Origin of the sequence: Myroides albus, from assembly GCF_024722315.1 — a bacterium.
In the GTDB taxonomy this organism is placed as follows: Bacteria; Bacteroidota; Bacteroidia; order Flavobacteriales; family Flavobacteriaceae; genus Flavobacterium; species Flavobacterium album_A.
The window spans coordinates 865,073-980,415 of record NZ_CP102754.1 but is presented as its reverse complement, the minus strand read 5'-3'; the positions used below and the strand labels follow the sequence as shown (position 1 = coordinate 980,415).

Below are 115,343 nucleotides of genomic sequence, written 5' to 3'. Positions count from 1 at the left end.
GAGATGTAGCAAATGATAAAATTCTTTATAAGGATGTATTTTATGTTGTACGTGATAGTAAAGGAAACTTCTATAAGTTTAAAATGTTAAGTTTGAGAGATGAGAAAGGAAATAGAGGATTTCCAAAGTTTGAATACAGATTACTTGAATAAGTAGTTTTAAAATATTAAAAAGTTACATGGAGATTTGTTGTCGCGCTCTTTGTAAGTGATTCAATTGAATTACAAATAGCATTTTGTATTTGTTGTTTATTGAGTTGTTAGTTTATTTTTGTTAGAAGAACCCCAAGTATGTCGCACTTGGGGTTTTTTATTTTCTTCTAATTTTCCCAGGAGTGATACCGTAGCTTCGCTTAAATGCAGTTGTAAAATGTTGTACATATTGATAACCACATAAAACAGCTATTTCTTTAATTGGTTGATCTGTGTTTTCTAATAATGCTTTGGCTCTTGCCATTCTTAGTTTGTATAGGTATCCAAAGACAGTCAAATTAAATTCTTCTTTAAATTCTTTTTTTAACTTGAAATCATTCATACCGACTTGACTCGATAGTTCAGAGAGCGTTAGAGGTGATTGAAGGTTTTGTTCTATTAAGTATTTTGCAAATTGTAAACTCTCTTTTTCTTTTTTATTGCTAATGTAGTTTTTTGTGTTTAGCGTATTGTACTGTTCAAGTTGAAGGAGAATTAGTTCATAAGTGGGTATTCCGGTCTAAACTGAACAGGTAATTCCGGTTTAAACTGAACAGGTAATTCCAGTTTAAACTGAACAGGTAATTCCGGTGCAAACTGAACAGGTAATTCCGGCCTAAACTGAACAGGTAATTCCGGTCTAAACTGAACAGGTAATTCCGGTGCAAACTGAACAGGTATTTCCGGTGCAAACTGAACAGATGATTCCGGTGCAAACTGAACAGTTCTGAGCTTAGTTTTTTAGTGTAAATTGTGATTAAAAATCACAAAGTTATGGCTAATAAACCTATCTCAACGACCATGATAAAAAGTATCATTAAGATGAAAATCAAAGAAATTTCTAATTCTAGAATCGCATCTAGTTTAGGAATTTCAAGAACTACATTGATTAAATATGTAGATAATATTTGTAAATCAGGGCTTAGTTTTGGTGAATTAGACAAATTAAGTGAAAAAGATTTAGCAGATTTATTCCATACTCCTAATCTGCTGACAGAAATCAAAAACGATAAGGTTACTACAGATCTACTAGAGTATTTTCCCTATGTAGATAGAATGTTACCACAAGTAGGTTTTACAAGATTAATACTATGGGAGCAATACAAAGAGAAATACCCTGAAGGGGTCCAATATAGTAGGTTTTGTGAGGCTTATAGTAATTGGTGTGCTCAAGGAAAAGGTTATGTACCTATTGAACATAAAGCAGGTGAAAAGCTATTCATTGACTATGCTGGCAAAAAATTAGAAATTGTATGCCCACAAACAGGAAATATTAGTAAAGTAGAAGTTTTTGTAGCCACTCTAGGCGCTAGTCAATATACTTATGTAGAGGCTTGTGCAAGTCAAAAAGCCCCTGATTTTATAAAAAGTATTGAAAATGCATTACACTATTTTGGTGGTGTACCTAATTGTATTGTACCAGATAACCTAAAGTCAGCAGTAATTAAACCACACCGTATTGAACCAGAATTAAATCAGCAACTATTAAAATTTGCCATGCATTATGATACCACTATAATGCCTGCTAGGGTCAGAAAACCTAAGGATAAATCTCCAGTGGAAATGGCAGTTAATATTACCTATAGCCGAATCTACACCAAACTACATGGTCAGATATTTTTCAGTATAAATCAGCTAAACACAGCTATTAAAAAACTTTTAAAGCCTTACAATGACTATCCTTTTCAGAAGAAACAAAGCAGCCGAACAGAGATGTTCTTGGATTTTGAAAAACAAGCTCTTAAAGCTTTACCAATCGATTTATATCCAATTAAAACTTATAAAACAGCTACTGTATTAAAAAACTATCACGTTGATTTTAGAGAGGATAAACACCACTACAGTGTTCCATATCAGTACTTAGGAAAGAAAGTAACTCTTATTGTAGATCAAAATATTGTTGAAATCTATCATAACTATCAACGCATTGCTGTTCATCCTCGTAATAGGAGAACTAGTGGATACTCAACCTTAAAGGAGCATTTACCGCCAAAAAGTCAATATAATGCAGGTTGGAGTGAAGAGTATTTTATTAGTTGGGCCAATAAAATAGGCCCTGAAACAAAAGCTTTTATTGGGAAAATACTGCACAAACAAACCTTTGTAGAACAGAGCTTTAAATCATGTATAGCTGTTTTGTCCTTTGCTAGTAAAGTAGGGAATTCTAGACTAAACTTAGCTTGTAAACGAGCGTTAGCTTATGAACATATAAGCTATAAGGCTATTGAAAATATTTTAAAAAACGGATTAGATCAACAGGAATTAGAACAAAACTTACAAGCTATACCCCAACATGAGAATATCAGAGGGAATAATTATTTTAACTAAATCTTTATGTTTATGAATGTTAATGCAACAATTGAAAAAATGCAAAAACTTAGGCTTAATGGTATGAAAAGAGCCTATGAATCATCCTTAGAAACTAAAGCTATAGACTCTTTTACCAATGACGAGTTTATAGCCTGGTTAGTTGAGGCAGAAGATAACCAAAGAAATAATGATAAGACTCAGCGGCTTATAAAAAATGCTAGATTCCACTATCAAGCTAGTTTACAAGAGGTAAAGTTTACTGCTGAGAGAAACTTAGATAAAAACACTTTTATAAGATTATCTGATTGTAGTTTTATTGATCGAAATCAAAATATCATTATTACTGGTTGTACTGGAACAGGGAAAAGCTACTTAGCTACTGCACTAGGCTTCCAAAGCTGTGTAGCTGGTTATAAAGTAAAATACTACAATTTAGGTAAATTATTACATCGTTTGGCTATGACTAAAGCTGATGGTAGTTATTTAAAAGAATTGCTAAAATTAAGCGCCACTGATGTACTTATTTTAGATGATTTTGGATTACAACCCATTACTGGTGATAAGCAACTTATACTAATGGATATTATTGAGGATCGTAATCATCATAAGACAACTATCTTTTGCTCACAATTACCTGTAAAAGCATGGCATGATTTATTTTCAGAAAAAACAATTGCAGATGCGTTTTTAGATAGAATAATTCACTCTGCTATTCGCTTTGAATTAGAAGGAGAATCTCTCAGAAAAATAATCAAAAAATAATAACTCTTTTTAGCTATATTTATACTACTAAAAAACAAGGCGAAGAACTGTCCACTTTCACACTGGAATACACTGTTCACTTTCACACCGGAATAGGCTGTTCACTTTCAGTGGAATATTCAATAAGCTTTTATTTCTAAAAAAGATCTTTTTAGTTCTCCAAATTTGTTACAATTACACATTTGAAATATTGTATTGTACATTTCGGATGTGATAGGCATATTATCGTTGAATAACTTAGTAGTAAAATCTTGATTTTCTGATTTAAAAAGTAATCCTATTTCTCTATAGTTGATTATTATACGATCTACAAATTCTTTACTGACAATAATTTCTAAATACTGATTATTAATGTTTCGATCATTAGTACTATATATACCATACAAGTTTTTATGACAATAAATATTATGTTCTCCTTTGTTAAATGTAAATTTTGGCGCTTTATTGGCTTTTGTTGAATAGAATTGTGAATAACCATCTAGGCAAAAATGCATTTCATAGTATGGTTTTGAAGTAATGAGTTCAACCGTTATTTCTTTTTTAGAATGTAGTTTTCCTATAGATATAACCATATCGTTATAATAATATTCTTGAATTTGATTTGTAAGTATGGATGAGACACTGACGGAGATATTGTTCTCGTACTTCATGTGATAAGGTTTTAAAAGCGTGATATAATCTCTGTCTACAAGAATTTCGTTTGTTATTGTGTTTCGAAGAGTCATTTTCATAAATAATCCGTTTGACGTAATTTTTTTATTTTTTGCGTAATAGCATTTTGTGAAAAATCAGTGAATTTTGTGCAAAGATAAATATTTAGATTAATTCTAAATAACTATCTTTGGTTAATAAATTTAAAGGTATGGAGCAAAAGGATTATAGTGAATTAGCGAATCAACTAAGTTGTCCACATGGAGAAGATGGAGTGATGATTGGTAATCGCATGTTTGTTTCTAATAGTAACATGATTTTTAAAACTATTGACCGTCTAAACATTAAAACAAATGATAGTGTATTAGAGTTAGGTTTTGGTAGTGGAAGACATTTACCATATATGTTTGAACAAGGTGCTAACATTCGGTATGTTGGTATTGAAGTATCTAAAGTCATGATTGATTTAGCTACTGATCTGAATTTAAAACTCATTAAAGAACAGAAAATAGAGTTTTTATTGGGTGATGGTAGTGCTAACTTTAAAGTAGAGGATGATAGTTTTACTCATTGTCTTGTTGTTAATACAATTTATTTTTGGGAAGATCCAGTGAAGTATTTGCAAGAGATATTTCGAATTTTGAAAACAAATGGTACTGTTGCTTTTACTTATATAAGAGAGGACTTTGCTCATACTCTTCCTTTTGTCATTGATTCTATTTTTCATTTGCACCGCACAGAAAGGCTTATGAGATTAATGACTAATATAGGATATAGGGATGTTGAACAAATTCAATATTTGGAGAATACCATTGATAAGATTGGAAATAAAGTAACTAGACCATTCGTAATCCTAAAGGGCATTAAGTAAACGTATAGTTAAGTTATAGCAAATTGACTGTCATTGTTTTATTGTTTATCTAAAAGTTGAAAGTTTAACAAATAAGTATTATGGATAAACAAAAGCAAACTATTTTAAATGAGAGATTACCGAAAGTTATGTGGCAAATGTCTTGGCCTGCTATTGCAGCAATGGTATTATTTGGCTTAAATAACTTTTTAGATGGCGTTTTTGTCGGCCATTTAATCAATAATGATGCACTTGCAGCTGTTGGTATCGCATTTCCTTTAGCTCAGATTACTCAAGCTATTGGAAGTTTAATTGGAACAGGTGCTGGTGCGGCAATTAGTATCTGGATTGGTTCAGGTAATGACAGTAAGCTGAGGAATTGTCTAGGAACAGTGAATTTTCTGAGTGTTATACTTTCTATTTTGTTTTTACTACCAGCCTTTATATTTGCTGAAGAATTGATTGCTCTAATGGGCGGACGCGGGCAGATTGCTTTATTAGCAATTGAGTATTTTAAAGTTACTCTTTTAGGTACTTTTTTATGGGTCCATGGGCTAGCATTGAATATGATGATTCGAGCTGAAGGTAAAATGAAGACTGCTGCAGTGATGATTGCAATCGGTTTAGTAATCGATGTGCTAGTGAAACCTTTATTTATTTCTATATTTGATTGGGGAATAGCTGGTGCTGCTTGGGCTACCAATCTTTCAATGCTTGTTTATACACTTTTAGGAATAGGTTACTATCAATTAAATAAGTCTTCTTTTCAAACCGTTGTTTGGTCTTTTAAAGTGGATTATGCTATTTTTAAAGAAATAATCTCTTTAGGATTGCCTGCTTTGATAATGATGGTAATGGTTGTTGTTCAAAATATTGTAGTTTTTAACTCCTTAGGTAGATATGGTAATGCTTCTGATATTACTTTTTTTACAGCAGTAAATAGATTTTACTTATTATTGAATACTCCAATGTTTGGTCTAATGCGTGCTTTGCAGCCTGTTGCAGGAATGAACTACGGTGTTGGCAATATTCTTAGAACTACCAAATCGTATACTTTATTTACTTGGGCAGGATTGTTTGTATTATTGCCTTTTTGGATTATCGTTATGTGCTTTCCACAATTAGTTTTATCTCTTATGATACCTAATTATCTTTTTTCGAGTCAACAGTTGGTTGATTTCCGTATTTATATGAGTGTTTTGCTTGGGTTACCTGCTATTTTTATGGCTATGGTTTGGTTTCCTTCAGTAGAGAATGGAAAAACCGCAAGTATTATTGCTATTTTAAGACAACTCATCTTATATGTTCCTGTCATTCTTATTTTGCCTTCTTTGTTCGGCATTCGTAGTATTTATTGGGCAAGTGCCTTTGTTGATTGGATGATTTTTGCAGTGGTTATTGTTGTAGTTCGAAAGAGTTTTGTAAAACTTATATACAGAACAAGGCTTAGTAAAGAGAGTAGGACGTAATATTTCTAATTAATTAATTTTTGCTGTGTGATATTAGCTATATTGCTTAAATTTGCTTGCAATTCAAATAGGGAGGACATACCTCCCTATTTTATTTTCATTATATAACACAACGATTATGGAATTATTGCACAAACGTATACTTCAAGATGGAAAATGTTTTGAAGGAGGAATTCTTAAAGTAGATAGTTTTATTAACCATCAAATGGATCCAACTCTGATGAAATCTATTGCTGTCGAATTTGTCAGGAGATTTGCTGGAACGAATGTTAATAAGATAATGACTATAGAAGCAAGTGGTATTGCACCAGCAATTATGACAGGATATTTACTGAATCTTCCTGTTGTTTTTGCAAAGAAAAAGAAACCTTCAACAATGGATAATATGCTTCATACTCAGATTCACTCTTTTACAAAAGATAGAACATATGATGTTGTGATAAGTAATGATTTTCTTCTGCCTACCGATAATGTATTGTTCGTAGATGATTTCTTAGCTTATGGAAATGCAGCTTTAGGTGTGATTGACTTAATTAAACAGTCTGGCGCTAATTTAGTAGGTATGGGATTTATTATCGAAAAAGCATTTCAAGAAGGCCGAAAAATGATAGAGGAACATGGGGTAAGAGTCGAGTCGCTGGCTATTATTGAAGATCTCTCTAATTGTACGATAAGTATTCAAAAGTAAATATTTCATTGGTTCACTCAAATTTGAGTGAACCTTTTTTATTGAATTGTTGGTTAGATTGTTTAGATTAGAGGTAATTATGTTGATTTTATACTTATGAAAAATATACCTTATTCATTTCTCGATCTTGCTATTCTAGGAAAGAATAGAACTATGACTGAAACTTTGCATAGCTTATTAAACACAGCTCAGTATGCAGATGCTCTGAAATACAATAGATTTTGGCTGGCAGAACATCATAATATGCCTCATATAGCAAGTTCGGCAACAAGTGTTCTGATTGGTTATGTTGCAAGTGGTACCCAAAATATTAGAGTGGGTTCAGGTGGAATAATGTTGCCAAATCACCCCCCTTTAGTTATAGCAGAACAGTTTGGAACATTAGAATCTTTATATCCTGGTCGAATTGATTTGGGATTAGGAAGAGCTCCAGGTACAGACCAGTTGACTGCTATGGCTCTTAGACGAAATGATACCTTGTCAGCAAATTTTTTTCCAAAACAAATTGATGAGTTGAGGCAGTTTTTTAGCCTTGATAATTCCAATGCTAAAGTTCGCGCTTTTCCTGGTGAAGGAGCACAAGTACCACTTTGGATTTTAGGTTCAAGTACTGATAGTGCTTATCTTGCTGCAGAACTTGGATTACCTTATGCTTTTGCTTCTCATTTTGCACCAAATCAAATTCAACTTGCCGCTTCTATTTATAGAAAGAACTTTAAAGCTTCTGAATGCCTTGAAGATCCTTATTTTATGCCTTGTGTAAATGCTATCCTCGCTGATTCTTCTGAAAAAGCTGAATATTTAGCTACTTCTTTTTATAGAATGTTTCTTGGTATAATAAGAAATGATCGTGAGCCTATGCAGCCGCCTATTGATACAATGAATGGTTTGTGGTCTGTTCAAGAGGAGGAATATGTCTATAATATGACATCTTGCTCATTTATTGGTAAAAAAGAAGATTTGCGTCCTGAAGTCGAAAGATTTTGTCAAGTTTTAGAAGTTGATGAAATAATGATTACTACACCCATTTACGATTGTAATGATAGATTGCATAGTATGAAGTTGTTTTCTGAATTATTTAACGGTTAATGATTTTTGTTGTTAAATTTGCGAATCATTAAATTATGAAAAAATGAAAAAAATTTATGTATTTATTTTAGCCTTTATAATTGTTTCTTGTAATAATGCTACAACAACAAAGGAGGTATCTTATGAAAATGAGTTTACAGTAACTGTGCCAAGTATGATGCGTGAAGGTATAGATTTAAATGAGGAAGCTGATTTACAATTGAGTAATGGGTTTAATGAACTTTACTTAATAGTTTTTAGTGAAAGTAAACAGGATTTTGATAGTCTTGTTGAGTCTGAATTAAGAGATGAGAATGATACAAGGTCTAATTTTGAATGGTTAGTGGATATTACAAAATCAAGTGTTCTTGATTCATGTGATCTGGTTTATAAAGAGGGAAGTATGAAAGATTCTATTATAAATGGTATTGAAATGAAATATACTTCTATTGAAGCTAAAGTAGTAGGGATTGATATTTTATATCATTATGCATGGTATAATTCTCGAAATAAATATTATCAAATTCTGAGTTGGACATTATTGAGTAAGAAAGATAAATATAATGATGTAGTTAGAGATATGACGCTTTCGTTTAAGGAGAAATAAAAATGTATTAAAAAGGGGATTAATTATTTAATCCCCTTTTTAATACATTTTTATTTGTAATTGATTTAAATAAATTTAATAGTTTTGCACCAAATAAGAATATCTTTAAGAAACGTCAATTTAAAAAGTTAACAAAATGTTATTAAAAAGTCATTTAGTTTGTGTCGAAATGAGGTTTGTTTAATATAAATGCTTTTATTTTGTGTGATTAGTGTTGTTTCTTGTTTTTTTATTACTATTTTTATCGCGTTTAATTGTTAATGGTATGAAAAAATATACTCGGTTCATTTTATTATTGCTACCGCTATCTTGTTTTAATCTTAATGCACAAGATTTACAGACAAGAGCAAAAATAACTTCTAATTATACTATTCTTTCAGATAAAGTCTTAAGAGAAACAGAAGTTAAGATTGAGAATAGGCGTTTAAGGTCTATTAAAGAGGCTAAAGTTCAAAATATGCCTGTCTTTGGTTACACAAGGGACGGTAGCTACTATGAGGTGTTTGATATAGACTCTAATGGTATGTTACTTTATAGACGTTTATTAAATGCTGGTTCAAGAGTTACTGCTCGTGTTGATTTAATTAATTCTCCTGAAGGAATTATTCCTTCTTTGAATGGTTTAGATATGATTGCTGGAGTTGTTGATGGTGAATTAGCGCTTGCTAATCATGAAGATTTCGCATCTGAAGAATATGGTGGTAGTCGTATAGTAGAAAGAGAAAATGACTATTCTGGACCTAGGGACAAGCGCTTTGAAGAGAGAAAAATGCATGCAACCCATGTTGCAGGTACCATTGCAGGTGGTGGAAAGCTATCTAATGGTATGTCTGAAGGAATTGCTCCTAAAGCTACAATTTGGTCTTATTCCTGGAATGGAGATCTTATAAAAATGACCAAGATGGCTCAAGAAGGTGTGTTAGTTAGTAATCACTCTTATGGATTGAACTATTTTGATGATAATGGTAATTTGCTTCATTCGTCGTTGGCTAATAAGTTTGGGTCTTATGAGGCAGAGAGTGAGAAGTTTGATTGGGTTACTTATAATTATGATAATTACTTACCTGTTGTAGCTGCTGGAAATGACGGTGATCTAACTTTTGCTGTACATGGCTATAGATCTAAAACGGATAAAGTAAATGTGGATATGTTGACTGGTACTTCGGTTTCTAAAAATGTTGTAGTTGTAGCTGCTGTTCATGATGTTCCTAATTATATAGGAGCACAAGATGTACGATTAACTTACTTTAGTAGTCAAGGCCCTACAAATGATTTCCGTATTAAACCTGATATAGCTGCTAAAGGATATAAGGTTTATTCTCCTATTTATCAGAATCCAACAAAGAGTACTAATGAATTGAAAACTAATTTATATGGTAATTTGAGTGGTACATCTATGGCTGCTCCTGCTGTTTCTGGTGTATTGTTGTTATGGCAACAATGGGCTTTAAAAGTTGGAAAAGATCATTCGCCTATGAAATCAGCAACCGTTAGAGCTTTAATGGCTCATACAGCTGATGAGGCAGGGATTAATCCTGGGCCAGACCACCTTTTTGGTTGGGGACTTATAAATGCCTTAGCAGGGGTTCAAGTTTTAGAAGCTGCTGAATTAAAGAAAGATTACGCGTTTATCTTAGAAGAAAAGTTGATTACAAATCAAGAGTTTAGAAAGACAATAGATGTGAAAGAGCCGCGTAAATTAATTGCAACTCTTGCTTGGACAGATTTACCAGGAAAAGTGTCTTCTGAGAATATGGATGAGGAAAAAATGAAAGTCAAATCCAATTTAGTTAATGATTTGGATATTGTTGTTAAGAAGGACGGGGTGTCATATTTTCCTTGGAAATTGACCAAAGATTGGAAGAATCCTATTGCAATTAAAGGTATTAATGATGTTGATAATATTGAAAAAGTCGAAATCGATATAGCTGAACCAGGAAAGTATGAAATAGTAGTTTCTCATAACAATGAATTGATGACAGGAGCACAGAATTTCTCTCTTGTTGTAACTGTTGGAGAGTTTGACGATTTAGTTGTAGAGGAGCCAATCATTGATCCTGTTGACCCTGTTGATCCATCTAAGGAGTTTAAAGATTTAGAATTTGTGCTCTGGCCAAATCCGGCTACAACATCATTTAATGTTAAAATGGGTGAAGAGTATATTGACGCACCTGTAAGTGTCCGTATTTTTGATTTAAATAGTAGATTAGTAGGTGAGTTTAATTATAATAGTACTGAAGATGGGATAGTTGTTGTTCCTGTCGATAAGCTGAGTAGTTCTATTTATTTTGTAGAAGTTCAAAGTAAAGGGAAGAAAAAGCAAATGCGTATAATCAAACAGTAACGATATCATATCTATATGTAGAAAGAGGCTAACAATTATGTTAGCCTCTTTTTTGTTGTTATCATATGTTATAGTCTTTTGAATGTTTTAAAATTATATATTAATAGGAGTTACTGAATTGGATAAATATCTAATTAATGTGAATTCAATTCAATCCTGAAGCTTATTATTTTCGCATTTCTATTGGTGATCTACCTATTGCTTTCTGCGGATATGGTAAGGCATTGCTTGGGGGTTTCTTGCACCTTTCTTCGACAAAAGTGCTCTCTGGGCAAGAAAACCCCTACAAAAGTGCTACTAATCCCCAAGGAAGTGCAAGCCAACCTCTCTTGCAAGACATCTTATTCTGCTTTTAAAATCTCGTCAATTTTATTATCTATTTCGGTGATTTCGTTTCTATATAGAATAGAACTAATTTTTTAGAGGGGATTTATACTGTTGATTTATTAGCTTAGAAGCTACAATCTTTTTTCTTTTTGTATATAGGACATACTTTAAGTATAAGTAAGGTAGGGAAGGGTTGTGATATCAGAAATACTAAAAAAAGTTTCACTTGTAACGTGTATCATAATAGGTAGTTATCGTTACTCCGAAAAAAACCTTTAAAAAAAGGCGTTATAAAGTTTGGAAGTAGCATAAAAGATACTACTTTTGCATCCGCATTAGAGAAGTAATAACGACTCTAGAGGCAGACGCTCCTAAATATAAAGAAAGCAGCAAAGAAGAATTAATAACTTTGAAAAGCTTTGAAAACTTTAACAAAATAAAGTTTGGATAAGTAAAAGATAAGGTATTATCTTTGCGGTCCGCTTCAGTAAACACTGTGGCTCGCAAGAAAAAAGGAAAAGAAATTTTTCGAAAAAAGTTTTGCGAGATTAAAAAATAGTTTTACTTTTGCACTCGCTTTGAAACACAAGTGAGAATAATAAGAAGAATACGTTCTAAGACATATTGGACAACAGCATACAAAAAGAGAGTAAGGCAAGTCGAAAGATTTGAATTAACGCGCTAATCGAAAATATAAAAAAATATACGATGAAGAGTTTGATCCTGGCTCAGGATGAACGCTAGCGGCAGGCCTAACACATGCAAGTCGAGGGGTATAAGAAGCTTGCTTTTTAGAGACCGGCGCACGGGTGAGTAACGCGTATGCAACCTACCTTTTACAGGGGAATAGCCCGAAGAAATTCGGATTAATGCTCCATGGTTTATTTGGATGGCATCATTTGAATAATAAAGATTTATCGGTAAAAGATGGGCATGCGTGTCATTAGCTAGTTGGTATGGTAACGGCATACCAAGGCAACGATGACTAGGGGTCCTGAGAGGGAGATCCCCCACACTGGTACTGAGACACGGACCAGACTCCTACGGGAGGCAGCAGTGAGGAATATTGGTCAATGGAGGCAACTCTGAACCAGCCATGCCGCGTGCAGGATGACGGTCCTATGGATTGTAAACTGCTTTTGTACGGGAAGAAATGTACCTACGAGTAGGTATTTGACGGTACCGTAAGAATAAGGATCGGCTAACTCCGTGCCAGCAGCCGCGGTAATACGGAGGATCCGAGCGTTATCCGGAATTATTGGGTTTAAAGGGTTCGTAGGCGGTCAGATAAGTCAGTGGTGAAATCTCATAGCTTAACTATGAAACTGCCGTTGATACTGTTTGACTTGAATAGTATGGAAGTAACTAGAATATGTAGTGTAGCGGTGAAATGCTTAGATATTACATGGAATACCAATTGCGAAGGCAGGTTACTACGTACTTATTGACGCTGATGAACGAAAGCGTGGGTAGCGAACAGGATTAGATACCCTGGTAGTCCACGCCGTAAACGATGGATACTAGCTGTTCGGTTTTCGGACTGAGTGGCTAAGCGAAAGTGATAAGTATCCCACCTGGGGAGTACGTTCGCAAGAATGAAACTCAAAGGAATTGACGGGGGCCCGCACAAGCGGTGGAGCATGTGGTTTAATTCGATGATACGCGAGGAACCTTACCAGGGCTTAAATGTAGATTGACAGGTTTGGAAACAGACTTTTCTTCGGACAATTTACAAGGTGCTGCATGGTTGTCGTCAGCTCGTGCCGTGAGGTGTCAGGTTAAGTCCTATAACGAGCGCAACCCCTATTGTTAGTTACCATCGCGTTAAGGCGGGGACTCTAGCAAGACTGCCGGTGCAAACCGAGAGGAAGGTGGGGATGACGTCAAATCATCACGGCCCTTACGTCCTGGGCTACACACGTGCTACAATGGCAAGTACAGAAAGCAGCTACCTGGCAACAGGATGCGAATCTCCAAAGCTTGTCTCAGTTCGGATTGGAGTCTGCAACTCGACTCTATGAAGCTGGAATCGCTAGTAATCGGATATCAGCCATGATCCGGTGAATACGTTCCCGGGCCTTGTACACACCGCCCGTCAAGCCATGGAAGCTGGGGGTACCTGAAGTCGGTGACCGCAAGGAGCTGCCTAGGGTAAAACTAGTGACTGGGGCTAAGTCGTAACAAGGTAGCCGTACCGGAAGGTGCGGCTGGAACACCTCCTTTCTAGAGAATTAGTCAAGTGTTAATTCTACTTACTCTCGCTGCTTGTTCAAAAAATAAAAAAAAAGGTATTATACAGAGTCTCGTAGCTCAGCTGGTTAGAGTACTACACTGATAATGTAGGGGTCGGCAGTTCGAGTCTGCCCGGGACTACTAAAATACACAGGAAATACTAGAGGTTAAACTAACCGCCTAAAAGTTACTGTTAACTGTAAGCTGTTAACCAAACACTAAAAACGGGGGATTAGCTCAGCTGGCTAGAGCGCCTGCCTTGCACGCAGGAGGTCATCGGTTCGACTCCGATATTCTCCACAAGGACTAAAGTCCAACCGTTCATTGACATATTGATAAAACTTAACTAACAAAACAGTTAGAAAGAACAAAAAATATAGAAATATATAGAAAGTACGATTCGAAAGAATTGTAAGCACATAAGCAAAATAAGGGCGTATGGGGAATGCCTAGGCTCTCAGAGGCGAAGAAGGACGTGATAAGCTGCGAAAAGCTACGGGGATTGGCACACACGAATTGATCCGTAGATATCCGAATGGGGCAACCCAATATGTTGAAGACATATTATCCTGTATAGGAGGCGAACCCGCTGAACTGAAACATCTAAGTAGGCGGAGGAGAAGAAAACAAAAGTGATTCCGTAAGTAGTGGCGAGCGAACGCGGAATAGCCCAAACCAAAGTTGTTACGGCAATTTTGGGGTTGTAGGACCACGACATTTCTTGCGGCTTGAATTAGAAATACCTGGAAAGGTATACCAAAGAGGGTGACAGTCCCGTATAAGTAAGAAAAGATAAGAATAGTGGTATCCTGAGTAGGTCGGGGCACGTGAAACCCTGATTGAAACTGGCGGGACCATCCGCTAAGGCTAAATACTCCTGAGAGACCGATAGTGAACCAGTACCGTGAGGGAAAGGTGAAAAGAACCGTGAATAACGGAGTGAAAAAGATCCTGAAACCATACGCCTACAAGCGGTCGGAGCCCCTTTGTGGGGTGACGGCGTGCCTTTTGCATAATGAGCCTACGAGTTACCGTTGCTGGCAAGGATAAGGACTTCAGGTCTGGATCCGTAGCGAAAGCGAGTCTGAATAGGGCGCTTTAGTCAGTAGTGGTAGACGCGAAACCGTGTGATCTACCCATGGGCAGGTTGAAGTTTAGGTAACACTAAATGGAGGACCGAACCGTTTAACGCTGAAAAGTTTTCGGATGACCTGTGGGTAGGGGTGAAAGGCCAATCAAACTCGGAAATAGCTCGTACTCCCCGAAATGCATTTAGGTGCAGCGATGATCATAGTTACTTAGAGGTAGAGCTACTGATTGGATGCGGGGGCTTCACCGCCTACCAATTCCTGACAAACTCCGAATGCTAATTAATGATAATCATCAGTGAGGGCATGGGTGCTAAGGTCCATGTCCGAGAGGGAAAGAACCCAGACCATCAGCTAAGGTCCCCAAATGTATGCTAAGTTGAAAAAACGCGGTTTGATTGCCCAGACAGCTAGGATGTTGGCTTGGAAGCAGCCATTCATTTAAAGAGTGCGTAACAGCTCACTAGTCGAGCGATCGAGCATGGATAATAATCGGGCATAAGTATACTACCGAAGCTATGGATTTACGTTTTATAACGTGAGTGGTAGGGGAGCATTCTATCGGCAGAGAAGGTGATTTGTGAGAATTGCTGGAGCTTATAGAAAAGAAAATGTAGGCATAAGTAACGATAAGGGGTGCGAGAAACACCCCCGCCGTAAGACTAAGGATTCCTGAGCTATGCTAATCAGCTTAGGGTTAGTCGGGACCTAAGGCACACCCGAAGGGGGACGTCGATGGCCAACGGGTTAATATTCCCGTACTACTTATAACAGTGATGGAGTGACACAGTGATGAAAGCACCGCGAACTGACGGAATAGTTCGTTGAAGCACGTACCTATAGGTTTGATAGTAAAATGCGTCAGACTTGGAGAAATGCGATAGTACTCAGCGTCTACGGACAAAGAGATAGTGTGCCTAAGGGCTGTCAAGAAAAGCTTCTAAACATAGGTTATAAGTACCCGTACCGTAAACCGACACAGGTAGTCGAGGAGAGTATCCTAAGGCGCTCGAGAGATTCATGGCTAAGGAACTAGGCAAAATAGACCTGTAACTTCGGGAGAAAGGTCGCCAGCGCAAGCTGGCCGCAGTGAAGAGGTCCAGGCGACTGTTTATCAAAAACACAGGGCTCTGCAAAATCGTAAGATGACGTATAGGGCCTGACACCTGCCCGGTGCTGGAAGGTTAAGAGGAGATGTTATCGATGAGTAATTGTTGAGAAGCATTGAATTGAAGCCCCAGTAAACGGCGGCCGTAACTATAACGGTCCTAAGGTAGCGAAATTCCTTGTCGGGTAAGTTCCGACCTGCACGAATGGTGTAACGATCTGGACACTGTCTCAGCCATGAGCTCGGTGAAATTGTAGTATCGGTGAAGATGCCGATTACCCGCAGTGGGACGAAAAGACCCTGTGCACCTTTACTATAGCTTAGTATTGTTCTCGGATAAGTGATGTGTAGGATAGGTGGGAGACTGTGAAATGGCGTCGCTAGGCGTTGTGGAGTCATTGTTGAAATACCACCCTTTGCTTATTTGAGATCTAACTCCGCAATTGTGGAGGACATTGCTTGGTGGGTAGTTTGACTGGGGTGGTCGCCTCCAAAAGAGTAACGGAGGCTTCTAAAGGTTCCCTCAGCACGCTTGGTAACCGTGCGTAGAGTGCAATGGTATAAGGGAGCTTGACTGAGAGACTAACAAGTCGACCAGGTACGAAAGTAGAGCATAGTGATCCGGTGGTTCCGCATGGAAGGGCCATCGCTCAAAGGATAAAAGGTACGCCGGGGATAACAGGCTGATCTCCCCCAAGAGCTCATATCGACGGGGGGGTTTGGCACCTCGATGTCGGCTCGTCACATCCTGGGGCTGGAGAAGGTCCCAAGGGTTGGGCTGTTCGCCCATTAAAGTGGCACGCGAGCTGGGTTCAGAACGTCGTGAGACAGTTCGGTCTCTATCTACTGTGGGCGTTAGAAATTTGAGTGGATCTGATTCTAGTACGAGAGGACCGAATTGGACCAACCTCTAGTGCATCTGTTGTCTCGCCAGGGGCATCGCAGAGTAGCTACGTTGGGCAGGGATAAGCGCTGAAAGCATATAAGTGCGAAACCCACCACAAGATGAGATTTCTTTAAAGGGCCGTGGGAGATTACCACGTTGATAGGCTATAGATGTAAAGGCAGTAATGTCATAGTCGAGTAGTACTAATAGCCCGTAAGCTTATGTGAATCTCCCCTTGTTTAAATACAAGGGGAGGGCAACTTTCTAAGTGATAGTTAAGTTACAATATCAATATAGTTAACAATATTAGTTACGTTAAAGTAACAACCGATTTAGGGTGGTTATTGCGGCGGGGCTCACCTCTTCCCATTTCGAACAGAGAAGTTAAGCCCGCTAGCGCAGATGGTACTGCTAACCAGTGGGAGAGTATGTCGTCGCCCTTCTTTTGAAATCCTTGCTGATTTCCAGCAAGGATTTTTTATCTAAAAACATTAATACAAGCAAGATACAAAAAACTTTAAAAAATAAAGCCGAATTAGTTTGGTTTGTAAAATAAAGTTTTCTACTTTTGCACTCGCTTTGAAACACAAGTGAGAAAAACAAGAAGAATACGTTCTAAGACATATTGGACAACAGCATACAAAAAGAGAGTAAGGCAAGTCGAAAGATTTGAATTAACGCGCTAATCGAAAATATAAAAAATATACGATGAAGAGTTTGATCCTGGCTCAGGATGAACGCTAGCGGCAGGCCTAACACATGCAAGTCGAGGGGTATAAGAAGCTTGCTTTTTAGAGACCGGCGCACGGGTGAGTAACGCGTATGCAACCTACCTTTTACAGGGGAATAGCCCGAAGAAATTCGGATTAATGCTCCATGGTTTATTTTGATGGCATCATTTGAATAATAAAGATTTATCGGTAAAAGATGGGCATGCGTGTCATTAGCTAGTTGGTATGGTAACGGCATACCAAGGCAACGATGACTAGGGGTCCTGAGAGGGAGATCCCCCACACTGGTACTGAGACACGGACCAGACTCCTACGGGAGGCAGCAGTGAGGAATATTGGTCAATGGAGGCAACTCTGAACCAGCCATGCCGCGTGCAGGATGACGGTCCTATGGATTGTAAACTGCTTTTGTACGGGAAGAAATGTGCCTACGAGTAGGTATTTGACGGTACCGTAAGAATAAGGATCGGCTAACTCCGTGCCAGCAGCCGCGGTAATACGGAGGATCCGAGCGTTATCCGGAATTATTGGGTTTAAAGGGTTCGTAGGCGGTCAGATAAGTCAGTGGTGAAATCTCATAGCTTAACTATGAAACTGCCGTTGATACTGTTTGACTTGAATAGTATGGAAGTAACTAGAATATGTAGTGTAGCGGTGAAATGCTTAGATATTACATGGAATACCAATTGCGAAGGCAGGTTACTACGTACTTATTGACGCTGATGAACGAAAGCGTGGGTAGCGAACAGGATTAGATACCCTGGTAGTCCACGCCGTAAACGATGGATACTAGCTGTTCGGTTTTCGGACTGAGTGGCTAAGCGAAAGTGATAAGTATCCCACCTGGGGAGTACGTTCGCAAGAATGAAACTCAAAGGAATTGACGGGGGCCCGCACAAGCGGTGGAGCATGTGGTTTAATTCGATGATACGCGAGGAACCTTACCAGGGCTTAAATGTAGATTGACAGGTTTGGAAACAGACTTTTCTTCGGACAATTTACAAGGTGCTGCATGGTTGTCGTCAGCTCGTGCCGTGAGGTGTCAGGTTAAGTCCTATAACGAGCGCAACCCCTATTGTTAGTTACCATCGCGTTAAGGCGGGGACTCTAGCAAGACTGCCGGTGCAAACCGAGAGGAAGGTGGGGATGACGTCAAATCATCACGGCCCTTACGTCCTGGGCTACACACGTGCTACAATGGCAAGTACAGAAAGCAGCTACCTGGCAACAGGATGCGAATCTCCAAAGCTTGTCTCAGTTCGGATTGGAGTCTGCAACTCGACTCTATGAAGCTGGAATCGCTAGTAATCGGATATCAGCCATGATCCGGTGAATACGTTCCCGGGCCTTGTACACACCGCCCGTCAAGCCATGGAAGCTGGGGGTACCTGAAGTCGGTGACCGCAAGGAGCTGCCTAGGGTAAAACTAGTGACTGGGGCTAAGTCGTAACAAGGTAGCCGTACCGGAAGGTGCGGCTGGAACACCTCCTTTCTAGAGAATTAGTTAAGTGTTAATTCTACTTACTCTCGCTGCTTGTTCAAAAAATAAAAAAAGGTATTATACAGAGTCTCGTAGCTCAGCTGGTTAGAGTACTACACTGATAATGTAGGGGTCGGCAGTTCGAGTCTGCCCGGGACTACTAAAATACACAGGAAATACTAGAGGTTTAGACTAACCGCCCAAAAGTTACTGTTAACTGTAAGCTGTTAACCAAACACTAGAAACGGGGGATTAGCTCAGCTGGCTAGAGCGCCTGCCTTGCACGCAGGAGGTCATCGGTTCGACTCCGATATTCTCCACAAGGACTAAAGTCCAACCGTTCATTGACATATTGATAAAACTTAACTAACAAAACAGTTAGAAAGAACAAAAAATATAGAAATATATAGAAAGTACGATTCGAAAGAATTGTAAGCACATAAGCAAAATAAGGGCGTATGGGGAATGCCTAGGCTCTCAGAGGCGAAGAAGGACGTGATAAGCTGCGAAAAGCTACGGGGATTGGCACACACGAATTGATCCGTAGATATCCGAATGGGGCAACCCAATATGTTGAAGACATATTATCCGATAGGAGGCGAACCCGCTGAACTGAAACATCTAAGTAGGCGGAGGAGAAGAAAACAAAAGTGATTCCGTAAGTAGTGGCGAGCGAACGCGGAATAGCCCAAACCAAAGTTGTTACGGCAATTTTGGGGTTGTAGGACCACGACATTTCTTGCGGCTTGAATTAGAAATACCTGGAAAGGTATACCAAAGAGGGTGACAGTCCCGTATAAGTAAGAAAAGATAAGAATAGTGGTATCCTGAGTAGGTCGGGGCACGTGAAACCCTGATTGAAACTGGCGGGACCATCCGCTAAGGCTAAATACTCCTGAGAGACCGATAGTGAACCAGTACCGTGAGGGAAAGGTGAAAAGAACCGTGAATAACGGAGTGAAAAAGATCCTGAAACCATACGCCTACAAGCGGTCGGAGCCCCTTTGTTGGGTGACGGCGTGCCTTTTGCATAATGAGCCTACGAGTTACCGTTGCTGGCAAGGATAAGGACTTCAGGTCTGGATCCGTAGCGAAAGCGAGTCTGAATAGGGCGCTTTAGTCAGTAGTGGTAGACGCGAAACCGTGTGATCTACCCATGGGCAGGTTGAAGTTTAGGTAACACTAAATGGAGGACCGAACCGTTTAACGCTGAAAAGTTTTCGGATGACCTGTGGGTAGGGGTGAAAGGCCAATCAAACTCGGAAATAGCTCGTACTCCCCGAAATGCATTTAGGTGCAGCGATGATCATAGTTACTTAGAGGTAGAGCTACTGATTGGATGCGGGGGCTTCACCGCCTACCAATTCCTGACAAACTCCGAATGCTAATTAATGATAATCATCAGTGAGGGCATGGGTGCTAAGGTCCATGTCCGAGAGGGAAAGAACCCAGACCATCAGCTAAGGTCCCCAAATGTATGCTAAGTTGAAAAAACGCGGTTTGATTGCCCAGACAGCTAGGATGTTGGCTTGGAAGCAGCCATTCATTTAAAGAGTGCGTAACAGCTCACTAGTCGAGCGATCGAGCATGGATAATAATCGGGCATAAGTATACTACCGAAGCTATGGATTTACGTTTTATAACGTGAGTGGTAGGGGAGCATTCTATCGGCAGAGAAGGTGATTTGTGAGAATTGCTGGAGCTTATAGAAAAGAAAATGTAGGCATAAGTAACGATAAGGGGTGCGAGAAACACCCCCGCCGTAAGACTAAGGATTCCTGAGCTATGCTAATCAGCTTAGGGTTAGTCGGGACCTAAGGCACACCCGAAGGGGGACGTCGATGGCCAACGGGTTAATATTCCCGTACTACTTATAACAGTGATGGAGTGACACAGTGATGAAAGCACCGCGAACTGACGGAATAGTTCGTTGAAGCACGTACCTATAGGTTTGATAGTAAAATGCGTCAGACTTGGAGAAATGCGATAGTACTCAGCGTCTACGGACAAAGAGATAGTGTGCCTAAGGGCTGTCAAGAAAAGCTTCTAAACATAGGTTATAAGTACCCGTACCGTAAACCGACACAGGTAGTCGAGGAGAGTATCCTAAGGCGCTCGAGAGATTCATGGCTAAGGAACTAGGCAAAATAGACCTGTAACTTCGGGAGAAAGGTCGCCAGCGCAAGCTGGCCGCAGTGAAGAGGTCCAGGCGACTGTTTATCAAAAACACAGGGCTCTGCAAAATCGTAAGATGACGTATAGGGCCTGACACCTGCCCGGTGCTGGAAGGTTAAGAGGAGATGTTATCGATGAGTAATTGTTGAGAAGCATTGAATTGAAGCCCCAGTAAACGGCGGCCGTAACTATAACGGTCCTAAGGTAGCGAAATTCCTTGTCGGGTAAGTTCCGACCTGCACGAATGGTGTAACGATCTGGACACTGTCTCAGCCATGAGCTCGGTGAAATTGTAGTATCGGTGAAGATGCCGATTACCCGCAGTGGGACGAAAAGACCCTGTGCACCTTTACTATAGCTTAGTATTGTTCTCGGATAAGTGATGTGTAGGATAGGTGGGAGACTGTGAAATGGCGTCGCTAGGCGTTGTGGAGTCATTGTTGAAATACCACCCTTTGCTTATTTGAGATCTAACTCCGCAATTGTGGAGGACATTGCTTGGTGGGTAGTTTGACTGGGGTGGTCGCCTCCAAAAGAGTAACGGAGGCTTCTAAAGGTTCCCTCAGCACGCTTGGTAACCGTGCGTAGAGTGCAATGGTATAAGGGAGCTTGACTGAGAGACTAACAAGTCGACCAGGTACGAAAGTAGAGCATAGTGATCCGGTGGTTCCGCATGGAAGGGCCATCGCTCAAAGGATAAAAGGTACGCCGGGGATAACAGGCTGATCTCCCCCAAGAGCTCATATCGACGGGGGGGTTTGGCACCTCGATGTCGGCTCGTCACATCCTGGGGCTGGAGAAGGTCCCAAGGGTTGGGCTGTTCGCCCATTAAAGTGGCACGCGAGCTGGGTTCAGAACGTCGTGAGACAGTTCGGTCTCTATCTACTGTGGGCGTTAGAAATTTGAGTGGATCTGATTCTAGTACGAGAGGACCGAATTGGACCAACCTCTAGTGCATCTGTTGTCTCGCCAGGGGCATCGCAGAGTAGCTACGTTGGGCAGGGATAAGCGCTGAAAGCATATAAGTGCGAAACCCACCACAAGATGAGATTTCTTTAAAGGGCCGTGGGAGATTACCACGTTGATAGGCTATAGATGTAAAGGCAGTAATGTCATAGTCGAGTAGTACTAATAGCCCGTAAGCTTATGTGAATCTCCCCTTGTTTACATACAAGGGGAGGGCAACTTTCTAAGTGATAGTTAAGTTAAAATATCAATATAGTTAACAATATTAGTTACGTTAAAGTAACAACCGATTTAGGGTGGTTATTGCGGCGGGGCTCACCTCTTCCCATTTCGAACAGAGAAGTTAAGCCCGCTAGCGCAGATGGTACTGCTAACCAGTGGGAGAGTATGTCGTCGCCCTTCTTTTGAAATCCTTGCTGATTTCCAGCAAGGATTTTTTATCTAAAAACATTAATACAAGCAAAATACAAAAAACTTTAAAAAATAAAGCCGAATTAGTTTGGTTTGTAAAATAAAGTTTTCTACTTTTGCACTCGCTTTGAAACACAAGTGAGAATAATAAGAAGAATACGTTCTAAGACATATTGGACAACAGCATACAAAAAAGAGAGTAAGGCAAGTCGAAAGATTTGAATTAACGCGCTAATCGAAAATATAAAAAATATACGATGAAGAGTTTGATCCTGGCTCAGGATGAACGCTAGCGGCAGGCCTAACACATGCAAGTCGAGGGGTATAAGAAGCTTGCTTTTTAGAGACCGGCGCACGGGTGAGTAACGCGTATGCAACCTACCTTTTACAGGGGAATAGCCCGAAGAAATTCGGATTAATGCTCCATGGTTTATTTTGATGGCATCATTTGAATAATAAAGATTTATCGGTAAAAGATGGGCATGCGTGTCATTAGCTAGTTGGTATGGTAACGGCATACCAAGGCAACGATGACTAGGGGTCCTGAGAGGGAGATCCCCCACACTGGTACTGAGACACGGACCAGACTCCTACGGGAGGCAGCAGTGAGGAATATTGGTCAATGGAGGCAACTCTGAACCAGCCATGCCGCGTGCAGGATGACGGTCCTATGGATTGTAAACTGCTTTTGTACGGGAAGAAATGTGCCTACGAGTAGGTATTTGACGGTACCGTAAGAATAAGGATCGGCTAACTCCGTGCCAGCAGCCGCGGTAATACGGAGGATCCGAGCGTTATCCGGAATTATTGGGTTTAAAGGGTTCGTAGGCGGTCAGATAAGTCAGTGGTGAAATCTCATAGCTTAACTATGAAACTGCCGTTGATACTGTTTGACTTGAATAGTATGGAAGTAACTAGAATATGTAGTGTAGCGGTGAAATGCTTAGATATTACATGGAATACCAATTGCGAAGGCAGGTTACTACGTACTTATTGACGCTGATGAACGAAAGCGTGGGTAGCGAACAGGATTAGATACCCTGGTAGTCCACGCCGTAAACGATGGATACTAGCTGTTCGGTTTTCGGACTGAGTGGCTAAGCGAAAGTGATAAGTATCCCACCTGGGGAGTACGTTCGCAAGAATGAAACTCAAAGGAATTGACGGGGGCCCGCACAAGCGGTGGAGCATGTGGTTTAATTCGATGATACGCGAGGAACCTTACCAGGGCTTAAATGTAGATTGACAGGTTTGGAAACAGACTTTTCTTCGGACAATTTACAAGGTGCTGCATGGTTGTCGTCAGCTCGTGCCGTGAGGTGTCAGGTTAAGTCCTATAACGAGCGCAACCCCTATTGTTAGTTACCATCGCGTTAAGGCGGGGACTCTAGCAAGACTGCCGGTGCAAACCGAGAGGAAGGTGGGGATGACGTCAAATCATCACGGCCCTTACGTCCTGGGCTACACACGTGCTACAATGGCAAGTACAGAAAGCAGCTACCTGGCAACAGGATGCGAATCTCCAAAGCTTGTCTCAGTTCGGATTGGAGTCTGCAACTCGACTCTATGAAGCTGGAATCGCTAGTAATCGGATATCAGCCATGATCCGGTGAATACGTTCCCGGGCCTTGTACACACCGCCCGTCAAGCCATGGAAGCTGGGGGTACCTGAAGTCGGTGACCGCAAGGAGCTGCCTAGGGTAAAACTAGTGACTGGGGCTAAGTCGTAACAAGGTAGCCGTACCGGAAGGTGCGGCTGGAACACCTCCTTTCTAGAGAATTAGTTAAGTGTTAATTCTACTTACTCTCGCTGCTTGTTCAAAAAATAAAAAAAGGTATTATACAGAGTCTCGTAGCTCAGCTGGTTAGAGTACTACACTGATAATGTAGGGGTCGGCAGTTCGAGTCTGCCCGGGACTACTAAAATACACAGGAAATACTAGAGGTTAAACTAACCGCCTAAAAGTTACTGTTAACTGTAAGCTGTTAACCAAACACTAGAAACGGGGGATTAGCTCAGCTGGCTAGAGCGCCTGCCTTGCACGCAGGAGGTCATCGGTTCGACTCCGATATTCTCCACAAGGACTAAAGTCCAACCGTTCATTGACATATTGATAAAACTTAACTAACAAAACAGTTAGAAAGAACAAAAAATATAGAAATATATAGAAAGTACGATTCGAAAGAATTGTAAGCACATAAGCAAAATAAGGGCGTATGGGGAATGCCTAGGCTCTCAGAGGCGAAGAAGGACGTGATAAGCTGCGAAAAGCTACGGGGATTGGCACACACGAATTGATCCGTAGATATCCGAATGGGGCAACCCAATATGTTGAAGACATATTATCCTGTATAGGAGGCGAACCCGCTGAACTGAAACATCTAAGTAGGCGGAGGAGAAGAAAACAAAAGTGATTCCGTAAGTAGTGGCGAGCGAACGCGGAATAGCCCAAACCAAAGTTGTTACGGCAATTTTGGGGTTGTAGGACCACGACATTTCTTGCGGCTTGAATTAGAAATACCTGGAAAGGTATACCAAAGAGGGTGACAGTCCCGTATAAGTAAGAAAAGATAAGAATAGTGGTATCCTGAGTAGGTCGGGGCACGTGAAACCCTGATTGAAACTGGCGGGACCATCCGCTAAGGCTAAATACTCCTGAGAGACCGATAGTGAACCAGTACCGTGAGGGAAAGGTGAAAAGAACCGTGAATAACGGAGTGAAAAAGATCCTGAAACCATACGCCTACAAGCGGTCGGAGCCCCTTTGTGGGGTGACGGCGTGCCTTTTGCATAATGAGCCTACGAGTTACCGTTGCTGGCAAGGATAAGGACTTCAGGTCTGGATCCGTAGCGAAAGCGAGTCTGAATAGGGCGCTTTAGTCAGTAGTGGTAGACGCGAAACCGTGTGATCTACCCATGGGCAGGTTGAAGTTTAGGTAACACTAAATGGAGGACCGAACCGTTTAACGCTGAAAAGTTTTCGGATGACCTGTGGGTAGGGGTGAAAGGCCAATCAAACTCGGAAATAGCTCGTACTCCCCGAAATGCATTTAGGTGCAGCGATGATCATAGTTACTTAGAGGTAGAGCTACTGATTGGATGCGGGGGCTTCACCGCCTACCAATTCCTGACAAACTCCGAATGCTAATTAATGATAATCATCAGTGAGGGCATGGGTGCTAAGGTCCATGTCCGAGAGGGAAAGAACCCAGACCATCAGCTAAGGTCCCCAAATGTATGCTAAGTTGAAAAAACGCGGTTTGATTGCCCAGACAGCTAGGATGTTGGCTTGGAAGCAGCCATTCATTTAAAGAGTGCGTAACAGCTCACTAGTCGAGCGATCGAGCATGGATAATAATCGGGCATAAGTATACTACCGAAGCTATGGATTTACGTTTTATAACGTGAGTGGTAGGGGAGCATTCTATCGGCAGAGAAGGTGATTTGTGAGAATTGCTGGAGCTTATAGAAAAGAAAATGTAGGCATAAGTAACGATAAGGGGTGCGAGAAACACCCCCGCCGTAAGACTAAGGATTCCTGAGCTATGCTAATCAGCTTAGGGTTAGTCGGGACCTAAGGCACACCCGAAGGGGGACGTCGATGGCCAACGGGTTAATATTCCCGTACTACTTATAACAGTGATGGAGTGACACAGTGATGAAAGCACCGCGAACTGACGGAATAGTTCGTTGAAGCACGTACCTATAGGTTTGATAGTAAAATGCGTCAGACTTGGAGAAATGCGATAGTACTCAGCGTCTACGGACAAAGAGATAGTGTGCCTAAGGGCTGTCAAGAAAAGCTTCTAAACATAGGTTATAAGTACCCGTACCGTAAACCGACACAGGTAGTCGAGGAGAGTATCCTAAGGCGCTCGAGAGATTCATGGCTAAGGAACTAGGCAAAATAGACCTGTAACTTCGGGAGAAAGGTCGCCAGCGCAAGCTGGCCGCAGTGAAGAGGTCCAGGCGACTGTTTATCAAAAACACAGGGCTCTGCAAAATCGTAAGATGACGTATAGGGCCTGACACCTGCCCGGTGCTGGAAGGTTAAGAGGAGATGTTATCGATGAGTAATTGTTGAGAAGCATTGAATTGAAGCCCCAGTAAACGGCGGCCGTAACTATAACGGTCCTAAGGTAGCGAAATTCCTTGTCGGGTAAGTTCCGACCTGCACGAATGGTGTAACGATCTGGACACTGTCTCAGCCATGAGCTCGGTGAAATTGTAGTATCGGTGAAGATGCCGATTACCCGCAGTGGGACGAAAAGACCCTGTGCACCTTTACTATAGCTTAGTATTGTTCTCGGATAAGTGATGTGTAGGATAGGTGGGAGACTGTGAAATGGCGTCGCTAGGCGTTGTGGAGTCATTGTTGAAATACCACCCTTTGCTTATTTGAGATCTAACTCCGCAATTGTGGAGGACATTGCTTGGTGGGTAGTTTGACTGGGGTGGTCGCCTCCAAAAGAGTAACGGAGGCTTCTAAAGGTTCCCTCAGCACGCTTGGTAACCGTGCGTAGAGTGCAATGGTATAAGGGAGCTTGACTGAGAGACTAACAAGTCGACCAGGTACGAAAGTAGAGCATAGTGATCCGGTGGTTCCGCATGGAAGGGCCATCGCTCAAAGGATAAAAGGTACGCCGGGGATAACAGGCTGATCTCCCCCAAGAGCTCATATCGACGGGGGGGTTTGGCACCTCGATGTCGGCTCGTCACATCCTGGGGCTGGAGAAGGTCCCAAGGGTTGGGCTGTTCGCCCATTAAAGTGGCACGCGAGCTGGGTTCAGAACGTCGTGAGACAGTTCGGTCTCTATCTACTGTGGGCGTTAGAAATTTGAGTGGATCTGATTCTAGTACGAGAGGACCGAATTGGACCAACCTCTAGTGCATCTGTTGTCTCGCCAGGGGCATCGCAGAGTAGCTACGTTGGGCAGGGATAAGCGCTGAAAGCATATAAGTGCGAAACCCACCACAAGATGAGATTTCTTTAAAGGGCCGTGGGAGATTACCACGTTGATAGGCTATAGATGTAAAGGCAGTAATGTCATAGTCGAGTAGTACTAATAGCCCGTAAGCTTATGTGAATCTCCCCTTGTTTAAATACAAGGGGAGGGCAACTTTCTAAGTGATAGTTAAGTTATAATATCAATATAGTTAACAATATTAGTTACGTTAAAGTAACAACCGATTTAGGGTGGTTATTGCGGCGGGGCTCACCTCTTCCCATTTCGAACAGAGAAGTTAAGCCCGCTAGCGCAGATGGTACTGCTAACCAGTGGGAGAGTATGTCGTCGCCCTTCTTTTAAGAATCCCCAATCTCATATGAGGTTGGGGATTTTTTTGTTTATATACTTAGGCTATTTATCTATTATTAGTTTTATTAGCTTCTTGTTTATCACAAAGATTGTTTTTATTTATGGTAAATATTGCGAATCAATAATTGTAATTATTATTATTTTACTTAAACTGCAGGCTTTTGTGGAATTAATTAGAATGTATTGCGAAAAAAATGCTTTACTTTGTACGTGTTAATATTTGAGTTAGCTATGAGTGTTAGAATGAAGACTATATTAAAAAGGTCCCTATTATTTGTCGGTGGTTTTACAGGAATTACATTATTATTAATGTGGATTGTTCCTATGTTTTTTATAGATACTATAAATGAGAAAGTTAGGGTAGTTATTAAAGAAACAATTAAAGGTGAAGTTGAGTTTGATAAGATAGACTTATCATTTTACACAAAGTTCCCTTTTTTAACTGCAAATATTTCCAAGCCTTCAATTAGTGGTGTTAATCAAGATTCTATTAGTTCTACACAATTGTTCGAAGCTGAGTCTGTAAGTCTTGGAGTTAATCCCTTTGCTCTTTTATCTGGTAAAGTAAGCTTTGGTCGTATCTATGTCGATAAACCTTTTGTGAATGTGAACGTGATGGAAGATGGTTCTTCTAATTATGATATTTTTTATGCAAGTGAGTCTAATGAATTAGAGGAGGACAGTGATTTGGAGTTGAATATTAATCGATTACATATTAAGAATGCAGAGGTAATTTATAATGATTTAGCAAGCAAGTTGAGTTTTGTTATGCAAAATTTTGACTATGTTGGACGCGGAAATATGAGTGAAGCTATTTTTGACTTAAAAAGTGTTATTCGTATTCAGTCTTTTGATTTGAATTTTGATGGTGTTCATTATGTTAAGGAAAAACCTATACTTGCAAAGTTATCTACACAGATAGATACTAAGTCGCTTACTTTAATTTTTGAACGTAACGATATTCGCATAAAAGATCTTCCTGTAGATTTTAAAGGTAAGTTTGCTTTCATTGAGAATGGTTACGATATGTTGTTCGATATTAAAACTAAAGATTCGTCTCTTGAGCAGCTATTATCAGTGATACCTCCTGAGTATCAAGATTGGTTAGATAATACCGTTATAAAAGGAACTGTTACAGGAGATTTCTTATTAGAAGGGAAATACGTTATTGCGGATAGTTTAGCTCCAAATGTTAATTTGAATTTACAAGTTAATAATGGTTATATCCAACATGGAGAACTGACAAAGCCTTTAGAAAATTTAGAGCTTGGATTTTCATTTTCATTACCAGGATTGGACATTCAGAAGAATGAAGTAAATGTGAACAATTTATCTTTCAGTGTTGATGGCAAGAAAAGTCTTTTGAATCTCTCGAGTAAGGGTATTGATTCATTGCATGTAAATGGTAGTATAGATTCTAATTTAGATTTAGCTTTATTTAATAAAGCGGTAGGTAATAGTAGCTTTGATATGAAAGGGGATCTAACAATGAAGGGAAATGTTGATGGGTTGTTTACAAAGGACATTGTTGTAAGTAGAACATTGCGTAAAACTATAACTGATACAGTTATTAGCAGTGTTCCAAAATTCGATATCACTACAACTTTGCGTAACGGTTATTTCAAACTCGAACAGCTACCGGAAGCAATCTCCAAAGTAGACGTCGATTTAGAAGCTATTGGTAAAGATTCTAACTACAAGAACATCGCTATTAATCTAAATCATATTAGTTTATTAGCAATGGATAACTTTATAGAAGGTAAAGCTAAAATAAAGAATTTACATAATTATGATTTACAAGGAGATTTAAAGGCAAAGGTTGATCTTGATAATGTCAAAGAATTTATACCAATCTCTGATATGGAGATAAGAGGACTTGTAAATATTGATGGATCAGTTAATGGTACATTCGAACCTAATCGCAAGCGTTTTCCTATTGTATCAGCAGATATCAAAATGGAGAATGGTTATCTTCGTTTTGACAGGATTCCGGAGTTACCAGTAGAAGATATTCATATTCATACTAAGATCAATAGTAAACGTGGTTCCATGAGTGACTTAACCGTAGAAGTACTTCCAATTGACTTTAAGATTGCTGACGAATCATTTCAAATAGCAGCTAGTTTGTATAATTTAAATAATTTAAATTATACTGTTAAATCTAAAGGAGTGCTAAACATTGATAATCTATATAAGTTATTTAAGATAGACGGTATTGACGTTAAAGGTAAAATTGTAACTAATTTATTTTTAAGTGGTTTGCAAAGTGATGCAGTTAACGGAAACTTTGATAAGCTGAAGAACGGAGGACGTTTTGAGGTAGATAATATAACAGTTAGTTCGGAGTTATTTCCAAAACCTCTCCATATTAAGAAAGGAGTATTCAAATTTTTTAAAGAGAAGATGAAGTTTGAAAAGTTTGAAGCCCAATACGGTAGCTCTAAGTTTAGTATGAATGGGTATCTAACAAATGTTATTAATTATATATTGAAAGAAGACACTATCCAAGGAAAGTTTGATTTAGAAACTCCTTTCATGAATGTAGATGAGTTTATGGTTTTTGCTGATAATCAGTCCACATCAACGAAAGTATCTTCTGATAATACAGGTGTTATCCAAGTACCGGGGAATATCGATATTACTTTTACAGCAGATGCTAAGAAAGTAAAGTATACGGATTATAACTTAAATGACTTCAATGGAGAGTTAGTTATAAATAAAGGTCAAATAAACTTGAATAAGACACAGTTTGAGTTAGTTGGGACCAATGTAGGGATGACAGGTAGATATAAGCCTAATGGACTTAGAAAAGCTGAGTTTGAATATGCAATAGATGCTTCTAACTTTGATATTCAACGTGCTTACAAAGAAGTACCAATGTTTAGAGAGATGGTAAGTATGGCTAAAGATGCTTATGGAACTGTTTCCTTAGATTACAAGTTAAAGGGGAATTTAAACAGTGGAATGTTTCCTGTGATGAGATCATTAGAAGGAGAGGGAACTTTGACCTTAGAGGATATTAAGTTTAAATCATTTAAGTTGTTAGGTGCAATTGCTGATAAGACTGATGCTAAATCTCTTGAAAAAGGGAATGTATCAAAAGTAGATATTAAATCTTCTATTAAAGACAATGTCTTGACTATTGAGCGAACGAAGATGAAAATGGCAGGGTTTAGACCTCGATTTGAAGGACAGGTTAGTTTGGATGGTGAAATGAATATAGGGTTTAGATTGGGACTTCCTCCTATGGGAATTATAGGAATACCAATGAAAATTACAGGCTCTCCAGAGGATTTTAAAATTAAACTCGGGAAGTATAAACCAAGTGAAGTTTTAGGAAAAAGCACAGAGGATGACGAGGAAGATGATGAAGTTGAAGTAAAATCTGTGAATGATCCAATGCCAACACTCCCAGAAGAAAATAATGCAACCCCTCCCAATATAACGGAGAATGCAGCGTAATAACAAAGGCTCAAGTTAAATCTTGAGCTTTTTTGTTTAGTACAAAGTGTATTAAATCCTTACATTTACAATCAAAATTTGAATTGATGGAAAGTTTTACTCCTTTAAACGAAATAGAATTAAACTTATTAAGTCAAGGTAGCGTTAGTGAACCTATGCGTGTTTTACAAAGTACTGATAGTATCGATAATCAATCGTTACACGAAAAGTGTAAACCTGTTGATGCTCGTGATCCTAATTTGAAAATCCTTATATCTCGTTTGTATGCCACTGTACGCGATGAAGAAAAACCTGGTGTAGGTATAGCAGCTCCACAAATTGGGATAAATCGCAGAGTATTTTTAGCTCAGCGATTGGACAAAAAAGATAATCCTTTTGAGTTTTTTGTTAATCCTGAGATTGTATGGTATTCTAAAGTAATGAGAGTAGGGGAAGAGGGATGCCTATCGATTCCAGATATTTATGAAGAAGTTGCCCGTAGTTTAGCTATCCAGATTACTTATTACGATTTGGAAGGTCAGCATTTTCAGGAAGTTGTTGAAGGATATACTGCAGTTATATTACAACACGAGTTTGACCATTTAAATGGTGTTTTGTTTCCAGAACGCATCGAAGAACAATTGCAAGAAGAATTTTTCAGTGCTTCGCCAAATGGAGAATTGGTTTATCGAAAATAGACTGTATGTTTTGTAGGTTTAAAATATTTGTATTTATTTTTTTAATTACTGGGACATTTATAACTAAAGGACAAGATATCGATGATATTTATCGTATAGATTCCTATAAGTTTGCATGTCCTACCTCTGATGAATATCTCAAGCAGTTATACAAAGTAGGTATTAAATCGCTCAATAATGACGAGCATGTGAATTTAGCAGGAAAGATATTTTTTCAAATTATTGAAAAAGACAAAGCACTATGTGATGCCTATTATTTTACAGGTGTATCTCTTACAAAACAAGATAAACACAAAGCTGCCTTAACCTATTATTTTTATGCTGATAGCTTATCAAGCTCACCAAATTTAAAGTTTAAAGAAGAACTCGCGGAAGCAGCATTAAGAGTGAGTAGTGTAGGATTGGCTCGTAAGGAGTATGAAAATATCGTAGAGAAGTTTCCGAATAGCCCTATTGGCTTTTATGGAATCGGACTAACAGCTACAAGTTTAGGTGATTATGAAAGAGGAATAGAATGTCTTGAACTCGCAGAGCAAAAGTTTGTTCAAATAAATAGTTTGACTGAAAAGAGAAAGAGTGAAGTTTTATTAATGAAAGGGATACTCTATACTCAACTTAAACAATATGAAGAAGCTGTTGTTTCATTTGAAGGTTGTGAAGATATGTTTGGCCAACTTCTAGATTATTTAGCAAATTATGCTTGGTCCACCTACAATTTATATTTGCAAACACACGATGTCAAATGGGAAGAAAAATGTAAAGCTACTTTAAGTAAATTGAGAAAATTACCTACTATTACACAGGAATTTCTTGATAAGTTTACATTTAAGTCAGAATAGTGATTTCTCCTTTTATATTTTTTTCACGTTTAAACATATTTCAAAACCAACACCTCTTAAGCTATTAATACTTATAGATTCATCGTGTAGAAAGTATTTTCTCAAACGGGTTATAAATACATCTAAACTACGGCCATTGAAGTAATCAGCAGATGGCCAGAGTTTCTGTAAGATCTCCTCACGAGAGATAATATCGCCATTATGACTGATTAATAAAAGTAATAAATCTCTCTCTCGTTCTGTGAGACGTATTGTTTCAGAGGGATGACTAAGCTTTAGCTGTATAGGATTAAAAGTATAGCTACCTAATGAGTACTGTTCTGTCTTTTGTACAGCGGTTCGCTTTAGGATATTCTCTATTCTCAGTTTTAGTTCTTCAGGATCACATGTTTTAGAGATATAATCATCAGCACCTAACTTTAACCCCATTAAGCGATCGATGCTTTGGTTCTTTGCTGTTAAGAATAAGAAAGGCAAATTAGGTAATACCGTATTAATCTCTTTCGATAAGGTAAAACCATCTTTCTGTGGAAGCATAATATCTAATATCGCTAAGTCAAAGTGTTCTTGAGTTACAGTATCTATAACTTCTTCTGGAGTAGTGAACCATTTTACCTCAAATCCACAAATACCTAAATACTGTTGGATAACAGTACCATAATCAATATCGTCCTCTACTAATAATAATTTATACATAAGGTATCGTGATTTTAAAAGTAGTCCCTACTTGTAGTTTACTATTTATATTAATACTTCCGTGAAGTGATTTTACTATTTGTTGTACTTGGTATAAGCCGATACCTAGTCCTTGGGTGTTATGGATATTGCCTTCTCGTATTCTATAGAATTTCTTGAAGATATCACTCTGTTTATCCTTAGCGATTCCCATTCCGTTATCTATAACTGTGATGATATATTGATTAGCATCTGATGAGACACTGCATTTAATCTCTGTCCCACCATATTTAATACTGTTCTCTAATAAATTAAGAAGCACAGTCTCTATTTTAGTTTTAGGGAGATTGAGTTCATCTTTAGCACTCCACTCTATTGATAATAATACTTCAGGATATAGGTTTTGGAGATCCTTTATCAGCACTAAAGCATCTTCTTTTTTATAGCTTTCTTCTTCATCTGATAGGATAGGATTAAGGCTATTCTGTAATCGGTCTAATCGATCTACTTGACGGAGTAGAAGGTTCACTGTTGGAGACTCATATTCTTTGGACAGATTCTTACAACCGTATTTTAAGGTAGCGATAGGTAGTTTAAACTCATGAGAGACATTATCTACCATATTGTATAGATTAGCTACCTCTTTTTCTTTGTGTTTTATGGTACGATAAGTGATATAGTAAAGCACTAAAATAAAGATACAGATAAGGCTAGAACCTATAAATAAAGGAAGTAATTGCTTTAGTACAATACTTAAATAATTAACTACTTCGATTTCTTTTTCTTGATGAACAGTGATATGTAAATCCTTATCGTTTTTTACCCCTATATGATTGTCATTTTGATCATGAGTACTCGTCTCATTGATTTCCCACTCAGAAGTATTTATTTTTTGAGGATGAACTACTTTCTCATTTGTTTCTAAGAAAGTAAAAGGTTCGTCTAGTAAGTTTATATTTTTATCATTAAGGGTAATCTGTGTTATCGTGAATTTAGCAGCTACTTTATAACCTAATTCTTTAAAGGTACTATCTACTTTAGTAGTAAATAATTCGCTATTATGATTATAATCCTCTTTGATAATATTTATACTTGTTTCTTGTTTTTTTAGAGCTAAGAAATGTTTATATAATTCACTCTCTTTATTCAGACTCATATTCTTATATGAACTCTGCTCTAATAAATCATCTATTTTCTCATGTGCTAGACTATTTATAGCTTTTTGTTTAAGACGGATAGCTTGGTTAAAATAGAACCCCATTAATCCTAATAAGAGGATATAGAAAACACAAAAGATGATTAAGTAATATTTAGAATTTAGCTTTTTCATATACACAAATATACTTTAAAAACAGGGTAATACATCAACAGGCTTTTGCTGTTAACCGTTCATTAACCGTTCATTAACCACCTTCTTTTAATGAATACAACACCTTTGTTTAAAATTAATGAAATTATGGTACGCATACTTATTTTATGGAGCATATTATTGTTAAGTGTATTAGTCAATGCACAAACAACTAACTCTCAAATCAAAGGAAAAGTAACAGATAATAAAAAGGAACTATTGGCTTTCGTTACTGTTGTAGCAAAAGATGCAGATGGCAAGATGGTACAGGCTGTTTATACGGATGAACAAGGTGTTTATGATTTAGATGATAATGCATTGATTACTCAATTAGAGTTTAGCTATGTAGGGTTTAAATCTCAAACAATACCTTTAGGTACGGCTCCAGCTGTAGTAGAGTTAACAGAAGATAACGCTATTTTAGATGAAGTAATGATTACTGCTAAGCGTCCTACTATAAAAAGAGAAATAGATAGATTAGTATTTAATGTACAAGATACGCCTTTAGCGACTACGAATGCGTGGGATATTCTGAAACAAACACCTGGGGTAAGTGCGATAGGAGATAACCTAAGTATCCGTGGGAGCTCTAGTATATTAGTGACGATTAACGATAGAAAAGTGATGCTGACAGGAGAGCAATTAAAGGAGATGCTTGAATCTACAGATGGTACACAGGTAGAAGCTGTAGAAGTTATCACTAATCCTCCTGCTAAGTATGATGCTCAGGGTGGAGCAGTATTGAATATTAAATTAAAAAAGAATATAAATTTAGGGTATAAAGGGAGCGTAACAAATCGTTTTAAACAAACTACCTACGCGGTTAACACCTTAGGTACACAACATTTTTACTCTGGTGATAAAGTGAATTTATCTGGCAATTATACTTATACAAAAGGAACTGGAGTGCGGTATAATGAAGACAACGTTATCTATGAGAACGGAGAGCGTTGGAGTACAGACCTGACACGTAAGAATAAGATGAAAGGTCGTCATAGTTTTAATGCAGAGATGGATGTAAAGGTAGATAGTACATTGACACTGACAGTAGGAGGAAGTGGTTATATTAATGAACAAACCAAAGGTGACTTTGTCATCCCTACATTGATCTATAATAAAGAAGGGATTGTAGAATCTAATTATACCACTTTTAATAAGAAGCGTGCTAATATGGATACGTACACAGGGTATTTTATGTTAGACAAAAAGTTTAGTCACGAGAAAAATTTATTATGGTCATCTTATTTTACGTATGATAACCAAAAAGATAATCAAGATGTTTTAACTGAATTAAACTTTAAAGATCAAGTACCATCTGAACGCTTTTTTGCAACGAAAGATAAGTCGCGCACACGATTAGCTGTATCTGGTGTTGATTATACGATAGATAAAGAAACAACCAAATGGGAGTTAGGTGGTAAGTATAGTATTGTCAAAGCTTTATATTCATTAGACTTTTTTGATACTAAAACAAGTAATCCTAATAAAGACAAGAGTAACGAATATGATTATCAAGAAATCAATTGGGCTGGATATACTTCCTTTACGAAGCAATGGGATAAATGGCAAATCAAAGCAGGATTGAGAGGAGAGTACACCGGTATTCAGACGAAGAGTACAGGAGTAGGGAGTGACACACAGTCATACTTTAAACTATTTCCTACAGCCTATGTGAAATATGATGTAACAGACGATCATCATTTGAGTTTTTCGTATGGCAAGCGCATTGACAGACCTTCGTATTCTTGGATGAACCCTGCGAAGAGTTACTATAATTTGTTTTCATATTTTCAAGGTGACCCTGATTTAAAACCAACGATCAGTCATAATTTTAGTTTAAGTTATAATTGGAATCAGTTAAATATTGAACTGTTTTATAATCGTGAGAACAATCCATCTATGGAAATCTCTTATCAAGAACCTGAAAATAATATGTTAATCTATCATTATACGAATATAGATAAACGACAACTAGCGGGTATGATTGTAAACTATTCTCACCAGATTTTACCTATTTGGTCAGTGAGTCCTTTTCTTTACTTGCAACAGCAGGAAGATTATTTTTATGGTGTAGATAAGAAATTGTATAAGAATGATGCTTTAATATTTGGAGGGCGATTAAGTACTTCTGTTGATATTGAAAAGAAAAGTAACTGGAAAGCGATGTTGACTTATAACTTTTATACTCCTACTGTACAAGGAACCTTTAGAATAAGTAGTTATCAGCGTACAGACTTTATCATGAGTAGAGAATTCTTGAAGAATAAGTTAGCTGCTAATCTGTATGTATATAATATTTTTGGTAGTGATAGACAGATCATTAGTACTAACTATGCGAATCAAAATAACTACTTTAAAGACTATAGCGATACACAAGGTTTTGCTGTTTCTTTGAAGTATAATTTAGGAAACCAAAAGGTGAAATACAGCTCTAAAGAAATAGATATGACAGAGAAAGACAGATTATAATAAACATATATTAAACTTTAGTTCGTAAACTGGTTTTATCAATGATATCGTGAATATTTTGTAGAGTAGGCTTTGAGGTAAGTATATTTTACTTGCTACAAAATATTGAATTAATTTCTTTACAGTTTTGTCAGGATTCCTTCTCTATTAAGGTTTTTTATTCTCTAACAACAACATTGAGATATTTATTTATTCATGACTTTAGTAATTCAATATACTCCCTCGCTGAATAGTTAATCAAAAGATTGCACTTAGAGAAATTCTTTTCTGTGTAAAAACCTAAGAAGTATAATTAAAGCACATTAAAAAACGAAGTGATCTAACATTAGTACATCGTTTATAAAAAACGGCAGAAAGAGAATTAATTGCTTATCCATGTTTATTGATTACCTATCGATAGTTTTTCACTGATCTGATAGGGAGTTGCTTTAGGTTTTCTTGCACCTTTCTCGCACCTTTCTTCGACAAAACCACCCTCTGGGATAGAAAACCCCCAGAAAAGGCCTATCAGTCCCCAAGGAAGTGCAAGCTAAGACCGCTATTACAGCATTCGAGTATACTTTTAAAAACGCGTTAAGTTCATGCTCAGTTGTAGTGATTTTATCAATAGTGAATGCACAGATGTTTTGAATTAAATAGGTGTGAACAAACACCTTAGAAAAGGTTACCTCTTGTTTTTTGTAAAACGAACTCATGCTAATTAAGTGAATTTTTTAGAAAGATAAAACCAGAGTCTTTCAAGGTAGGCTTTTTAGTAGGTTATACTTCTTAAAAATGTGGCATTTTGCGTTTAAATGTTGTAATTTTAACAGTCAAAATTTTAGGGTTATGGAATTTGACTATTTCGAAAAGATTCGAAAGATTAGAACTGGTATTCGTTTCTATAGTGAGCTGTTAATCGAAGCTTCATGGAATATGTGGAATATCAAAACAAGGGTGGGAATTTTCTTTTTCTCATTGTTAGTAGCTCTTGGGGGAACGTACTTTTTATCACCTGAGGTGTTTACAGGAGCGCAGAAATACACCATGTTTATATTAATTTTCTCCATTCTTCTATGGGCAACAGAAGCTATACCTCCCTTTGCGGTAGGTATTATGATTATTGGTTTCCTTGTCTATACAATGGATAATATTGAGGGAGCAACTTTGTCCTCCCAAGAGATTTCGGATACTTGGTCTGATAATGTTATTTGGATATTCTTAGGAGGTTTCTTTTTGAGTGAGGGGATGCGGAAAACCAATCTCGATTTATCTCTATTTAAGAAAACGATTTCAATATTTGGATCAAACCCCAATACGTTAGTATTGGGAATCATTGTTGTTACTTCCGTTCTATCTTTGATTATATCTAATACAGCTACAGCAGCGATGGTGTTGGCATCGGTTATGCCACTTATAGATAGAGAAGGGAAAGACTCTATGATGTCAAAGGCAATATTGGTTAGTATACCAGCTGCTGCTACTTTTGCAGGTATGATGAGTATGGTGTCAACCCCTCCAAACTTAATCGTTGTGAACGTTTTAAAGTCAAAGGGTTTTGATGTAAGTTTTACACAATGGTTCTTTTTGGGATTTATACCAGCAACAATTTTGTTGGTAGGTTTTTGGTTTGCTGTTGTTAGAAAATATACTTCGAAAGTAAAAGGTCTTGATGTATCCTTTGTAAATAAAGCTTTAGAGTTAACTAAAACTATGAGGCTACAGCGCCTAATAGTTGTTATTATTTTGTTTATAACAGTAGGAATGTGGATGTTTGGAAATAGATTGAATATTCCTACAGCTGGTGCAGCTATGGTACCTATTATGTTTTTACCAATGCTTGGAATTATAACGGCTGAGGACGTGAGAAAATTGCCATGGGATACCTTGATGTTAGTAGCTGGAGGTTTAGCCTTGGGTATGGCAATTAAAGAATTATTGGCTCCATATTATTCTCAGTTTTTAGCTGATATGGAGTTTAATGTAGTGGTGATGATGATAATATTTGCAGTGGTAACTGTCTTGTTTTCTAATATTATGAGTAGTACAGCAACCGCAACAATTGTCATAAACATTGCGGCAATTGTTCTACCCCATGATCAGTTACTACCTGTTGGTTTAGTAGTGGGACTTTGTTCTTCATGTGGATTATTTTTACCAGTTTCTACACCGCCAAATGCCATTGTTTTTGGTACGGGAATGTTGAAACAGAAAGACTTTGTTCTCGGGGGATTGTTTGGGGCACTTTTAGGTACAGTGATTATTGTCCTTTGGGTTTTACTACTTCAAAACTTTACTACATTCTTTGATTACATTTAATAAATAATACATAGTTAAATATAAAAAAGAGGTCAATTGATATTTCAGTTGACCTCTTTTAGTAATAAGAAAAATAGCTTTATTTCTACAATCTTTCTAAGTAGTTTGTTATAATACCATCTACTTTTAGTTCTTTCATTCGATTGATATCTTTAATTTCATTTACAGTCCAAGGGTAAATTTTAAGATTAGCTTCCTTGATTTTAGAAACATTTGTCTTGTTTAATTTTTTGAAATGTGGATTGATAGCTACTGCTTTGACCTTATGTGCAAATTCAATTGCGTCAGCAGGTTCTTTGTCTGTCAATACAGCTATATCCAATGTAGGGTCTAATTCGTAAATCTTCTCTAACTCCTCCCATTTAAAGCTCGAAATAATAAAGTTTGAATTGGTCCAACCTTTTCTCTTAAAATCTTTAATGATTTCAATCGTTCCTTCAGCTGTATTAGAACCTTTTAGTTCAATATTCAAAATAACTTTCTTGTCAATAGTAGATATGACTTCTTCTAAAGTAGGAATTCGATAATTACCTGTGACTAACAGTTTTTTTAATTCTTCTTTAGTATAGTCTTCTATGTTACCAGTTCCGTTGCTCACTCTATTGAGTTTTTCATCGTGAAAGACCATTAAAGAGCCATCCTTTACTTTGTAAACATCAATCTCTATTGCATCACACCCCATCTCTAAAGCTTTTTGTACTGATTCAATAGTATTTTCAGTTACGTGCCCCATTGCTCCTCTATGCGCAATTTTTAGGGGATTATATTCTTGTGCAAACGAAATAGAACTCATCGATAATGCAATTATTAATATACTCTTTTTAATGTTCATTGTATTGTTCTTAATGATTTATTCAAAGGAAATAAAATTCAATTAATCTAACTTTATCTAATCATTAAGTTTGTGTAAAGAAAAGAGGGTGTCCCAAAAGGTCACCCTCTTTTGTATTATATAAAACGTTACTTTTCTCTTAGATTAAAAGTTCTTGCAATTAAAACGAGTTTTAGACTTATAATTTGTCATTTTTCGTTTATCAGTCTCTTTTTTAGGATGAAAATTGTTGTTTAAAGTCGATTTTTCTCTATTCTTAGTAAGTTTTCTTAAATTATGTGCAAGAGCCATCAGTCCAAATTCAATTTCGACCATTTCTAATCCTCTTAGAGTAAACCTAGTAAATTTGTTGTTGCTTTTTAGTTGTCCAAAAACAGCTTCTACTTCTACAGGTCTTTTACTTCTATGATATTTACCGCGTTCAGAGTTGAGTAATTCTCTAATATGTTGTTTTATTTGAACCAATCTATGATTCATAGAGACTGTTCTGTTTTCTGCTGCTTTATTACATAGCTCTTTTAACGAGCATTTCAAGCAGTTAGAAGCTTGATACAGATGTGTTTTTGACGCAAAACCAGTGGTGGTGTATTTAGTACTACTTCCAATATTAGGTAGCTTTTCTCCATTTGGACATAAGATGTAATCAAACAATTTATTGTAGTAAAGATTGTGTTGTAGAAAAGGGTTGTTCTTCCAAGCTCTTTTCTGTTCCATATGAAAATAATTAAATTTCACATAGGGCGTTATTTCTCTTTCAAGTAAATACAGATAATTCTCTTCGCTACCATACCCAGCATCTGCTACAACTTCTTTACTTTGTTGTGCATAGGTTTGTTCAAAAGTCTCTAGATGATTGATTAAGGTAGTGGTGTCAGTTGATTTTTGTGCAATAGTATAATGTGTAATAAATTGATTTTCAGTACTTATTTGAGTATTGTAGGCAGGTTTAAGTTGCCCGTTTTTCATGTGATCTTCTTTCATTCGCATAAAAGTAGCATCTGGATCTGTTTTACTATAACTATTTCGAGTACCTAAAGTTTCTAGTTGTTGTTCGTATTTTTGCAAGCGAGGTAAATGCTCGTCTTCTAACTGTTTGAGCTGTTTAGCTGTAGGTTTGGGTAGGTCTGCCCTATGTTTATTTAACTGAGTCACTTTTTCTTTAAGCTCTAAACTATCAATATTTTTGGAACAGTGTTCTTTTGCGAGTTCACTTTGATCCTGTTTGATTTGACCCTCTATTTCTGTGAGAACATCTTGAATTTTTGTTTCTAATTTAGCCTTGTTTTTCTCCACTGAACCACGCCATACAAAGGTGTATCGGTTAGAGCTAGATTCAATTTTTGTTCCATCAATATATTGAACTTGTAAACTAACATATTGTAATTCTTGTAACAGACGAACCACATCTGCAAAAAGCTGATGGATTTGACCTTTCAATCGCTTAGCGCGAAAATAATTAATCGTGCGATGATCAGGCAAGCTATTACCAGATAACCACATAAAATAAATGTTCTCCGTCAAAGCCCGTTCAATCTTACGCGATGAATAAATATTATTGAAATAGGCGTAGAATAAGACTTTTATCATCATACGGGGATGATAACTGGTGGTCCCTCCTCCTTTGTATTGACTTAAAATAGAACTAATATCTAACTCATCAACAACAGCATTGATAAGACGAACAGGATGGTCTAGAGGAATTTTAGAAAAAATATCTTCAGGAAATAGACTCGGCGATTTTAAACTTTCAGATTTGAACATTATATTTGTCTTTCTTATTGTTTGGTTGCACCTTGAAGATAATTATTTTTGAGGACAAACAATGAAAAAACCCCGCCTTTTTTAGACGGGGTTTTGTTTTTTAGGCTTTTTAGACAGCCTCTTTTCTTTATTTTACGGGTGTACCAAATAAGTCAAACTCATAAGCACTATCGATGTGAATATCTGCAAATTCACCTATTTTTAAGTAGTGTTTAGTAGCATCTATTCTTACCTCGTTATCTACGTCTGGACTATCGAACTCAGTACGTCCGATAAACTCAGTACCTTCTTTTCTATCAATGATACAACGGAATGTCTGTCCTATCTTCTCTTGGTTTAAGTCAAAAGAGATTTGTGCTTGAATATCCATAATTTCATTCGCACGAGCTTGTTTAACTTCTTCAGGAACATCGTCCTCCAGTAAATAAGCATGTGTATTTTCTTCATGAGAATAAGTGAAACATCCTAAACGCTCAAACTTCATCTCTTGTACCCAATCTTTTAGGATTTGGAAGTCTTCTTCTGTTTCTCCTGGGTATCCTACGATTAATGTCGTACGGATAGCCATACCAGGTACGGCTTCTCTAAACTCTTTTAATAGCTTAGTTGTCTTCGCTTGTGTAGTACCACGACGCATAGACTTTAAGATATTGTCAGAGATATGTTGTAGAGGGATGTCTAAGTAGTTACAGATCTTAGGTTCTCTCTTCATTAGTTCTAATACATCCATAGGGAATCCTGTAGGGAATGCATAGTGAAGACGGATCCATTCGATACCTTCTACTTTCGCTAAGTTCTCTAATAGCTCTGCTAAGTTTCTCTTTTTGTATAAGTCTAATCCGTAGTAGGTCAAGTCTTGAGCGATCAAGATTAACTCTTTTACTCCGTTTTTAGCTAATCCTTCAGCTTCTTTTACTAATTTCTCGATCGGTTGAGATACGTGCTTTCCTCTCATTATTGGAATAGCACAGAAACTACAAGGACGGTCACATCCTTCAGCGATTTTAAGGTAAGCGTAGTTTTTAGGAGTAGTCGTCAGACGTTCTCCTAATAATTCGTGTTTATAGTCAGCTCCTAATGCTTTTAACAACAAAGGTAAGTCTGTCGTACCGAAGTATTGATCTACATTAGGGATTTCAGCTTCTAAATCAGGTCTGTATCGCTCAGATAAACATCCAGTAACGAAGACCTTGTCAACAATACCTTCCTCTTTTTTCTCTACGTATTCTAAGATTGTGTTTACTGACTCCGCCTTAGCGTTATTAATAAAACCACAAGTGTTGATCACCACAATATTAGCTTCATCATTAGCAGCCTCATGTGTTACCTCTTTTCCACTTGCTTTTAATTGTCCCATTAACACTTCACTGTCGTAAACGTTTTTTGAACAACCTAAAGTAATGACGTTGATTTTATTCTTTTTTAAAGTTTTGGTTCTCATTGATTTAAAAAAATTGGACTGCAAAATTACATTTTTTTTAGCTACAAAACATCTGCTTTAGTATATTTATATGATACACCTTTGCAAAATGGAAACATTCTGTTTTATAATAAAGTTGGATATGTGGTTTTGTAAGGAGAAAATAAACTTGTTTATGTACAATTAATTATACTTAAGGTCGCAATTAGTCTTTGTGGCTTATGGTTTTAACTATTTGAGTAAAGTGATAGCCATTTTAGCAAACTTAGGCTCTAGTCATGAGGAATGGTCTTATACTGCTTGAATAGCAAGTTTGTAAAGTAGAGACAACTTTGTGATGAAGTCAGCTGTATTCTAAGTTTTCGTTAAGGGATAGTAGGTTGTATTGAGGTATCCTGAATCTACAATCAAGGTAGGAGAGGAAAGAGTAAATTGTTTTTGTGTTTTACAATCGTTAGAGACTGTTGAGATAAGAGTTCTTCTCTATTTTGAATAGAGTAAGGTATGTACGTCATTTCTGATTTTAGACCTATTTCCAGTATTCTGTTATAAGTTCTCATGGATGTACCTAATATAAAAACGGGTGTCAGTATTCTGACACCCGTTTTTATATTGTATTTGTTTTTAATGCAATTGTTATAGTCTGAATATACCTCCAAAAGCAATAACTGTTTGTCCAAACCAAAAGTTGTGCATTGCTTTATCCGCTTTATCAGAAGTAGTACGTACGTCATACATATCTATAAAACCTCCTTTTAATTCAGCTTGAATAAAGAAGTGTTTAAAGAATGTAACGTTCAAACCTGCTTTTGCAGATACACCTAATCCTGCAACGTGGAATTCATCATATCTTTCTTTACCTAATAATTTAGTATTTGTCTTTGGGTATACTATACCAAAACCAACACCTTCAGTAAGGTTAATTTGTACTTTATCTGTATTCCATACTCCAAAAAGTTTTGAGATATCATCTACGCGGTTGATCTCAAAGTTTAGGTAGTTTAATCCATCTGTATGTTCAAATGTTAAGAAATCATCTGTTAACAATACTCTGTCTGGATCACCTTCGATTGTTTCACCATATGTACCTTTACCTGGATAATACCCTGAAAGCTTCACCATTTTATTTTGATCCATTACATATTTCATATGGTCTACACCAATCGAAATATTGTATTTATCACTAATAAAATACCCGATACGAAGATTCGTTTGTGGAATAGTCATACGAGATGGGTTTATATAGTCAATATGCCATCCTTTTGGCTTATCAGATGCTTGTACATCTTTAATCGTGAAATCATAATCATTTCCTCTAAACGTGATGTCTGAGTTTGAAAAATATCCACGGTTACCTCCCCAGTAAATATAAAATTTACCTTTATTTGAGTCTGTATAACGCAAAGGTGTTGTCACAGCTTCTTGAGCAAAACTTATTGTCGAAGAAAATAGAGTTAGCACAGCTATTAATTTGTAAATATGTTTCATAAGAATTTTTATTTAAGTAGTCTTTTATTAATCTGCAAAGGTACAATAAAAAATCTCTTTGCGAGTTTCCTCAGCAAAGAGATTGTTAGTTGTTTAAGTTCTAAAAACAAAGTTTTAAAAAGTGATGCTATAGGTAAGATTTATCCAATTCTCTTTTGATTTAACAGTAGCATTGGAATATAAATTATTATAAGACATATCCACTAAAGTAGTTTGGTAGTTTCTTGCAGTATGATTGTAAGACAAGTCTAATCTAGACGGACCGAAGTTATATCCTAAACCTAAAGAGAAACTGTTTAAATCACCTACGTATTTAGTGTTTTTGTATGGGCTTTGTTCAAATCGATATCCCCCTCGTAAACTTACTTGTTTGATTTTGTATTCAGCTCCAATTCTTAATTCACTGGCAACCTGTAGTTCATTGTTGAAATCTTGATTAATATCTTGATATTCGTTTGTAGGTTTATATTTGTTATTAGAATAGTCTTTCAAAGAGTAATCCACACTGATTAATCCTTTTTCTTGGAAAATATAAGCTAAACTCGCAGTGTATTTAGAAGGAGTTTTCAACTTGTAAGTAGGCGTTTTTAACACTACATCAGGATAGATAAAATTAGTATTGTTATCATAACTCATTTGCGTTCGAAGCCCTTGATATAGTTCATCTTTTAACGAATACCAAGTTGGTGACTGATAAGATAAACCTCCTCTAAGTCCCTCTGTTATTTGAGCAATTGCACCAATATTAAAAGAAAATCCTGTACCATACGTATAGGTGCTATTCATGAAAGAGATGTTCTCGTCTTTGCCATTAGATGAGTTTCTTGCTGTTTGATAAGATGCACTATCTACTGTATAGTCTACGGTGTGTATATTTAAGTTTGCCCCAACATAAAAGCGATCGCCTAATTGAGCTGCAAAGTTACCACTAAATAAGCCTGTACTTCCAGAAGTGCTTATGCTACGCGATTGGTGAAAAGGAGTGTCAGTAAGGAAATCATGGTGATATCCTTCAGCATTGTTGTTCTCAGTGAATAAACCTCCGTTATAACCCAAAAACGCATTTCTTCCTGTTAATCCACCGTAGTAATTTGCACGTAGATAACCATCAGTAATCGTTGTTTGCTGATTTTCTGGACTAATATCGCCAAGAGGGATAGGACCACCATTTGGCCCACCGTGATTAGCAATTTGTAAAAAGTAATCACCTAGTGAATTTTCATCACCAATACCTCTAAAGCGCACATTGTTACGCATATTATTAGTACTCTCGTAATTAACTCCAATACTAAATTTTTTCATTACGGCATCCGATTTAAAAGAATTGAAAACAAATATAGCTCCTAATTGTCCAAGGTCTAATCCATCATAATTCTTCTTGTCGTTTGTGCCATTATAGTTTGCCTTATTGCTTTTATTGACAAAAGACATTGAAAATGCAGCGTTATTGTAATTAAAGATTGCACCCCCAGCAGGGTTAATTTTTAAAGCTGATAAATCACCTCCAACTGCACCAAATGCTCCGCTCATTGCTCTAAAACGAGCTGTACCATTAAGATCATTTTCATTTAAGGGCATTGCGCTCTGCATATTAGTTTCCTGCGCATATGAAGATAGCGTAAGGCCTAACAATGCTCCAGATAAAGCTATTTTTTTTAATTTCATAATTAATATATGTATATATATCTAAAGTGAATAATTATCTACTGTATGTCGTTCTAGATCCTCCACCTGAAGAACTGCTTCTACTATAAGAGGAAGAAGACGATGAACTACCTCTACTATATGATGAGCTACTTCTGCTATAAGAAGACGGAGTACTGTTACTACTTCTACTATATGTACTTCTTGAATAGTTGTTGTTTGAATTTGAAGAACTATTATTATAGTTATTTCTACTATATGAAGAAGAACTGTTATTGTAGTTTCCAGAGTTGCTATAATTTGTTCTACTGTAGTTTGATCTATTATAGGAGTTACTCGAATTAGTGTTGTAGTTGTTTCGTGAATACGATGATCTATTGTATCCATTATTTCCTACATTACCTCTGTTATAAGAAGTTCTACTATATGTATTTCTACTATAAGAAGGATTACGAGAATATGAAGTACTATTATTTGTTCTGTTGTATGACGTTCTACTATATGTAGTAGGATATCTTGAACCTGCATAATAAGTAGGTCTATATGAGTAAGAATGGTAATAAGGATATCCCCAATAACCACCATGTCCCCAATGACCGCCATAATAGCCATTCCATCCAAATCCGAACCCAAAGCTTAGACCCCAGCCCCAACCTCCATAATAATATGGATCGTAAAATGGATCATAAAAAGCATTGTAATATGGGTATCCATAATAAGGCGATCCGTAATAAGGATAGCCATAGCCATAACTGTTGTTATAGATATTTATTTTGACGTCATTAGGTTGACTGCCCCAAGTGCCATAGCTTTTTGCTGAAAGTTCTCTTTGTTGTTGAATACTGTCATTTACAGGCGAAATATAATTATTTACATCTGTAAAATATTCTAAATCATCACTTTTACTGGCAAAATATTGCTGGTAATAGTTTTGCTGAGGTTGTTGAACCACTGCTCTGTTGGAATTACTATTATATATACCATCATCGTAATACGATGTATTATAGTATGAACCACATGAAACAGTAAATACACCTATTGCAAGTAAAGCATAGAGTTTACTTGTATTTACGAAGTTTTTTACAAATGTTTTCATTTCCCTGTTTTTTAATTGTTGGTCAAAACAAATTTAATTAGATTTGTGGAATTATTATAGTTAATTAAGAGTTAAACAATTTTAACTGCTAATATATTAAAAATGAGCAAGAATATTACTAAAAGAAGCGAAGATTACTCTAAGTGGTACAATGAACTTGTTGTCAAAGCAGATTTGGCTGAGAATTCAGGAGTACGTGGGTGTATGGTAATAAAACCATATGGGTATGCAATCTGGGAGAAGATGCAGGCAGAGTTAGATAGAATGTTTAAAGAAACTGGTCACCAAAATGCTTATTTCCCCTTATTTATCCCCAAGTCTTATTTTAGTAAGGAGGCGAGTCATGTAGATGGATTTGCAAAAGAATGTGCAGTAGTTACTCACTATCGTTTAAAGACAGCGGAAGATGGTAAGACAATTGAAGTTGATCCTGAAGCGAAATTAGAAGAGGAATTAATTGTACGTCCAACTTCGGAAACAATTATTTGGGATACTTATAGAAAGTGGATTGAGTCTTATCGCGATTTACCAATCTTAGTAAATCAATGGGCTAACGTTGTACGTTGGGAAATGAGAACTCGATTATTTTTGAGAACAGCAGAGTTTTTATGGCAAGAAGGTCATACAGCACACGCTACAGAGAAAGAGGCTATTGCTGAAGCAGAACAAATGTTAAATGTATATGCTGATTTCGCTGAGAACTTTATGGCTATTCCAGTTGTAAAAGGATTTAAAACAGCAAATGAGCGTTTCGCTGGTGCTGTTGAGACATATTGTATTGAGGCATTAATGCAAGACGGTAAAGCTTTACAGGCTGGAACATCACATTTCTTAGGACAAAATTTTGCTAAGGCATTTGACGTTAAGTTTACTTCTCAAGAAGGAAAACAAGAGCATGTATGGGCAACTTCGTGGGGTGTGAGTACAAGATTAATGGGTGCATTAATTATGACACATTCAGATGATAATGGATTAGTATTACCTCCAAACTTGGCACCAATACAAGTGGTTATTGTTCCTATTCACAAAACAGATGAGCAGTTAGAAGCTATTCGCGAAGAAGTGAAGAAGATCACAGATAGATTTAAAAAACTAAACATCTCCTTTAAGTTTGATGATCGTACATCATTTAAACCAGGATGGAAGTTTGCTGAATATGAATTAAAAGGAGTTCCTGTGCGCTTAGCTGTAGGGCCAAAAGATTTAGAGAATGGCACTTTTGAAGTAGCGCGTCGTGATACATTGACAAAAGAAACTATATCAAAAGAAGGTATTGTTGAGTATATCCAAGATTTGTTAGAGGAAATACAAGCTACATTATTCAAAAAGGCATTTGATTATAGAGAAGCACATATTACTGAAGTAAATTCTTTTGATGAATTTAAAGAAGTCTTGGAAGGTAAAGGTGGATTTATTTCAGCTCACTGGGATGGTACAACAGAGACAGAGGAGAAGATTAAAGATCTTACGAAAGCTACAATTCGCTGTATTCCAATTGATAGGGTGGAAGAAGATGGTGTATGTGTGCTAACAGGCAAGCCATCTAAGGGAAGAGTGTTATTCGCAAAAGCGTATTAAAATTATATTTTTTTTGTTTTTCTCTTGCGGGATAAAAAATTTATTGTAGTTTTGCATCCGCATTAGAGAAACAAATGGTCCGTTCGTCTAGGGGTTAGGACGCCAGGTTTTCATCCTGGTAACAGGGGTTCGATTCCCCTACGGACTACAAGATTTTCTATAAGAGAAATAATCTAATGCAAATTGGTCCGTTCGTCTAGGGGTTAGGACGCCAGGTTTTCATCCTGGTAACAGGGGTTCGATTCCCCTACGGACTACAGGTTCTTTTTTTATGAATCAATTATTGAAATTTATGGTCCGTTCGTCTAGGGGTTAGGACGCCAGGTTTTCATCCTGGTAACAGGGGTTCGATTCCCCTACGGACTACAGATTCTTCTGAGTCAAACATTAATTTCGGTCCGTTCGTCTAGGGGTTAGGACGCCAGGTTTTCATCCTGGTAACAGGGGTTCGATTCCCCTACGGACTACAGATTCTTTTGAGTCAATAATTGAAATTTTGGTCCGTTCGTCTAGGGGTTAGGACGCCAGGTTTTCATCCTGGTAACAGGGGTTCGATTCCCCTACGGACTACGAAGTTCTTTCTTTTAGAGGAACAACAAGATTGATGGTAATGGTCCGTTCGTCTAGGGGTTAGGACGCCAGGTTTTCATCCTGGTAACAGGGGTTCGATTCCCCTACGGACTACAGAGAAAAAATAGTATAGACTTAATAAAATATTTAAACGAAATGGCAAATCATAAGTCAGCTTTAAAAAGAATTAGAAGTAACGAAAAGAAAAGAGTACTTAACAGATATCAGCACAAAACAACTCGTAATGCGATCAAAGCTTTACGTTTGATTGAAGATAAAAAAGAGGCTGCTGATAAATTACCTGTAGTAGTATCTATGATTGACAAATTAGCAAAGAAAAATATTATCCACGATAATAAAGCTGCTAACTTGAAATCTAAGTTAACAAAACACGTTGCTGCATTATAATAATTGCAAAGCAAGTGTCTTTTAAAGTTAAGAAAAGAATACAAGCTCTCAATTAATGAGAGCTTTTTTTGTTGATTTATAGCCAAATTCGTATTTTACAAAATAACTAATTTAAAATCCTTATATGACACCAATTAGGAATATTGCTATCATAGCACACGTTGACCATGGTAAAACTACGATGGTGGACAAAATATTACACCACTGTCAATTATTTCGTGAGAATGAAACTTCTGGAGAATTAATTTTGGATAATGAGGATATCGAGAGAGAAAGAGGTATTACTATTACTTCTAAGAACGTATCGGTAAACTACAAGGGAACTAAAATTAATATTATTGATACTCCAGGGCACGCTGACTTTGGTGGTGAGGTGGAACGTGTATTGAATATGGCTGATGGTGTTCTTTTAATTGTAGATGCTTTTGAAGGACCAATGCCTCAGACCCGTTTCGTACTACAAAAAGCAATTAGCTTAGGTTTAAAACCTTGCGTAGTTGTTAATAAAGTAGATAAAGAGAACTGTACGCCAGAAGAGGTTCACGAGAAAGTATTTGACTTGATGTTTGAACTTGGAGCTGAAGAATGGCAAATGGATTTCCCTGCTGTTTATGGTTCTGCAAAGAACAACTGGATGTCAACTGATTGGAAAAAACCAACAGATTCATTTGAACCATTATTGGATATGGTTCTTGAGCACATACCTCAAGCTGAGGTTAAAGAAGGTACTCCACAGATGTTAATTACATCTTTAGATTACTCTACATTTACAGGACGTATTGCTATTGGTCGTTTACATAGAGGTATTTTAAAAGAAGGAATGAACATTTCTTTGATTAAAAGAGATGGAAAAACGGTTAAGTCTAAAATTAAAGAAGTACATACGTTTGAAGGATTAGGACGCAAGAAAGTATCTGAAGTGCAAGCTGGAGATATTTGTGCTGTTGTAGGTATTGATGGTTTTGAAATTGGTGACGTTATCGCTGATTTCGAAAATCCAGAAGCATTACCAACAATCACTATTGACGAGCCTACGATGAGTATGTTATTCACTATTAATGACTCGCCATTCTTTGGTAAGGAAGGTAAATACGTAACTTCAAGACACATTAAAGATCGTTTAAACAAAGAGCTGGAGAAAAACTTAGCACTACGTGTAAACGAAACGGATAGTGCTGATAAGTTTATGGTATTTGGTCGTGGGGTATTGCACTTATCGGTTTTGATTGAGACAATGCGCCGTGAAGGATATGAATTACAAATTGGTCAACCACAAGTTATCATCAAAGAGATTGATGGTGTTAAATGTGAGCCAGTTGAAGAATTAACTATTGATATTCCTGAAAGCTTATCTGGTCGTGGAGTAGAATACGTTACATTGAAAAAAGGTGAAATGTTAAGTATGGAACCTAAAGGTGAGCGTATGATTATTAAATTCTTAATTCCATCAAGAGGAATTATCGGTTTAAGAAATCAGTTGTTAACTGCTACTGCAGGAGAGGCAATTATGTCACACCGTTTCTTAGAATATCAACCATACAAAGGAGAGATTGCAGGACGTAACAATGGTTCTTTAATTTCTATGGAGAATGGTAAAGCTATTCCTTATTCTATTGATAAATTACAAGATCGTGGTAAATTCTTCGTTGATCCTAATGAAGACATCTACGAAGGTCAAGTAATTGGAGAGAATACACGTAGCGATGATATGACTGTTAACGTTACTAAAACGAAAAAGTTATCTAACGTTCGTTCTTCTGGAGCAGATGATAAGGCACGTATTGTTCCTGCTATCAAATTCTCTTTAGAGGAAGCTTTAGAATACATTCAAAAAGATGAGTATGTTGAGGTAACTCCTAAGTCTTTGCGTTTAAGAAAAATCTTCTTGAAAGAGACAGATAGAAAACGCAATACTATTAAATAAGAATCAAATTTTATTTTTGATATACGAAGTCAGCTTAGCAATAAGCTGACTTTTTTATTTAGTACAAATGCGGTAATTACCTTTTGTTTTTTTATTTGAATAATTCGAGTAATTAGTGTTTTGATGCAGTATTTTGTCAGTTTGTAAAGAACTGCTAAATATATTATTTGGATTAAATTATTTAATAAAACGATTATATTATGATTTTTTAATTAGAACTTCTGAGAGAAATAATGTTTTGAAGATGTAGATTTTATAAGATTCATAATTTTTATTTCTGCTATTATAAGTCCGAAATATTATTAAATTTGTAATTTGAATCAAAAATCACAACCTTAGGTTATAAATATGGCAAAGTTCGAATTGAAATTACCCAAAATGGGTGAGAGTGTTGCTGAAGCAACCATTACAAACTGGCTGAAGAATGTAGGGGACCGCATTGAAGCTGATGAAACAGTATTAGAGATTGCAACTGATAAAGTTGATAGTGAAGTTCCATCAGAAGTGGAAGGGACTTTGGTTGAGATATTATTCCAAGTAGACGATGTTGTTCAAGTAGGGCAAACAATCGCAATTATAGAAACAGAGGGTGATGCAGCTGCACCAGCTCCATCTGCTGTTAGTACTTCATCTGAATTTAAAGCTGTAGCAGAAACAGTAGCTGCAGCAAAAGAAGCTGTTGCGACTCCTGTTGATTTTGCAGATTCTGATAAATTCTTTTCTCCTTTAGTAAAAAATATTGCTAAAGAAGAAGGTATATCATTAGCTGAATTAGAATCAATCACTGGAACAGGAAAAGATGGAAGAGTTACTAAAACTGATATATTAGCTTACGTTAAGAACAGAGGTAACCAACCTCAACCTGTAGCGGCAAAAGTAGAAGCTCCAAAAGCAACTCCTGTTGCTCCAACTGCAACTAAAGCGGCGCCTGTATCTGTAAATGGTGCGGATGAGATTGTAGAAATGGATCGCATGCGTAAACTTATCTCAGGATATATGGTGAAATCTGTTCAGACTTCTGCTCACGTGCAATCATTTATCGAAGTAGACGTTACCAATATCGTAAACTGGAGAAATAAAGTTAAAAATTCATTCGAGAAGAGAGAAGGAGAGAAACTTACGTTTACACCTATCTTTATGGAGGCTGTTGCTAAGGCTTTAAAAGACTTCCCTGGAATGAATATCTCTGTAGAAGGTGACTATATCATTAAGAAAAAGAATATTAACTTGGGTATGGCTGCTGCATTACCTAACGGAAACTTAATTGTGCCAGTAATTAAAAACGCTGATCAATTAAACTTAGTTGGCATGGCTAAAGCAGTTAATGACTTAGGTAATCGTGCTAAAGCTGGTAAATTAAAACCAGACGATACACAAGGAAGTACATATACAGTAACTAACGTAGGAACTTTCGGTAGTGTATTCGGTACACCGATTATCAATCAACCTGAAGTAGGTATCCTTGCTTTAGGAGCTATCCGTAAAGTACCAGCGGTTATCGAAACTCCAGAGGGAGATTTCATCGGTATCCGTCAGAAGATGTTCTTATCTCACAGTTATGACCACAGAGTGGTAGATGGAGCATTAGGAGGACAATTCGTACAAAGAGTTGCTCAGATCTTAGAAGCTTTTGATCCAAATAGAGAGATATAATACTCATTTAAAATATTTTATTTAAACGGTTTCACCTTTGTGAAACCGTTTTTTTATATCTTGTTTTGTCTAAAGGTTATCATACAGTATGAAAGAAGCTTTTTTAAATTGGAGTAGTGGAAAGGATGCAGCCTTCGCTTTATATCAATTGCAACAGAGTAAAGAGTTGCAAGTTACCCGACTCATGACAACGGTTAATGAGCACTTTGGACGTGTTTCAATGCACGGAATACGAGAAAGTGTTTTACGTCGTCAAGCAGAGTGTCTCGGTTTGCCTATTGATGTCGTATATCTACACGAGAAATTAACTTTGCAGGAGTATGAAGATATCGTAACGCAACAGTTGCAAAAATATAGTGAACAGGGGATTTACGATAGTGTATATGGCGATATTCTTTTAGAAGATCTGAAAACCTTTCGGGAGCAACAGCTTGCTCGATTAAGTATAAATGGGGTGTTTCCGCTGTGGAATCGAGATACAACAGCATTGATTCACGAAATGGTTGATAGTGGACTGAAGACAATCGTAGTCTGTGTGAATGAGCAATATCTCGACAAGAGTTTCGTTGGACGTACGATTGACAAACAATTTATAGCTGATTTGCCAAAAGGAGTTGATCCATGTGGAGAGAACGGAGAGTTTCACACCTTTGTATATGATGGGCCGATGTTTCAGAAACCTGTTCCTTTTGAGATTGGAGAAAGGGTGTATAAGACATACGATGCTCCAAAGCAATGTCATCAAAAGGAAATCCTACACTATGGCTTTTGGTTCTTAGATATTCTGTGAGACAAATTGCGAAAGGAGAATTTCGGGAACAGCCACTACCGATTTACTTTGGTAATTGAAAGTAACCATGCCTGTCTTGGCTTTAGCAATAACTTTAGTTTCTGTCTGTACGAGATAGTATAAGTCAAAGCCCACTCTGCTAAAATCACCAGCAACCAGTTGGATGGATAATACATCTCCGTAGAAGGCTTCATTTTTATATTCAATAGCGACATCAGCCATAATTAACCCTACGCCGGCACAATCCATTTCTGTATATCCGAAGTGATTCAAAAACATCACTCTCGCTTCGTGCAAGATAGAGAGCAGTTTGTCGTTGCCTAAGTGATTGCCATAGTTTAAATCTGTGATTCGCACAGGTATTGATACTTTGTATGTATAGTCAGTAGGCATAGTAATTTTAATTCGAGACATAGTATAGGGATTATTTTTAAATGCTACCTTTCATTGATAGCGGGATTAAACAAAGCTAACGCTATGCGTAAAAATACTAAAAAGCCAATGTTTAAAGTAATTATTTTGCGAAGTATTGCTTTTGTACTTAATTATACTGAGTATATCCAGCATGTAGCCATGCGCTGTGTTTTACAGAATATTGAGGATTGGATTATCAGTTATGAACATTATGTATATAGGAAAAAAAAGACTGAAAACCGCAGTCTTCAGCCTTTTTAGGGACAAGTGAAAAATTTTAATTATAATTTATAAGTTAGATTAACAAAGAAGTTTCTCCCAGGATTTGGTATTTTGTTCCAATCTGCATAGGTTGAGTAATGGGTGTCAAATATGTTTTCTATACCCACACCGATATTCAAGGATTGTTCCTTTATTAAAAAGTCGTAGTTTGCATTCCAATCTAAAATAGCATAGGAAGGTGTGCGCACTTCACCATAAGCTTTTGCAGCATTATTTTTAACTGCATTTCCCTTTAAACTTAACTGTGTTTTAAATACACTGTACTTGTAGTCAATTGTTGTACTATAAGCCAAAGGTGCAATAAAAGGCAATGTGTTTTTATCGCTATCTTCTCCAAAGCTATAAGTAAGGCCTCCTGACACTTTCCAATTCGCATCAAGGTTGTAAGTAAAGTTCCAAGCTAATGTTCCCTGTATAGCATGATCTATATTGGCGTATTTCTTCAAACCTAAGCCACCAATAGTCATTGCATTATAGATCGGATCAATAACACCAATAATGTAATTATCTAAGTAGAATACAGAACCTGACAATTTAGTAGAAAAGGCAGGTGAGGCATATTTAACAAAGAAATTACCTTCATAGGAAGATTCATTTTTTAGATTAGGGTTACCAATATAGTCATAGCGATCTCCACTATTGAACAGATAGTATCCATATCCCTCAGATACCGAAGGGGCTCTATTGCCATAACCTGTTCCTATGCCGAATAACCAACTATCGTAAAAGTATTCGTAATTGGCAGCTATATTTCCTACTGTTCGAGTTTTATTTTGTTTGAAAGTATCGTCATTTAAAAAGATACTCAGTTGGTTAATACCCTTTTCACTTACGTGATTAAAGTTGATTCCTAAAGTACCAGATAGCAATACGCTATTTTTGTCATCTATCTGCCAGTGGTCTTTGATCGTTAATCCTCCGTAATTAGTCTTGATGTTAGGCCAAGTATAAGCAAACATATTTGCTGAACCTGGATTATTGGGAATCATCGTCATTTCTGCCAAGGACTTGTTGTAATAAGTATTGGCATTTACACTGATATGATGACTATCTTTTAAGGTAGTTGACAAAGTTGTATAGGCTCCATAAGTATCTGTCGATCCTGGCATATCCATACGCATTTGTACATTTGGTCGATTTGTATCATCCATACGATGTGTGATGGTATTGTAATACAATTTCGTCTCCCATTTGTCAACCCAAGACCCTGTTGGCTTATAAGTGTGTTTCACAGAAGTAATAATCGCCTCTGCTAAGCCAACATCCATAGGCAAAGCAGGATACCCTACATCAGTTGCTTTATCGTAGATAATTGCAGCTTCTAAGCTATGGGAGTTATTAATAGCATAACCGATGATTCCAGATGCGTTTAATTTTCTGAATTGTGAATACAATATCTCCTTGTTACCACCAGCTTTGTAGTTGTCTGCATCTCTGTACATGATTGAACCACTTACATAGAATTTCTTAGCTGTATAATCAAAGTTACCACCGACAATTTTCTGTTTATTGATAGACTCAAAACCTGTTTGAACTTGAGCTGTAAGTTTATCCTCCTCTGTAAACGATAGCTTTCGCGTACGCAAGTCTATACTTCCTCCTAATGTAGCTCCAAACATGGAGCCCTGTGAGCCAGAAGTAATGTCCATTCCATCGAGGTTGTTTACTTCTACATAAGAGGTGATAGGGTCCATTTTATCCGTACAGGCATGAAAAATCTGCATTCCGTCAATTGTCTGCCTTGTTCGTTCAATGGACATATTATTGATCATCGGTTCCCAGGCATAAGCTCCTCTGCGAACAAGTGTTATATTTTCTTGTTTAGCCAAATAGTCATCTACAGATGCTAATGGCTTTTTCTCTGTAAGGTTTTTACTCTGAGATTTGTGAGTAACGATTACCTCTTCAAGAGCTTTGGCACTCAAGGTGTCTTGCTCTACTGTGTTCTGCGCTGAAAGTAATGATGGCAGCGTAAGAAGTAAACTTGCTATTAAGTGGTTTTTTGATATCATGTCAACTGATCTAATAAGAAGTGGTTATGCTAAGCGATAGGTTCTACTGTAGTTTGAGCATGGTCAATTAGAATACAAGATCAAAGAACTTGTCTCCATTTACCGTCTCTTTACCATCAGCATCCAATCCAACAGGTTGTCCAGCTAATATATTACCAGCTTGATCTTTGATCACTAAGTTCAAGAACCAATACCCCGTCATACTCAATGGTAATTTCCCTTCATATTGTTTAGTCGTTGAATTGTAATTTAGTTTGATCACGCCATCAAGTACACCGTGATTTGCCATATCAGGCATTCTCGGGTCAATTGACACTTGTAATTCTCCAACTTCCGGAAATCTCATGCCGTTATCTTCTCTTTTGTAGATCGATACTGCAATATTGTTTTTACCAACAATGAATTTGCTTACGTGATGTAAAGCAGCAAAGTGTTTTTCACTATCTATATTGAATGTTTCCAGCGTTTTTCTATCACTTCCCTTGATTGAATTTATATCATTTCTATCGAAGAATTGTCCGTTGCGAACAGTTGTTGGCAACTTAGTTTCTATGTTCTTATCTTTATTTTTAGCTTTGATTTCAATTTCCCAGAAGTTTTTCTCTATATCCATTCCTGCCATTGAGAACATAATCTCTCCTTCAAATTTATTACTTGATCCCGCAATAGGTTTTAATTGAGAGATAGGTGCAGAGTGAGACTTTTTATGACCATTAGGCATAGTCATGTGCATCATAATATTCATCGATACATCAGTGAATACTTTGTTGTTTGCATCAGTAGCATCTGTGATTTCTACAATAATAGGTGTTGTAGAAGGAGCATAGAACTCATTGACATTACTATAAATAGCAATGTTATAGTGGTCATTTTTTTGTTCTAATACCTTTATTGTTAGATCTGTTTTAGTAGGATTTGTTGTGTCGTCATTACTTATACTGTTGTCATCAGAAGTACAAGAAGTAGCTAAACCAAGAGCGAACACAGTTAATGCGAAGTATATGAATTTTTTCATTTTGCTTAATTTTTAATTTTATAAAATAGAATTTATATAGCCACTTACCACGTAAAGCAAAAGGCTTTACCCAGTAGAAAACTAAATTGGATAAAATAAAAAATTAAGCGAGGGGTGGTTTTATAGAGTCAGCAGAAGTCAAATAGGCATATAGACTATTGTAACTATCGACAACTTTGGTATCAATCTTTGATTGTTGAACAAAGGGTAAATCCCATTGTATGATTTGAAAGTATAAAACCTCAAAGTGAAGCTTCAATGCAGTTTTTCCAGCTAAAGGATTGTCCTCTTGAGCTGTTTTGGCTAATTCACTTTTCAGGTGACATGATCCATTACAAGAAAGTTCGGGTCTGTCTTTATTAATACAAAGCTCTTGTATAACATCATAGTTTATCACAAAGTCCAATACAGGAAATATTGGCTTCATGAAGAATAAAACTACTATGATTAATATACATCGTTTCATGTTGCAAATATACACAGGATAGAAGTATTAATTCTATGACTTAAATCACTTTTGTGTCAATAATCAATAAAACTATTTAGATAATCAACTCTGTGTGATGTCTAAATTGGAATCCTTACATTTTAAGTTTCCCAACCTACCTCTATATTTCCTCCATTAACATCAGTAGTTACTGATAGATGTATCTCTCCCATATCGATACCAGTAATATCATAAATGTAATTGATATCGTATTCTTTAGAAAAGTCATTTTGAGCTTGTACTGTTACGAGTATTAATTTCAGATTAGTGATAATTTTATCAACATTTTCAGAAGTGGGTTTGCCTAAGCCTATTTTTTTTAATTGCTCTTCATCAGTATTGTTTATAAAATAATCAATATGCTCTTTAGTCATTCCAGTAGGATGATAATAATCTTTTTTGATTGCTTTTAAGTTTTGTTCGTTTGCCAAAGGAAGTTTATAAACGAAAACAGCCTTGTTAATAATAAATCTTTCATAATCAATATACGTATGAATTGTATCAGTATTTATTATTATTTGCTGAAAGAGCTCTTCTTTGAAATCTTCAAAATCTCGATTGTTTGGGGTACCAATAGGAATTAAGTCAATTCTTGTAGGTGAGGGTTTACGCAGGATAAATATCCCTACCAATGCAGCAAGTATAACAAGGGTAAATGCGATTTTTCCCCTCATAGTAGTATGCTCTTTTGTGGCAGAATAAAAATAATTATTTCCCTTATAAAGGGCTGATTATTAGTTTCTTTTGGTTGTTGGTGACTATGTGTTTAAGTCTGTTTATCCTTTTGGTAGGAGGATTAGCTTTACACTCAATGGCGTTAACAGAGTGAAGGGATAATCCTCAAAGTGGGATAGTCTATGCAATCAAGCAACAGACTACTGGCAATTTTACGTTTCTAATGTATATGTATGGAGAAGGAAATAATGGGGGATCTTGTGTTTTTCGCTATGAGAATTACATAGAGATAAAGGTCGGCGTGAACTAATTTTTCGCTGTTAGCGTAAAGGTTCTTAGAAAAGTAAGAAGTGGCAAACATGGCATTGTGTCTTAAGTAGAGTGATTTAGGAAGTTCAGGGAGATACTAAAAAGCTAAAAGTGCTTTTATAGGATTAAAAACGGCAGTTGAGCATCCTATCAAATGTCTTTTTAGTTCTATTTTGGAGAGGGTGGTCGGCTTGTGGTCGGCATGTGATCGGCTTAAAAGTACCTAAAATAAGCCGACCACTTACCTATCAATAGTCTATCATATGGGCATCAAGTGGCAGATAGTCATAAAGAGATGAAATCCTGAGGTATAAAAAAAGCCAAGATAACAAGCTGTTATCTTGGCTAACTATATTGTAAGGTAAGGTCTGTTATAGATTCAATTCCCCGCTATCACTCATCCCTAATGGAGCAGCAGTGCGCTCTATCCACTCTGGATTCTGAAGGCAAGATATGACATCCATTTTTAGTTTTGTCAGGAATCCTTCTCTTGCTTTTGATGCAATTTGATCTTCTATATTCGATGAGTTTTCTTTAAAGAAATCCACTGTTTCTTCTGCAATATGCAATAAGGTAACCTGTGTTTGACCTCCTACTTGATAAGTGTCCAATACCTTATAGTAAGCACCTGATTGTATCATTACCAATCCGTATTCTTCCATCTGAGGTACCAGTGCTGCTACATCTTTGGCATGTGCAGAAGCGATGAGGTAACGCATATTAGTCGCAAGTCCCCCTCCTTTATAAGTTGCGTCTGTGAAACCGCGTTCTTGTATAATCTGACCAATTTGATACTTATTGATGAGGTTTTGACTTAGCTCACAGTCGCGATAGAAAAGGGATAACCCTGCAAAAGTCATATTGAATATTTCTTCTATTTGTTGTTTGTCCATATACGGATTGATTGTATTCTTTGTAATTAAAGAAGGTAAAGGTAAGCGTTTTTTTTACGCTTAGTCTGTTTCTTCTTCTCTAAAATACAGATCATTCATCTTCATTACTCGTTTCATAATTTTCTTTTGAAGCAATTTGGGAGTAAGTACTTTTACACTTTCCCCAAATCCGAGTATTTCTCTTTCCAGTTCGAAATTAAGCACGACATCTAAGCGTATCTTCATCCCTTCCTGATTTTCTTCGATGACTTGTTGCGATGGATGAATCGGTTTGGTTTTGACATAAGGTGTATTATAAGCGTTTACCCATAGGATGACTTTCTGAGCTCTATCACTTTCTGTCTTGGTTACCCCAAGCGTATCTTCGTAATATCTATCGAAGTCCACCCCTTCATATTCTTTATACGGTTCATTTGCTAAGGCATACACATTGAGGATACGGTCAAGTGCTAAGGTTAACAAATGCTTATTTGTACTACTGCGTACAACGACAAACCACCGGTTGCGGTACTCTTTTAATAAATAAGGATAGTATATATTCTTTGTAGCTTCTTTTGACTTGAAGGATTTGTATTCGATCAATAGGGTTTGTTTGTTCTTAATCGCCTCGTAGAGGGGGCTGATAAACTTGATTCCCTTTAATAGAGGGTTGCCTTCCATTTGTATATAGTTAGGCGCTTTCGTACTACGGGTAAGTAGGCTGTTATCCAACTTCGCAATGACTTCACTCATCTCATCTACTTGACTGAATCCGTTGAGGTGTTTGAGTATAGCGACTACCTCTTTGAGCTTTTCGGTATCAGCATCGTTGATAGGAGAGTTTTTGATACTGTAATTCGGATCTTCGTAAGTATAGTATTTTCTGTCAACTACGATGATGGGGGCATTGTAGCCTAAACCTTCACTGCGCATGGCTTGTATGTCAAGTTGTATGGTACGCTTACTGATACCTGTGTCTATGCCTTCGTATTCGTATAGGGCATCAGATACTTTCTCAATGAGGTCGTTCAACGTCCATTTTCTGAATCTGTTCTGTAGACATTCATCAATAATTCGGTAGCGCAGAAGGGCTAATTTATTCGTTGCCATTACTTTTTAGCGTTTTATTCACTTCAAATATACATATTCTTCTCTTTATGTACGCAGTGTAGTTGCGTAGTAGTGTTTTTTGTAAAATATTTTTATTTATAATTGATTGATATATAGTGTTTAATAAAGTATTTTGTAATTATTTATATCTACGCAATTTGATTGCGTAGATAGGTGTGCATCTTTGTACTGTTCGAAAGATACAAACCTTGGAAGCGTTTCGGTATAGCGCAGAAGTAAGGGACAGTAGTTTACCTTATCCTGTTTGTGATCAGAAGGACGACTAATATGGGATTAGTAAACAATGTTCAAGTCGTAGGTTCGAATCCTACTGTTACCTCAGGGTAATATAGATCAGTTGGTAGATCAGAACAATTGCCTGTCACGCAATTTTGGAGAAGCAGAGGAACTTCATTAAAAATCCTCTCCTATAAAAAGGTTCAGTCAAATAGTGTTTCTGTCTTTTTTCTTGCAGTCTTAGACTAAGAGAATAAAAGACAACTTATCAAAGCCTGTAAAAACAAGCTATACTCTGAAAGAGGAATAGGGGATGATATAGAGTGAATGACTTGCTCAGTGAGTTGTTCTGGGCTATACACAAGCTATTCTATTTCTAAGTGTACTTCTTTTTCCGCCTGAGGTAAGGGAGACCTATTTAGACTGTTCTTTATGATAAAGACATAAAACATTAAAAATATAGAATCATGAAAAAGTTACAAGTAAAAACAAATCACGTTGCCTTAGTGTTTAAACAAGGAGAGTTGCAAAAAGTATATACTGCAGGTCAGTATTGGTTGTGGGGAGAGAGAGAAGTATTAGAATACAATATGGCTGAGGCATTCGGTATGCGTAGAGATATGGATGCCTTGTTGCAAAATGCAGAGTTAAATGCGATGCTTGAAGTAATCGATGTGATGGACAATGAGGTAGTGTTGGTTTATAGAAACAAGGTGTTTAATAATGTATTAGGAGCTGGAAGACATATCTATTGGAAGGCTGCGAAGGAATACTCTTTTGAGCGATATAATACAGAAGGGTTAGCAGTAGATAAGTCAATAGCAAGAAATATCACTGGTAAGTCTAATATGCCAAGCTATGTGCGTATGTACACAGTTGGGGTGAATGAGAAAGGATTGTTATTCGTAGATGGACAGTTTCAAGAAATCTTGAATGCAGGTGAGTACAGATATTGGAAAAACGATATCAAGGTACAAATCACTTTAGTTGATATACGTCAGCAAGTGATGGATATGAATGGACAGGAGATCTTGACAAAAGATAAAGTGCAGTTGCGTATCAACTTTAACTTGGTGTACCAAGTACAAGACTTATTGAAAGCTTATGTGGATAACAAAGAGGTAGAGAAACAGATGTACAATGTAGTTCAGTTAGTGTTGAGAGAGAAAGTAGGTAGAATGTCTTTTGACGAGTTGATGGAAAACAAGGAAAACTTGTCTACGGAGATCTTATCAGGAATAAAAGATGAGATTGCTACTTTAGGTATTGAGGTAAAAATGTGTGGTATCAAGGATATCATCTTGCCAGGAGATATCAGAGAGATCATGAATCAGGTGTTGATCGCGGAGAAAAAAGCGCAAGCCAATATGATCACACGTAGAGAGGAAACAGCTGCTACACGTAGCTTGTTAAACACTGCTAAGTTGATGGAAGAAAACGAAATGCTAATGCGATTAAAAGAGATGGAATACATTGAGAAGATCGCTGATAAGGTAGGTGAGATCAGCTTGTCTGGTGGAGGTAATGTATTGAAACAATTGAAAGAGGTGTTTTCGAGGTAGTTTACGGTTTACAGTTTACAGTTTACGGTTTACGGTTTACAGTTTACAGTTTACAGTTTACGGTTTACAGTTTACAGTTTACAGTTTTCCGTTCCCTGTTTTCCGTTCCCTGTTTTCCGTTCCCTGTTTTCTGTTTTCTGTTTTCTGTTTACAGTTCCCCAAAAAGCCACCGCGCCTCCTGGCCCCTTCGCTAAAACTGCCCACTGGGCACTTTCTTAACGCTCGGTCCTCCAGTTCCCTGTTTTCTGTTTTCTGTTTTCCGTTCCCCGAAAAGCCACCTGGGCACTTTCTTAACGCTCGGTCCTCCAGTTCCCCGTTTTCGGTTTTCGGTTTTCGGTTTTCGGTTTTCCGTTCCCCACTAATTTTAAATTGATAAAAAATGAAAGATAATACACCAATTAATGGAAATGATTTAATGGCTTTAGGATACCCACAAACAGAATTGTTGGGTATTGCTCTGAAAGCAAACAAGAAGAGAACAGGTCTAACTAAAGTAGAGATGTTAGCCCATTATAAAATGGTATTAGATAAGGCGGAAGATTATATAAACCACCATGTTTTTGGTAAGTTGGCCAAAGCTATTGTAGAAGGCGTAGGACAACGTGAAGAGGAGGATGTTATTCCACTAAGAGAACATGGCGTAGGGTATAGCATCTATGGTAGCGAACATATAGAAGAAGGAGCTATCAAGCAGATGCAGACAGCAGCGAAGCTTCCTGTAGCAGTGGCGGGTGCTTTGATGCCTGATGCGCATCAAGGCTATGGATTGCCTATCGGAGGAGTATTAGCGACAGAGAATGCTGTCATTCCTTACGGGGTAGGTGTAGATATCGGATGTAGAATGGCCTTGTCAATCTTTGATATTAAGGGAGTGGAGTTCTACGGAATGGAAGGTTTGCTAAAAGAACAATTGGTTAAGCATACTAAGTTTGGAGCAGGTCATGGATTCCAAGGGCAGTATAAAGCACAACACGATATCTTAGATAGAGGAGAGTTTAACCTTAACCCTTTTATTAAGAACTTGCAAGATAAAGCATGGGAACAATTGGGTTCATCGGGTGGAGGTAACCACTTTGTAGAATGGGGATTGATGGAGTTTCTGGAGCGTGATGAGGTGTTGAATATTGATAAGGGAACTTATTTAGCGTTACTAACACATTCTGGTTCACGAGGAATGGGAGCGACTATAGCAGGTAGGTATACGCAGATCGCTAAGGATATCTGTAAGTTGCCTTATGAAGCAAAGAACTTAGCTTACCTTGACTTAAAATCAGAAGCAGGACAAGAGTATTGGGCGATGATGAACTTGGCAGGAGATTACGCTTCGGCCTGTCACGAGGTAATTCACGATAAGTTGACTAAAGCGATAGGTGCTGAGGTGTTAGCTAAGATAGAGAATCACCACAACTTTGCATGGAAAGAGATGTACCAAGGTAGAGAGGTTATTGTACACCGTAAAGGAGCTACTCCTGCGAGTAAAGGAGTGATGGGAATTATCCCAGGCTCTATGACCGCACCAGGATTCTTAGTGAGAGGTAAAGGAGAAGAGGACGCTCTAAACTCTGCTTCGCATGGAGCAGGACGTCAGATGAGTCGAACACAAGCAATCAAGAACCTGAAAGCAGAAGATATTAAGGCAGTATTAGCAGACTGTGGCGTGCAGCTAATCGGAGCGGGTAAAGATGAAGCGCCTATGGCGTATAAAGATATCCACCAAGTGATGGCTGCACAGGGAGAGTTAGTTGATGTCGTCGCGATGTTTACGCCTAAGATTGTGCGTATGGCAGATGATGGAAGTAGAGAGGATTAAGAAGTAAGGTTACAAGCTACAAGAGTAATCATGTGGCTTGTTGATTTATACGTATAAAAAGGACTATTGTGACAGTATCACTATATAAAATTGGAGAAGTCAAAACATATACAGCTCTTGAAATAGGGGAAGTCAAACAATTGAAAGCGTAGGGTATTTAGTTGAAGAATTAGAGTAGTATGGAGGACAAGGCAAAAGAAGTTTACAGCTTCGTTGGGCAAAATTGCTTGTTGTTATAAAGGAAAGATATAGATGTATACTACATTTGGTTTTAATTGTTAGGCTGATAGTTTTATTATGCGTTTTTTAGGTAGAGTATAGGCAGTTTAGAGAATAATGATCTACAATTTGCTGAAAGAGTAAAGTTAGTCGATAATAATTGTCTTTTTTCAATAGAAATAAGTACATTTACTAAGCTGAAAGTAAAGTAATAAGTTCTTGAATATGAAAAAGGCAATAATTAATAGTATTAGTGTGTTTTTTCTTTTTAGTTGCATTAACGTTTTTGCAAGTAATAAATCTAAAATAGCTCCTAACGATTGTAATTATATTTTATCTAAAGTTATTAAGCACAGTAATTTCGAATATACTGATAGCAACTATTTTGTGCGAATAGAGGATATATCTGACGACAGTATAATCATTAAGGCATATGTTCGAGATAATTTGTCAGACGATCCGAAGCATCCTCATATGGTAGAAAGTGCTATAGCTTGGTTTGTTATACAACCGCAGCGAGATGGTATCTATCAGTCTATGGGGGCTTTAAATCCTGATAGTATAGAGTTTAGAAAGCTCAATATCGATAGTAAAATGTTTCAGTCACTGCTAAAGTGTATTGATAAGAAATAAGTAAATAAAAGCCCTTAAGTGGACTGACCCCAAAAAGTTGGACGAAGTTATGCAATCTTTTTAATATAATGAGCTCGGTATTCTACTGGGCTCATTCCATTTAAATTAATGCGTATTCGCTCGTTATTATAATATTTTATATACTGTTTTATCTCCTGAGTTAATTCCAATATGGAGTTGTATTTCTTTAAATAAAACAGTTCTGATTTCAATACTCCAAAGAAATTTTCGATTATAGCATTATCTAGACAATTTCCTTTTCTGGACATGCTTTGTTTAATATTATTATCCATTAACTTATTCTGGTATCTCTGTAATCTATATTGCCAACCCTGATCAGAATGAAGTATGGTTTCTATGTCAGTTGCTTTGTCTTTTTTTCTTCTTTTAAATGCTTTATTGAGCATATCAAGAATCTGCTGGTAGTTTGGAGAAGTGGATAAATTATAACTAATTATCTCTCCATTAAACAAATCTATTATTGGAGATAGGTATAATTTACTTCCTTTAACATTAAACTCTGTTACATCTGTAGCCCATTTTTGATGAGGCTTAGTTGCATTAAAATCTCGATTTAGTACGTTTTCTGTTGCTTTACCTATATCTCCTTTAAAAGACTTGTATTTCTTTGCTCTAATCACACTTTTATGACCTAGTTCTTTCATTAGTTTTGCGACAGTTTTGAAATTTACAGGTATTTTGAGTTCTCTTCGAAGCATTAATGTGACTCTTCTGTACCCATATAATCCTCTATACTTAGTAAAAATACGAGTTACATGTTTACCTAATTCAGCATGTTTATCCAAAAAAGTTATACTCTTCGTATGGTAATAATAACTACTACGAGCTAGCCCTGCTAAGTGTAGTAAATATTCTAGTTTATGTATGCGCCTTAGCTCCGTAATTATTACGGCTTCTTCTTTTTGGCTTGCTTGCTCTGAGCTAAGGCTTCTAACTTTTTTAGATAATCATTCTCTGCCCGCAAGTATGCTAGTTCTATTTTTAGCTTCTCTACTTCGCTCATCGATGCTTTTATCCCTGGAATATTTCTTTTCTTAGTCATCTTGATGTTTGTTTTGTTTTTCCTAAAATGTGCACCTCGATTATCTTCCAAGCCTTTAAATCCATTATTCTGGAATTTTTTAATCCACTGTAATAACACAGAAGAACTAGAGATTCTATACTTAACGCAGGTGTTAATCAAAGATAATCCACTTTTTTGATAGTCTTGTATAATGCTAACTTTTTCCTTTATCGTAAAGTTACTTTGGGAAATTCCCAGTAAGCCTTGTTTGCCATAAGCTTCATAAAGTTTAATCCAAAACCTCAGATTCGAAGGCATAATGCTTTCCTCTTTTGCAAGTCCTGTTAAACTATGTTTCCCTTCTAGAATTATAGTTACTAAACGTAACTTAAATTCATAATTGTATTTCTGTTTTCTACTCATAAAAAATGCCCCAAAATGTGTCTAACTTTTTGGGGCATGTCTAAAGAAGGGCTTTTACTATTTAGATACCTATCTGTCTTTGCTATCGCTTGTGATTGAATAGGCAGCACACTTTTTTGTCACAGTCAATATTAATATTTGCAATTTAAGTTTGCTGGTTATTATTTAATATCGTAATATTGCGATGATATATTATGAAATTATGGGAATTACGAAGAGTGAGTTGTTTAGTGAGAAGAAGAATAGGCTTGCAGCCATGTTTAAGGTTTTAGCACATCCTGCTCGATTGGCAATATTACAGTATATTATTAATCAGAAAGCGTGTATTTGCAATGATTTAGTAGACGAATTGGGCTTAGCGCAATCTACAATTTCACAGCATTTGAAAGAACTGAAAGCAAGTGGTATAATTAAGGGAAATATAGAGGGGAAATCAGTATGCTACTGTATTGATGAAACTGTGTGGGAAGAGTTTTCATCTTCATTTGAAGATTTTTTCAAACAAGATATTTTGAGTGATAAATGCTGTTAAGGCATTTTTTTAAGGTAACGTATCGTAATATTACGATTTAATGTAAATAAAATAAGTTATATGAAATTATCAGAAGTAAAAAAAGCGTTAGTGACGTTAGAGAAGGTAGATTTTCAATTTGAAGATGGCGCATTTGTACCAGCTCATTTTCACGTGACAGAAGTTGGACAAGTAGAAAAGAGATTTATTGACTGTGGAGGAGTAATTAGAAATGAGAAGAAAGTAATTTTTCAGTTGTGGAATGCAAACGATTTCGAACACCGATTGAAAGCAAATAAGCTATTGGATATTATTAAGCTATCAGAAGATCGACTGAAGATTGAAGACGCAGAGATTGAAGTAGAGTTTCAAGGGAAGCACACGATTGGGAAATATTATTTAAGTTTTAATGGAAGTCACTTTGTTCTTTTAAATACACTGACAGCGTGTTTGGCAGAAGACTCATGTGGTATTAAGCCAGAGCATTTGCCTCAAAAGAACAATACCTCATCATGTTGTTCATCAACGTCAGAATGTTGTTAAAACTATATCGGTTATGAAAACAAAGATGAAGTTTTTGGACAAGTATCTAACAGTTTGGATATTTATAGCAATGGCTTTGGGACTGTTCTTGGGAAATCAATTTCCTAATATCGGTTCGACGATGGAGAAACTCTCCTATGGTACTACCAATATTCCCTTGGCTATTGGATTGTTAATCATGATGTATCCACCCTTGGCAAAAGTGGATTACAAACTACTTCCAAAAGCACTTAGAGATAAAAAAGTGTTGAGTCTATCGTTGATTCTTAATTGGTTAGTTGGGCCTGTATTAATGTTTATTTTAGCTATAGTATTCCTGCGAGATCAGCCAGAGTATATGGTAGGTGTTATCTTAATCGGGTTAGCAAGGTGTATTGCTATGGTAATTGTATGGAATGACTTGGCGAAAGGCAATAGAGAATACGCTGCATTGCTAATAGCTTTAAATAGCGTCTTTCAGATTTTGTTTTACAGTGTATTCGTTTGGTTGTTTATCAACGTTGTTCCCAACTCGCTTGGACTTGGAGAGTTTACTGTGAATATTGAAATGGGAACAGTTGTACAAAGCGTATTAATCTATTTGGGTATTCCCTTCTTATTGGGATTCTTGAGCTATCGCCTATTGCCTACTTTATTCTCTGAGAAGTGGTATAAGCAGAAGTTTATTCCTTTTATTTCCCCTTTTACCTTATATGCGTTATTGTTCACAATAGTTGTTATGTTTAGCTTAAAAGCAGAACAGATCATTGAACTACCTCAACAGGTTATACAGGTTGCTATACCCTTGGTTATCTATTTTGGTTTGATGTTCTTTATTAGTTTTTTTATCAATAAGCGAATGGGTATTTCGTACGACAAGAATGCAGCAATCTCTTTTACTGCTTCTGGCAATAATTTTGAATTAGCAATTGCTGTTGCGATAGCTGTGTTTGGAGTTAATTCACCACAAGCTTTTGTTGGAGTTATTGGGCCTTTGGTGGAGGTGCCAGTCTTGATTGGTTTGGTTAGAGTAAGTTTATGGTTGAAAAAGAAGTATTATTAAATAAGGAATTACTTTATCAAATAAAAACTGCACTGTACTTTTGAATTAAAAGATATAGTGCAGTTTTTATTTGACTACCTGTAGATAATCAAGTATTTATACTGTGGAGTTGTTTCTCAACTACGATTGTGCCCAATAGAATTCGCAGTTGTCAAAATTACGATTCTGTAAATCCTCTTTTGAGATTAATACACTGAACACCCCATCGTCATTAAAGTTGTTTTCTCCTATCTGCCACAGTACTACTTTATCAGAATGAATAAACTCTTCTACCTCTTCCTTACCTAATTGGCAATGCGTGAATATACCGAATATTTTTGAGAGATAGGTTCCTCCGAAATAATCCCAGTACATTCCATCCTCATCTACATCGTCTTCTTCATATTCATCCTCAGGTTCTCTATATCGGTCAGAGAAAGGTTCTGTATCAGCACTGATTTCATTGATAAGAACGCCATAGAAGAAATTGTCTTCGTGCTCTACAATATGTCTTACCAATTTATGGTTTGGAATATCAGTATAGATAACTTTACCAGTATCGGTCATAATGTCTGCGAAGAAGATGAGTTGCCCTGTTTTGGGTAATAATCCTGTTTTATCATGTGGAGAGCATGCCGTTAAATCTATTTGGCCTGCATAGTATAATCCTTGTGGATGATCTACTTCAGGAGGTAAGTCTATTACTGGTCCACCATAGCGAGATTGTCCTAAAGGAATATCTATCTCTGTGTGTAATACATCAGATTCTTTCATCCAACTTTGTCTTCCTAAAGAAGCTGGGACATACTGACGTTTATCAGCAGAAAATTTTATAATATCAAATGTTTTATCATACATTGGATTCGTTTTAAAGTTGTATAAATGTACATACAAATCACCTAATAAAAATAGCTGTATAAATAATGACTACATATGATCATAATCGTAAAATAAGTATCAATAAAACGCATCTATTCTTTCATTGGATATTGTTTGTTCTAATTTCCTTTGTACAGATAGTTGTTTCTATGTATACTTTGAGTGATAGACCATCGGGTGATATTACTTTTAACTTTTATCAAGATGTCTTAGTCGGAGCGTTAATTGTTAGTGTGTTTTATAGTTTACTTCTATTAGTTGTTTTGCGTATCCAATCTTTTGGTATACAAGTAGTCATTCACAGTCTCATAGTTATAGTACTTTGGTTCTATGAGGACTTATAGGTCTTTGGGGATAGAGAAGCTGGATGGAGTACCTATAGTCTTAAAGTGTCAATAGTACATACCCTACAGTTATCGGTAATTCCCATCGTTATTAGCCTGCTTGTTTACCTTCCGATTTTATACTGTCTGAGAAGGAAAGTATAGTCAATCTTTTTCTTGTTAGAATCTTTTGTACACAGTTAGGCATAGATTATAAGTAGAAGAATGCAGTAGTTGTACACAAATAAATCAATCACTGAATAAGATACAACATAGGGTAGAAGCAAAGCGTTCTATGCTTTTGTTTTTAGTATAGAACACTTTGTGTATTGTTTGTATAAACTATTTTTATTGATAAGGGTTTTCTATTACTTCACAATTGTTGAGAAATTCAGTAAATGAGTTAGCAACTTTCACAAAGTAAGCTTTCTTGAACAAATCCTCCATCTTTCTTTTTTCTTCTCCTTCTAAGTTGTTGTATATTTCAGGAGTTAGTTTATGGGTGTCGATGATTACTTGTGCAGCCTTATCATAGTAATCTCCGTGGAACTTTGCAGGATGTGTTGCATTGTTGTACGAGTAGTATACAGCACCGTACTCTTCTTCTTCAAGTGAGATAGCTAATAGGTCTCCTGAAGCTTCATGACTTGTCATACCAATTGACATCATGAGGGTAGGTAAGACGTCAAAGTCTTCTCTCGAATAGGCATTCGATGCCTCTAAAGTGTACAAATCTTCATTGGTTACCTCATCGATATTCATTTCATCAGGTAGCCATACTGCGAAGAAGCAATAGATATTTGGTCTCACCTTGGGTTTTCCTTCTGCACGTACCCATTGTAATGGTGTATCGAATACAATATCGTGGCTGTGCCCTTCATCTATTACTCCAGGAGAGACATATCCACCATTGTTTTGCAAGAGAAACGCTTTGTAATCTTCAGGCAAAGGAGGAAAACTAAATTTATCTATTAGGCGCTTTTCGAATGTATTGATTTGCTCTTTACTCAGCGCAGGGAATGAGTCTTTCAGTATTATTTTGTTTCTTATCATAGCGATTAGTATTTATCGTTTAGCATGTGACTATCCTTTGAGATATGACAAATAATAGTCTCTACATTAGTATCGAAAGGTAAATAATAAAAGGGTAATAATGTAATTATAAATTCATAATATGTAATGGCATCTTACATCGTACGAAGATTATCTCATAGTTATTTATGAATACTATTTTTTCTGAAGAGCGATTGTGTTAATTGTTCTTTTGATAGATCAGAAGAGTCGGTTTACGCAGCATAAAAGAAAACCTTTTGCTGTGTGTAATCAGGTGGGGTAGTTAATTAGTATTCCGCAATGAAAGGAGAGAGGTGTAAGATTTTTAAACATTGAACCAAACTCACCTAAAACTGCTATTACTTTGTCTTTGAGTTACCATATCAAATTACTGCAAAATAGCTTTGTCTGTATTTCTCTCAGGTTTATAATGAATACCTTGTCTTTAGGTAGTAAACATATATATGCGATGATGTCTCTTAAGTAGTTAAGAGTCTATATAGGTATAAAAACGTCAATAGAATAGGTACAAATGATAGTATTCTTTCCCAAGTCAATCACCTAAGGGGCTGGGTATATTGAGGTGTATTGTAGCTATCCCTGTGGACAATACACTTTTAAAACAAACAGAGGGGCTGTCTTTTTTTATTGTTAAATTGATATTAATCCTTCAGATGTATGATTAAACTATTTTCTTGTGTAGTATTAGTTTTATCTTATTTCTTATCAGTTTGTTATGTGTTTTAATTAAAGGGAGTGAATATTAATTTATAGTAATAAAATATATTATTTTTTTTATTGAATTTGTATTTTATTATGTTAATTTGTGTTTATTTTTGATTGTAGTTATTTTAGGGATGATATGTTTATTTGGGTGTGGCCAAATGGTGATGTGGAGCTAAAGAAAGTGTATTAGTCTTTTACTTAGAAGAGGAGAGTGTGATCGTAAACGTTGTTTTAAAATATAATACATCACTATGAATGGGGAGAGGAAAAGGGCTTGAAACTTTGACATTGAAATGAGATTATCAATAGTAAAACAGAATATGCTATACAGCAAGAAGAGTTAGAAAAACTTTTAATAACAAATATATGAATGTAAAGTACTATTTATTAGCTGGCGTGTTGTGTTCTATTGGAGCCACTGCTCAAGTCAATGTAGAGTTAAAGCACAACATTGAACAAGTGCTATTAGAGCCACTCACAGGAAATGTCATTGTAGAAGACAAGGAAAATATTTCCAGTATCAATGGAGAGACACATCAGATCGATTGGTCTTTTGCCAAAAAAGATTATTCAAGTACAACTGCAATGCAGGGAGCTGCTTCAACTTTAAATAAGTTAGAGAATAACGATTTCTTAGGAGCTTTTCAGAAAGATGAAGAAGTGGTTTTAATTCCAAATTCTCCTTATGCGTCCGTTCGTTTGGAACACAATGACTTAATTATCAATTCTACGACAGGAGAAGTTGTGTTTAACTCTGCAGAAATGCAGTATAGGATTCTACAGACGTACTACTTACTTGGAGAGAATACATTATTAATCTTAGGAACACAAGGTGAAAGTATTGATTTCTTGAGCTATGATATCGCTGGTAAGCAAGTATTATGGACTAATAAATTAGGTACATTAGATAGTTTAAGTAAGTCTTTGGGGAGTTTGTTTAAGGCATTTATAGGAAAAGGGGCTCCTATTACAGAAGATAAAATATTGACTACTTCAGACGAAATCTTTGTGACTGTAAAAGGTGTACTATACAATATTAATAAGCAGTCTGGAGTTGTCAACTGGAATACTGCCTATATTATTACAAATTTCTTCTTGAATCAAAATAGAGATAAGGCTATCATCATCACTGATGAATCTTCCTTCTTCTCTTATAAGTATGCACTAAACGTATTGACTCTTGGAGATGGAGAAAAACTATGGAAGAAGGATATTGTAACTAAACGCATTAGCTATTTAGAAGATCACAAAGATAAGCTGTTGGTAGCACATACATCTGGGTTTAACTTCTACAGCTATGAGTCTGGTCAGAAGATATGGAAGAAAGATGCTAAAGGGAAGAATATAAAACAAGTAATTCCTGTGGATAACGATTATCTATACATTGCTGATAATGAAATGAATTTAGTCGATGGAGATGGACAAAACAAATGGAAGAAATTCGTAGAGATTGCGGATGATGAAAAAGACGAGGTGTATTATTTAGGAAAAGCGGGTGATGACCGTGTATTCTATTTAACAGATACATATGGAAATATGGTAGATTATACTTCTGGCAAGAAAATATGGAAAAAGAATGTGAAGTTCGATAAGAAAAGACCATTAGTATATTCGGTTATGGATGACAAATTTGTTGTGTATAATAATAAAAGAATCTACACGTTTAATAATTCGAGTAAAGAAGATCCTAAACCGAAAGGTAAAGTAGAAGTGAAGAATGATAAGACAATCAAGAGCATTGAGACATTTGATTGGGGAATTTGTATCGTAGGTGAGAATGATGTGATTGGATTAGACTTGGAGGGAAATGAATTGTATCACAATGTATATAAGGAACCAGGTGAGGCAGAAAGACGTCTAATGAAATCTGCGGGTATTGTTGGTGGCGCTTTTTTAGGAGCATCTCAATCGGCAAATAATGCTGCTGCTAATGCAACTGTGACAATGACTTACCGAGACACTAATGGACAACTTCGCTCTGAAACTAATACCTTGCTAACAGATGCAGCACAAAAACGTGCAAATAAGAAAGCAGACGCTTATGGAGAGGTTGCAGATGCATTGGATAAGAACCTAACTTCTAAGGTACGCTCGCGCTTCAATGCAATGAAACAAAATGATGAATACGCATTCGTTGCAAACCGCGGAGAGAAAGGACCAGAGTTGATAAAAGTGAGAAAAAAAGACGGGCAAGAAGTTGCTAAAGTTTTATTAGATAGCAATAAACCTTTATACGAAGTAGACCCAATTAATGAAAACTTGTATTATGCCAGTGGTAGTACCTTGAAAATCTATTCAAAATAAAAGTAATTTATCAAAATAAAAGAGGCCTTTAGCCTCTTTTTTATTGATAGATCTGTTTAAAACAGGACGATAGATAACTCTTAAGATAATGAGTTGGCGAGTTAGTAAAAAAAAAGAGCACTATTAGAGTGCTCTTTTCGTTTGTGTAAATCACTTACTTTTTATCTGATTGCGTACGATTAATCTGCTGCAACTGTTGATACATATTTAAGAATAACAACATATTCTGTTCCTGCAGGTAATGTGCTGTACATATTATTACTTCCAAAACGGAATTGCACTGAAGTGTCTTTTGTATTTACTACATCAGTTACATTGCTTACAAGAAGTGAGTTTGTTTTATTAAAAATTTGAGCAGATAATAAATAATCTATATTATCTATTAGTATTGGATCAATAATAGTATTGTAATCAATTGCATCGGAAGCTTTAGTTACTTTTCCATTTGCAATTTTCAAAGTGAAGACTTTTTTACCATCTATTACCTCTTTAGTCTCGACAGGTGTACTTGTAATTGTTGTATATTTAGATTCCCACACAGGTTTTTTATCAGCTCCCGTAGTTAATACCATGTTTTCGGCTTTACTTTCTACTAACTTTTCTATTCCAATAGATTCATCTTTAATACTAATCTTTGCATCTGTTAAAAGTACACCAGCTCCTGTTTTACCATCATCTTCACCACCTTCGATAGTAATAATACCATCAGTCGTTAAGTCTGCTCCTGTCGGTTTAATTGTATTTTGAGCAACCCATACAGGTTTTTTATCAGCTCCCGTAGTCAATACCATGTTTTCGGCTTTACTTTCTGCTAACTTTTCTATTCCAATAGATTCATTTTTAATACTAATCTTTGTATCTGCTAAAAGTACACCAGCGCCTGTTTTACCATCGTCTTCACCACCTTCGATAGTAATAATACCATCAGTCGTTAAGTCTGCTCCTGTAGGTTTAATTGTATTTTGAGCAACCCAAGTTACTGTTCCATCATCTGCTGTAGTTAACACTTTACTGTTACCTCCACTTAATATCTTAGACGTATCTACAGCGTTAGCAGCTATATTTTCCTTACTTACTTCTCCTGTTCCAATCATGCTACTTGTTATAGTACCAGCATTGATACTTAAAGAGATATTTTTTAATAAAGCATCTGTACCATCCCCTACATTAATCACACCATCAGTACCTGTTGATAATGTACCTTTATTACTGATATTTGTAATCTCTACAATTGGTTTACCTGGTTTCCAAGTAGTACTTGCATGGTCATATACTAATGCTTGTTTATCATCAGCTTCTACTGGTTTTTCAACTGATACTCCATTAATTTTGACAACTGTATTATCTCCAGCAGCTCCTGTTACATCACCGTCTAAGTTAATTTCTGAAGAGTTAGCTGATATTTCGTAATTTACGTTAGTACCTCCTGTGTTAGATGGGATAGTTTTAATCGTAATCCCTGTTCCTTGAGTAAGTTCAACTCCTGTAGCAGTAGAAGTAACTAAACTTTTAATATGGTTGGTAAACGATGTGTCATCTATAAGCTTTTGTGAAATAGCTAATTCATGTTCAACTTTTTTTTCGTCAGTATATGTTAGCTTAACATCAGCACCATCAGAGATTATTAACGATGTTAACGTGAGTTCGATATAAGAAAAAGCAAAAAAAAGCTATAAAAAAAGAGATAGGATTAGTATATTTAAGGTTCTGAATCACAAATATTTAACTAAAACTATCTCTATGTTATCTACAGACAAAATTACTGAAATTTATTATGAAGTCGATGAATTTTTTAAAGCATATTCAAATGTTTTGCAATCTCATAGTATTGAATCAGATAGTACAAAGAAAAAACGTAATCGAAAGTCAACACTTAATGCAAGTGAAGTAATGACTATTTTGATTTTATTTCATGATAGTGGTTTTAGATGTTTAAAACATTATTATATTGATTATGTAAAAGTTCATATGCAAAAGGAATTTCCTAAAACTGTTTCTTATAATCGCTTTGTAGAACTACAAAAAACGGTTATTGTACCTTTAGGAATCTTCTTAAAATCTAATAGATTAGGCAAATGTACAGGAGTTTCATTTATAGATTCTACTCCTTTAAGAGTGTCACACATTAAAAGAGAAAAGCAGCATAAAACATTTAAGAATATAGCAACAAAAGGTCAGTGTTCTATTGGTTGGTTTATGGGGTTTAAACTTCATTTAATTATAAATGATAAAGGTGAAATACTTGATTTCTTATTAACTCCAGCCAATGTTGATGATAGAAAACCTTTAAAAGAATTGAATTTTCATAAACGTATTTTTGGTAAACTCTTTGGAGATAAAGGATATATCAGTAAAGATCTTTTTGAACAAATGTTCGTTGATGGAGTACATTTAGTTACTAAAATCAAAAAAAACATGAAGAACTCAATGATGCTACTTGCCGATAAAATACATTTAAAGAAAAGAGCACTTATTGAAACTGTAAATGATGAATTAAAGAATATGTGTCAAGTAGAACATACAAGACACAGATCCTTTAATAATTTTATAGCAAATATGTTAGCTGCTTTGATTACATATTCATACTTCCCGAAAAAGCCTTCTATTAATAATATTAACGACATTATTGATCAAAATAGACTAATAGCTTAAGTCGAACTCACGTGATGTTAAAGTTTCGTCTGTTTGTAAGGTAGTTTTAGCAACAAGTGCATTCCATTTTCCATCTAACCAGAAATAGAAACCTTTTTTTAAGTTTGAAGTACCTTCTCCTGTATTATAGACAAGTAAACTTTCAGGGTAATTAGTCCCTGCAATAGTTGTCTTATCATCTTCATCTTTTAATGATACTCGTGGTACTAATACCCCAAGATTTGTTGCTCCCATATCAAGTATCGAAGATTCATTTGGCAAGGTTGAGTTACCCAACCCCACTCTATTCTGTGCATACATCGAGCTAAGCGACATAAAAGCTAAACCTATTAGTAGTAATTTTCTTTTCATGTAGAACTTATAATTAGTTATTGAATTATATTTTGAATTACAAATTTAATTAAATAATTAACATAAATTAGTTATTTATGTATATATAGTTAACTTTTGTGTTTTTCAATTAGATTTAAATTATGATTTTTTGTATGATAATTAAATAATATTAGTAAAAAGTAGGTGAATGCTAAGTGATTTGTTGTCAGTGAGGTATATTTATTTCGATATTTGCAAAAGTGTTTTAGTTTTAATAGTTTGTTTTTTATATATAGCCAAATGTAGATTAAGGTCGAAATATGCAAGGGATTGTATTTTTTCAAAAGACTAATAATTTATACCTTCGCGGATGAAAAAAAATAATGGTCTTTAGTTTGCTTTGGCATTTAGTGTCAGTGCAGATTATTTCAAATTAGTGTGTATTATTCCTATTGATTTTTAGGGTTGTATACTTAATTACTAATTGCAAATACTATTATGTAGTTTAAAAACTTAAGAGAATGACTTATTCGGAAATAAAAGTAAAGATTGATAGTCTAAAACAGCAAGTTGAGACTCAAGGAGGTGTGAATAGTGAACAGCTACAAAAGTTATATCATAAGTACCGTTTGGAGTGTAACTATTTTTCAAATTATGCAGAGGGAAATACTTTGGCAAAAGAAGAAGTTCGAAGTATGATTGATGGATTGGTAACTGTTGACAAAAAGCCTCTAAAAGATTTAATGGAAATTAAGAAACACGATGAGGTTTTAAAAGAATTATTAGGAGGGAGTTTGGTAGACTCACACCTGTCTGAAAAGTATATCAAAGAGCTTCATGCCAAGTTAATGTATGAAGAGGATAGCGATAGAAGAGCTGAGCTTGGTCAATGGAAGCAGACTGATAATAGCATGTCTACTTACAAAGGTGAGAAATATACTTTTGTAGCTGCTTCTGCTGTAAAAAAGGAAATGCGAGAATTGATCAATCGCACCAATGAAGCAATCGACTATATTCTAAAAGGTAAAAAGTATGCTCCACATCCTATCGATGTAGCCCTTAATTTTCATGTTGATTTTTTGAAAGTAAGCCCTTTTGATAGTGGAAATGGATTAGTAGCACGCTTATTGAGCAATCAGATTTTAATAGCCTTTGTTTATACGCCATTTTGGATTACAGATAAGGAACAAGAGTTATATGTAAAGTATTTAACAGATGTGCTGTGTTATGATGAACCAAAAGACGATTTGTTTACTCATATTGGGCAACAAATTTTGCGTTCGCAGCAAATGATTGTCGATATACAAGAAGGGAAGTCTATTGAGGAATCGGAGAAATTTTACAATCAAATCGAAATGCTTAAACGTCAGTTAAAGGCTAAAGAGGAGGAGAAAAGTAAAGTAAAGTCAGCCGAGTGGTTAGAGTCGATATTTGTTCACTCTATACGTCCTTTATTTACCGAAGTTGAGCTTCAGGTATTGGAGAGTTTTGGAGATTTGTTCGGTGAGATAGAAGGGCAGTATACATTAGATGTTTCAGAGGAAGAAATATTGGAAGGTGAAGAAGTACTTGTTAATGTAGCGCAGGAGGGTGAAGAAGAAACGATTGCAACTGAAGAAGACGCATCAGCTGCTACTGAAGAAGATAATGTTGAAGACGCATCAGCTGTTACAGAAGAAGATATTGTTGAGGATGCATCAACTGTACAAGAAGAAGATTTAGCAGAAGAATTACCACACGTATTTGATTTAGACAATCCTCATATAGCATGGGATAGAGCTGAGGAGATACACTCGGTTATTCGTTTAGGTGGATTTAAACTAATTGAGGGAGCTGCTGCTATTGAGGTAGGAGTATCTTGTAGGTTTACAGAACTAACTTATGTTATTGATTTAGGTGACGGTACAGTATTCGAGAAAGAATACGATCAACAATTAGAAACTGCTGAAATAAAAGCAGTAACTGATTATACTTGTGAGACTATCGTAAAGAAAATTAATGCGTTATAAACGACTCGATTTACTATTGTAAAAGCACTGCCATTTGGCGGTGCTTTTTTGTTTTAGGATTAGCCCTCTTTTAAAAGTATTCATCATTGGCCTTAGTCAAGGTGTTAATGTTAGGAGGAATCTTCTTAATGCTATGTCTAATTAGTTTTAGTTTATGTAGGTATGTTTATTATAAGATAGTGTGTTGTTTGAGTTTGGAAGGTTAAGAGGAGATAGAGGAGTATGTTTACTCGAAAAGTAGAGGTGTTTACGGAAAAGTGAATTGGAGGAGAGTAGAAATTAGGTATATTAGGTAATTAAAAAAGAAGGACTATGTCAATCAAGAAAATTAAAGGGATGATGTTATTGCTGGACAATGTTTTAGATAAGGAGGGAAATGATAGATATACAAGAAGCGATTTAAAAAAAGCTATTGAGGCTGAAATGGATAATGAATTGGTTTCAGATAGATTTATTACTGATCTAAGAGGTGATTTAGAAAAAGACTTTGGTATTAATCTAAGTTTTAATTTTGGAGATAAAAGAGTTCAAATAGTAAATGAAGATGAAGATGAAGATAAAAGTGGAACAATAAAAAAGATATATCGACTAATGGGATTTCTTGGATTAGAGCTCTTGAGTACTAAGATGAAAGGTTTCACCTCTTTTACTAAATATGTTCAATCTGAATTTTCTGAAGATGTGAAAGGTTTTTTGTGGATAGATAAATGTATAGAAGCAATACAGCAAAAAAGAAAGTTAACTATTGTTCATAAGCGTTTCGAAAATGAAGAAAGAAAGAAAAGAGAAAATATTGTACCGCTATTTTTAAAAGAGTATAACAATAGATGGTATTTAGTAGTTGAACCTGTGGATAATAGAGAATATATGATGTATGGGTTAGATAGAATACAAGAATTAATTATCCAAAAAGAAAAGTTTGAATTAAGTGAACCTATAAATTTTAATATATACAAAGATGCAATTGGGGTTGATTTAAGAAATGATGTTGATTTGGTGAAATTACGATGTGATGAAGAAAAGATGAATTATATTAAGATAGCTAAAATTCACGAATCTCAGACTATAGTGAGTGAAACTGAGAAGGAAGTAATATTCACGTTGAGGGTTAAGTTAAATAATGAATTAAAAAACTGGATATTATCTTATGGCTCTCATATAGAAGTCTTAGAACCCATAACATTAAGAAATGAAATTATAACAGAATTAAAGAAGGCTTTAGATAAATATTAATATAATTTGTCAATGTACTTTTTTTTGCCATTGGCTAACATAAGTTTGTCATAACTAAAATTACGGATTATGACACTATCTATGAAAGTAGCACAAATTTGGAAAAGGTATGCGAAAAGTATACCTGCAGATTTAATTGAGAGAGAGTTTTGTTACAGTGAGAATATTGAACAGAAAGATCTCTTGTTTTTAGGATTAAATCCTTCTTTTGAAGAGGAATCTTTGAATCAAGCAGTAAAATATAATGTCAGAAGTCAATTAGATAAAAATTTAAAAAACAAGGAGTACTTTAAACGTATTCTATCTTCATTAGAACATCGTCTGTTTGATATAGACTTAAGAGATGATTTTGCTTATGCAGATTTATTTTACTACAGAACTAATGAAAAGGATAAAGTAGTTGAACAATTGATAGATGACGTAAATGGTCTTATGTTTTTAGAAGATCAATTAACGGTAACACAAAAACTGATAGAAGAGGTGATTAAGCCAAAGGTTATTGTATTGAGGCATTGGCATGCAGCTGTTTTTATGGGGATGTTAGGAAGCAAAGGAGATTTTACATGGTTAGGATATGATTTAGAATTAGTTGAATATACGGGTAGCGAACATCCTGTCTATCAGATAAAAGGTATTATAGACGATATAGCTTTGCCGATACAGTTTGGTCGAAATACGAATCTGTTAGGAACTTATGTTATACTTTATCCTTATGTAGAAACTGCAAAGTTAATTCAAGACCAAAAGATATTGAATGCATGGGAATTAAAGAGGTATCAAGAGCTGGCATATAATGATAGAAAGAAAGATATAAGTCCTTATCCAGAGAAAGGGAATACGGTAGATATTGATATATTATTAAAGTTTCCCACATTGTATTCCGAGTATTTTTTGGGTGATCAAAAAGGATATATCAGTAATAAGAATAAAAAGATCATAGAGGTACTAAAAAGCTTTAGAAAGTTTAATAGTAAAGAAATGGGAAGGGTGTTGTTTGCTTATCTTTCTAAAGAGCGACTCCTTAGTGAAGAGGATATAGATAATCTGACAATGGATCCTGAATACTGTAAGAAAGTATTTGGAGTGAATTGGTTTGTATTAAATGAAGTAACAGGAGTTGCTGTTAAAGATGCAGCAAGAGAGAAGAAAATGTACTTCACTACTCCATTCTTTTTTTTGGATAAAAGGGTATTCTTTCTGATAAAAGAGTGCAATCAAGAAAATAGAGATAAGTTAGAAAAGTGGTTTGTAGAACTGATGATAAAAAAAGAAAGATATGATATTTAAAAAGATTGCTGACTTTTCTTTTGATGCTGTATTAAAAGGAAGTGTAAATAATGTAGATGATTTTATAGAGCAAGTTGTCAAAAAACAATTTATAGAGCATAAGGAAGTTATCAAAAGTATTCACAAGGAGTTAGTGAATTATATTAAACAAGATAATGCAACCTATTTCCTAAGACTATATGGTTCTTTCAGTAAAGATAAGTATAATTATTTACGACGAGGTTTTTTAAGTAAGTACAAGTGTAATAATAGATTAGTTTTCTGTGATAATACTTTTTCGATGTTATTTGCAGGTGCCAAATTGAGTAATATTCCATACACTGTTGAGGATTTAAATACTTTATTTAGAGGCTCTAGTTTGATTTGTTCTTTTGGGTTTACGAGTAGTGAGAAAGAATTGTGTTATTATAACAGAGAAGAAGCTTATAGAGTTAACCTTAATGGAAGAGGTTGGTATTTAGCACATTTAAATGCTGTAGGTAAAGATTATGTGAATGAACCAAAAGGAGTTTTAAAGGATACTTTTATTAATCCTGATCGCAATCAATGGAATGAAAAAACAAGAATTAGAGAAGTTGAAGAAGAACTGAGCCCAAAAGAGTTGAAATTATTACAAGCACATTTTTTAAGATTAATACATCCACTTAACTCATTTTTAGTGCCCAAAAGGACTCAACTAGAATACATAGGAAATAACATAGGAGAAGAAAATGAATTACTATTTAAAGTACAAGAATTTATTAAACAGGAGTTTAAGGAAGAGTATGTAGAATTTTGTAAGTTAGCTTTAGTTGAGGAAATATCACTTAACAATCAAAAACGGATAGAGGAAATTAAGTGGAAGAAAAGTGATTTTAGTAAAAGAAAAAAAGTAGTAAAAGAACAAATTAATCTAATACTTAAGGAAATAGAAGAAGAAAAGAGTAAAGATAAACTTGAAAATATGGATGATATTAATGATTTACGAAGTGAAATATTAAAAGAAAAATTAAGTACTGTAGGGAAACGTACTTATGTATTCTATATGTTTAATCTTTTTAAACAAAATAGTAAAGCTGGATGTGAAGATGCTGAACAGATGTATGGTGAAAAATATACTCAGAAAAATGGGAGCATTTTTAAAACCTCTAGTAAGCAAGCTCATATAAGTGCAACTACTTGGATATTTGAAAATGGTTTAGAATACGAAGCTTTAGAATTGGTTGTTCAAAGTAAAACTGATAAAGAAACCAAAGAAAAAGCACTTGAATTATTGACAAATAAATAGAATATGTAATAAAGCATGGGGTTAATAATATAAAGAAAGTAGACATAAAGAAGAGGCTTGGTATAGCTCTATTAAGTAATCTGTTACCTATAAAGTAAAGTATTATTCAGTATTTATGATACTTTACTTTATTTATATACTTACATTTGAAATTTAAGTAAAGAAAAACATAAACTTATGAAGGAGAGAAATTCAGGCTTGTTTTGTATAGTTGCTTTTGATCATATGTTTATTATTTAAAAATGAGTATTTTTAAATAACTAAATTAGATGTAGATAGTTATGAAATACCCTTTTATCGTCTTTGGATTATTTATATTAGTAGGATGTCAACTATCTGTAGAGAAGCAGAAGTATATTGAAGAACGCCAACTTAGTGAGGTGCAAGCAGTGAAGCAAGATAGTATTATTGCTAAATATGCTACTAATGGTGCTCATCAGTATAATTACTATTTAGATATGAATAAGTGGCAAACCAATTTAGATGAGGGGCTTAAGAAGGATAGTACTATAGCTTATCTATGGCAACAAAAAGCAATGCCTTATTTTAAAAATAGGAAGTATGAGGTGGATATCCAAACGAAATCTGGACAATTAGTTAAGCAGCTTTATTACTATTTATTATTTGATTAAATTCGTTGATTGTCTGGTAGTTTAAGTAGGAGTGTCTGCGTCTTTTATTATACCACATTTCGATATATTCAAAGACTTTAGACTCCATTTTCTTTGTACTTAGTTGTAAATTTCCATAAACCATCTCCACTTTTAAGGATTTAAAGAAGCTTTCCGCTACGGCATTATCCCAACAATTTGCTTTTCTACTCATACTTCTAACAACCTTAAATGACTTCAGGTAGTTGGCAAATTTGTAGTTTGCATATTGTACTCCTTGGTCAGAATGGAAAATTAGTCCTTCTTCAAAAGCTCTGTTCTTTTTAGCCATTTTAAAGGCTGCTAAGGTGGTGTTTTCTGTTGACATATCTTTACTCAAACTCCATCCAATAACCTTTCTATCATATAAATCTATTATTGTAGTTAGGTAAATAAACCCTTCTTTAACAGCGATATAAGTAATGTCAGACACCCAGGCTTTCCCTGGTTCAGTTTGTTTAAATTGTCTATCTAAAATATTATCAACCACTAAATAATTGTGTTCAGAGTCTGTGGTTATTCTATATCGTCGAGCTACTTTACTACGTAATCCTAACTCTTTCATATACTTAGCAACGGTAGGTTTTGATATCTTATATCCTCGTGCATTGAGTTCTATTGTAAGACGAGGACTGCCATAACGCTGTTTAAATTCTAGATAAACTTCTGTAATAACACGTTTTAGATTTGCTTTGGCTTGTTGTCTTTTATTAACAGGAGACCGTTTCCAATGATAATAACCACTTCTACTTACCTCTAAAACCTTACACATAATCCCAATCGGAAATTCATGTTCATGATCAAATATGAACATGTAAATCATTTGCCGGTCTTTGAGAAAATGCCGATTGCTTTTTTTAATATTTCATGCTCTAATTCGACAGCTGCTAACTTCTTCTCTAACTCTTTAATTCTTGCTTGTTCTGGAGTAAGTTTTTGTTTCCCATTGCCTGGAAAACTAGCATCGCCTAACTCTTGAGCTTCTTTACACCATTTATACAATAATGTAGGTCTGATTCCAAGCTCACGAGCCAATTCTGATTTGTTTGTTCTTTCCTTAGCCAGTTCAACGGCTTGCTGCTTAAATGCAGCATCGTAGGCCTTTCTAATTCTTTTCATAATTCAAAGATAAGTTTTTATGCTTAACTTAATGTCCAGGCTAAGTTACCAAGTCCAAGGTAGGTATGGAATATTTAGATAAAGCTGTACTTTATGATGTGAAGCGTTATTTGCCTTATCGAGCTTTTATTAAATGTGTGTTCCTTAAAACCTATAAAGATGCAATTGCAGATTTTGAGGAATGTTTATTCCGCTGGGGAGATAGGTATGAAATGGATCACACATATACTTTTTATATAGGGTTGTCTTATTTGCAATTGAATGAATTTGCTACAGCAGAACAATATTTTTTAAGAGCAGTAGAGAAGCAGAAAGAAGTATTTCAGGATATACATCATGTTGATCTGTTTTATCTAGGGATTGTCAAGTATGAACAAGAATTATATCAAGAAGCAATTGACTATTTTGATATGGCGATTAAGGAGTATAAAGAGTTTTCGGATGCCTATTATTATAAAACTCTTTGTCAAGATAAGCAAAAAGATAATGTAGCAAATGATACATTTAAGTTATTCGTGGAATATAATAAGAATGGATACTCTATCAATGAAGCGAATGCTATGTATGAATTATATCCTTATCAGATAAAGCCCAAGAGCCAGCGTTAATTAAATACTACTTAATAGTTATTATACAACAGTGTATTTTGTTACTAATTCAGACCTGTTTTGTATAATTACTGTCTATTGTTGATTTTGGATTAAGAAAAGTATTCAAATTAGTTGTTTTTAGGGGTGCTGTTTAGTTATAATAATATCTACATTTGCTCAAAATATAAAAGGTATGAAAAAAGCATTAATGCTCGTGTGTCTAATAGTGTTAACGATTAGTTGTAAACAAAAGGACTCGGCTACAGCAGGAACTGAAACAGCTGATAATGTAACTGAGATAGTTGTCAGTGAAAAAGTAAATCAATTGCAAAGTGAACTACTTGTTCCGATGGAGATTGTTAATGCAGAGGCTACAGAAGTAACTGCAAAATACGGACTTGAATTTGGAGGAAGTTGTTATGCTTGTGATGTAGCAAATATAATCGTGGATGGAGAGATGATAAATTTAATGAACGCATGTGACCTACATACGCAAATATCCTATAAGATTACTAAAATAGAAGAGATGGATAATGTGATTGTTATACACACTCCTCTTAATGAGTTTGTATTTAAGAGAGTGGATGAATATCCTGTATATCAATTAACAGTGAAAGGACAAGAGATTGATCAAAAGCTATACAGACCAGCGGGTTTCTATACGCTTAAGAGTTTGCTGGAGTCTTTTGAAGTTCACGACTGTGGAGATTTTGAGGGATAGGAGTTGGTTTACAGTGACTAATAAAAAGATATAAAAAAAGTCGGAGTTAATACTTCGACTTTTTGTTTTTGTATGTAACAATTTCACCATATAGAATACTTACCTTGTAGTATAAATTAAATAGAAGAAGAATTTTTTAGATAGAAAGGAATGATAAAATACAGTTATACTATTATGTATGTAGTGGATGTAGAAGCTACTATTCAGTTTTATGAACAGGCTTTTGGGTTTGTAAGAAAGTTTGTCACTCCAGAGCAAGATTATGGAGAGTTGATATCAGGAGATACAACGATTGCATTTGCACATATTGATTTAGCCTCGAGTAATTTGAGTAAAGGCTATCAACAGGTGAATAAAGAGAAACCTTTTGGGATAGAGTTGGGATTTGTTGTCGATGATGTACTCTCAGCTATAGAGAAGGTAGAACAAGCAGGAGGCACAATACATGAGTCTGTGACAGTAAAGCCGTGGGGACAGACGGTAGGTTATGTGTTAGATAATAATGGTTTTTTAATTGAATTGTGTACGAGTATGTAAAAAGTATCCAAAAAGGATAAAATTGTTTTTAGAATTAGCTGTAGTTTTGTACAAAATACCAATTACTTGTATGAATGATAATTCATTTTTTTACTTTGTAAGGTATTGATATTTAGGTAGTATTGTCATCATTAAATAGTTCGAAATGGTAGTTTGGTCAGGACGTGGTATTTTAGCGTTAATATTCTTTTTGATAGGATGTGTTGTGCCAAGAATTGTATTTGGAAAAGAAGTAAGTGGAGAACTTGTTTTTTCTATAGGGACATTACTTGCAGGTATAGCAACATGGGTATTGGGTGTATTGTGGAATGAAGAAAAGATATTGTTTCACGAAGAAGATAATCAATACTATCGTTATAAAAACAATCACACTTTATTCTGGATACCAATGCAATATATTGGAGTGCTATATCTTATTAGCTCAGTCGTGACAATGTGGAAGGTATCTGTATGGGGGGCTATAGGACTAAGTATCATCGCTGTAATCGTTTTATTTTTTAAGAAGATAAAAGACAGTGACTTATTTTCGTTAGCAGATAAAAAACAAATTGTAAGTAAATTCGATAAAATAGAAAAAGTTGAAGAGAATGAATCAATATGGCAGAATAGATGAAATGGTACTTTGAATCATTCAAGATTTTGATCATCTTTTTAACAAATAGGCCTGGTTTTAAACCAGGCCTATTTGTTTATTCTAATTTTAGGTAGTTGTGATTAAAACTTATAATTACCTTTTTGTACTGAGATAAAATATCTTGACCTATATTTCCGTAATTATAGGGGCCATATACATCTATATTGTTGAAGTCAATCAACATTTCGGGTAATTTGATTTTCTTATTTGTTAGCCAAAACTTTTGGTTTTTGAGCAGATAAAGGTTTTGTGTTTTTTCTTGTGCTCCAGCACTACTTGTTGTGGTAGTTATTTTCTTTGCTTTTGCGCTGATTTCTTCTTTAAATAAATCAAATAGAGGTTTGCTAAATTGACTTTTCTGAGCACCTGTATCTAAATTAAAAGGAAGTTGTTCTCCTTTGTATTTGAGTAATAAGATTGGTCTTAGATATTCAAAATATAAGTTCTTATCGCTATTGTTGTCTTGTATGTTTTTAGCAAATGTTAGTTGGTTTTTCTCAAAAGTAATTGTACCTAAGTCTTTTGCTATTGGAAATCCAATGATGCCGTGTATTTTGTATTTTCCATTGGCAAAAGTAAATGCCTCATCAGGATAAACGAGGAAAACAGCATTAGTGACGGTTAAACTGCCAATCTGTAGTTTTGGTGCAATAGCTAATAGCACCTTATTGTTGACTCCTGTAAAGCTTCTTGCGGTTACGTTATTATCGGGTAAGATTGTGAAGTTCATCTCTTTTGCTAAAGATATTGTAATACAGTTGAGACCTGCTCCTGTATCAAAGACAAAATCTTTTTGGGTGTTGTTTGCTGTTACTTCGTATCCACCCTAGCAAGTACATCTTGTGAGGTATAAAAATTATTCTACAGCGTCAGAGATTGCCTTTTTATAGTTATGAGGATATAAATCTGTAATATTCTTATGATTGATAGATTGAATATTTTCTAGAACATATTTAAGCCATTGATATGGATTAACATCGTGTTTTTTGCAGTTAGCAAAAAAGGTATAAGCCATCGCTGCTCTTTGCGCTGCATCGTGTGATCCTGCGAACAAGTAATTTTTACGACCAAGCGCTACAGGTCTAATAGCGTTTTCTACAAGATTATTGTCAATCTGTAGATTTCCATCATATAAGTACGCACTAAGATTATCCCATCTAGTTTGAGAGTAAGCAAAGGCCTTGCCTATTTGACTTTTAGGAAGTGTAAGTTTCATTTGAACAAACATATATTTACCCAATTCATTGATGATAGGTAAACTCTCTTTTAGACGAAGCTCTTTGATTTGATCAGGTGTTAAGTTTTGTTCCTTCGCCTTTTTTTCCACAGCATATAGTTTCTGTATTTCTATAAGTACATGCTGTGCTTTTGTCTTATCATTGTCAAGAGCTCTTTCAAACTCACGACGAGCATGTGCCCAACAACCAAGATGCGTTACATCTGACTTAGCTCCATAGGCTTTGTATCCGCTATAACCATCGGTTTGCAGATATCCTTTGAAGTTTTCTAATACAGGTAGTGCAGCGCTACCACTACGTGTGGGACTGTAATTGAACATTACGAGTTTGGATATAGGTGCGTGATACACCCAATAATACCCAAGATGAGATTTATCTTTCTTTTTCTCATCTAAGACTTTGATGGTGGTTTCATCAACTTGAAGATATCCTTCATTTTTGATGTCCAGCAGAAGCTTTTCATATAGTGGTTTTAAAGCATCCATGCTTTGAGTTGCCCAGCCATCTATAGTAGAAGAAGCTATATCGATATTTTCTCTTGAAAAGCGTTGCTTCTGGCGATATAGTGGAAGGTGATCTACATACTTGTCAACAAGTATTGTAGATAATAATCCTTCTGAAGGTATTCCTTTATCTATAATTCGCTCTGGAAGCAATGCAATACTAATTTGAGTGTTGTCTTTATCTTTCGTGGCGTATTTATATCGGATGTACCGTTTGATTTTAAAGTAACCTGGAACATAATCTAACACATCTGTAGTTTCTTTACCAATGCAAATCTTATCAGATAAATCTCCCTCTGGGTAGATTTCTATTTCTTCTACTGGTAAATGATCAGGTAGTTTAGCTCTTCCTGGATGTTTTTTCTTCTGACGAGAATAAGTGATCTCTTGTTTGATTACTTCTTCTTGTTCTTCTAAGACTGCTTGCTGAACCTCTAAAGGTAACTGTGTTTGATTAGGGTCTTCGAAACGCTCGCGTTTTTGTCCAAATTGCATGCGTCGTAAAAGATCTACTAAGCGTTGGAGTTCTTGCTTTTCTTGTTCTAGCTTAGATGTCTTTTGCTCTAACTTAGATGTCTTTTGCTCTAACTTAGTATTTACTTTGTCTTGTTTGGAAATAGTCTTGGACTGCTTTTTTATAAGCGCCAAAAGTTGTTCTTTCGATAAGTTTTCTAAGTCTATTTCCATGAAGTAAAAATACGTCAAAAGCCTTAAATATACAAGGTTTTAACCTGTTTTACTTCAATGAAAAACGCCTTTTTTGGTTACTTTTGATAACCTGGATTCCCTCTACCATCAGTACTAAATCACTCCAACTTATTTGAGCTTTACTATGGGTGGGAAAAGCAAAAGTTCCTTGTTCTAAGCGTTTGTGGTATAGTACAAAGCCTCCTGCTTCCCAATGCAAGAGCTTCATTTGATTACAGCGTCTATTGATAAATATATAGACTCTCCCGTTATGAGCTACTTGATGAAGTTCATTCTGGACAAGTCCACAAAGGCTATCAAAACTCTTGCGCATATCACAAGCTTGTCTATACAAATGAAATTGATTAGAACTACTCAAACTAAACATTATACTAAGTTTACTAATGAATATAGTTCGCTAAGATTGTCTGTTTGTACACGTAGCTTTACACCATTGGGATATACGATTTCATATTCTTGACTATTGCTTACTTGGTCTTTTGTCACAGTTATAAAATTATTGTCTAATTGTGTTGACTCTGACTTTGCCTTATACTTAACCACCCAATAACTAAAGGTTGCTAATTTAATTCCTACACTTTCACAGTATCTTGATTGCGTTAATCCACTTGTTCTCCAATCCTCTACATGAGAATACATTATTTCTTGTTTGCTCATCTATTTATTATTTGAAACAAACTTACTACCTTAAGTTAGCTTATGAAATATGTGGTTGCTCGCGTGGATACGTTACTTCGATAGTCGTTAGGTTAGCTAAGTCTTTCTGGGTAACAATTTCTACAGTTTTAAAACTGCTAATTTCTTGGTTAGGCACATCTTTTAAAGTAAACCATATATTTAAGTTATTTTGCTCATCACTTAGCTCTTCAGGACTTAGTTTGTCTTTGAAGTTCTCCAATATGTGTTTTGAAGCTAAATAAGCTTGGTTATAATTGAAAAGTTTGATATTATTTTCACTTGCGAGTTTCCAGTATTCTATCTTTTGTAGGAATAACGAATCTTCTTCTATTAGCTTTTCTAAATACTGTTGAGAGGTTTTGGGTTGATTTACACTGCTGTAATATACTGCATCGAAGAAGTATTTGTCTTTTTCTTGATTTGTTTTATTCTTTAAATGTAACTCACCGTATTTGTGTTGTACAACCAATTTGTGTAGGTCTGGGTTTAAATGTATTTGAGCGTTGAGCGTAGAACAGATAATTAAACATAGAAAAAGTATTGTTTTTTTCATAACTATAGGATTGGTAGTGCAATAGTAGTTTATTTTCTATTAAGAATAAGAATAATTTTTATTGACTTAGGGCGTTTTATTGTTGTTAACAAGGACATATTTTGTAAATGGTCGTAGATTTGATCGTATAAGTGTAAGCTATGATTTATAAAGGAAGATATAAACATAAGGATTATCACCTGCCCATTGACGTGTTGAATGACGGTAGATATTTAACTGTAAGTATAGGCGATGCAACTTTTAAAGGATCAGAATTTACAGATCTTTGTTATCAAGGAAACGAAGTTATATCGAATAATGAATTTTATTCCGTTACCAAAGATCAAAGGAGATCATTGTGCAATTGTACGCTGGAATTGGATATACTTCAGTTTTTGTGTTGTAGTGGTCAAACAGAACAACCCATTCCTATTCAATTGCGATTAGCAGCTGAAATAGGTAATTATACCTTGGAGAAGCAATCAATAGCTCATGAGGGAATTTGTTTGTCCTTTGATTTAGGTAAAAGTACCTTATGTGGTAAAGGGGATACTATAGAAACAGCATTTGATCAAGTAGTGAAACAGTTACCTCAGGGGTATTATTTCAAGAATTGCTATGGTTGTTTGTATGGTGATTACAGTATATATGGAAATAGTGCTTTTGGGACGATGATGTGCTTTAGTCAATTACAGGAGCATTATAAGAATGTGACAAATAAGATTGAGTATGAGATACTCTGTCAAGAAGAAAGGGATAAGATTGCTATTGTACAAGAGATAGCATTATGTGAAAAATTTGAAGTAAGGGGAGTCAAGGGAGCATTTAGGTAATATGATGAATGATAAGCAGATTGAAAAACAACGCAAAAGGGAATTAAAGCAACAATGGCAAGAAGAACAACAAAGGTTATTTGAAGAGAGCTTGCCTATGGAGAGAGCATTTTTTACTCAATTGTTTGACGCATTAGATGAGCAACTTGAGATTTGTGGATGTGATCATACGAGTTCGAAAACAGTGGAGATACTGAATAGAATTGATATTAAGAATATTGAAGGTGTAGTAGTGTGGTTAAGAGAGCACGGTGGCTATTGCGATTGTGAGGTACTATGGAATGTAGAGGAGTACTTTGAATAGTTAAACAGAATAATTTAAACAATAAAAATATTATGTATATAGTAAATGTAGATATAGAAACGACAGATCTAAGTAAAAGTAAAGTGTTCTATACAGAAGTTTTGGAATTTGAATTATTGGAGGAGTCCTCAGCGTTTTTTTCAGTTCAGGCAGGGGAAACTATTCTTACTCTAAAAGCAGTAAGTACTCCTGTGGAGATTTATCACTTAGCATTTAATATTCCTTCTTCTCAATTGAATGAGTCATTGAAATGGGCGGAAGGTAAATTAGATTTGATAAAAAATGTTGAGGGTAATCTGGTAACTACTTTTGAGGAGTGGAAAGCGCAGTCTATCTATTTTAGAGATAATGATGGCAATATATTGGAATTCATAGCAAGAGAAGATATACAGTTATCAATTGATGGGCCTTTCAATCCTGCACAAATTACGTGTATTAGTGAAATTGGATTGGTAGTGGAAAACCCAATAAAACAAGCGGAGAAGTTAATAGCAGAATATGATTTGTCGTATTTTGACAAGGCTAAACCAACAGAAAGTTTCTTAGCATTAGGAGATGATCAAGGGTTACTCATTATGGTAAGTCCTAATCGAAATTGGTATCCTACTTCTATTCCTGCCAAGTATTCAAATCTCAGCGCTATTATAGAATCAAATGAAATGATGATTTCTATTGATAGTCAGGAGCTAAAATAAGAGAAGGAGACTATTTATTAGTCTCTTTTTGTTTTAATAAGGTCTCTCCCCAAGCATTTAATTTCCATAGTACTTCTACTAATTGTTCTCCTAATGAGGTTAGATGATATTCTACCTTTGGCGGAAGTTCATTATAATTTACTTTGTATAATACTCCATCTTGTTCTAACTCTTTTAGTTGTTGATTGAGTACGCGGCGGTCTACTTTCATAATTCCTTTAAGCATTTCACTTGGGCGTTTATGACCTTGGTTGATCTGCCAAACGATGGGAATCTTCCACTTTCCACTGATTGCATTAACAGCAAATTCAAGTGGACAAATTTTTTCTTCTATTGCTCGTGCCTTTGTATTCATAAAAGTGACTTTTTTATCCCTATGGGGGGAATATATGCGGTATTGTATAGTAATAAACGGATTATCACCTTTGCAAAAATAAGACTTTATTATGAAAGAAATAAAACAGGCATTAGCCGAGGTGACTCAAGGTATGCAAACGCAATTACCTATAGAAGTATTAACAGCATTTGGCGATTCGATAGCAGATTTGAAAACACAAGAATTTGGTAGAGTATCTGAAGTGGGAATGGCGTTTCCTTCTGTCCCAGTAGTTGATGAGAATGAGCAGTTGATTTCCATTGTCGATTTGTTTAAAGGGAAGAAAGCGTTGGTAAGTTTTGTAAGGGGAAGTTGGTGTCCTTTTTGTAATGTAGAGCTTGCTCATCTAATGAGTTATCAAAAAGAATTGGAAGAAAAAGGCGTTGAGGTAATTGTGGTATCTCCTATGAATGTTGCACTCTTAAAGAAATGGAAAGCTGAGATGCAAATGCCTTTTCGCATTGTACAAGATTGGGGATTGGCGATAGGTAAGGCCTTGGGGATTAATTTTGAACTTCAAGATTTTGTGCAACCACATTATGAAGCTTTAGGTTTAGATTTGAAGCTTTTAAATCAGACTGAGAAAGTGGAATTATCAGTACCCGCTGTGTACTTTGTAGACGAAGAAGGGATGATTGGTTATAGATATTTGGACGTGGATTATAGCAATCGCTTAGACCTAAAAAGTATACTGTAAAAATTAAATAGGTTTTGACTTTAGTATTATAATTATAATTGTTAAATTGTGATTAAAATTAATTAAAGTTATGACTAATCGTGTTTTTTTATTTGTATGCGTAGTTTTTTGTTCTCTTATTGCGACTTCGTGTAAAAGTGATACAATAAACACAGATGATATAATGCTGATGTACGAACGAGCATTGTCTGTAGATGATAAGCTTTCAAATAGTTTGCTGGAGCAAATTACACAGGAAAGTGAGTTGGAATATACAGAGTCAAGTATTAGTGTTGTCAAACCAGTAGTCAAAGTATTTAATTGTATTAATGCTATTAAAGATTGGTCTGAAGTATCAACAAAAGAGTTTGCTACTAAGGTTGTGGTTGGTTTAACTACTTTATACTACAATGATAAACATGAAATTCAAAAAATTGTTGTGCGTAAGATAGATAAAGAAATGTTAGATGCTTATTATTTTGATAAGAATCGCATAGCTTTGGTTGTTAGTCAACAGTTGGTGTTTCATGTAGATAGAAATTCCGATGAGTTTAATGTGGATCAGTGTATGTACGTCAAGGAGGTAAATTACTTTATAGAGGGCGAACTTGCTGTAATAACGAGTAATATTGAATCGAGTTTCTCTTTAGCAGAGTATTATATCAAAGAAGTTGATAAGAAGATAAAGGATAAGATAAAAAAATTGAAATCATAATGGATCATTAAATAAAGCTCACTGGGCTTTATTTTTTTATAAGAAAGGAAATGGAAAAAAGGAAAGGAGCTCGATCAATAAAAGATATTCCAGTAGATGTATTATCTGGTTTGAATGCGGGGGAATTGTCAAGTGTTAATTTGACAGAGTGGTTAGCTATTGATCAGCGTGTTTTAGTCAAGAATGTTTTAATCTCTTTGGATAGAGAGAATTATATCAACTGTGTTTTAGATGCCGTAGACGGTTTAGAAAAGAAAACAGTAAACACTATAAATCAGTGTATCGGATATACACTATATCATTTGTCTAATGAAGATAGCGATAGTGAACTCTTTCATTTACTAAAGAATCACAAGAGTGATTTGGTTCGTTGTTGGGCTACTTATTTTATTCATTATAACGAGTCGTTTACTATTGCCGATAAACTCATGGCCATTAGAGATTTTGCTGCTGATAGTCATTTTGGAGTGAGAGAGATTTGTTGGATGGCTGTGCGAGAGGATATTATTGAGCACTTAGAAGAAAGTTTGAGTCTATTGTTTGAATGGACGAAAGATGAGAATGAGTATATCCGCAGGTTTACTACTGAATCAACTCGTCCAAGAGGTGTTTGGTGTAAGCATATAAATGAATTAAAAGAGAAACCAGAATTAGGATTACCGTTGTTAGAAGCGCTAAAAGGGGATTCATCAAAATATGTAAAAGATAGTGTCGCTAATTGGTTAAATGATGCATCGAAATCTCAACCTACTTTTGTTGAGGAAACTTGTATGAGATGGTGGAACTCCTCAGATAAGAGTAAGTCAATGTATGCGTTTGTCATGAAAGCACTGAGAAGTCTAAAAGAAGTTAATATTAAAATTTAGTTATAAATGCTTATGTCCTTTAAAAGGAAAAGGGCTAAATAAGAGGGGCTAATAACTGCTATTAATTGTCAAAACTTTAAAAAGTATCCTTTTTGGATAAAAAGTGTTAAAGGAAAGGAGGGGTTGTAGATGTTTTATTTGTTATTTTTGAATAAAATATTGTGAATAATGTATGTTGATTCTTCGTATTTTTAATTTATTATTACTAATTAAGTGAAATATGTATTATTATTAAATAAAAATAACTTTAATTGCTTTAAGTTGATAATTGTATTAAAAAAATAACTTATTGTGTACTTATGTATTAAAAATGTGTGATTATTTATCTTTTTTGATATAAAAATCTTTGATTTTTCTTTGTGAATGCTCGTTTATTGATAGAGTCTGAAAACGAAAGCTATATTGTGTTAAGAACTAATGTTTTACTATCTTCGCTTGTGAAAAGAAAAATTAAAATTTGTTGTTTATGAAAGCAAAAGTACAGTACAATGACTTCGTAGGAAGTGTAGCAGCTGATATCTCAGATACAATCGCTGCAAATAAGGGGAATTACATTAGTAGTATAGGCGACTACTTTAATGTAGATAGTAACAAGTTTAAGGTAGTAGGAGTTTCATTGACAGGTATACACAATTTTGAAATTGTTTTGATTTGTGTTGACCTTGAAAGAAGCACTCCTTTGAAAGATCACGTTGTGAAAATGAAAATGGATCTTGATGCTGAGGGACAAAAGAAAATGCTTGATTTACTATTTAAACGATTAAATTTTGTATTGTTTGATTCAGGAGAAGAGAAGTATTCTGAAGCTAATTGCGATGAAGTTGTTAACTTCGAAGATTTTCACCAGTTTGATTATGATGAAAATTAAAAGAATAAATAATTAAATGATGAAAAACCTTTAGTTTTGACTAAAGGTTTTTTTTATTGCATGAAATTAAAATACAGTATAATTAGTTTAGTTGCTTTGTTCTATTGGCCAACTTTCGGCCAAGTAGATTCTTTGTATGTTGGCAAGTATCAGACCAATTATGGTATAAAAATATTTGGGACGCGTGACTTATTGTCTTTAGATTACACTTTAGAGGATTCGGACAAGTATTCTTTTGAACCAAATAAACCAACCAGTATAGGGTTAGGATTTTCGTGGAAGAATTCATCTTTGAGTTATAGTTACGGCTTTCCGTTTCTGAGAGATAAGGCAAAAGCAAAAACAAAAGCCAGGGATTTGAAGTATCATTACTACGGCAAGAATCAAGTATTAGATATATATTTTCAGCAGTATAAAGGGTTCTCCTTGCCAATCTCTAAGAGCAATGAGTATAATCACTATGACAATTTAAAGATTAACCTTTATGGAGTATTGTATCAGCACGTTTTTAATTCGCGTAAGTATTCTGTTGCAGCAGCTTATGACAATAGTGAAAAGCAGTTGAAATCAGCTGGTTCTTTATTGGTAGGTGCAGGTGTTTTTTATAGTACTTTAAAAAATATTCCTTCTTTTTCAGATATCATATCTGACTACGATAAGAGAACGATTAGCATCGGGCCTCATGTGGGTTATGGTTACAATTGGGTTGCTTTCCGCAATTTTTTAGTAGCAGGTTCCTTTACTCTTGGAATAAATGGAGCTATTGAAAAGAATTTGCTCACTGATAATACACGTTTTATTGTCAATCCTCAGGTGATGGGAAGATTTGCTTTGTATTATCAAAGTGATGATTGGGTGATAGGTGTGACTTCTATCTTAAACTCACTTTACTTGAACTTTAAAGATGAATATCAAACACAGTTGACCAATAATAGTTTTAGGTTTTCAATAACGAAGCGATTCTCATTAAAGAAAGATCCTAAGATTCTACAGTATGATTTGGTTGATATAGTGAAAAAGAAACGCTAACTATTGCGTGTGTATTGGCACATTTTTATATCTTTCAAAAAAAGTTTATAACAGATGGAATTTAATATAACAGATTATCGATTTTTTGCACCATTAGAAGTTCGCTGGAATGATATGGACGCCTTGGGACATGTTAATAATGTTTATTATATAGAGTATTTTCAAATAGGTAGAGGGAAGTATGTGGACGAAGCATCTCGAACTTGGGATTGGATGAAGGATATGTTCGTAATTGCGAACATTACTTGTAACTATATAAAGGAAATTAAATTAAATGTAAGAAATCCCAGGATAGGTGTGCGTATTTCTAGATTGGGTACTAAGAGTTTCGATATCGAATACGCTATAATCAGTGATGGGAAAGACAATAGTATTATAGTACATGCTATGGGAACAAGTGCTCAGGTAATGGTAGATATGAGGGAGAAAAAAACAATTGAAATACCTGAATGGTTTAAGGAGGAAGTTAAGGGGTATGAACCTGCTTTATAATAAAAGAAAGCTATACTTTTAAGTATAGCTTTCTTTTATTAATATTTGGAGTTTCTCCATATAGCAATGTCTGCGAGAATCTTATCTGTATCAGCATTTGCTTCTTTAACATAGTTTGGGTTGTATAAGGTATAAGATGATTTATTGACTCTTAATCTCACTTCATGATCACTTATAATCCTTACGATGATTTCTCTATCTTCATCAATGAATTCTTGGTATTTTGTTACCTCACTATTTTCTTTTAGAGATAAAAAGACTGGTTTCGAGTCGTTGTTTAACTTTTTGTCTTGTTGATAAACTAACGTTGCCTCGCCATTGTTATATGTGAAGTAGTAGTTTTTAAACATAAAAGTTTTAGCTGAGTAGATATTGTTGTTACTTTTATTTAACGAGTACGGTGAGGATACTATTGTTTCAGTTGTCTGGCAGCTTGTAAGAAACAATAAGCCAACTGTAATAGTCGATAATGTTAAAAAACTTTTCATAGTAAGTTGAATTGGTTACCACCAAAATAGAATAATATTTTAATAAAACAAAATAATATTTATTCAATGTGTTTTTTTTAGATAGTTTATTTGAATTATTAATATGTTTTATTACTTGTTTTTAAGTAAACGTTATTTTGGTTTAATCTGATATTTGTCATAATTATAGTATAGTAGTATGGGTAATTTTAGTGTATAAAACTAATAGCGACAATACTAAAATAATTAACCATGAAAAAAGTGTTAGCACTTGCAGTGCTTTGTTCTTTTGTAGCTTGTAAAAAGACAACGACAACTCAAGAGAATACAGAATCGAACAATATAGAGTCAGAGTTATTAACTAAAGCGAAAACATTCTTTCAACCTATTTCATCAGTAGAATACGAAAAGCTGGACGACAATAAAGTAGCATTAGGTAAGTATCTTTATTTTGACACTCGTCTTTCAGGCGAGGGAAATATAAGTTGTAACTCCTGTCATAATCTTGAAACTTTTGGAGTAGATAATAAAGCGTTTTCACCAGGTGATGACGGATCTTTAGGTGGACGAAATTCGCCAACAGTGTTTCATGCTTCGTTGCATAAAATGCAATTTTGGGATGGTAGAGCCAAGGATGTTGAGGAACAAGCAGGAGGACCTATATTAAATCCTGTAGAACACAATATTAAAAGTGAAAAACAATTGATAGATCGCATAAAAAAAATTGAGATGTATCAAAAGATGTTCGCAGAGGTATATCAAGGGGAAGCAGACCCAATTACATTTGAAAATCTGACAGGAGCTATCGGTGCCTTCGAAAGAACTTTAAACCCAGAGAGTAGATTTGACAAGTTTTTAGAAGGTGATGATAAAGCTTTAACTGCCCAAGAGAAAAAAGGTCTCGAAGAATTTATTAGTACAGGGTGTATTACTTGTCATAATGGTGTGGCATTGGGTGGACAAATGTTTCAGAAATTTGGAGTATATGGAGATTACTGGGAGTTGACAAAATCTAAAAATATAGATGCAGGGTTATACGATTTATCTAAAAAAGAAGGAGAGAAATATATGTTTAAAGTTCCAGGATTGCGCAATATTCAACATACAAGTCCTTATTTCCACGATGGTTCAATCGTAGACTTGAAAGAAGCTGTTCGCATTATGGGAAAACTTCAAAGCAACAAAGAGTTGACGGATGAACAGGTAAATGACATTACAGCATTTTTAGAAAGTTTGTCATGTGATATTGAAGATGAAGTAAAAAAATCTCCATTTGAAGAAAAAGTAGGCTAATAATAGAATTTTAATATTTTTAAAATCAGAGATAGGTTATCTAATTATTGTAGATGACCTATTTTTGTTTCATGTAATTGATAAAAGTTAACTATTTTACATATTACCTACTGATTTACATTTCCTATATTTGTAGTTAAACAATTTGAATAATGGAGTTGAAATTAAATAGACCTATTTGTTTTTTTGATTTAGAGACAACAGGCATCGATGTAGCAAGAGATAGAATCGTAGAAATAGCAATCTTAAAAGTATTTCCGAATGGGAATAAGGAAAGTAAAACTTGGTTAGTGAATCCCGAGCGTCCTATTCCTCCTCAGTCAATAGCTATACACGGAATAACTGACGAGAAAGTTGCAAATGAACCAACTTTTAAGGAGTTAGCACCACTTATTTTTAATATGATAAAAGATTCAGACTTAGCTGGTTTCAACTCGGATCGTTTTGACATTCCTTTATTGGTCGAAGAGTTGTTGCGTGCAGGTGTTGATTTTGATATGGGAAATCGCGTATCTGTAGATATACAAACTATTTTTCACAAGAAAGAAGAGCGAACTTTAAGTGCAGCTTATCGCTTTTATTGTAATGAATCTTTAGAAAATGCGCATTCAGCTGAGGCAGATACAAATGCAACTTATGAAATCTTGAAAGCTCAATTGGATCGTTACGAGGATTTGGAAAATGATATGAAGTTTTTATCTGAGTTTACTACGCGTAAGAAAAGTGTTGATTTTGCAGGTTTTATTGCATTGAACGAAGATGATCAAGAGATTTTTACTTTTGGAAAACACAAAGGTGCGCTTGTTGAAGAAGTATTAGAGAATGAGCCAGGCTATTATGGTTGGATTCAGAATGCTGATTTTCCTTTGTATACCAAAAAAGTGTTGACAGCAATTAAATTGCGAAAACTGAATACTAAGTTTTAAATTAAAAGTAATAGAATATGAAAATTCTATGTATTGGTCGTAATTATGTTGATCATATTGAGGAGTTAAATAATGAACGACCAGCAGAACCTGTCTTGTTTATTAAGCCTGATTCTGCTTTATTGGGAAAAGAGGTGCCTTTTGTTATTCCTGAATTTTCAAATGACGTGCATTACGAAGTTGAAGTAGTGGTAAAAATCACCAAGGTAGGAAAGTATATCGAACCGAAGTTTGCTTCAAAATACTATGATGAAGTAACATTGGGAATTGATTTTACAGCAAGAGATGTACAGTCTATGCTAAAAGAGAAAGGCTTGCCATGGGAGAAGGCTAAATCGTTTGATGGGGCTGCAGCGGTGGGAGAGTTTTTTGATAAGAGTGAGCTTAGTAATCTTTATGATAGCGTTTTTACATTAGAACAGAATAACAATATAGTTCAAAAGGCGTCTACCTCTCAGATGATTTGGAATATTGATGAAGTTATAGCTGAAGTGTCAAAGTATTTTACGTTGAAAAAAGGCGATTTAATATTTACAGGAACACCTGCAGGAGTGGGTAAAGTTTTTGAAGGAGATGTTCTTGAAGCTACAATCGAAGGCAAGAAAGTACTGCGTTTAAATGTAAAATAATTGTATGGCGTTATATTACGATTTAGGACCTTTATATAGGGAGTATAATAATGATAAGGAGTTAGTACGCGCCCGACTGATTGATTTTCTATTGGACTCAAAAAAGCGATTAAAGAAGATTAAAAAGGGGATTGACGAGAAAGAGTATGCTAAAGTAGAAAAGCATATAAAGAGCTTAAAACCTTCCTTGGAGTTTTTAGGTGTTGATCAAGCTATTGACGAGGCTAATCAAATTGAAGAGTGGACTTTGGATCAAGGAAAGACAAAGGAAGTGAAAGAAATTTTCAAATCTTTTCAACTGCATGTGAAAAATGCTCGTAAAGAGATAAAGAAAGATTTTGACTTATAAAGCGAATACTTATGCACGCAAGCATTGTAACGATTGGAGATGAAATATTGATAGGTCAAATTATCGATACTAACTCTGCGTATTTAGCTAAGGAATTAGATAAACTTGGTTTTCAGGTCGATGAGATCCTTACTATTTCAGATAAAAGTGAGGAGATAAAGAAGGCTTTGGCGAATTGTGTTGGAAAACGTGACTTGGTTATTTTAACTGGTGGTTTAGGTCCGACTAAGGATGATGTTACTAAGAAGGTCTTTTGTGAGTTTTTTGATGATGTCTTAGTTGAGAATAGCAAAGTACTTGAACACGTCACTGTACTGTTGGAAAGTATTTTTAAAAAGCCTATTTCTGATATTAATAAGCAACAGGCTTTAGTACCTTCTACTTCTACTGTTTTATTTAATACAGTAGGTACTGCTCCAGGTATGTTGATGCAAAAAGAGAATACCACTTTTGTTTCTTTTCCAGGAGTTCCTTTTGAAATGAAAACCATTTTTGAAGAAGAATTAGTGCCTTATATTAAGAAACACTTTCAAGGTGTATTTAATGTTCATAAAACGATAATCACTTATGGTATTGGCGAGAGTTTATTAGCTGAATATTTAGCAGAGTGGGAAGATAGAATGCCTCCAAATATAAAGCTTGCTTATCTGCCAAGTCCTGGGAAAGTTAGATTGCGATTATCAACCAGGGGGAGTGATCGTGAATTATTATTGAAAGAGATTGATAATCAGGTTTCTTTGATTCCCGAAAAGGTATTGCCTTACATAAGGGCATATGAAGATATTGATTTTCCTGAAATTGTCATAAAAGAGTTGCAAAATCGAAATAAAACTATTTCTTTTGCAGAAAGTTGTACAGGTGGACGTTTTGCAGTTTTGTTCAATGCGTTACCAGGTTCCTCGGCTTACTTTAAAGGAGGAATTATTTGTTATGCAACAGAGAGTAAAGTAAGTATTTTAGGAGTTAATCCTGAAACAATACAACAACATTCAGTAGTTAGTGAAGAGGTAGCTATGGAAATGGCACTGCAATCGCGATTAAAGTTTAAGAGTGATTACGCTATAGCAACTACTGGAAATGCTGGACCGTCGAAGGGAGATTCTGATGTTGAAGTAGGAACAGTATATATTGGGATTGCAACACCTTCTCGTATATTTGCAAAAAAATATGAGTTAGGACAACCAAGGGAAAAGGTTATAAATAGCGCAATAGCAAAGGGTTTAGAATTGATATATAATGAAATATTAAAAAAATAACCTAAAAGAATTTGTAAGATAATTTTCTTTTTCGTTACTTTGCACCCTGATTTTGAATATTGAAATAAAAGATAAGAAATAATGTCAAGAGTTTGTGAAATTACTGGTAAAAGAGCAATGGTTGGAAACAACGTTTCTCACGCGATGAATAAAACTAAGAGAAAGTTTTCTGTAAACTTAGTTAAAAAACGTTTCTACATTGCTGAAGAAGACAGATGGGTAACATTGAAATTATCAACATCTGCATTAAAAACAATTAATAAAAAAGGTATTACTGCGGTATTGAAAGATGCTAAAGCAAAAGGGTTAGTAAAATAATTCATACCACAAAAAATAGAATAAGATGGCAAAGAAAGGTAACAGAATACAAGTAATCTTAGAATGTACTGAACATAAAGCATCTGGTTTACCAGGAACTTCAAGATACATTACGACTAAGAATAAGAAAAACACACCTGATAGATTGGAGATTAAAAAATTCAACCCTATCATGAAGAAAGTAACAGTTCACAAAGAAATTAAATAATTAGTTAGTCATGGCAAAGAAAACCGTAGCAACTTTAAGAACATCTTCTAAGAAGTTGACTAAAGCGATAAAAATGGTTAAATCACCAAAAACTGGTGCTTACACATTTGTTGAGTCTGTTATGGCTCCTGATTTTGTGGATGAATTCTTTAACAAGAAGTAATTTTACCATTATAAAATCTTGAAAAAAAGCTGTCTGATAAGGCAGCTTTTTTTATTTTGAATAATTATAGTTTATTCTTGACGAATAAAAGAATATATAGTTATAAATAGATATTTTCTATATTTGTAGCTATTAATAGGTGTATTATGAGTTTTTTTAAGAAGTTATTTTCTTCTGATAAGAAGGAAACTTTAGATAAAGGTCTTGAAAAGTCGAAGACTTCTTTTTTCTCTAAATTAACTAAGGCTGTTGCTGGAAAGTCTAAGGTTGATGACGATGTATTGGATAATTTAGAGGAAGTTCTTGTTAGTTCAGATGTTGGTGTAAATACAACACTTAAAATTATCGAACGCATAGAGGAAAGAGTTTCTCGTGACAAGTATGTTGGTACAGAAGAATTAAATCAAATTTTAAGAGAGGAGATTGCTGGTTTACTATCCGAAACTAAATCTGGAGAGGCAACTGAATTTGAAGTTCCTAAGGATAAAAAGCCTTATGTCATTATGGTAGTAGGAGTAAACGGTGCTGGTAAAACAACCACAATTGGAAAATTGGCTTATCAATTTAAGAAAGCTGGCTTGAGTGTTGTTTTAGGTGCTGCAGATACCTTTAGAGCTGCTGCGATAGATCAGTTGCAGGTTTGGGCAGATAGAGTTGGCGTGCCAATTGTTAGACAACAAATGGGAAGTGACCCTGCTTCTGTAGCGTTTGATACCTTGCAGTCAGCTGTTACTCAAAATGCCGATGTAGTGATCATTGATACTGCTGGACGTTTACACAATAAGGTTAATCTAATGAATGAATTGTCTAAGGTGAAACGCGTTATGCAAAAAGTTGTTGGAGATGCACCTCATGATGTATTACTTGTTTTAGATGGTTCTACAGGGCAAAATGCTTTTGAACAAGCAAAACAATTTACTGCCGCTACAGAGGTGAATTGCCTTGCTGTAACTAAGTTAGATGGAACTGCTAAAGGTGGTGTTGTGATTGGTATTTCTGATCAGTTCCAAATACCTGTTAAGTATATAGGTGTTGGTGAAGGGATTGAAGACTTGCAAGTGTTTAATAAGTATGAGTTCGTTGATTCATTCTTTAAATAGTAGAAATATGAGATATTTATATTCTTTTTTAGCTTTAACTATGCTATTCGTTACTTTTGGTTGTAGCCAAAGTATCAATTCTGGTGACATAAAAGAAATTAATGGGTACTGGGAAATAGTGAAGGCTAAGCTGCCAAATGAAGAAGAAAAAGATTATACTATTAATTCTTCCATCGATTTTTTTCAAATTGAGGAAAATGGAGTTGGATTTCGCCAAAAGGTAATGCCTCAGTTTAACGGAGAATACCTTACTAATGACATCCAAGAAGATCTAACAGTTGAGTTTACAAATGAAGGTACCTTCTTGCATTATAAAACAGAATTTGCTGAATGGAAAGAGGAGATTGTCAAGATTAATAAGGAACAACTTGTTGTCAAGAATGAGAATGATATCATGTATTACTACAAGAGACCTGTTCCATTTAGTTTGAAGTAATTATATCGTGAAAAAATTTGAAGTACATAAACGCCTTAGAGAGGAGAGTAGTATCCAAGATATCTTAAAGATCATTATTAAGGAGAATAACCTTGAAAGTGGTATTGACAATTTAGATGTTAAGAATGCTTGGCGATCTATTTTAGGTCCTGGAATTGCTAATTATACTCAAGACGTATTTCTCAAGCGCAATACTCTTTATGTAGCATTGTCTTCGCCAATAGTCAGGGAAGAACTTACGTATGGAAAGTCTAAGATTATTGCATTATTGAATGAAGAGCTGGGCAAAGAAGTTGTGAAGGATATTGTATTTAGATAAAGAAATATTAAAAGCTGTAAAATAAGGTGTTATTATTTACAGCTTTTTTTTAGTGCTAAATAGAAGATGTTTTTGTCTTTTATATTAAAATGTTTTTATATCTTTGTAATGTTAAAAAGTGAAATATGTTTTCAAAAGCTTGTGAATATGCTATTCGTTCTGTTGTGTTTATTTCAGTGTCATCATTGAAAGGGGAACGCGTAGGCTTTAAAGAGATTGCCAAGGAGATTGATGCTCCGGAAGCTTTTACTGCTAAGATATTACAAAAGCTTTCTAAAAGTGGTATCGTCGAATCCGTGAAGGGAGTGGGAGGTGGATTTGAGATCCCCATAACTAATCTCGATAGCATTAAGTTATGTGAGGTGGTGAATATCATCGATGGTGATTCGATATACAAGGGATGTGGTTTAGGGTTAGCACAGTGCTCGGAAACTCATCCATGCCCTGTTCATTTTAAATTTAAAGCTATCCGAGAGGGGTTGCGACAAATGTTAGAGAATACAACTTTAAGAGAGTTAGCCAATGGTACCAAGTCTGGTGATACTTTCTTAAAAGTGTAATCATAGATAGGGAATTTATTCCCTTTTTTTTAAAACTAATAAAAGACAAAAATATCCTTTATTAAAAGAGTATGAGTAATAAACAAAAGAAATTATGGATAGCATTTGCGATAGTGATGTTATTCTCGTTTGGGGTACTGGGTTATTATGGTATAGAAATTTACCAAGAAGCTCCTCCTGTACCAACTGAAGTCAAGACGACTACTGGTGAAGTAATCTTATCTGATAAAGATATCAAAGACGGTCAAAATGTTTGGCAGAGTATCGGTGGTCAGGAGGTTGGATCTGTATGGGGACATGGTGCATACGTAGCCCCTGATTGGACTGCAGACTATTTACATCGCGAAGCTTTGTATTTATTAGATTATTACGCAAAGGAAAAGTATAATAAAACTTATGCTGAAAGTTCTTTAGAAGAACAAGCTTATTTAAAAGCACACTTACAAGCTAATATCAGACCTAATACGTATGATAAAGCAACAGGGATATTAACGATAACACCCGAACGCAATATGGCAAGGCTGTATTTACAGGAGTATTATAGCAAGTTATTTACTGATGACCCTGAATTTGCACAATTGCGAAAAGACTATGCAATTCCCAATAATTCAATTACTGACCCAGTGAGATTACAGCAAATGAATGCTTTCTTCTTTTGGGCAACATGGGCTACGGTAACGAATAGACCTGATAGCGATATCAGTTACACGCACAACTGGCCTGCAGAGGACTTGGTTGGAAATGTTGCTACTACACCTCTGTTAGCCTGGTCAGGTGTGAGTATTATCTTATTGATTTTTGCTGTTGGGGTATTGGTGTATTATCACGTAGCTTCTAAACAGGAAGAAGAAGAAATGGTACCAGTCAAAGACCCAGTATCAAATGGAACAGTGACTAAGAGTATGACAATTCTGAAGAAGTATTTCTGGGTTGTTTGCTTATTGATGTTGTTACAGGTGGGATTAGGTATTATTACGGCTCACTATGGTGTAGAAGGGCAAGGATTATACGGCATTCCATTAGATAAGATTTTACCTTATTCTGTTACTCGTACATGGCATACTCAATTAGCTATTTTTTGGATTGCAACTGCTTGGTTAGGAACAGGACTTTATATTTCTCCGGCTGTCGGTGGAAAAGATCCAAAGTTTCAGGTATTCGGAGTAAACTTCCTATTTGTTGCTTTGCTAATTATTGTATTGGGATCGATGATAGGACAGTGGTTTGGGATTATGCAAAAGCTTGACTTGGTACAAAACTTCTGGTTTGGACATCAAGGATATGAGTACGTAGACTTAGGTCGCTTTTGGCAAATATTCTTATTCGTGGGATTATTTGTTTGGTTAGCTTTAATGATAAGACCTCTTATCCCCGTATTGAAAGAAAAGGGCAGTCAACACCGCAATTTGATAATCTTATTCTTAATTTCTTGTGGAGCCATTGCCTTATTTTATGGTGCTGGATTAATGTGGGGAAGACAAACAAACTTAGCCATTGCAGAATACTGGAGATGGTGGGTAGTGCATTTATGGGTTGAAGGTTTCTTTGAAGTATTTGCAACTGTAGTATTGGCGTTTTTATTTGTTCGAATGGGATTGATTAAAACGAAAACAGCGACTAATGGAGCCTTATTCTCAACCATTGTTTTTATGTCAGGTGGTATTATCGGTACTTTCCATCACTTGTATTTTTCTGGTACACCTACGGCAGTAATGGCTTTAGGAGCAACATTTAGTGCATTAGAAGTTGTGCCATTAACTTTAATAGGGTACGAGGCTTATGAGAACTATAAAATATCTACACATAAAGGTTGGTTACAAGACTACAAATGGCCGATATACTTTATGGTTGCTGTCGCTTTTTGGAACTTCTTAGGAGCTGGTGTATTTGGTTTTATTATTAATCCACCCATAGCACTGTATTATGTACAAGGGTTAAATACAACCCCTCTTCACGGTCATACTGCTTTGTTTGGTGTGTACGGAATGTTGGGGATTGGACTAATGCTTTTCGTATTAAGAAGTATCTACAGGAATGTACAATGGAATGAGAAGTTATTAAAAATAGGCTTTTGGGGATTGAACTTAGGTTTGCTACTAATGGCACTTTTAAGTTTGTTGCCAATCGGTATATGGCAAGCTATTGAAAGTATTCAACATGGTATGTGGTACGCTCGCTCAAGTGAGTTAATGCAATTACCGGCAATGAATACGCTGAAATGGCTACGTACAATAGGGGATGTAATCTTTACAGTCGGAATATTTGCAATCGTATTATTTGTATTCAAATTAACATTAAAAAAAGACAATCATGAAAAATAGAACAGTGGGCTCATTTGTAGCAGAAGATTTTAGAACAGCAGCAGTATTTAATAAATATGGAATTGATTTCTGCTGTAAAGGAGGACGTACAATTGATGAAGTATGTGAGAGAAAATCAGTAGATCAAGAGGAACTTATTAACGAGTTAGAAAAGTTGTTAACGCATCAAGCTGAAAACAATATTGACTTTAGACACTGGCCTTTGGATTTATTAGCTGATTATATTGAGAAGACTCACCATCGCTATGTGGAGGAGAAGATACCAGTATTGTTACAGTTCTTGAATAAGCTTAGTCGCGTACATGGAGATAGACATCCTGAATTAATAGAAATTAATGAACTGTTTATCGGATGTGCTGGTGAATTAAGTCAACACTTGAAGAAAGAAGAATTAGTACTTTTCCCATTTATTCGCAAAATGGTATCTGCTACTATTTCTGGACAACCATTAGATACTCCTCACTTTGGGAGTGTTCAAAATCCAGTTGCCATGATGATGCATGAGCATGATGGTGAAGGAGATCGCTTCCGCAAAATAGCAGCACTGTCTAATAATTATACTCCTCCAGCTGATGGATGTAATACTTATAAGGTAACTTATGCTATGTTGAAGGAGTTTGAAGAGGATTTACACAAACACATTCACTTAGAAAACAACATATTATTTCCAAGTGCAGTTGCATTAGAACAAAAGTTTAGTTAAGATTTTCAATTTAGATAGAAGTGCCTTACCTTTAGTATAAGGCACTTCTTGTATTATAACATATGAAACCAATCTATTATATCATTCCTCTATTCAACTTTTTAATAGCTGCTTTATTGGGGCTTTTGTTGAGAAGTATTTTCGTTTATCCGATAGAAGGAGTGACGTTTTTATATGTTTTACATACGCACTCTCATATTGCTTTATTAGGTTGGTTGTATTTACTGGTTTACGTATTGTTTGTGCAACAGTTTGGATTAAAAAACGATAAGGAAAATACATTTTACACGCGACTATTTTGGGTAACCCAATTGGCTGTGCTTGGAATGGGGGTGACTTTTCCCTTTATGGGATATGCCGCTGCTTCTATTAGCTTTTCTACATTGCACATTATCTGTTCTTATGTATTTGTCGTGCATCTGTGGAAGAACAACACTGTCTCAGGAAAGCAGCAAGGTGTTTTATTAAAAACATCCTTGTTCTTTATGGCATTTTCTACTTTAGGCGTTTGGTGTTTGGGACCAGCAGTTGGCATGATGGGTAAAGCAAGTGCTTTTTATCAAATTTGCATACAGTTCTTTCTGCACTTCCAGTTTGACGGTTGGTTCTTAACTGCCTTTTTGACGTTGTTGTTTGCTATTGTATTTAAAGGATACTCTTTATCTAAGTTTAAGCCTTTTTATTACACTTGGATAGTATCTGTAATACTCACTTATGCTCTACCCGTGAGTTGGTATGTAGAATTACCTATACTTCATTACTTAAATGCAGTAGGCGTTTTATTGCAGTTTTATTCTGTGGGATATTTATTAAATCCCGTTTATAAGATGTTTAAGCAACGAGATAATAACGAAGCTAACTTTGTGTGGCTTTTATTAATATTAGCAGGAATATGCTTTACAATGCGTATAGGGACACAGTTGTTAGTAATATCAGAATCTATAGCCAACGAATTGCAAGCATTGCGCAGTTGGATTGTGGGGTTTATCCATTTGAATATGTTAGGAGTCTTGAGTGGGTTTGGCTTATGGTTGATGATACAACAGAAAAAAATGTATGTTAATATTTTTACTAAAATAGGGATACTCAGCTTACTATTTGGGTTTGTCCTTACTGAATTTCTATTGTTTGTTCAGGGCTTACAAGGTTTTATGCATATTGTTTGGATAGAGAATACTCCTTTATCCTTGTTTTGGGCTTCAGTACTTTTGCCTATTAGTGTCTTGAGCTTTCTTATATCATATTTAAAAAAATAGCATGTTATGAATGAATTACACCTTTTATTAATACTTCACTTATTAGGCGCGACTATTTGGGTAGGAGGGCATATTTTATTAAGTGTTGTGATACTACCTCAAGTTTGGAAAGAGAAGTCAGTTGCGAAGTTGTTTAACTTTGAGAGTAGATATGAGTGGTTTGGTATGCCTGCGTTATTTGTAATGTTGTTGACAGGTGTACGCATGGCCTATATCTACAATGTAAAGTTGGCAAACTGGTTTACTTTTGAAACCCCCATAGAACGTGTAGTATCACTAAAATTAGCTTGCCTGATCACGATTGCTTTATTTGCATTAAGTGCTCAGTTTTATGTATTACCACGCCTAAAGACTGATATTCAAAAGTTGCCTTTAATGACTTTTCACATCTTGTCTGTGACGACCATTAGCATTGTGATGTTGATACTTGGTAGTTTTGTCAGGTATGGCGGTATATAACGTTATATTTCCCTCAAGGCTATTTTGAATCTTCTTGTTTTACAGCACTTAAAGCACGGTGTTTTGTTCCCCAATCTTCTAATGCTGGCCAAATAGGCAAAAGGTCTTTAGCTATATTCGTTAAGGAGTACTCTACTCGTGGAGGGACTTCCGCATATACTTGTCTTGTAACTAAGTTGTCAGCTTCTAACTCCTTTAATTGTAGAGAAAGCATGCGGTCAGTAATCCCAACAGTTTTCTCTTTTAGTTCGTTAAAGCGCAGTGTGCCATATTCCTCAAGGTAAAATAAGATCATCATCTTCCATCTTCCACCTATTTTGCAGATTGTATAGATTGCATCACAATTAGTTGTGATGTACTCCCTATTGATATTATTGGTTGAATTTTCTTTTCTTTTTGCCATTACTTACAAAATTGTTAGTTACTCACAAAAATCGCTTGTATAGTTTACTCTAAACTCGCTCTTTACTTTTGCCTTAGTATTTACAGAATACAATGAGATGTATAACTGCTTTTGATTAAGCAAAAGTATGGATTAAATTTTTATGAAGAAATATGCCTACGTAGGAGCCTTAGGACTGCTGAGTATTATTACAACAGAGTTTGGTGTTATTGGAGTACTGCCCCAGATAGCTTCACATTATAGAATTTCAATAGATCAAGCAAGTTGGCTTTTAAGTGGATTTGCTTTAGTGATTGCCTTCTTAGGTCCTTTGATGACTGTTTTAACTGTTCGAATGGACAAAAAGAAAGTAATGCTATTAGCCTTAGCTTTATTTGTAATCTCAAGTTTTATCTCAGTGAGTTTACCTCCTTTTTGGTTGTTGTTTACTCTGAGGCTTATCTCTGCCTTACTACAGCCAGTCTATATTGCCAATGCGCTTTCTATAGCGGTTCGATTTTCGCCAGAAGATAAGCACAGTCAGATGATGAGTATTGTATTTAGCGGTATTACTATTGCGTCTTTTACTACTATTCCCTTGGCTACATACTTGACAAATGGCTATGGGTTAGAAGCCATTTTTTTAATTCAGGGAATTGTGAGTAGTATTGCCTTTATGGCTATTTATATCTTTTTACCTTGTGTTCCAGGTGATACAAAAGTGTTTAACACTAAAGAATTAGTGGTTTTTAGAGATCTCTCTTTTATAAGAAGTGCATTAGTTAATTTATTTATTTTAGCGATGTGGTTTAGCGTTTACAGCTATTTTGCAGACTATTTGAGTAAAGAGAAGAATATGTCTGGTCTAATGGTTGGGAATATGGTGCTTTTATTTGGATTGATAGGTGTTGTAGCCATGTATATAGGAGGGAAGGTATTGTCTAAAGGTGTGGTTTACAGCAATGTGTTTTACATTATGGGAGCAGCTCTAATAGCTTTACTTCTTTATATTTCGGGAAGTGAATCTATCTTGACGGTTTTAATTGTATCCATGTGGAGCCTATTTTATACACCTGTATACTTGAATGCAACTGCATTCTTACAGAAGACAACCAAGCTGCCTTTTGAATTAGGCAGTAGTCTTTCTACTTCTCTTGGCAACTTGGGAATTGCTGTGGGAACTTTTGTTGGAGGAAAGGTAATAGCTTATTATGGCTTACAATTTTTGCCCTTAGCGATGTTGATTTTTGCCTTGCTAAGCTTGGTGTTGATTTATTGGTCGCAGACTGTAGTTAAAACTATGCACTTTAGTGCATTTAGCTTTCAGCTTCTAAAAATGTTTACCTTTGATATATGGAATATCAACGAACCGGAGGACATAGTGTATCACGTTTAACCGCCCATATAGTATGGGTGACTAAATATCGTTATCCAGTATTGGAAGGAGATATTCAGATACGTTGTCGTAGTCTGATCATTCAGATTTGTGAAGCAGAAGATATTCAAATTTTAAAAGGTGTAGTATCAAAGGATCATGTTCATCTTCATATAGAATATCGACCATCTCAAAACATAAGTAATATTGTCAAACTCTTCAAGGGTCGTACCTCAAGGAAACTCCAAATAGAATTTCCTGAGTTGAAGCACAGATACTGGGGACGTCACTTTTGGGCAATAGGCTTTGGTTGTTGGAGTACAGGAAATATTACTGATGAAATGCTAAATCAATATCTTGAACACCATCGTAAACCAAATGATAACGGAGGTAACTTTATACTTGAGTAAGTAGCTCCACCCAGGCAGACTTTAGTCTGCTTTAACAAACTATGGACTTTCAGTCCATAGTGGTTTATTTTGTTGTCAAGTTTAACAAGGTGAATTAAAACAAAAATACTGCTCAACTTCAGTATGGAAGCAAAGCAGTATATTTCAAAAATAAAAACGAATCTTTTACTTTATTTGGGCTAATTGTTTTTCTATTTCTTTTACAGTAGGGGCGTAGTCTATACCAAGTCCCTCTTGTTGATAGTCCAATTCTCCTTTAGTATTGAATACGCTAATGATATTAGAGTGAGAGAAGTCTATCGGAGAAATCTTTTTGTAATTCACGGCTAAAGTAGCGGCAAATTCACGTGTGTTTTCTTCTGTAGAACGCAAGAATACCCATTGTGGGCCATCCATTAAGTTCTCTTTAGCAAACTCTTTAAGACGCTCTGGCGTATCTACCTCTGGGTCTATACTTACCAATACGTATTTTACTTTATCGAGATTTTTGCCTTTTACTCTTTCTTCTATATTTCTCATATCGGCTACTAATCGAGGACAAGCAGCTTTACAAGAAGTGTAGATCATCACCATAACCAAGACATTGCCTTGTAAATCTTTTAGTTCAATGTCTTTGCCGTCTTGGGTTGTCCAAGTCGATGGTAGGTTATAGATCGATAAGTCAGATATCTCTTGAGTAGAAGATACTTCTTTGTTATCTATTACTTGAGCGTCATTTGTTTTTACATCTTTACACCCCATCATGAGCAATGAGAAACATAGAGATAACGCTATGATATTTTTTTTCATAATAAACTATTTATAAGTTTTGAGCACATCTAAAACCAAGGTTTTTAGTCGTGAACTTAGCTTTTAAGCTTCCTCTGAATCCATAGCGCATAAAAGCAGCGTAGTCCATCAGGTCAGAAGCATTAATAGAAGCACTACCACAGAATAAGTTTTCGTCATTGCCCTTGTCTTTTCGGCTTTCTCCTGAAAGAAAAACAGAGTTAAAGTCAGATACCCATTCCCAAATTAATCCGTGCATATCGTAAACACCCCAGTAATTTTTGAATGTACTTCCCACTGGATTTACATATGTTTTAGGTGCTTCGTACCAAGCTAAGATAAATTTGTTGTAATCCTCTTTTTCTCTGGCATCCATATTCTTTGCGTCTGCCATAGCTACATACTCCCATTCATCCATAGTAGGCAATCGCTTACCTTGTACTTCACAGTATTTTTTTGCAGCAAACCATGATACATTGGTGACTGGAGCATTGGGATTTAAATCTCCATAATCTAAATCTCCTATCCAATGTGATAAATAGCTCTTGTCTGCAAACAAAGCTTTTATTTCTGAACGTTTGTATGTAGGATTTTCTTTTAGAAACGCAACAAACTGTTCGTTGGTCACTGCATATTGATCTATTTTGAAGGCATCGACTTTGACATCTCCTTCTTCTGTACTACCATAAAGTGGAACAAAAGCTCCACTTTTGATAGTCAGCATTGTTGTTTCTTTCTGAGCGTAGATAGCATTCCATGTTAGTAGGCTTAGAAGACATACAATTATATTTGATTTGTCAAGAAAAAACATATTATCTATTTTTTTGTACCATTTGCGGGCTCACTACAGTTTTGTTATTACCCCAACTGTTGTATACATAAGTCAATACATCCGCAATTTCTTGGTCATTTAGGTTTTGACTGGTCATGATAGAGTTATACTTCACATTGTTTACAGTGATTTCCCCTTGAAGACCATTAATTACGGTTTTAATTGCTCTGTTTACATCTGCATTTAAGTAATCTGATTTCGCTAATGGAGGGAAAATTCCTTCAATACCTTGGCCTTCAGATTGGTGACA

The 115,343-nt window shown here is 35.6% G+C and carries 100 protein-coding genes, 12 tRNA genes, 9 rRNA genes and 2 pseudogenes (2 of these 123 running past the window's edge); 87 read left to right on the top strand and 36 right to left on the bottom strand.

Annotated features, from left to right (window positions below; genetic code table 11):
• Positions 1–152: the 3' end of an HmuY family protein gene (locus NWE55_RS04625; RefSeq protein ID WP_155091416.1), read on the top strand. The gene continues 1,291 nt to the left of window position 1, outside the view; only the last 152 of its 1,443 coding nucleotides appear in the window; its start codon lies beyond the left edge, outside the window; its stop codon occupies positions 150–152.
• Positions 153–309: 157 nt separating this feature from the next.
• Here the strand turns inward: NWE55_RS04625 and NWE55_RS04620 are convergent, their stop codons facing one another.
• On the bottom strand, positions 310–591 hold the full coding sequence (locus NWE55_RS04620; protein WP_258204720.1) for a helix-turn-helix transcriptional regulator: 282 nt from the start codon (positions 589–591) through the stop codon (positions 310–312).
• A 374-nt stretch (positions 592–965) separates the two neighbouring features.
• Here NWE55_RS04620 and istA point away from each other — a divergent pair, with 374 nt between their 5' ends.
• A complete protein-coding gene (istA, locus tag NWE55_RS04615; RefSeq protein ID WP_038988475.1) occupies positions 966–2,519 on the top strand; it encodes an IS21 family transposase in 1,554 nt (517 codons plus the stop codon).
• Positions 2,520–2,531: 12 nt separating this feature from the next.
• Entirely contained in the window at positions 2,532–3,263 is a 732-nt protein-coding gene (gene istB / locus NWE55_RS04610; RefSeq protein WP_016649259.1) for an IS21-like element helper ATPase IstB, read from the top strand.
• Between the two features lie 119 nt (positions 3,264–3,382).
• On the opposite strand, the gene NWE55_RS04605 is transcribed toward istB, so the two are convergent.
• Positions 3,383–3,994, bottom strand: a complete 612-nt coding sequence (locus NWE55_RS04605) for a hypothetical protein (RefSeq protein WP_258204640.1) — start codon at positions 3,992–3,994, stop codon at positions 3,383–3,385.
• A 131-nt stretch (positions 3,995–4,125) separates the two neighbouring features.
• On the opposite strand from NWE55_RS04605, the gene NWE55_RS04600 reads away from it, so the two are divergent.
• The 24 genes from NWE55_RS04600 to NWE55_RS04485 all read left to right on the top strand — a co-directional run bounded on the left by NWE55_RS04600 (position 4,126) and on the right by NWE55_RS04485 (position 32,641).
• Positions 4,126–4,785: a class I SAM-dependent methyltransferase gene (locus tag NWE55_RS04600; protein WP_155093349.1), complete on the top strand. Its 660-nt coding sequence runs from the start codon at positions 4,126–4,128 to the stop codon at positions 4,783–4,785.
• Positions 4,786–4,865: 80 nt separating this feature from the next.
• The gene (locus NWE55_RS04595; RefSeq protein WP_155093348.1) at positions 4,866–6,233 is read left to right on the top strand and encodes an MATE family efflux transporter; all 1,368 of its coding nucleotides are present in this window, start codon (positions 4,866–4,868) and stop codon (positions 6,231–6,233) included.
• A gap of 118 nt (positions 6,234–6,351) precedes the next feature.
• Positions 6,352–6,921, top strand: coding sequence for a xanthine phosphoribosyltransferase (gene xpt, locus NWE55_RS04590; RefSeq protein ID WP_155093347.1), 570 nt, complete (start codon positions 6,352–6,354; stop codon positions 6,919–6,921).
• 96 nt (positions 6,922–7,017) lie between these two features.
• Complete coding sequence (locus tag NWE55_RS04585; RefSeq protein ID WP_155093346.1) at positions 7,018–8,010, top strand: LLM class flavin-dependent oxidoreductase; 993 nt, start codon at positions 7,018–7,020, stop codon at positions 8,008–8,010.
• A 43-nt stretch (positions 8,011–8,053) separates the two neighbouring features.
• On the top strand, positions 8,054–8,596 hold the full coding sequence (locus NWE55_RS04580) for a hypothetical protein (protein WP_258204639.1): 543 nt from the start codon (positions 8,054–8,056) through the stop codon (positions 8,594–8,596).
• 265 nt (positions 8,597–8,861) lie between these two features.
• Positions 8,862–10,940 carry a S8 family serine peptidase gene (locus tag NWE55_RS04575; protein ID WP_155093344.1) on the top strand — a complete coding sequence of 693 codons (2,079 nt, stop codon included), beginning with the start codon at positions 8,862–8,864 and terminating at the stop codon, positions 10,938–10,940.
• 1,032 nt (positions 10,941–11,972) lie between these two features.
• Positions 11,973–13,490: ribosomal RNA gene (locus NWE55_RS04570) — 16S ribosomal RNA — on the top strand.
• Between the two features lie 76 nt (positions 13,491–13,566).
• Positions 13,567–13,640, top strand: a tRNA-Ile gene (locus NWE55_RS04565).
• 85 nt (positions 13,641–13,725) lie between these two features.
• Positions 13,726–13,799 (top strand) — tRNA-Ala (locus tag NWE55_RS04560).
• A gap of 117 nt (positions 13,800–13,916) precedes the next feature.
• A 23S ribosomal RNA gene (locus NWE55_RS04555) occupies positions 13,917–16,808 on the top strand.
• A 106-nt stretch (positions 16,809–16,914) separates the two neighbouring features.
• Positions 16,915–17,024, top strand: a 5S ribosomal RNA gene (rrf, locus tag NWE55_RS04550).
• A 262-nt stretch (positions 17,025–17,286) separates the two neighbouring features.
• Positions 17,287–18,804 (top strand): 16S ribosomal RNA (locus NWE55_RS04545).
• Between the two features lie 74 nt (positions 18,805–18,878).
• Positions 18,879–18,952 (top strand) — tRNA-Ile (locus NWE55_RS04540).
• Positions 18,953–19,038: 86 nt separating this feature from the next.
• Positions 19,039–19,112, top strand: a tRNA-Ala gene (locus NWE55_RS04535).
• A gap of 117 nt (positions 19,113–19,229) precedes the next feature.
• A 23S ribosomal RNA gene (locus NWE55_RS04530) occupies positions 19,230–22,119 on the top strand.
• A gap of 106 nt (positions 22,120–22,225) precedes the next feature.
• Positions 22,226–22,335 (top strand): 5S ribosomal RNA (rrf, locus tag NWE55_RS04525).
• Between the two features lie 263 nt (positions 22,336–22,598).
• A 16S ribosomal RNA gene (locus NWE55_RS04520) occupies positions 22,599–24,116 on the top strand.
• A gap of 74 nt (positions 24,117–24,190) precedes the next feature.
• Positions 24,191–24,264: transfer RNA gene (locus NWE55_RS04515), tRNA-Ile, on the top strand.
• A gap of 85 nt (positions 24,265–24,349) precedes the next feature.
• A tRNA-Ala gene (locus tag NWE55_RS04510) sits at positions 24,350–24,423 on the top strand.
• A 117-nt stretch (positions 24,424–24,540) separates the two neighbouring features.
• A 23S ribosomal RNA gene (locus NWE55_RS04505) occupies positions 24,541–27,432 on the top strand.
• 106 nt (positions 27,433–27,538) lie between these two features.
• Positions 27,539–27,648 (top strand): 5S ribosomal RNA (gene rrf, locus NWE55_RS04500).
• The 16S, 23S and 5S rRNA genes sit together here with 6 tRNA genes alongside, the layout of an rRNA operon.
• Before the next feature lie 258 nt (positions 27,649–27,906).
• Complete coding sequence (locus tag NWE55_RS04495) at positions 27,907–31,125, top strand: AsmA family protein (RefSeq protein ID WP_230381486.1); 3,219 nt, start codon at positions 27,907–27,909, stop codon at positions 31,123–31,125.
• 86 nt (positions 31,126–31,211) lie between these two features.
• Complete coding sequence (gene def, locus NWE55_RS04490; protein WP_155091030.1) at positions 31,212–31,802, top strand: peptide deformylase; 591 nt, start codon at positions 31,212–31,214, stop codon at positions 31,800–31,802.
• Between the two features lie 5 nt (positions 31,803–31,807).
• Positions 31,808–32,641: a tetratricopeptide repeat protein gene (locus NWE55_RS04485; protein WP_155091031.1), complete on the top strand. Its 834-nt coding sequence runs from the start codon at positions 31,808–31,810 to the stop codon at positions 32,639–32,641.
• Positions 32,642–32,653: 12 nt separating this feature from the next.
• Here NWE55_RS04485 and NWE55_RS04480 read toward each other — a convergent pair whose 3' ends face one another.
• Together NWE55_RS04480 and NWE55_RS04475 are read right to left on the bottom strand one after the other, a co-directional pair.
• Positions 32,654–33,337 carry a response regulator transcription factor gene (locus NWE55_RS04480; protein WP_155091032.1) on the bottom strand — a complete coding sequence of 228 codons (684 nt, stop codon included), beginning with the start codon at positions 33,335–33,337 and terminating at the stop codon, positions 32,654–32,656.
• Positions 33,330–34,646 (bottom strand): sensor histidine kinase, encoded by a 1,317-nt coding sequence (locus NWE55_RS04475; RefSeq protein ID WP_155091033.1) that lies wholly within the window; start codon positions 34,644–34,646, stop codon positions 33,330–33,332. The genes NWE55_RS04480 and NWE55_RS04475 overlap by 8 nt, the downstream gene beginning before the upstream one ends.
• A 90-nt stretch (positions 34,647–34,736) precedes the next feature.
• On the opposite strand from NWE55_RS04475, the gene NWE55_RS04470 reads away from it, so the two are divergent.
• On the top strand, positions 34,737–37,133 hold the full coding sequence (locus tag NWE55_RS04470; RefSeq protein ID WP_230381487.1) for an outer membrane beta-barrel family protein: 2,397 nt from the start codon (positions 34,737–34,739) through the stop codon (positions 37,131–37,133).
• Between the two features lie 828 nt (positions 37,134–37,961).
• Positions 37,962–39,431, top strand: a complete 1,470-nt coding sequence (locus NWE55_RS04465; RefSeq protein WP_155091034.1) for an SLC13 family permease — start codon at positions 37,962–37,964, stop codon at positions 39,429–39,431.
• Between the two features lie 85 nt (positions 39,432–39,516).
• Here NWE55_RS04465 and NWE55_RS04460 read toward each other — a convergent pair whose 3' ends face one another.
• The 6 genes from NWE55_RS04460 to NWE55_RS04435 form a co-directional block, all read right to left on the bottom strand.
• A complete protein-coding gene (locus NWE55_RS04460; RefSeq protein WP_155091035.1) occupies positions 39,517–40,263 on the bottom strand; it encodes a glycerophosphodiester phosphodiesterase in 747 nt (248 codons plus the stop codon).
• A gap of 144 nt (positions 40,264–40,407) precedes the next feature.
• Positions 40,408–42,024 (bottom strand): IS1182 family transposase, encoded by a 1,617-nt coding sequence (locus tag NWE55_RS04455; RefSeq protein ID WP_258204638.1) that lies wholly within the window; start codon positions 42,022–42,024, stop codon positions 40,408–40,410.
• A gap of 127 nt (positions 42,025–42,151) precedes the next feature.
• Complete coding sequence (gene rimO, locus NWE55_RS04450; protein ID WP_155091036.1) at positions 42,152–43,465, bottom strand: 30S ribosomal protein S12 methylthiotransferase RimO; 1,314 nt, start codon at positions 43,463–43,465, stop codon at positions 42,152–42,154.
• 615 nt (positions 43,466–44,080) lie between these two features.
• Positions 44,081–44,932, bottom strand: coding sequence for a hypothetical protein (locus tag NWE55_RS04445; RefSeq protein WP_155091037.1), 852 nt, complete (start codon positions 44,930–44,932; stop codon positions 44,081–44,083).
• Between the two features lie 114 nt (positions 44,933–45,046).
• Positions 45,047–46,597, bottom strand: coding sequence for an OmpP1/FadL family transporter (locus tag NWE55_RS04440; RefSeq protein WP_155091038.1), 1,551 nt, complete (start codon positions 46,595–46,597; stop codon positions 45,047–45,049).
• A gap of 34 nt (positions 46,598–46,631) precedes the next feature.
• Complete coding sequence (locus NWE55_RS04435) at positions 46,632–47,672, bottom strand: hypothetical protein (protein WP_155091039.1); 1,041 nt, start codon at positions 47,670–47,672, stop codon at positions 46,632–46,634.
• Between the two features lie 102 nt (positions 47,673–47,774).
• On the opposite strand from NWE55_RS04435, the gene proS reads away from it, so the two are divergent.
• The 11 genes from proS to NWE55_RS04380 all read left to right on the top strand — a co-directional run bounded on the left by proS (position 47,775) and on the right by NWE55_RS04380 (position 54,595).
• A complete protein-coding gene (gene proS, locus NWE55_RS04430) occupies positions 47,775–49,250 on the top strand; it encodes a proline--tRNA ligase (RefSeq protein ID WP_155091040.1) in 1,476 nt (491 codons plus the stop codon).
• A 76-nt stretch (positions 49,251–49,326) separates the two neighbouring features.
• Positions 49,327–49,398, top strand: a tRNA-Glu gene (locus NWE55_RS04425).
• A 37-nt stretch (positions 49,399–49,435) separates the two neighbouring features.
• Positions 49,436–49,507: transfer RNA gene (locus tag NWE55_RS04420), tRNA-Glu, on the top strand.
• Positions 49,508–49,544: 37 nt separating this feature from the next.
• Positions 49,545–49,616, top strand: a tRNA-Glu gene (locus tag NWE55_RS04415).
• 29 nt (positions 49,617–49,645) lie between these two features.
• Positions 49,646–49,717, top strand: a tRNA-Glu gene (locus NWE55_RS04410).
• A gap of 31 nt (positions 49,718–49,748) precedes the next feature.
• Positions 49,749–49,820 (top strand) — tRNA-Glu (locus tag NWE55_RS04405).
• Positions 49,821–49,862: 42 nt separating this feature from the next.
• Positions 49,863–49,934: transfer RNA gene (locus NWE55_RS04400), tRNA-Glu, on the top strand.
• A gap of 42 nt (positions 49,935–49,976) precedes the next feature.
• Positions 49,977–50,228 (top strand): 30S ribosomal protein S20, encoded by a 252-nt coding sequence (rpsT, locus tag NWE55_RS04395; RefSeq protein WP_155091041.1) that lies wholly within the window; start codon positions 49,977–49,979, stop codon positions 50,226–50,228.
• Between the two features lie 124 nt (positions 50,229–50,352).
• Positions 50,353–52,152, top strand: coding sequence for a translational GTPase TypA (gene typA / locus NWE55_RS04390; RefSeq protein ID WP_155091043.1), 1,800 nt, complete (start codon positions 50,353–50,355; stop codon positions 52,150–52,152).
• Positions 52,153–52,500: 348 nt separating this feature from the next.
• A complete protein-coding gene (locus NWE55_RS04385) occupies positions 52,501–53,805 on the top strand; it encodes a dihydrolipoamide acetyltransferase family protein (RefSeq protein WP_155091045.1) in 1,305 nt (434 codons plus the stop codon).
• An 88-nt stretch (positions 53,806–53,893) separates the two neighbouring features.
• Positions 53,894–54,595, top strand: a complete 702-nt coding sequence (locus NWE55_RS04380) for a Dph6-related ATP pyrophosphatase (protein ID WP_155091046.1) — start codon at positions 53,894–53,896, stop codon at positions 54,593–54,595.
• On the opposite strand, the gene NWE55_RS04375 is transcribed toward NWE55_RS04380, so the two are convergent.
• On the bottom strand, positions 54,581–55,009 hold the full coding sequence (locus NWE55_RS04375; RefSeq protein ID WP_155091047.1) for an acyl-CoA thioesterase: 429 nt from the start codon (positions 55,007–55,009) through the stop codon (positions 54,581–54,583). The genes NWE55_RS04380 and NWE55_RS04375 overlap by 15 nt on opposite strands.
• A 63-nt stretch (positions 55,010–55,072) precedes the next feature.
• On the opposite strand from NWE55_RS04375, the gene NWE55_RS04370 reads away from it, so the two are divergent.
• Complete coding sequence (locus NWE55_RS04370) at positions 55,073–55,270, top strand: hypothetical protein (RefSeq protein WP_155091048.1); 198 nt, start codon at positions 55,073–55,075, stop codon at positions 55,268–55,270.
• Between the two features lie 20 nt (positions 55,271–55,290).
• Here the strand turns inward: NWE55_RS04370 and NWE55_RS04365 are convergent, their stop codons facing one another.
• The 6 genes from NWE55_RS04365 to NWE55_RS04340 all read right to left on the bottom strand — a co-directional run bounded on the left by NWE55_RS04365 (position 55,291) and on the right by NWE55_RS04340 (position 61,771).
• Positions 55,291–57,303 carry a TonB-dependent receptor gene (locus NWE55_RS04365; RefSeq protein WP_155091049.1) on the bottom strand — a complete coding sequence of 671 codons (2,013 nt, stop codon included), beginning with the start codon at positions 57,301–57,303 and terminating at the stop codon, positions 55,291–55,293.
• Between the two features lie 67 nt (positions 57,304–57,370).
• The gene (locus NWE55_RS04360) at positions 57,371–58,318 is read right to left on the bottom strand and encodes a hypothetical protein (protein ID WP_258204637.1); all 948 of its coding nucleotides are present in this window, start codon (positions 58,316–58,318) and stop codon (positions 57,371–57,373) included.
• A 103-nt stretch (positions 58,319–58,421) separates the two neighbouring features.
• Positions 58,422–58,745: a hypothetical protein gene (locus NWE55_RS04355; RefSeq protein WP_155091051.1), complete on the bottom strand. Its 324-nt coding sequence runs from the start codon at positions 58,743–58,745 to the stop codon at positions 58,422–58,424.
• A gap of 161 nt (positions 58,746–58,906) precedes the next feature.
• On the bottom strand, positions 58,907–59,479 hold the full coding sequence (locus NWE55_RS04350) for a hypothetical protein (protein WP_155091053.1): 573 nt from the start codon (positions 59,477–59,479) through the stop codon (positions 58,907–58,909).
• 681 nt (positions 59,480–60,160) lie between these two features.
• Entirely contained in the window at positions 60,161–60,682 is a 522-nt protein-coding gene (locus tag NWE55_RS04345) for a hypothetical protein (protein WP_155091054.1), read from the bottom strand.
• A gap of 60 nt (positions 60,683–60,742) precedes the next feature.
• A complete protein-coding gene (locus NWE55_RS04340; RefSeq protein WP_155091056.1) occupies positions 60,743–61,771 on the bottom strand; it encodes a helix-turn-helix transcriptional regulator in 1,029 nt (342 codons plus the stop codon).
• A gap of 704 nt (positions 61,772–62,475) precedes the next feature.
• Here NWE55_RS04340 and NWE55_RS04335 point away from each other — a divergent pair.
• The 3 genes from NWE55_RS04335 to NWE55_RS04325 all read left to right on the top strand — a co-directional run bounded on the left by NWE55_RS04335 (position 62,476) and on the right by NWE55_RS04325 (position 66,232).
• A complete protein-coding gene (locus NWE55_RS04335) occupies positions 62,476–63,570 on the top strand; it encodes a slipin family protein (protein WP_155091058.1) in 1,095 nt (364 codons plus the stop codon).
• Between the two features lie 379 nt (positions 63,571–63,949).
• The gene (locus tag NWE55_RS04330; RefSeq protein ID WP_155091059.1) at positions 63,950–65,380 is read left to right on the top strand and encodes an RtcB family protein; all 1,431 of its coding nucleotides are present in this window, start codon (positions 63,950–63,952) and stop codon (positions 65,378–65,380) included.
• 444 nt (positions 65,381–65,824) lie between these two features.
• Positions 65,825–66,232: a hypothetical protein gene (locus NWE55_RS04325; RefSeq protein ID WP_230381488.1), complete on the top strand. Its 408-nt coding sequence runs from the start codon at positions 65,825–65,827 to the stop codon at positions 66,230–66,232.
• 47 nt (positions 66,233–66,279) lie between these two features.
• On the opposite strand, the gene NWE55_RS04320 is transcribed toward NWE55_RS04325, so the two are convergent.
• Both NWE55_RS04320 and NWE55_RS04315 read right to left on the bottom strand, forming a co-directional pair.
• The gene (locus tag NWE55_RS04320) at positions 66,280–67,137 is read right to left on the bottom strand and encodes an IS3 family transposase (protein ID WP_258204719.1); all 858 of its coding nucleotides are present in this window, start codon (positions 67,135–67,137) and stop codon (positions 66,280–66,282) included.
• A gap of 2 nt (positions 67,138–67,139) precedes the next feature.
• Positions 67,140–67,679: a helix-turn-helix domain-containing protein gene (locus NWE55_RS04315; protein ID WP_155091062.1), complete on the bottom strand. Its 540-nt coding sequence runs from the start codon at positions 67,677–67,679 to the stop codon at positions 67,140–67,142.
• A gap of 202 nt (positions 67,680–67,881) precedes the next feature.
• Between NWE55_RS04315 and NWE55_RS04310 the strand changes: the two genes are divergently transcribed.
• Genes NWE55_RS04310 through arsB form a run of 3 tightly spaced genes read left to right on the top strand, consistent with a single transcriptional unit; the run spans position 67,882 to position 69,775 of the window.
• Entirely contained in the window at positions 67,882–68,211 is a 330-nt protein-coding gene (locus NWE55_RS04310) for an ArsR/SmtB family transcription factor (RefSeq protein WP_155093457.1), read from the top strand.
• A 60-nt stretch (positions 68,212–68,271) separates the two neighbouring features.
• Positions 68,272–68,733 carry a DUF6428 family protein gene (locus NWE55_RS04305; protein WP_155093454.1) on the top strand — a complete coding sequence of 154 codons (462 nt, stop codon included), beginning with the start codon at positions 68,272–68,274 and terminating at the stop codon, positions 68,731–68,733.
• Between the two features lie 13 nt (positions 68,734–68,746).
• Positions 68,747–69,775, top strand: coding sequence for an ACR3 family arsenite efflux transporter (gene arsB, locus NWE55_RS04300; protein WP_258204636.1), 1,029 nt, complete (start codon positions 68,747–68,749; stop codon positions 69,773–69,775).
• A gap of 120 nt (positions 69,776–69,895) precedes the next feature.
• On the opposite strand, the gene NWE55_RS04295 is transcribed toward arsB, so the two are convergent.
• Complete coding sequence (locus tag NWE55_RS04295) at positions 69,896–70,612, bottom strand: DUF1963 domain-containing protein (protein ID WP_258204635.1); 717 nt, start codon at positions 70,610–70,612, stop codon at positions 69,896–69,898.
• 65 nt (positions 70,613–70,677) lie between these two features.
• Between NWE55_RS04295 and NWE55_RS04290 the strand changes: the two genes are divergently transcribed.
• Positions 70,678–70,977, top strand: a complete 300-nt coding sequence (locus NWE55_RS04290; protein ID WP_258204634.1) for a hypothetical protein — start codon at positions 70,678–70,680, stop codon at positions 70,975–70,977.
• Between the two features lie 327 nt (positions 70,978–71,304).
• Here the strand turns inward: NWE55_RS04290 and NWE55_RS04285 are convergent, their stop codons facing one another.
• Positions 71,305–72,009, bottom strand: coding sequence for an SMI1/KNR4 family protein (locus NWE55_RS04285; protein ID WP_160338960.1), 705 nt, complete (start codon positions 72,007–72,009; stop codon positions 71,305–71,307).
• A 1,092-nt stretch (positions 72,010–73,101) separates the two neighbouring features.
• Here NWE55_RS04285 and NWE55_RS04280 point away from each other — a divergent pair.
• The gene (locus NWE55_RS04280) at positions 73,102–75,039 is read left to right on the top strand and encodes an outer membrane protein assembly factor BamB family protein (RefSeq protein WP_155093428.1); all 1,938 of its coding nucleotides are present in this window, start codon (positions 73,102–73,104) and stop codon (positions 75,037–75,039) included.
• Between the two features lie 179 nt (positions 75,040–75,218).
• On the opposite strand, the gene NWE55_RS04275 is transcribed toward NWE55_RS04280, so the two are convergent.
• Positions 75,219–76,133 carry a hypothetical protein gene (locus tag NWE55_RS04275; RefSeq protein ID WP_258204633.1) on the bottom strand — a complete coding sequence of 305 codons (915 nt, stop codon included), beginning with the start codon at positions 76,131–76,133 and terminating at the stop codon, positions 75,219–75,221.
• On the opposite strand from NWE55_RS04275, the gene NWE55_RS04270 reads away from it, so the two are divergent.
• A complete protein-coding gene (locus tag NWE55_RS04270; protein ID WP_258204632.1) occupies positions 76,132–76,449 on the top strand; it encodes a hypothetical protein in 318 nt (105 codons plus the stop codon). The two genes, NWE55_RS04275 and NWE55_RS04270, sit on opposite strands and share 2 nt — an antisense overlap.
• Before the next feature lie 330 nt (positions 76,450–76,779).
• The gene (locus NWE55_RS04265) at positions 76,780–77,691 is read left to right on the top strand and encodes an IS982 family transposase (protein WP_155093499.1); all 912 of its coding nucleotides are present in this window, start codon (positions 76,780–76,782) and stop codon (positions 77,689–77,691) included.
• On the opposite strand, the gene NWE55_RS04260 is transcribed toward NWE55_RS04265, so the two are convergent.
• The gene (locus NWE55_RS04260; RefSeq protein ID WP_258204631.1) at positions 77,680–78,042 is read right to left on the bottom strand and encodes a phage tail-like protein; all 363 of its coding nucleotides are present in this window, start codon (positions 78,040–78,042) and stop codon (positions 77,680–77,682) included. The genes NWE55_RS04265 and NWE55_RS04260 overlap by 12 nt on opposite strands.
• Before the next feature lie 482 nt (positions 78,043–78,524).
• On the opposite strand from NWE55_RS04260, the gene NWE55_RS04255 reads away from it, so the two are divergent.
• The 5 genes and pseudogenes from NWE55_RS04255 to NWE55_RS04235 all read left to right on the top strand — a co-directional run.
• Positions 78,525–80,012, top strand: a complete 1,488-nt coding sequence (locus NWE55_RS04255; RefSeq protein ID WP_160339939.1) for a Fic family protein — start codon at positions 78,525–78,527, stop codon at positions 80,010–80,012.
• Positions 80,013–80,324: 312 nt separating this feature from the next.
• Positions 80,325–81,245, top strand: coding sequence for a helix-turn-helix transcriptional regulator (locus tag NWE55_RS04250; protein ID WP_160339940.1), 921 nt, complete (start codon positions 80,325–80,327; stop codon positions 81,243–81,245).
• Between the two features lie 69 nt (positions 81,246–81,314).
• Complete coding sequence (locus NWE55_RS04245) at positions 81,315–82,532, top strand: hypothetical protein (RefSeq protein ID WP_258204630.1); 1,218 nt, start codon at positions 81,315–81,317, stop codon at positions 82,530–82,532.
• Positions 82,522–83,799: a hypothetical protein gene (locus tag NWE55_RS04240; protein ID WP_258204629.1), complete on the top strand. Its 1,278-nt coding sequence runs from the start codon at positions 82,522–82,524 to the stop codon at positions 83,797–83,799. The genes NWE55_RS04245 and NWE55_RS04240 overlap by 11 nt, the downstream gene beginning before the upstream one ends.
• 281 nt (positions 83,800–84,080) lie before the next feature.
• Positions 84,081–84,377, top strand: a pseudogene (locus NWE55_RS04235) (tetratricopeptide repeat protein); the annotation flags it as partial.
• A gap of 19 nt (positions 84,378–84,396) precedes the next feature.
• Here the strand turns inward: NWE55_RS04235 and NWE55_RS04230 are convergent.
• Both NWE55_RS04230 and NWE55_RS04225 read right to left on the bottom strand, forming a co-directional pair.
• Positions 84,397–85,263 (bottom strand): IS3 family transposase, encoded by an 867-nt coding sequence (locus NWE55_RS04230; RefSeq protein WP_258204062.1) that lies wholly within the window; start codon positions 85,261–85,263, stop codon positions 84,397–84,399.
• Positions 85,264–85,268: 5 nt separating this feature from the next.
• Positions 85,269–85,568 carry a transposase gene (locus tag NWE55_RS04225; RefSeq protein WP_240142878.1) on the bottom strand — a complete coding sequence of 100 codons (300 nt, stop codon included), beginning with the start codon at positions 85,566–85,568 and terminating at the stop codon, positions 85,269–85,271.
• A gap of 65 nt (positions 85,569–85,633) precedes the next feature.
• Between NWE55_RS04225 and NWE55_RS04220 the strand changes: the two genes are divergently transcribed.
• The 4 genes from NWE55_RS04220 to NWE55_RS04205 all read left to right on the top strand — a co-directional run bounded on the left by NWE55_RS04220 (position 85,634) and on the right by NWE55_RS04205 (position 88,029).
• On the top strand, positions 85,634–86,176 hold the full coding sequence (locus NWE55_RS04220; RefSeq protein ID WP_258204627.1) for a tetratricopeptide repeat protein: 543 nt from the start codon (positions 85,634–85,636) through the stop codon (positions 86,174–86,176).
• 175 nt (positions 86,177–86,351) lie between these two features.
• Complete coding sequence (locus NWE55_RS04215; RefSeq protein ID WP_160339849.1) at positions 86,352–86,879, top strand: hypothetical protein; 528 nt, start codon at positions 86,352–86,354, stop codon at positions 86,877–86,879.
• Between the two features lie 150 nt (positions 86,880–87,029).
• Positions 87,030–87,416 (top strand): VOC family protein, encoded by a 387-nt coding sequence (locus tag NWE55_RS04210; protein WP_258204626.1) that lies wholly within the window; start codon positions 87,030–87,032, stop codon positions 87,414–87,416.
• Between the two features lie 145 nt (positions 87,417–87,561).
• Positions 87,562–88,029 (top strand): protein Asterix, encoded by a 468-nt coding sequence (locus NWE55_RS04205; protein ID WP_155092841.1) that lies wholly within the window; start codon positions 87,562–87,564, stop codon positions 88,027–88,029.
• Positions 88,030–88,105: 76 nt separating this feature from the next.
• On the opposite strand, the pseudogene NWE55_RS04200 reads toward NWE55_RS04205, so the two are convergent.
• The 5 genes and pseudogenes from NWE55_RS04200 to NWE55_RS04180 form a co-directional block, all read right to left on the bottom strand.
• A pseudogene (locus tag NWE55_RS04200) lies at positions 88,106–88,855 on the bottom strand (retropepsin-like aspartic protease); the annotation flags it as partial.
• A 51-nt stretch (positions 88,856–88,906) separates the two neighbouring features.
• Positions 88,907–90,478 (bottom strand): IS66 family transposase, encoded by a 1,572-nt coding sequence (gene tnpC / locus NWE55_RS04195; RefSeq protein WP_258204584.1) that lies wholly within the window; start codon positions 90,476–90,478, stop codon positions 88,907–88,909.
• A 49-nt stretch (positions 90,479–90,527) separates the two neighbouring features.
• Positions 90,528–90,866 (bottom strand): IS66 family insertion sequence element accessory protein TnpB, encoded by a 339-nt coding sequence (gene tnpB, locus NWE55_RS04190; protein ID WP_258204378.1) that lies wholly within the window; start codon positions 90,864–90,866, stop codon positions 90,528–90,530.
• Positions 90,866–91,156, bottom strand: coding sequence for an IS66 family insertion sequence element accessory protein TnpA (gene tnpA / locus NWE55_RS04185; RefSeq protein WP_258204220.1), 291 nt, complete (start codon positions 91,154–91,156; stop codon positions 90,866–90,868). The genes tnpB and tnpA (NWE55_RS04185) overlap by 1 nt, the downstream gene beginning before the upstream one ends.
• A 40-nt stretch (positions 91,157–91,196) precedes the next feature.
• The gene (locus tag NWE55_RS04180) at positions 91,197–91,730 is read right to left on the bottom strand and encodes a hypothetical protein (protein ID WP_258204625.1); all 534 of its coding nucleotides are present in this window, start codon (positions 91,728–91,730) and stop codon (positions 91,197–91,199) included.
• 140 nt (positions 91,731–91,870) lie between these two features.
• Here NWE55_RS04180 and NWE55_RS04175 point away from each other — a divergent pair, with 140 nt between their 5' ends.
• Genes NWE55_RS04175 through NWE55_RS04165 form a run of 3 tightly spaced genes read left to right on the top strand, consistent with a single transcriptional unit; the run spans position 91,871 to position 93,541 of the window.
• Positions 91,871–92,542, top strand: coding sequence for a DUF6304 family protein (locus NWE55_RS04175; RefSeq protein ID WP_155092843.1), 672 nt, complete (start codon positions 91,871–91,873; stop codon positions 92,540–92,542).
• A 1-nt stretch (position 92,543) separates the two neighbouring features.
• Complete coding sequence (locus NWE55_RS04170) at positions 92,544–92,846, top strand: DUF2695 domain-containing protein (RefSeq protein WP_230381546.1); 303 nt, start codon at positions 92,544–92,546, stop codon at positions 92,844–92,846.
• Positions 92,847–92,878: 32 nt separating this feature from the next.
• Positions 92,879–93,541, top strand: a complete 663-nt coding sequence (locus NWE55_RS04165; protein ID WP_155092844.1) for a VOC family protein — start codon at positions 92,879–92,881, stop codon at positions 93,539–93,541.
• A gap of 10 nt (positions 93,542–93,551) precedes the next feature.
• On the opposite strand, the gene NWE55_RS04160 is transcribed toward NWE55_RS04165, so the two are convergent.
• Positions 93,552–93,896 (bottom strand): winged helix-turn-helix transcriptional regulator, encoded by a 345-nt coding sequence (locus NWE55_RS04160; RefSeq protein WP_155092845.1) that lies wholly within the window; start codon positions 93,894–93,896, stop codon positions 93,552–93,554.
• Between the two features lie 91 nt (positions 93,897–93,987).
• Between NWE55_RS04160 and NWE55_RS04155 the strand changes: the two genes are divergently transcribed.
• The 6 genes from NWE55_RS04155 to NWE55_RS04130 all read left to right on the top strand — a co-directional run bounded on the left by NWE55_RS04155 (position 93,988) and on the right by NWE55_RS04130 (position 98,563).
• On the top strand, positions 93,988–94,614 hold the full coding sequence (locus NWE55_RS04155; protein WP_155092846.1) for a redoxin family protein: 627 nt from the start codon (positions 93,988–93,990) through the stop codon (positions 94,612–94,614).
• A gap of 70 nt (positions 94,615–94,684) precedes the next feature.
• Positions 94,685–95,308: a hypothetical protein gene (locus tag NWE55_RS04150; protein ID WP_155092847.1), complete on the top strand. Its 624-nt coding sequence runs from the start codon at positions 94,685–94,687 to the stop codon at positions 95,306–95,308.
• Positions 95,309–95,358: 50 nt separating this feature from the next.
• Entirely contained in the window at positions 95,359–96,174 is an 816-nt protein-coding gene (locus tag NWE55_RS04145) for a DNA alkylation repair protein (RefSeq protein WP_155092848.1), read from the top strand.
• A 466-nt stretch (positions 96,175–96,640) separates the two neighbouring features.
• Positions 96,641–97,042 carry a hypothetical protein gene (locus NWE55_RS04140; RefSeq protein WP_155092849.1) on the top strand — a complete coding sequence of 134 codons (402 nt, stop codon included), beginning with the start codon at positions 96,641–96,643 and terminating at the stop codon, positions 97,040–97,042.
• A gap of 60 nt (positions 97,043–97,102) precedes the next feature.
• Positions 97,103–98,071 carry a DUF4421 family protein gene (locus NWE55_RS04135; RefSeq protein WP_155092850.1) on the top strand — a complete coding sequence of 323 codons (969 nt, stop codon included), beginning with the start codon at positions 97,103–97,105 and terminating at the stop codon, positions 98,069–98,071.
• A gap of 54 nt (positions 98,072–98,125) precedes the next feature.
• Positions 98,126–98,563: an acyl-CoA thioesterase gene (locus tag NWE55_RS04130; protein WP_155092851.1), complete on the top strand. Its 438-nt coding sequence runs from the start codon at positions 98,126–98,128 to the stop codon at positions 98,561–98,563.
• Positions 98,564–98,601: 38 nt separating this feature from the next.
• On the opposite strand, the gene NWE55_RS04125 is transcribed toward NWE55_RS04130, so the two are convergent.
• Positions 98,602–99,051, bottom strand: coding sequence for a hypothetical protein (locus NWE55_RS04125; RefSeq protein WP_155092852.1), 450 nt, complete (start codon positions 99,049–99,051; stop codon positions 98,602–98,604).
• Between the two features lie 231 nt (positions 99,052–99,282).
• Here NWE55_RS04125 and NWE55_RS04120 point away from each other — a divergent pair, with 231 nt between their 5' ends.
• The 16 genes from NWE55_RS04120 to NWE55_RS04045 all read left to right on the top strand — a co-directional run bounded on the left by NWE55_RS04120 (position 99,283) and on the right by NWE55_RS04045 (position 111,326).
• On the top strand, positions 99,283–100,323 hold the full coding sequence (locus tag NWE55_RS04120) for a cytochrome-c peroxidase (RefSeq protein WP_155092853.1): 1,041 nt from the start codon (positions 99,283–99,285) through the stop codon (positions 100,321–100,323).
• A gap of 152 nt (positions 100,324–100,475) precedes the next feature.
• Complete coding sequence (locus NWE55_RS04115; protein WP_155092854.1) at positions 100,476–101,249, top strand: 3'-5' exonuclease; 774 nt, start codon at positions 100,476–100,478, stop codon at positions 101,247–101,249.
• 17 nt (positions 101,250–101,266) lie between these two features.
• The gene (locus NWE55_RS04110) at positions 101,267–101,878 is read left to right on the top strand and encodes a fumarylacetoacetate hydrolase family protein (RefSeq protein ID WP_258204624.1); all 612 of its coding nucleotides are present in this window, start codon (positions 101,267–101,269) and stop codon (positions 101,876–101,878) included.
• A gap of 4 nt (positions 101,879–101,882) precedes the next feature.
• A complete protein-coding gene (locus NWE55_RS04105) occupies positions 101,883–102,227 on the top strand; it encodes a histidine kinase (protein ID WP_258204623.1) in 345 nt (114 codons plus the stop codon).
• An 11-nt stretch (positions 102,228–102,238) separates the two neighbouring features.
• Positions 102,239–103,483 carry a CinA family nicotinamide mononucleotide deamidase-related protein gene (locus NWE55_RS04100; RefSeq protein WP_155092857.1) on the top strand — a complete coding sequence of 415 codons (1,245 nt, stop codon included), beginning with the start codon at positions 102,239–102,241 and terminating at the stop codon, positions 103,481–103,483.
• A gap of 81 nt (positions 103,484–103,564) precedes the next feature.
• Positions 103,565–103,801, top strand: coding sequence for a 50S ribosomal protein L28 (rpmB, locus tag NWE55_RS04095; RefSeq protein WP_006260304.1), 237 nt, complete (start codon positions 103,565–103,567; stop codon positions 103,799–103,801).
• 25 nt (positions 103,802–103,826) lie between these two features.
• Positions 103,827–104,009: a 50S ribosomal protein L33 gene (gene rpmG / locus NWE55_RS04090; protein WP_006260303.1), complete on the top strand. Its 183-nt coding sequence runs from the start codon at positions 103,827–103,829 to the stop codon at positions 104,007–104,009.
• A 10-nt stretch (positions 104,010–104,019) separates the two neighbouring features.
• The gene (locus tag NWE55_RS04085) at positions 104,020–104,172 is read left to right on the top strand and encodes a DUF4295 domain-containing protein (protein ID WP_155092858.1); all 153 of its coding nucleotides are present in this window, start codon (positions 104,020–104,022) and stop codon (positions 104,170–104,172) included.
• Positions 104,173–104,318: 146 nt separating this feature from the next.
• Entirely contained in the window at positions 104,319–105,272 is a 954-nt protein-coding gene (gene ftsY / locus NWE55_RS04080; protein WP_155092859.1) for a signal recognition particle-docking protein FtsY, read from the top strand.
• A gap of 7 nt (positions 105,273–105,279) precedes the next feature.
• Entirely contained in the window at positions 105,280–105,708 is a 429-nt protein-coding gene (locus tag NWE55_RS04075; RefSeq protein WP_155092860.1) for a hypothetical protein, read from the top strand.
• Between the two features lie 7 nt (positions 105,709–105,715).
• Positions 105,716–106,027 carry a DciA family protein gene (locus NWE55_RS04070; protein ID WP_160338975.1) on the top strand — a complete coding sequence of 104 codons (312 nt, stop codon included), beginning with the start codon at positions 105,716–105,718 and terminating at the stop codon, positions 106,025–106,027.
• Between the two features lie 125 nt (positions 106,028–106,152).
• On the top strand, positions 106,153–106,587 hold the full coding sequence (locus NWE55_RS04065) for an RrF2 family transcriptional regulator (protein ID WP_155092861.1): 435 nt from the start codon (positions 106,153–106,155) through the stop codon (positions 106,585–106,587).
• Between the two features lie 71 nt (positions 106,588–106,658).
• The gene (locus tag NWE55_RS04060) at positions 106,659–108,908 is read left to right on the top strand and encodes a nitric-oxide reductase large subunit (protein WP_160338973.1); all 2,250 of its coding nucleotides are present in this window, start codon (positions 106,659–106,661) and stop codon (positions 108,906–108,908) included.
• Entirely contained in the window at positions 108,898–109,611 is a 714-nt protein-coding gene (gene ric, locus NWE55_RS04055) for an iron-sulfur cluster repair di-iron protein (RefSeq protein ID WP_155092863.1), read from the top strand. The genes NWE55_RS04060 and ric overlap by 11 nt, the downstream gene beginning before the upstream one ends.
• 62 nt (positions 109,612–109,673) lie before the next feature.
• On the top strand, positions 109,674–110,867 hold the full coding sequence (locus NWE55_RS04050; protein WP_155092864.1) for a hypothetical protein: 1,194 nt from the start codon (positions 109,674–109,676) through the stop codon (positions 110,865–110,867).
• A 6-nt stretch (positions 110,868–110,873) separates the two neighbouring features.
• Positions 110,874–111,326, top strand: a complete 453-nt coding sequence (locus NWE55_RS04045; RefSeq protein WP_155092865.1) for a CopD family protein — start codon at positions 110,874–110,876, stop codon at positions 111,324–111,326.
• 19 nt (positions 111,327–111,345) lie between these two features.
• Here NWE55_RS04045 and NWE55_RS04040 read toward each other — a convergent pair whose 3' ends face one another.
• Positions 111,346–111,729, bottom strand: coding sequence for a winged helix-turn-helix transcriptional regulator (locus NWE55_RS04040; RefSeq protein WP_155092866.1), 384 nt, complete (start codon positions 111,727–111,729; stop codon positions 111,346–111,348).
• A 142-nt stretch (positions 111,730–111,871) separates the two neighbouring features.
• Here NWE55_RS04040 and NWE55_RS04035 point away from each other — a divergent pair, with 142 nt between their 5' ends.
• Together NWE55_RS04035 and tnpA (NWE55_RS04030) are read left to right on the top strand one after the other, a co-directional pair.
• Positions 111,872–113,104 (top strand): MFS transporter, encoded by a 1,233-nt coding sequence (locus NWE55_RS04035; RefSeq protein ID WP_258204622.1) that lies wholly within the window; start codon positions 111,872–111,874, stop codon positions 113,102–113,104.
• Positions 113,062–113,493: an IS200/IS605 family transposase gene (gene tnpA / locus NWE55_RS04030; RefSeq protein WP_155093506.1), complete on the top strand. Its 432-nt coding sequence runs from the start codon at positions 113,062–113,064 to the stop codon at positions 113,491–113,493. Before NWE55_RS04035 ends, tnpA (NWE55_RS04030) begins: the two co-directional genes overlap by 43 nt.
• Before the next feature lie 165 nt (positions 113,494–113,658).
• On the opposite strand, the gene NWE55_RS04025 is transcribed toward tnpA (NWE55_RS04030), so the two are convergent.
• The 3 genes in view from NWE55_RS04025 to nirK are tightly spaced (at most 10 nt apart) and all read right to left on the bottom strand, a layout consistent with a single transcriptional unit that may run on beyond the window.
• Positions 113,659–114,282 carry an SCO family protein gene (locus NWE55_RS04025; RefSeq protein ID WP_155093041.1) on the bottom strand — a complete coding sequence of 208 codons (624 nt, stop codon included), beginning with the start codon at positions 114,280–114,282 and terminating at the stop codon, positions 113,659–113,661.
• A gap of 10 nt (positions 114,283–114,292) precedes the next feature.
• Positions 114,293–115,072 (bottom strand): formylglycine-generating enzyme family protein, encoded by a 780-nt coding sequence (locus NWE55_RS04020; protein WP_155093040.1) that lies wholly within the window; start codon positions 115,070–115,072, stop codon positions 114,293–114,295.
• Position 115,073: 1 nt separating this feature from the next.
• Positions 115,074–115,343: the final stretch of a copper-containing nitrite reductase gene (nirK, locus tag NWE55_RS04015; RefSeq protein ID WP_155093039.1), read on the bottom strand. It continues 1,197 nt past the right edge of the window; only the last 270 of its 1,467 coding nucleotides appear in the window; the start codon falls outside the window, past its right edge; it ends in the stop codon at positions 115,074–115,076.

Bases quoted from the DNA above. Each gene is read 5' to 3' on its own strand.
- istA (WP_038988475.1), top strand. From the start codon at position 966: ATGGCTAATAAACCTATCTCAACGACCATGATAAAAAGTATCATTAAG.
- istB (WP_016649259.1), top strand. From the start codon at position 2,532: ATGAATGTTAATGCAACAATTGAAAAAATGCAAAAACTTAGGCTTAAT.
- NWE55_RS04605 (WP_258204640.1), bottom strand. From the start codon at position 3,994: ATGAAAATGACTCTTCGAAACACAATAACAAACGAAATTCTTGTAGAC.
- NWE55_RS04600 (WP_155093349.1), top strand. From the start codon at position 4,126: ATGGAGCAAAAGGATTATAGTGAATTAGCGAATCAACTAAGTTGTCCA.
- NWE55_RS04595 (WP_155093348.1), top strand. From the start codon at position 4,866: ATGGATAAACAAAAGCAAACTATTTTAAATGAGAGATTACCGAAAGTT.
- xpt (WP_155093347.1), top strand. From the start codon at position 6,352: ATGGAATTATTGCACAAACGTATACTTCAAGATGGAAAATGTTTTGAA.
- NWE55_RS04585 (WP_155093346.1), top strand. From the start codon at position 7,018: ATGAAAAATATACCTTATTCATTTCTCGATCTTGCTATTCTAGGAAAG.
- NWE55_RS04580 (WP_258204639.1), top strand. From the start codon at position 8,054: ATGAAAAAAATTTATGTATTTATTTTAGCCTTTATAATTGTTTCTTGT.
- NWE55_RS04575 (WP_155093344.1), top strand. From the start codon at position 8,862: ATGAAAAAATATACTCGGTTCATTTTATTATTGCTACCGCTATCTTGT.
- NWE55_RS04495 (WP_230381486.1), top strand. From the start codon at position 27,907: ATGAAGACTATATTAAAAAGGTCCCTATTATTTGTCGGTGGTTTTACA.
- def (WP_155091030.1), top strand. From the start codon at position 31,212: ATGGAAAGTTTTACTCCTTTAAACGAAATAGAATTAAACTTATTAAGT.
- NWE55_RS04485 (WP_155091031.1), top strand. From the start codon at position 31,808: ATGTTTTGTAGGTTTAAAATATTTGTATTTATTTTTTTAATTACTGGG.
- NWE55_RS04480 (WP_155091032.1), bottom strand. From the start codon at position 33,337: ATGTATAAATTATTATTAGTAGAGGACGATATTGATTATGGTACTGTT.
- NWE55_RS04475 (WP_155091033.1), bottom strand. From the start codon at position 34,646: ATGAAAAAGCTAAATTCTAAATATTACTTAATCATCTTTTGTGTTTTC.
- NWE55_RS04470 (WP_230381487.1), top strand. From the start codon at position 34,737: ATGAATACAACACCTTTGTTTAAAATTAATGAAATTATGGTACGCATA.
- NWE55_RS04465 (WP_155091034.1), top strand. From the start codon at position 37,962: ATGGAATTTGACTATTTCGAAAAGATTCGAAAGATTAGAACTGGTATT.
- NWE55_RS04460 (WP_155091035.1), bottom strand. From the start codon at position 40,263: ATGAACATTAAAAAGAGTATATTAATAATTGCATTATCGATGAGTTCT.
- NWE55_RS04455 (WP_258204638.1), bottom strand. From the start codon at position 42,024: ATGTTCAAATCTGAAAGTTTAAAATCGCCGAGTCTATTTCCTGAAGAT.
- rimO (WP_155091036.1), bottom strand. From the start codon at position 43,465: ATGAGAACCAAAACTTTAAAAAAGAATAAAATCAACGTCATTACTTTA.
- NWE55_RS04445 (WP_155091037.1), bottom strand. From the start codon at position 44,932: ATGAAACATATTTACAAATTAATAGCTGTGCTAACTCTATTTTCTTCG.
- NWE55_RS04440 (WP_155091038.1), bottom strand. From the start codon at position 46,597: ATGAAATTAAAAAAAATAGCTTTATCTGGAGCATTGTTAGGCCTTACG.
- NWE55_RS04435 (WP_155091039.1), bottom strand. From the start codon at position 47,672: ATGAAAACATTTGTAAAAAACTTCGTAAATACAAGTAAACTCTATGCT.
- proS (WP_155091040.1), top strand. From the start codon at position 47,775: ATGAGCAAGAATATTACTAAAAGAAGCGAAGATTACTCTAAGTGGTAC.
- rpsT (WP_155091041.1), top strand. From the start codon at position 49,977: ATGGCAAATCATAAGTCAGCTTTAAAAAGAATTAGAAGTAACGAAAAG.
- typA (WP_155091043.1), top strand. From the start codon at position 50,353: ATGACACCAATTAGGAATATTGCTATCATAGCACACGTTGACCATGGT.
- NWE55_RS04385 (WP_155091045.1), top strand. From the start codon at position 52,501: ATGGCAAAGTTCGAATTGAAATTACCCAAAATGGGTGAGAGTGTTGCT.
- NWE55_RS04380 (WP_155091046.1), top strand. From the start codon at position 53,894: ATGAAAGAAGCTTTTTTAAATTGGAGTAGTGGAAAGGATGCAGCCTTC.
- NWE55_RS04375 (WP_155091047.1), bottom strand. From the start codon at position 55,009: ATGTCTCGAATTAAAATTACTATGCCTACTGACTATACATACAAAGTA.
- NWE55_RS04370 (WP_155091048.1), top strand. From the start codon at position 55,073: ATGCGTAAAAATACTAAAAAGCCAATGTTTAAAGTAATTATTTTGCGA.
- NWE55_RS04365 (WP_155091049.1), bottom strand. From the start codon at position 57,303: ATGATATCAAAAAACCACTTAATAGCAAGTTTACTTCTTACGCTGCCA.
- NWE55_RS04360 (WP_258204637.1), bottom strand. From the start codon at position 58,318: ATGAAAAAATTCATATACTTCGCATTAACTGTGTTCGCTCTTGGTTTA.
- NWE55_RS04355 (WP_155091051.1), bottom strand. From the start codon at position 58,745: ATGAAGCCAATATTTCCTGTATTGGACTTTGTGATAAACTATGATGTT.
- NWE55_RS04350 (WP_155091053.1), bottom strand. From the start codon at position 59,479: ATGAGGGGAAAAATCGCATTTACCCTTGTTATACTTGCTGCATTGGTA.
- NWE55_RS04345 (WP_155091054.1), bottom strand. From the start codon at position 60,682: ATGGACAAACAACAAATAGAAGAAATATTCAATATGACTTTTGCAGGG.
- NWE55_RS04340 (WP_155091056.1), bottom strand. From the start codon at position 61,771: ATGGCAACGAATAAATTAGCCCTTCTGCGCTACCGAATTATTGATGAA.
- NWE55_RS04335 (WP_155091058.1), top strand. From the start codon at position 62,476: ATGAAAAAGTTACAAGTAAAAACAAATCACGTTGCCTTAGTGTTTAAA.
- NWE55_RS04330 (WP_155091059.1), top strand. From the start codon at position 63,950: ATGAAAGATAATACACCAATTAATGGAAATGATTTAATGGCTTTAGGA.
- NWE55_RS04325 (WP_230381488.1), top strand. From the start codon at position 65,825: ATGAAAAAGGCAATAATTAATAGTATTAGTGTGTTTTTTCTTTTTAGT.
- NWE55_RS04315 (WP_155091062.1), bottom strand. From the start codon at position 67,679: ATGAGTAGAAAACAGAAATACAATTATGAATTTAAGTTACGTTTAGTA.
- NWE55_RS04310 (WP_155093457.1), top strand. From the start codon at position 67,882: ATGGGAATTACGAAGAGTGAGTTGTTTAGTGAGAAGAAGAATAGGCTT.
- NWE55_RS04305 (WP_155093454.1), top strand. From the start codon at position 68,272: ATGAAATTATCAGAAGTAAAAAAAGCGTTAGTGACGTTAGAGAAGGTA.
- arsB (WP_258204636.1), top strand. From the start codon at position 68,747: ATGAAAACAAAGATGAAGTTTTTGGACAAGTATCTAACAGTTTGGATA.
- NWE55_RS04295 (WP_258204635.1), bottom strand. From the start codon at position 70,612: ATGTATGATAAAACATTTGATATTATAAAATTTTCTGCTGATAAACGT.
- NWE55_RS04290 (WP_258204634.1), top strand. From the start codon at position 70,678: ATGACTACATATGATCATAATCGTAAAATAAGTATCAATAAAACGCAT.
- NWE55_RS04285 (WP_160338960.1), bottom strand. From the start codon at position 72,009: ATGATAAGAAACAAAATAATACTGAAAGACTCATTCCCTGCGCTGAGT.
- NWE55_RS04280 (WP_155093428.1), top strand. From the start codon at position 73,102: ATGAATGTAAAGTACTATTTATTAGCTGGCGTGTTGTGTTCTATTGGA.
- NWE55_RS04270 (WP_258204632.1), top strand. From the start codon at position 76,132: ATGCTACTTGTTATAGTACCAGCATTGATACTTAAAGAGATATTTTTT.
- NWE55_RS04275 (WP_258204633.1), bottom strand. From the start codon at position 76,133: ATGATTGGAACAGGAGAAGTAAGTAAGGAAAATATAGCTGCTAACGCT.
- NWE55_RS04265 (WP_155093499.1), top strand. From the start codon at position 76,780: ATGTTATCTACAGACAAAATTACTGAAATTTATTATGAAGTCGATGAA.
- NWE55_RS04260 (WP_258204631.1), bottom strand. From the start codon at position 78,042: ATGAAAAGAAAATTACTACTAATAGGTTTAGCTTTTATGTCGCTTAGC.
- NWE55_RS04255 (WP_160339939.1), top strand. From the start codon at position 78,525: ATGACTTATTCGGAAATAAAAGTAAAGATTGATAGTCTAAAACAGCAA.
- NWE55_RS04250 (WP_160339940.1), top strand. From the start codon at position 80,325: ATGTCAATCAAGAAAATTAAAGGGATGATGTTATTGCTGGACAATGTT.
- NWE55_RS04245 (WP_258204630.1), top strand. From the start codon at position 81,315: ATGACACTATCTATGAAAGTAGCACAAATTTGGAAAAGGTATGCGAAA.
- NWE55_RS04240 (WP_258204629.1), top strand. From the start codon at position 82,522: ATGATATTTAAAAAGATTGCTGACTTTTCTTTTGATGCTGTATTAAAA.
- NWE55_RS04230 (WP_258204062.1), bottom strand. From the start codon at position 85,263: ATGTTCATATTTGATCATGAACATGAATTTCCGATTGGGATTATGTGT.
- NWE55_RS04225 (WP_240142878.1), bottom strand. From the start codon at position 85,568: ATGAAAAGAATTAGAAAGGCCTACGATGCTGCATTTAAGCAGCAAGCC.
- NWE55_RS04220 (WP_258204627.1), top strand. From the start codon at position 85,634: ATGGAATATTTAGATAAAGCTGTACTTTATGATGTGAAGCGTTATTTG.
- NWE55_RS04215 (WP_160339849.1), top strand. From the start codon at position 86,352: ATGAAAAAAGCATTAATGCTCGTGTGTCTAATAGTGTTAACGATTAGT.
- NWE55_RS04210 (WP_258204626.1), top strand. From the start codon at position 87,030: ATGATAAAATACAGTTATACTATTATGTATGTAGTGGATGTAGAAGCT.
- NWE55_RS04205 (WP_155092841.1), top strand. From the start codon at position 87,562: ATGGTAGTTTGGTCAGGACGTGGTATTTTAGCGTTAATATTCTTTTTG.
- tnpC (WP_258204584.1), bottom strand. From the start codon at position 90,478: ATGGAAATAGACTTAGAAAACTTATCGAAAGAACAACTTTTGGCGCTT.
- tnpB (WP_258204378.1), bottom strand. From the start codon at position 90,866: ATGTTTAGTTTGAGTAGTTCTAATCAATTTCATTTGTATAGACAAGCT.
- tnpA (WP_258204220.1), bottom strand. From the start codon at position 91,156: ATGAGCAAACAAGAAATAATGTATTCTCATGTAGAGGATTGGAGAACA.
- NWE55_RS04180 (WP_258204625.1), bottom strand. From the start codon at position 91,730: ATGAAAAAAACAATACTTTTTCTATGTTTAATTATCTGTTCTACGCTC.
- NWE55_RS04175 (WP_155092843.1), top strand. From the start codon at position 91,871: ATGATTTATAAAGGAAGATATAAACATAAGGATTATCACCTGCCCATT.
- NWE55_RS04170 (WP_230381546.1), top strand. From the start codon at position 92,544: ATGATGAATGATAAGCAGATTGAAAAACAACGCAAAAGGGAATTAAAG.
- NWE55_RS04165 (WP_155092844.1), top strand. From the start codon at position 92,879: ATGTATATAGTAAATGTAGATATAGAAACGACAGATCTAAGTAAAAGT.
- NWE55_RS04160 (WP_155092845.1), bottom strand. From the start codon at position 93,896: ATGAATACAAAGGCACGAGCAATAGAAGAAAAAATTTGTCCACTTGAA.
- NWE55_RS04155 (WP_155092846.1), top strand. From the start codon at position 93,988: ATGAAAGAAATAAAACAGGCATTAGCCGAGGTGACTCAAGGTATGCAA.
- NWE55_RS04150 (WP_155092847.1), top strand. From the start codon at position 94,685: ATGACTAATCGTGTTTTTTTATTTGTATGCGTAGTTTTTTGTTCTCTT.
- NWE55_RS04145 (WP_155092848.1), top strand. From the start codon at position 95,359: ATGGAAAAAAGGAAAGGAGCTCGATCAATAAAAGATATTCCAGTAGAT.
- NWE55_RS04140 (WP_155092849.1), top strand. From the start codon at position 96,641: ATGAAAGCAAAAGTACAGTACAATGACTTCGTAGGAAGTGTAGCAGCT.
- NWE55_RS04135 (WP_155092850.1), top strand. From the start codon at position 97,103: ATGAAATTAAAATACAGTATAATTAGTTTAGTTGCTTTGTTCTATTGG.
- NWE55_RS04130 (WP_155092851.1), top strand. From the start codon at position 98,126: ATGGAATTTAATATAACAGATTATCGATTTTTTGCACCATTAGAAGTT.
- NWE55_RS04125 (WP_155092852.1), bottom strand. From the start codon at position 99,051: ATGAAAAGTTTTTTAACATTATCGACTATTACAGTTGGCTTATTGTTT.
- NWE55_RS04120 (WP_155092853.1), top strand. From the start codon at position 99,283: ATGAAAAAAGTGTTAGCACTTGCAGTGCTTTGTTCTTTTGTAGCTTGT.
- NWE55_RS04115 (WP_155092854.1), top strand. From the start codon at position 100,476: ATGGAGTTGAAATTAAATAGACCTATTTGTTTTTTTGATTTAGAGACA.
- NWE55_RS04110 (WP_258204624.1), top strand. From the start codon at position 101,267: ATGAAAATTCTATGTATTGGTCGTAATTATGTTGATCATATTGAGGAG.
- NWE55_RS04105 (WP_258204623.1), top strand. From the start codon at position 101,883: ATGGCGTTATATTACGATTTAGGACCTTTATATAGGGAGTATAATAAT.
- NWE55_RS04100 (WP_155092857.1), top strand. From the start codon at position 102,239: ATGCACGCAAGCATTGTAACGATTGGAGATGAAATATTGATAGGTCAA.
- rpmB (WP_006260304.1), top strand. From the start codon at position 103,565: ATGTCAAGAGTTTGTGAAATTACTGGTAAAAGAGCAATGGTTGGAAAC.
- rpmG (WP_006260303.1), top strand. From the start codon at position 103,827: ATGGCAAAGAAAGGTAACAGAATACAAGTAATCTTAGAATGTACTGAA.
- NWE55_RS04085 (WP_155092858.1), top strand. From the start codon at position 104,020: ATGGCAAAGAAAACCGTAGCAACTTTAAGAACATCTTCTAAGAAGTTG.
- ftsY (WP_155092859.1), top strand. From the start codon at position 104,319: ATGAGTTTTTTTAAGAAGTTATTTTCTTCTGATAAGAAGGAAACTTTA.
- NWE55_RS04075 (WP_155092860.1), top strand. From the start codon at position 105,280: ATGAGATATTTATATTCTTTTTTAGCTTTAACTATGCTATTCGTTACT.
- NWE55_RS04065 (WP_155092861.1), top strand. From the start codon at position 106,153: ATGTTTTCAAAAGCTTGTGAATATGCTATTCGTTCTGTTGTGTTTATT.
- NWE55_RS04060 (WP_160338973.1), top strand. From the start codon at position 106,659: ATGAGTAATAAACAAAAGAAATTATGGATAGCATTTGCGATAGTGATG.
- ric (WP_155092863.1), top strand. From the start codon at position 108,898: ATGAAAAATAGAACAGTGGGCTCATTTGTAGCAGAAGATTTTAGAACA.
- NWE55_RS04050 (WP_155092864.1), top strand. From the start codon at position 109,674: ATGAAACCAATCTATTATATCATTCCTCTATTCAACTTTTTAATAGCT.
- NWE55_RS04045 (WP_155092865.1), top strand. From the start codon at position 110,874: ATGAATGAATTACACCTTTTATTAATACTTCACTTATTAGGCGCGACT.
- NWE55_RS04040 (WP_155092866.1), bottom strand. From the start codon at position 111,729: ATGGCAAAAAGAAAAGAAAATTCAACCAATAATATCAATAGGGAGTAC.
- NWE55_RS04035 (WP_258204622.1), top strand. From the start codon at position 111,872: ATGAAGAAATATGCCTACGTAGGAGCCTTAGGACTGCTGAGTATTATT.
- tnpA (WP_155093506.1), top strand. From the start codon at position 113,062: ATGGAATATCAACGAACCGGAGGACATAGTGTATCACGTTTAACCGCC.
- NWE55_RS04025 (WP_155093041.1), bottom strand. From the start codon at position 114,282: ATGAAAAAAAATATCATAGCGTTATCTCTATGTTTCTCATTGCTCATG.
- NWE55_RS04020 (WP_155093040.1), bottom strand. From the start codon at position 115,072: ATGTTTTTTCTTGACAAATCAAATATAATTGTATGTCTTCTAAGCCTA.